Genomic DNA, 115,343 nt, shown 5'->3' on the forward strand with positions numbered 1-115,343 from the left:
CCATTGTTCAGGGCCGAAACCACTGCCCAAAAAACATTAGAAGTATATAAAGCATTGGTATAACGCATGATGAGAATTCCCGAACGTACGCTTATTTACGACCGAGACATCAGCGGGCACCATTTGGACTATTTACAGTTTTTGGTAGAATACCTCAAAAAAATGCCCGAAACGGTTCGTAGCCAATTTGTTTTTGTGCTCCACGAAGGAGCAAAAGCGCGATTTGGTAAAGACGAGAAGTACGTCCAGTTTCGTTATATTCCAGGGAAACAATTAGAGGCATTCATGGCGCTAACGAGCGTTCTGCGTCGTGCTTCTGCCGAAATGGATTACCTGACAAGTTTGGTTAACGAGTACAATGCCAATCGCATTATCTTTATGCACATCGACGCCTTTCAGTATGAGGTTGGGCGTGGGGCAATTCGGCGATTAGGGGTTAAGTTGTCAGGCTTGTTGTTTTTACCTTTTCGCAAGTACTACGAGGATGGCTCTACCTTCAAAGCAAAAGTGCGTCGTGACTTGCGTGGACTACGGAAAGGATTGCAGCTTACTTGGATGTTGCGAAACCCAAACTTGGAAAAAATTTTTTTCCTCAACGACAAACAAGGGGTAAAAGAATACAACCAACGTTTTGGACAACGTTTCGATTTTTTGCCTGACCCCATCGAAGTGGGTCAGATGGCGGAGCAATCGGTCGAAATCCTTAAAGACGAGTACGGAGTGGAGGCTACCCGTCGCGTGTTTTTAATCTATGGGCATTTATCGGCCCGAAAAAACGTCTCCAACATTCTTGAAGGACTAAAGCAAATTTCTGCCGAAGAGCGTCAAAAAATGTGTTTTTTGATATGCGGTGAGCCCGAAAAAGGGTATGAGAATACCTTGTTTTCGGCCATCCAAGAAGCCGAAAAAAATTACCCCGAAATTCAATTTGTAAAGCATTTTCGGTTTTTTGACCCGCATAGTACCAACGAAGTGTTTAAAATCGTTGATGTGGTCCTGGTACCTTACATCAATTTTTATAGTTCGAGTAATATTTTAGGATTAGCAGCTAAGTACAGTAAGCCTTTGATTGCCTCCAATTTGGGGGTGATGGAAGGTTTGGTGACACACTATAAATTGGGGGTAACAGTCCCTCCGAACCGCCCCGAAGCCATAGGGGAAGCGATGCAGCGTTATTTACACCTAAATCAGATTGACATAGACGGTAAGCCTTATCTGCAAGACCATTCTGCGGAGGTTTTCTGTCAGAAGTTATTATTCTAATGAAAACAAAAAGGAATGTTTTCCTTCTGGCAACGGCCTCGCTGGTGTTGCTGTGGGTTGTGTTGGAGTTGATGGGCCGCGTCGCCCTCACCGTGGTGATGAAGTATCCTTTCTGGAAACCAGCTGATAAGTTCTATCCCGAACTGGTCAAGATTCAGAAAGAAAACATTTCGCAACAAGACGACACATTCGACTTGTTGATTTTGGGTGGTTCGGCGGTGAGTTTGGAGTTTGGACTACCGATTAATAAAACGCTGGATTCGTTGTTGAAACAGACTGCAAACGGTCGGAAAGTTCGCATTTTCAATGCCGCGACACCAGCACATACCTCGTTGGATAACCTTAATAAGTACCGAATGTTGGGGAAACAACGGTTCGATTTGGTGATTTACTACGAGGCCATCAATGAGACGCGTGCCAACAATATTCCGAGCGAACTTTTTTCGGACGATTATCGGCACGTAATGTGGTATTATGACTTGGCAATCATCAAACAACACCCCGAGGTCAACTGGACGGTGTTGCCGTTTATTACCCATAAAGGGTTTAACTTGTTGATGGATAAGTTAAAAGGGAAGAAATTTTTAGAACTGAATACGGTTAATCCCGATTTTGTTCAATACGGGAAAGAGGTAAAAACAGGAAAGCCTTATCAAGCCAATATTGAACAAATTATATTGGAGGCCCGCAAAAGAAGCGAAAAACTGGTGTTGATGACCTATGCTTTGTACGTGCCACCAAGCGTGATTGGGAACGGTGGATACACCGATTACCGCGATTTTGCCAAGTGCCCTTACCCATCGCCTTTGTGGCTTTGGGGCGACCCTGTCAATGTTGATACGGGAGTCAAAGCGCACAATGCCATTTTGCGAAAGTTGGCAGCCCAGTATGGTACCTATTTTGTGGATATGGATCAGCTTTTACCCCGTCAAAAGGACTATTACTGTGATTTGTGCCATTTGACTGAAAAAGGAGGAAGTGAGTTTGCGATGTTGGTCGTTCAGTATTTGTTCAAAGAGCAGTTGATTCCAATGACGGAGAATCAATGATATTAAAAAGAAAATTTCACTTTGAAATACAAAGTGAATGATTTTACTTTGTAACACAAAGTGAAAAAGAACGATATTGAAAGTATGCATCAACGACTAGAAACACTGGATACATTTAGGGGAGTGGCAGCACTGGCAGTGGTGCTTTTTCACCTTACTTTGCACCAGTACGATGCTCCTTTTCATTTGAATTGGGGGGCAACAGGCGTTGATTTGTTCTTTATTATCAGTGGTTTTGTCATTTTTTTGACCCTAAATAAAACCCAAAGTGTACTTGACTTTGTTGTGGCTCGGTTTTCACGATTGTACCCTGTGTATTGGGCGGCAGTAACCCTCACGGCCTTGTTTATGGCCATTGGGAGTTGGCTAGGATACAGCCAAATCAGCTTGGGGGAGTACATTGCCAACATGACTATGTTTCAGTATTACTTCGGAATCAGGGACTTAGACGGGTCGTATTGGACATTGATTGTCGAAATGCTTTTTTATGGCGTCATGCTTTTAGGGCTTTGGCTCAATCAGCTAGGACGATTGGAGTGGTATGGATTGGGGCTGGTGATGGTTCAAATTATCCTCCACGGATGGGTGCGGGTGGCAGCTCCCAGTGTTTATGAAGTTATACTGAAAGGGTTTCCATTGATGAATCATTTTCAGCTTTTCTGGGCGGGTATCTTGTTTTACAAAATGTTCACCCAAGGATATGACAAATGGAGATTAGTTGGAATAGCAATTGCCTATGGAGTTACCTTATATTTGTACGATAAAACGGGACGTAGTAACCTGTTTTTGAGTTTTGGAGAGTACGGCATTACCACAACGGTTTATTTTGTGCTCTTTTTCTTGTTTGTGAGTCATAAGTTAGAGTGGATTAATAACCGCGTTACGCTTTACTTAGGAACAATTTCATACAGTCTATACGTGATTCATCATTATTTTACGGTAGGGGTAATCACGGTACTAAAGGATAAATTTGGGTGGTCGTTTGTGCAAGCGAGCACCGTCGCTTTGGCCGCAGCGTTCGTGTTGGCTACGGCCATTACTTATTTTATTGAAAAGCCTTCGTTGCAGTACTTACGTGTGTGGTACAAAAACAAAAAGGCATCGTATCAAACACTTTAATAGTAGTTACTTGTGAATCAAAAGCTTAGTGTCGTCATTCCAGCCTACAACGAAGAAAAAACGATTCAAACGGTATTGAAAGCCGTGGCGTCGGTGCAGTTGATTGGTGGTTTTGAAAAAGAAATAATTGTGGTCAATGACTGTTCAAGAGACGGTACAGAAGCCCAAATTTTGGCGTTTAAGGCCAATAATCCGCAGGTTGAATTGGCCTACTTCAAACACGAAGTAAACCAAGGAAAAGGAGCTGCGCTACACACGGGAATTCGCCGTGCCACAGGAACGTATTTAGTCATTCAAGATGCAGACTTAGAATACGACCCCCAAGAGTTTAATATTTTGCTTCAACCCATCGTGGACGGCCACGCTGATGTGGTGTTTGGATCACGTTTTATGGGGGGAAAAGCGCACCGAATTTTGTTTTTCTGGCATTCAATCGGCAACAAAATTCTGACGTTTGGAAGCAATATGTTTAGTAACCTCAACCTGACCGATATGGAAACCTGCTACAAGCTGTTTCGTGCCGATATGATTCAGGGGCTTGAATTGAAGGAAAAACGTTTTGGTTTTGAACCAGAAGTCACGGCCAAAATCTCACGTATTCCCAATATCCGTATTTATGAAGTGGGAGTTTCGTATTACGGAAGAACGTATGCCGAAGGCAAAAAAATTAACTGGAAAGACGGCTTTAGGGCGATTTACTGTATTTTGAGATACGGCTTGTTTAAATAACAACAGCTATGTTAGACGATTTTAAATACTACCGTCAGGCACTAGGAGTAAACATGCTCTGGAATTCTTATCCCATCGTATTCATCCTTCGTGATGGGTTTGGGGTAGGGCCAAGTGGGAGTACCTTTACCATTTTATATTGGGGGTTGGGCTTATTGCTACTGATGCCTATCAATATCTTTCGTACTATTTACCTCCCAAACCGAATGTTATTTGCATGTTGGTTTGGGTTTATTGTATTGGGGTGGTTGTATTGGAAATACTATCCAAGTATCAATGGCGAGCCCGAACGACTTCGCGAAACATTGACGTACATTATCCCGCTGCTTTTTTTGTTTGCCTCGATGTACTATCCCAATAATAAAGTCCATATCATTCTGATTGTCATGGTCTTTTATTCGTTGCTGGCAAGTACGGGGCTTTTGTACAGCCTCACGCGTGACCCGCACTGGACTTTTGGAGAACGGGCCGCGATTAAGTTTGCCGCAAATACCCAAAATAGTAACCCGCACGCTTATGCCAACAACGCCCTTTGCGGGATTCTGGCATCGTTTATTGTGGCTGCTCGTATGAAGAGTGTCTTGGTTAAAATATTCTATTATTTGGTCGCTATTTTTTCGGTGGGTGTATTGATTTTGGCTCGTACGAATACCAGTTTGATTGCCCTTGGTGTGATGGCCGTTATTTATTTGACCTTTCACGGGAAAAGCGTGGTAAAATCGATATTTCAGGTGCGAACGCTGGGTTTAGTCGCGGCCGTTTACGGGATTGTGGCGTTTTTGCTATCTCAGTTTGCCTTTGCTTCCTATGCCCTAGAGGTATATTTACAGGCGTTTATTACGCGTTTTGGGAAAGTGATTTATACCGTTACGGGGGTTGAAGTAGATCAGAAATCGGCAGAGATTGACTACTCGTCCGTCAATCGTGTGTATAGTTTTAGATATGTATTTGAAGAGTTTTTGGGCGAAGGCTCTCTTGGTCTTATTTTATTTGGCGAAGGTTATAAATCTCAATTCTTTGATGTACCAGCGCTCGAAGCCCTCGTAAATCAAGGTGTTTTAGGATTTATTCTTTTCAATAGCTTTTTCTTTGTAATGGGAATTATTGCGGTGCAGCAATTCTTTAAGCCCGCCAATGATCTTTCGTTGTTCATGGCCTATTTTTCCATCATCGTGCTCATTGCGTTGTTCTCGGGTGCGCGCCCCATCGACTTGAGTATGTGGTTGGTCTATGTATTTTACATTCGATTCTTCGGAATTTATTCAAGCGATTCTTCCACCAAACCCCTTCAACCCCAACCTGCCTAAGGTAGCGTTTTGTTTTACATGGTTCTTTTCAACAAAATATTGGCCAGTCGATGGTTGCTTGGGGTACTGCTGATTGCATTTACGATAAGTAGTTTTGGAGTAGCATTGGTATTGGGAGAAGACCCAGGGTTTGGCTTATCGGTATGGAACGACATGGCCAATGGCGGGCCATTGAACCAATTGGCGATTCCTTCGCCTACTGACATTGTACAGAATAAAGAGTTATTCCTAACTTGGTGGAGTCCAGGGCAATACGCTGTTCCAGGTGTAGTGAGTCACTTGTTGGGTATTTCTACGGGCACAGCCAGTATTTGGGTGACGCTCTTGTTTTCAGTGGTAGGATTGGGGGGCTGGTATTTTGTCTATCGGGAGTTGGGCTTCGACGAACTTGTGATTGGACTCTGCTTGTTTTTGATGGCAACTTCTCGCTTGTTTACCATCAATTTTCTGAATTATACTGGCGGCGAATTGCTGCTGTTTGGGAGTCAGTCCTGGACCATTTGGTATTATCTTAAATACCGCTCTGCTCCGCTGAAACTTTTTGCGGGGCTTTTGTTGCTTTCGTTGGTTAGCTTTTTCTTAAAGTCAGCCTATACCATTGGCTTTGCCGCACTGGGCGGGTGCGCAGGGCTAGCTTTTTTGTCAGACCTTGCAAAAACCCGAAAATTACTTAGCCCGAGTTTGGTGACTGTGCTAGTCATAGGGCTGTGCATCGCTTGCTATTTAGGAATTACGCAGTTTGGTTTTGTCGCTTTAGGCACTAGCCCGATTACAAGTACAAGCCAGCCGTTTAAAATGGTTTGGGCTTCTTTTGAAACGCTTACCTATCCGCTGACGCACTGGTTTAGCATTGCCGAAATCTATCCTCAATTACTTCAGCGAACGAGTTTTTCGATTTGGGGGCATGGACTATATTATGTGCTGCTATTGGTAGGTTTTGTGGCAATGATTCGAATTGCCTTGGAGACGCGCTATGTGGCTGCTAGAGCGGTATTTGTGGGGTTTTATGTCGTGTATTGTGGTGTTTTTTTATTGTTGTACAACAAAGGTGCCGATATATCTATCGAATACCGCCATACCAAAGTCGTAGCTTATCTATTTTTGCCTTTGCTCGTGGCAGCACTCCAACAACCAATTGCTACTGCATACCGAACTGGCATTTTATGGTTATTATTGATTCTGAATACGGGCTACGGCCTCAGTACGTTTGTATTGAAGAAAATAGAAATTACGCATGAATCGGCGACGGGAACGTCAGGGTTTGCTTTACGCCACGCCTCCGACGAAGACCTTGCCTTTATTCATTCGGTCGATAAACCAGCGAATATTCTGTATTTTACTTCGGGCTCGATGAATGTCGATGCGATTCATGCCCGCAAACTGGTGGGAAGTATTGATTACAAATTTGCGCGGGGATGTGGTTTTATTTTTGACAAATACGAAGGCAAAGCGGGCAATATTTACGCGTTTGTCCACGAAGCATACGAACAGCTTCCCACCAACCCGTCGCTGAAAGCCCAGTTTCCTGGTTATACATTCCGTTTGGTGAAACAAACGAAGCGATTTAAGATTTACGAAGGGCTATAAGAGGCTCACTTAAATACACAACAATGAAGAAGAATTGGCGCAAGTATGGATTGATTTTGGGAGCTTTGTTAGGGCTGTCTGAGTTGATTTTGCGCTTTGGCTTTGGCTTTTGTAATGCGCCACTTTACATCGAAGATCCTGATTTTGAGTATGTTTTTGCCCCAAATCAGTACCGATTTCGTTTCCGAAACGTGGTAAAAACAAACGAACTTTCGATGCGAAGTGAGCCAATCAATCCTACCGATACAACGGTCGTGTTGCTGATTGGCGACTCAGTTATCAATGGTGGGAATCCCACCAGTCACGATGAGTTGGCTTCGACTTTGTTAGAAAAACAATTTACGGAACATTACCACCAGCCCGTTCGCGTACTGAACGTTTCGGCGGGGTCGTGGGGGCCTGACAATGCTTTTGCGTTTTTGAAAAAGAACGGATTCTTTGGCGCAGATGTCATCGGTTTGGTGACAAGTAGCCACGATGCCTACGACAACATGAGCCACCATAAGTTGGTGGGCGAAAACCCGAATTATCCCAATAAGCAATACAAAGTAGCCTTGTATGAGTTTTGGCACCGCTATATTTACACGTTGTTTATTTATCATTACATCGAAGCACCGTTGAAAGAATGGTTGGCGCCTGCTACCCAACACGCGCCCAACGACGTAATTCATAAATTTGGAACGACCTTTAATACGGGTTATCAACAATTGGCCGATACGACCAAAGCCATGGGGATTCCGTTTTTTATGTACCTGCATCCTGAATTACCCGAAATTACTCAAAATCGTTACGATAGCCAAGGGGAAGAGATTTTGGCGTTTGCCCGAAAAAATCACATTCCTGTGATTGATGAGCTTAAACTGCATCCGCCCAAAGAACTTTTCCGTAATCCTGATTTTGATAGTATTCACTATAATGCCAAGGGACAAGCGTTTATGGCCAAACATTTGTATCCTGTTTTGAAACAATACCTCGACGCTTATTTTGCCCGTCATGCGCGTTCTCATCGTCCATAATCAACTTTGGGCACACTACAAGTCCAAGTTATTCAGTGAATTACACCGTTTTGCTCCCCAATACGGGCTTGAAATTAAGGTGGTGCAAATTGCACTTTCTGAAAAAAGTCGGGCCAATATGGGTGAGGCAGAGGCTTTTCGGTACGATTACGACTACGAAGTACTTTTTAAAACATCCCTCGACCAAGTGAGCCTTTGGGCGCGAACCAAAGCCCTACTGGCTAAAATTCATGCCTATCGTCCTGATGTGCTGAATCTCACGGGCTGGTACGATCCTGCGCAGTGGGTATTGCTTTTTTATGCCAAACTGCGGGGTATTAAAGTAGTGATTTCTAATGAATCGAACGTGCGCGACCACGTTCGGATGGGACTCAAAGAGCGATTTAAGCAGTTTTTGTTGAGCCAAGCCGATGTCTTTTTCTGTTTTGGGAAATCTTCGGCTGCGTACTTGGAAAAACTGGGCGTAAAATCTGCTCAGATAGTGACGCAAAGAGCCGCTATTGTGGATAATGACGTCATTTTAGAACATTACCACCGTGCGTTTGCCCAACGAGAAAGCCGTAAAAACGCTAGAAATTGGGCATCTTATAACTTCATTTTTGTAGGCCGATTGATTCCTCCCAAAAACCTGCCACTGCTGCTTCAAGCTTTTGCCGAAGTACAGAAAAGTGCGCCCGATTGGGGGCTAGTACTTTTGGGAGAAGGTGAACAAAAAGCGGAACTACAAACGATGGCCGCGTCTATTCCCAACGTTCGATTTGAGGCGGGCGTACCTTGGTACGAAGTAGCCGAATTCCTAGCTTTAGCCGATGTGTTGGTCTTGCCAAGTGAGTCGGAGCCTTGGGGGCTGGTGGTCAATGAAGCCATGATATGCGGGCTGCCTGTATTGGTATCGGAACCTTCGGGTTGTGTGGACGATTTGGTACAAGTGGGCAAAAATGGTTGGGTATTTGACCCACATCTGTTGCCTGATTTTGTGCGTAAGTTGTGCCTTTTTGTGGATAACGCTGAAAATTTGACCCAAATGGGAGAAAAATCAAGGCAAATCGTTGCGGATTTTGAACCCCAAAAAGTTGCCCATGAAATGCTTCGAGGTATAAAAAGTTTAGTACACTAGCCCCTCCAAGTTTGGTTAGCGGTGAAGTAAAAACTTGGAGGGGCTAGTCTATTTTGAAATGCGCTGATTCCAATATACCAAGACGTTGAGCGTAGAACGACCCGACGCAATGAGGTCTAAATCGCCGTCATTGTCGAGGTCGGCGGCTTGTAGGTCTTCGCAGGCCATCATGACACTTTCGTCCAACGTAAACTCTTCCCAATCTTCGCCATTGGCATCTTTGGGAACAAACAACCGCACGCCCAATTTTTTATCGGCGTTCGGATTGCGCCACCCTACCGCGATTTGTGAAGAACCCGTTCCCAAAAAATCTTCACAAACCAGAGCGTGGCCTTGATTGAGGCGGGTGGTCAGTACCTTTTTGGTGTTGGTGTGAGTATCTAGAACAACGAGCTGATTGCCATGCCAAGGACTAACGGCAGCCACAAAAGGCTTTTTGTTGGGCAAATATCCGCGACGCACTTCACCCACACCCGTTCCTGCACCTACCCATTGCTGCGTGGGCATCCACTGTGCTTTTTGATAACTTACAACCTTGCCACCTTCTTTGCTACCAATCAGAAGGCGGGTCAGGTCTTTGTCTTCCCAAATTTCAAAATTGTGTGTGATGTGCAGCGTTGAATCAATCAGGTGATAAGGCCAAGCTTGTTTGGGGTTTTTAGGAACATCGTACCCCAATAGTTTTACGCCTACTCCCTCGCCATTGGAATTTCCTAGTCCGTGAAGCGGCGCAACGATGAGTTGGTATTTATTTTTATCAACTTTTGCCCAACGCATTCGGTGGGTTGTGATTTCGTGGTGAAGGCGTACGGGTTCCCAAAGTTGAGTAGGGTCTTTGGGGCGAATCAAATAAAAAACTGCTCCCGATTGTGTGATGTCTTTGGTTTCGGCGGGGTTCCACATTGCCCCTACGGCTACCTCTACGCGACCGTCGCCGTCGATGTCGCGGGCGGCGATACAGACGTTGTCTTTAGTAGTAAGATTTGCTGCCATGACAAAGCGTTTCCAATCGCCATTTCTATACCAAACAATCTCTTTTTGGTCGGCGAGTAAAATATCTTTTCGTTGGTCGCCATCTACGTCGCCAATGGCTAGTCCATACCCAATACTAATTTGATTATCAATGACTTGAATTTTAAAGTTGGGGGTAGGGGATTGGGCAAAAAGTGAGGCCGTGGATAGTTGGATAAGGATAAAAAGTAGCTTTTTCATTGGCATAGAAATTAGAAAGTGTGACGATGAGAAACGCGCGGGCGTCTAATGATTTAAAAAGCAATTAAAAAGCACAATCTTTTCTTAAATTGTGAAAAATTGCAATACATTTGACCAAACCAATAAAACCACTATTTAAACTCAATCTTACACAAAATGAAAAAGTTACTCGCCCTGTTAATTACCCTTTTGTGCTTTGGCGTAACGCTAGATAGCGTGGCACAAACCGAAACAAAACCGAAAAAGGAAAAGAAAGAAAAAGCGAAAGATAAAGCTGAGGATAAGAAAGACAAAAAGGAGGACAAAAAGGATAAGAAAGAAGATAAAAAAGACAAGAAGGAAGACAAGAAAGATAAAAAAGAGGACAAGAAAGATGCCAAAACTGACAAGGGCAAAAAAGACAAGTTAGAAGACAAGGCTGATAAGAAAGAAGATAAGAAGGATAAGAAAGAAGACAAAAAAGACAAGAAGGAGGACAAGGCTGATAAGAAAGAAGACAAAGCCGACAAGGCCGATAAAAAGAGCCAAGCTAAAGTAAAGCCCGCGGCTAAAACCGATGATGGCAAAGAAGCTGACGGAAACACGCGCAAAAAAGTAGCAGGTGCTGATAAAACAGTAGGAAAAGACGACAAAGGCCGCACGATTTACCAAGGTCCTCGCGGTGGTCAATACTACATCAATTCAAACGGTAATAAAACGTATTTGAAGGCCGACGATAAATTGTAATCGTTGGAACGAAGAAGACTAAAAAAGGCGACCTGTTCACGGGTCGCCTTTTTTATGAGCTAAAATTAGTTGGGAGCTTACTTCGACGCTGCTGCGTAAAGCTCAGCTACTTTGTCCCAGTTAACAACGTTCCAAAACGCATCGAGGTAGTCAGGGCGTTTGTTTTGATATTTCAAGTAGTAAGCGTGTTCCCACACGTCAATCCCTAGAATAGGTGCGCCTTGTACGTCGGCTACGGGCATGAGTGGATTGTCTTGGTTTGGCGTAGAAGTGATGACAAGTTTTTTGTCTTTTACAATCAACCAAGCCCAACCAGAGCCAAAACGACCCGCGCCAGCAGCTTTGAATTTGTTTTTAAATTCGTCGAATGAACCAAATTCTTTGGTAATCGCTGCGGCTAATTCTCCCGAAGGCATGCCTCCTTTGCCAGGTGCCATGATGTTCCAGAAGAACGTATGGTTCCAGTGACCGCCGCCATTGTTACGAATGGCAGGAGTTGTTTCTTTCGTAATTCCTTTTACCAAAGCATCAATGCTCAATTTTTCTTCGGGCTTTCCTGCCACTGCCGTATTGAGGTTGGTGATGTATGCTTTGTGGTGACGGCCATAGTGAATTTCCATCGTTGCTTTGTCGATGCTAGGCTCAAGCGCTTCTGGAGCATACGGAAGTGGAGCTTGCGTGAATTGGGCGATTGCCTGCAACGACCCTGCTGTAAGAACCACTACAAGTGCGTTTCTAAGAAAATTAGTTGTCATTGTGGTATAAAAGAATGGTTGAAACGTGAATGAGGTGCAATATTACGCAGAATAGAACGCAAGAAAAGCGAACAAAGTTGTTTTTAATCAAAAATAAAAGACCTTCTGCCCGAAGTCAGAAGGTCTCTTATAAGTATAAATGTCTGGAAGGGTTTAGGAATAACTCCTACAAAGGTACAGGATTATTTTAATAAATGAACTATTTCAAGAAAAAATTTGAAAATAGTATCTTTTTGCCTCACTTTACCCCTAGATTTGTTCAAAATAGCGTTTACGTTCCCAATCAGTCACCGATGAATTAAAAGCAGCTTGCTCGGTGCGATAAAAATGGGTGTAATGTTCTACAACGCTCTCCCCAAATGTTTCTTTTGCAAAAGGGCTATGGCTAAAAATGTCGATTGCTTCGGCCAATGTGTAAGGAACGCGTGGCAAATGTGCTGCCGCATAAATGTCGCCATCAAAAAGAGCTGGTGGTTCAATCTTGTTTTTGACTCCTTCCATTCCTGACGCCAAAAGAGCCGCAAATGCTAAGTAAGGGTTACAGTCAGCCCCTGGAATGCGACATTCGATGCGCAAGCTTTTTCCTTGGCCTACTACCCGATAGCCCGCCGTGCGGTTGTCATAACTCCAGGCTAAGCGCGTGGGTGCCCAAGAACCGTCCACGTAGCGTTTGTAGGAGTTGATGGTAGGAGCATAAAATACCATTACATCAGGCGTGTATTTGATACAGCCTCCCAAAAACCAGCGAAATACATCGGATCCTTTTACGGGGCCAAGTTGGGTATCGCCGTCAAACGCATTTTGGTCTTCTTGCCATAAACTAATATGAATGTGACAGCTTGAGCCTGCGCGGTCGGCGGCAAATTTAGCCATGAAAGTCACGCTCCAGCCCATGGCTTCGGCAATTTCTTTGAGGCATTGTTTATAGACAACGTGGCGGTCGCCCATGTCCAAAATATCCGAATAACGGACGTTGAGTTCGTGCTGACCCAATCCCCATTCTCCTTTAGAGGTTTCAACGGGTACACCCGACTGTTTCAAATAACGTCGTGCGGCGGCATTGAAAGCTTCGGTGCGCGTGCCTTGTAAAATATGATAATCTTCGATGTACCAGCCTACGGGTTTGAGGTTGTGGTAAGCTTGGTTATGGGCGTCGCGGAAGGTGTTCTCGAACAAATAGTATTCTAATTCGGACGCAGCAAAAACGGTATAATCACTGGCTTTTTCGAGTTGGGCTCTAAGGATAGAACGAGGTGCAATATCGACGTATTCGTGCGTTTTCTCATTTTTGACGTCACAAATAACCATTGCCGTGCGGTCGAGCCAAGCAGCAATCCGAAGCGTTGATAAATCGGGTACTAAATGGAAATCGCCGTAACCCAATTCCCAGTTGGCAAAAGAATACCCTGGAACGGGCTCCATGGCCATATCGGTCGTGAGGAGATAGTTGCACCCGTGGGTTCCGCTTTCAAAAACGTCGTTGACGAAATATTCGGCATCAAACCGCTTCCCGACGAGGCGTCCGTAGTGGTCGGTAAAGGCAACAATGATGGTTTCAATGGTTTGTTGTTGGACAGCATCTCGTAGCTGTTCGATGGATAAAAGGCCCTGAGGTTTAGACATGGTGTTATTTTTTGCCCCAAGTTAGGCAAAAACCTCAAAAGGTTATTTCCCTTTTTTCTTCATTTTCATTTGAAGAGGCAAACAATTTTGTTTGTCGCAACTACAATCATTGTGCGTAGTTTGGATGGTGACGTCGTAGAAAAGCCCGCAACGATTAAAAATTCTAACGGTATAGTATTGGTTAACATTGGATAGCCCGCCTATAATTCCGTCAGTAGGAAGCGGTTGCGCTGTTTCGTATGTCGCTCCTCCTCGGTAGGATGTTCCTAGCGAATAATCGAACCGCTCGCCGTCTTTTAGGTTTTCAATTATAATCTGCCCATCGCTCAGAACCGTATCGCCAATGCAAGTAGCGGGGCGTGTAGTCAAGGTAAAAGTAGGCTGCCCGATTTTCACCCCCACGGCTTTGGTACGAGCGCTACTCACGCAACCTGCTACCACGAGCGAGCGCCCTTCGGCATAAAATTCGCCAAAGAAGTTAGGCTGGTAGGTAAGCGAATTGGCTTTAAGTAAGTTGCCATCTTTGTCGTACCAATCGACGGTTATGTCTGTCCCGACGGCGCCCACTAAAATGGGGAAAGGTTCGCCTTCGCAAATCGTAAAGCTGGATGGCACTACCGAAACGGTTGCAGGATTACAGTTACAATCTACGCTTGTGATAGTGACGGTCGTATCGGTGAAGCAATTAGGTTCTCCAAAAATACGGATGGTGTAGCTCTGGGACGAAACTGGATTAGGAATATCACGAACCAAAATACTATCCCTTGGAATATCAAGAGCGGTGTCAAAGGTTCTACTACCTGTGTAAGAGGTTCCTACGGAGAAATCATATTTGGTCGCATTTTTGAGACGAGCCAAAGAAATCTTACCATTGTTCTGAGCCGCCGAATTGTTACAAGTCGAGCGGCTGGTTGCCACCTGAAACGATGGCAGTTCGTTGATAAAGGCATACGACGGTGCGCGGGAAGTTGACTTACAGTTGGTGAGCGTATCGCGGGCTTCGGCGTAGTAAATGCCAGCTTGGGTAGGTTTGAACAGAATCGAACCTCTCAATAGGAGATTTCCACCCGTTGGGGCATCATACCAATCGACAGTCACGCCCGAATCGACAAACCCTGTGACGGTTCTGAGGGTATCACCTTCGCAGACGGCTTGGCTTTCAGGGACAACGAAAACGGGTTTAGGACATTCACAAATGCGTGGTTCAAAAGCGACAGTGGAGTCGGTATAGCAACCCGTACTATCAAAGAGTCTTACGGTATAAAACTCAGTAGAAGCTGGATTTGGCAAATTGCTGAGGAACACACCGTTGGCAGGGATGTCGGTGGCGTTGTCGTAGGTTTTGTTACCTGTATATGTTTTGGCTTTAGAAAAATCGTAACGTTTCGCACGTTTTACATCGACGATGGTGATTTTGGCGTCGGGTCTTACGGTAGTTCCGTCGCAGCTACCTCGGGTGACGACGAGGTCGAACGATGGCAATTCATTGATAAAGGCATACGACGGTGCGCGCGAGGTTGACTTACAGTTGGTGAGCGTATCGCGGGCTTCGGCGTAGTAAATACCAGCTTGGGTAGGTTTGAACAGAATCGAACCTCTCAATAGGAGATTTCCACCCGTTGGGGCATCATACCAATCGACAGTCACGCCCGAATCGACAAACCCTGTGACGGTTCTGAGGGTATCACCTTCGCAGACGGCTTGGCTTTCAGGGACAACGAAAACGGGTTTAGGACATTCACAAATGCGTGGTTCAAAAGCGACAGTGGAGTCGGTATAGCAACCCGTACTATCAAAGAGTCTTACGGTATAAAACTCGGTGGTGGCAGGGTTGGCTAAATTGCTGAGGAACACACCGTCGGCAGGGATGTCGGTAGCGTTGTCGTAGGTTTTGTTACCTGTGTATGTTTTAGCTTTAGAAAAATCGTAACGTTTCGCACGTTTTACATCGACGATGGTGATTTTGGCGTCGGGTCTTACGGTAGTTCCGTCACAGCTACCTCTGGTGACGACGAGGTCGAACGACGGCAATTCATTGATAAAGGCATACGATGGTGCGCGCGAGGTTGACTTACAGTTGGTGAGCGTATCGCGAGCTTCGGCGTAGTAAATACCAGCTTGGGTAGGTTTGAACAGAATCGAACCTCTCAATAGGAGATTTCCACCCGTTGGCGCATCGTACCAATCGACAGTCACGCCCGAATCGACAAACCCTGTGACGGTTCTGAGGGTGTCACCTTCGCAGACGGCTTGGCTTTCAGGGACCACGAACACGGGTTTAGGACATTCACAAATGCGTGGTTCAAAAGCGACGGTCGAGTCGGTGTAGCAACCCGTGCTATCAAAGAGTCTTACGGTATAAAACTCGGTGGTGGCAGGGTTGGCTAAATTGCTGAGGAACACGCCGTCGGCAGGGATGTCGGTAGCGTTGTCGTAGGTTTTGTTACCTGTGTATGTTTTGGCTTTAGAAAAATCGTAACGTTTCGCGCGTTTCACATCGACGATGGTGATTTTGGCGTCGGGTCTTACGGTAGTTCCGTCGCAGCTACCTCGGGTAACGACGAGGTCGAACGACGGTGGATTACAACCACAATCGGTGCGAGAAATGGTTACAGTTTTGTCTGTAAAGCAATTCGGTTCACCAAAAATACGAATTGTAAAGGTTTGGGAAGTGGCAGGATTGGCAATATTCTGAACAAGAACACTGTCGGTGGGGATGTCGAAGGCATCATCGTACGTACGTTTTCCAACGTAAACAGATCCTACTGAAAAATCGAAACGACTGCCATTTTTGAGATTTTTGAGTACAATTTTGGCATCATTTTGGGCAACAAAGTCTTTACAAGACGCTTTCTGAGCATCAAGGTCAAAAGATGGTAATTCATTCACAAAAGCATACGACGGGGAGCGCACCAAACCTTTGCAGTTGGTGAGTGTATCGCGGGCTTCCGCATAATAAATACCCGACTGCGTAGGCTTGAAGAAAATCGAACCACGCAAGAGAAGGTTTCCGCCCGTTGGCGCATCGTACCAATCGACGGTCACGCCCGAATCTACAAAGCCTTGTACCGTCCGTAGCGTGTCACCTTCACAAACAGCTTGACTTTCGGGAACGACAAATGGTGGTTTGGGGCACTCACAAATGCGCGGCTCAAAAGCCACAGTAAAGTCGGTGTAGCAGCCTGTGCTATCGAAAACGCGGAAGCTGTAAAATTCGGTAGTGGGCGGATTAGCTAGGTTTTTTAACGCAATTCCGTCGGCAGGAATGTCCGTGGCGTTATCGTAAGTTTTATTTCCAGCATAAACTGTCCCTTTGGTATAATCGTAGCGTTTGCCATTTTTTACGTCAACGATGGTGATTTTGGCATCAGGGCGTACATCGGTACCATCGCAGGTACCTCTGGTAACGACAATGTCAAACGACGGCATTGGATTGATAAAAGCATACGAAGCAACTCGCCCCAAACTTTTGCAACCCGACAAAGTATCACGTGCTTCGGCGTAATAGATTCCTGCTTTGGTAGGTTTAAAGAAAATAGACCCTTTTTTTAGCAAATTACCTTGCTCGTCGTACCAATCAACCGTAATTCCTGGCTCTACAAAACCACGAATGGTGCGTAATGTGTCATTTTCACAAACGCTTTGGCTTTCAGGAACAACAAACGGAGGCGTAGGGCAGATACAATCACGGCGAGCTAACGTAGCTACTCGGTCAGTGTAACATCCCGTCGCGTCAAAAACCCGAACTGTGTAAGTGCGCGGCGTCATTGGGTTAGACAATGTATCTGCCAAAACCCCATCCGTAGGTATTGTCCGAGCAGTAGCAAAAGTTTGAGTTCCAGTGTAGGTACTTCCGACCGAAAAATCATAACGGAGTCCGTTGGTAATCTCCTTGATGACCAATTGTCCGTCTTTTCGAGCATCTAAGCCGTCGCATGAAGTTGAAATTGTCTGGGCCGTAAAAGAAGGTGTTGGGTGAATAATCACTTCGGCCGAGGCCCTTGAGTTGCTTAAACAGCCAGATAGTTCGGCGCGAGCTTCGGCATAGACTTTCCCCGCCATAGAAGGCTTAAAGGTAAGCGTTCCAGAAGCAATTAAATTTCCTCCAGTAGGTGCATCGTACCAGTCGGCTGTGACGCCCGCACTCACAAGTGCGTGAATGGTTTGAAGCGTATCTCCACCACAAATCGTTTGGCTAATAGGTGTCACGGCAATGGCGACGGTGGGACAAGGGCAAACGGGTGACGAAACGGTAAACGTGGTATCGCAGCCATTTTTACTAAAAACGAGCGAAGTGTTAGTGCCTACGGAAAGCTCGCTGACGGTAAAACGCCCGTCGCTTACTTGTAATAACGTTCCTGAAGGAGTGGCAACAGTTCCGTTTGTTTTTCCGTAAATGGTATAAACTTTCAATGATGGTGCACAAACAACCGAATCGACCGTAAAAGCAGGTTTAGGTTTAATCGTTACGGCTACGGTATCACTGGCTACGCAGCCATCCAACGTAACCGTTACTGTATATTTTCCACTTTGTTGGGGCTGCATTCCGTTGATGGTCACTTGCGGTGACGTTCCAATCGCTGCACCATTAGGGTCTTGCCAAGAATAAGAGGCATTGTTGACGGCGGTTGTGGTCAACTGCAATTGTTGACCTTCACAGACGGGGCTATTTGAGAGAGCATTGACCGATGGGCGGGCTTTAACGGTGACTCGAATCGAGTCTGTAACGCTACAACTGCCGAGGGTTGTTGTCATCAAATACACCCCGCTCATGTCGAGACTAGCATTGGCACGAACCACTGCCGAGTCAATCGCTAAAAATTGTTTTGATCCCGACCAAGCAAAGGTTGTTCCTTGCGGTGCGCCTTGAACAAACAGTCGAAGGCTATCGCCTTCGCAAATGGGAGAGTTGAAACTGAGGGTGAAAACGGGACGTTTTTTTACCAAAACATCTACTGTATCGTAGTTGACACAGCCGTTGAGACTCACTTTGAGTAGGTACTTTCCAGCGTCAGCGAGTTGGGCAAGGGGTTGGGAAAAAGTGGCTTGGGTACTGATGACATTTCCGCCCAATTTCCGCCATTCGTAAGTAGCGCCGATTCCTGCATTTTGAGCCGTAAGACGAAGGGTATCGTTTTCGCAAATAGGGCTGTTGCTGATGGCATTGGCCACTGGTAGCGGGAAAACAGTGTAGGTCAAGGTGTCGGTTTTAACGCAACCGTTAACTTTCACCGTGACTTGGTACAAACCACTCAAATTAGGGCGGGCAGGAGTGATGATGGGGTTTTGTTGAAAACTTACATACTCGTTGGGGCCAGACCACTCAAAGGTTGCGCCGATTGGTGGGGCGTTGGTAAACAACTTGATGGTATCGCCGTGGCAAATGGGGCTATTGCTGCTGATGGCAAAGGTTGGCAATGGTTTGACAAGCACATCAATGGTGTCTTTGTTTTCACAACCATTCTGACTCACCGTAAGTACGTATTTGCCCGAATCGTTTGTTTGGGCATTGGGGATGTTGAATAAACGTTGGTTGCCAACAACGGTGCCAGTGGCTAATTTTTGCCATGCGTAGGTAGCACCCGAACCTGCATTTGCGGCGGATAAAAATAGCGTATCTCCTGCACAAATGGGAGCGTTAGAAAGAGCTTGGGTTAATGGCAAAGGCGTGACCGTAACCTGGGCAGTATCTTGCTGAACGCAGCCGTCCAAAGTTACTTTTACTCGATACGTTCCCGTTTGGCTTAGAGATGCGTGTGTTACGGAGTACAAAGAATCAATTGAAACCACTTGGTTGGTAGGGCTAAGCCATTCGTATGTGGCGCCAAGAACCGCAGGGGTTTTCAATAGAAATGGGCTACTTTCACAGACAACGATGCCTGTGGTATTGACTATTGGCAAAGGCTTAACAAGGACGGTGGTGCTATCCTGAACCGTACAACCATTGGCCGTAACTGTCACGATGTAGTTGCCTGACATGCTAGGTTGGGCATTGGTACGCAATGGGCTGCGGGTAGAAGCACTGAAACCGTTTGCCCCACTCCAGAGGTAAGTAGCATTAGCGTTTGCAGCCGTTGTTAGTTGTAAATCAGTGCCCTCACAAACGGCGCTGTTGGAACTAGCCGCTACTACAGGCAAGGCTTTGATGGTTAGTTTGATGGCCGTGCGGGTGTTGCTAACACAAGTACGAACGGTAATGTCAGTACGGCGGGTTTCGGCATAAAAAGTATGCGTACCCACGGCTACTTGGGTAGGTGTGTACTGAAGTGTGCCCGTGGCTACTTTGTTTCCGCCCGTTGGTGCATCGTACCAATCGACGGTTTCGTTGGCATTGACGGTGGCTTCGAGCGAAGGGTTCGTTTGTTCAAAACATACTTCTTTGTCTCCAACATTGACAGGAGCAGCCAAGTCGGGGCAAAGGCAATCAGGTTTTTTGAGAATTACCTGTGTTTTGCAACCATCTACATTGGTTACAGTAATGGTAATGTTTGGCGTTCCGAACGGACTAGCGCCAATGATTTCGTAACGACCGTTGGTAAAATTAACGGTGGTGCCTTCGGATGAGGAGACAGTTACGCCCGAAAGTTCAGTGGTTAACCATACCACGAAGTTAGATAAATCTGTACTGCAAACTGTGGAGTCAATCACCAGTTTTGGCAGTGCTACAATCGTGAGTGATACGGGCGTACGGGTACTGCTCACGCAATCATGAATGAGGTTGCGGGTTTGGGCGTAATAAATACCTGCACTTGTTGGGGTAAAGGTTTCACTTCCCTGAACGATGGGCGTTCCACCCGTAGATGTTTCGTACCAATCGACGGTTTCATTGGCACCAACGTTGGCCGAAAGTGTCGGTATGGTTTCGTTTTGGCAAATTTTCTTATTTCCTCCGCTGCTTGGAGCATTGACGACGGGGCAAGAACAATCGGGCGCTGTGATATTTTGAGACACCGAACAACCTTTGTCAGAAGTCACACTTACCAAAAGTGGGTTGACCGACGGAAGTACGTTTGAAATGGTATAGGCGTTTGTACCCGTAGGTGTAATGATTCCTGCCGACGAAGCTAAAATTCCACCTTCAACTGTGACATCGACTCGGTATGACTTCAAATTAGGAGCACAAGAGGTGCCGACAATCGTGAGTTTTGGTTTAGGGTAAATAACAACCACCGCAGTGTCCTCGTTGGTACACGCACCTAACGTTACTTTGAGGCGATACACCCCTGCATCGGCGACTCCAACGTTGGTTAAAGCAAACGAAGAACTGCTACTTACCACCGTGCCTGCGGCATCTGTCCATTCGTACTGAGCTAGGCTTCCTGCATTGGCAGCAGTAAGCGTGATTGTTCCACCTTCACAAACAGGCAACGACGCCGACGCCACCGCAATCGGAGTTGGGTTGACGGTCACGCTGATACGGGAAGTATCACGGCAACCATTCAAACTAGCAATGACTTCATAGATGCCCGTTGCACTTGTGGTGACGTTTTCGATTTTGGGATGTTGGTCGGGAGAAGTAAAGCTATTTGGCCCCGCCCACTCATACTTGGTGGCGGCTGGACTTGTCACCGACGTAAACTGTAGCGTTTGTCCCGAACAAAGCGGTGTATTGGCTTGTACAGTTACGTTGGGCAATGGCTTTACGATTACTTCTACCGTATCGTCACTTACACAATTATTTTTTGTGACGGTTAAAAAATACTTCCCAGCATCGGTAAGGGCTGCTTTGGCAATGCTAAATGAGGCAGAAGTACTCAGAACCGTTCCTGCTGAATTTTTCCACTGGTATTGAGCGCCCGTTCCTGCATTTTGGGCGGTAAAGTTAAGCGGGCTGTCTTCGCAAACAGGGCTGTTAGTGATGGCATTGGCAACGGGGTTTTCGTAAATTGTCACGTCCACCGTGGTGGTGCTACTACAACCGTTACGGGTGACGGTCAAAAGGTACGTGCCGCTGTGTTGAGGTTGAGCAAGGGTAATGATTGGGTTTTGCTCGTTGGGACGACTAAAGCCATTCGGCCCCGACCAAGCATAAGTAGTTCCTGCTCCCGCATCTGCCGCAGAAAGCATAAGGGTTTGACCAGCGCATTTTGGACTATTAGAAGTGGCTTGGGCAATGGGGCGGTCTTTGATGACTGCTTCAGTAGTAGTGGTCTGGACACAACCATTTACATCAGTGACTTTGACCGTATAAATACCCGATTGCGCAAGCGTTGCGGGGTCGAAAGAAAAACTCGCCGCCGTTGAAACAACGCTATTGGCCGCATTTGTCCATTGATACGCCGTACCGCCCGAAGCATTAAACGTAATTTTTTCACCAATACACACAGGCCCGCTGTTGGCGGCTGTTGGTTGGGGTTTGGGATAAACCGTAATAAGTTGGTTTTTGACCGTTTGACAACCTTTATCGCTCGTGACTGTTACGGAATAACTGGTCGAGGTAGCAGGAGAAACGGTGATAGATGAAGTAGAAGCGCCCGTATTCCAGAGGTACGTTCCACCTCCTGAGGCGGTTAGGGTTGTCGAAGCTCCTTCGCAAAGAATAGCGTCATTGTTGGCAATGCCTGAATTGTCAGTGGTAGTGATGGCAACAACAGGGTTAGGGTTGACTGCCAATACCGTGGTATTGTTGGAGGTAATGGGAAGGTAACAAGCTCCACTTACGGCACGTTGAACGCTGTCGATGCGTAGCGTAGATCCGCTCTGTCCCAATGTCAAAGCTGCTGTTTGAAATGAAGCATTGCCTTGGGCATCGGTGGTGACGGAAGCGGTTAGGTTATTGGTGGTACCAATCGAATATTTTAAATTAAAGGTAGTATTAGGACGTAATCCAGAGAAGGCAACGGTGCTTTTTTGCCCTTCACAAACTTCGTTGGCCGACATACAGCCAAAGACCAACGGCGTTTGATCATTGCCTACCAAAATCTCTACTTTGTTGCTTTCTGCTGAAGTTGGTTGGGTGCCTGTGAGCACAACAGTTCCTGAAAGTTTGAAACCCATCCCAAAGTCCACGTTTCTGATGGTCCAACTGCTAAGACCTGCGCCACTAAAGTTGCCAACGGCATTCCCGTTTAGCACTACGTTGGTAAAAGCTACACTTCCCGTAGGTTCATTTTGACTACCTACCACCAGCTGCATGACGTTCATGGCACAGCTATTTTGTCCCGAACGATACGTATTTATCGCCGCTGCTACGTTGGGATACGTAAGCGTAAATGTACCTGCACTGTTGACAATGCTTGCTTTGAGTACATCGGTGGCGGGGTCATACTCAAAGGTAACGTCGTTGTTGCCCGAACGCCAGCTGGCATCCGTTTGGGCTCGGCGGGGAGGCGAAACGCCCAAGTCTGGGATTCCTACGTATAACTCTTTTTCGGAGGGCAAACCAAATGAACGGTAACGTACGCCTACCAAAGAAGTAAAGTTGGCAGGCGCTCCTGCCGACACGGTGGCCGTTGGTAGCGCCGCATTGATGCCTAAACTATAGGTAACAACGGGCGATTGGCAACCGTTGGCGTCGGTGACTCGGTAAGAAATCGTGGCTACACCAGTGCCAGTTGGGCTAATGTTGGCCGTACCGTTGTTATTATTGGTTAGGGTTAATAAACTAGCCCCCGACGTAACCTGCCACGTGTGTGTATAAGGAGTGGTGCCCCCGTTTGGATTACCATTGAGGGTAATTGAGTTGTTGATACACAGGTTACTCGGCCCAGTAATACTAGCTATCGGCGACGGATTTACCGTTAAGGAAACAGATGCCGTATCAGAACAACCTTCGGTGGTGGTAGCAATAACGGTGTAAGTTCCTGTATTTGAGGTGGTGGCGCTGGAAATAGTTGGATTTTGGTTCGTACTGGTAAAACCATTTGCCCCCGTCCATGCGTAGGTAGCGTTGGCGATGGTTGGTGTGGTTGTGAAACTAACGGATTGGCCTGCACAAACGGGATTGGGTGCTACCGAAGCCGAAATCTCAGGTTTGGTTTTGATGGAAATAGCCACATTGCCATTCATCGTGGCAGTACAAACGGGAGAGGTTGTTGAACTCGTCTCCACGGTATAGGTTCCTGTAAGTGTTTGTAGGCCAAAATTGAGAGCAGCACCCGTACCCGCAACCGCTGAACCTACATTTTGCCCGTTACGTTTTAGTTGGTATAAAAAGCCTGTTTCTGAACCATTCAGACCTACAGATAAGCCTGAGCTTCCCGCACAGTAAGCTCCTCCACCAGTGACATTATAAAGTTGAGGTTGAGGGAAAACCGTAACCGTCGTGTTTTTTTGTTCAATACAGCCTTCGTGGCTATCGGTTACTTTGATGGTGTACGTCGTTGTAGTTGCAGGGTTTACCGTGCGCGTGGTTGCGGTACTGCCGTTTTCCCACTCGTAGGTAAGTGTACTTGCGCCACCCGTGGCACTGGCCGTAAGTGTGACAGGTTGGCCTGCACAAATAGGCGTTGGAGTGGCTGATAGATTGACCGTAATAGGAGGAGCAATGCGTAAATCGGCGGCGCGTTTGAGGGTACATCCTCGGCTGTCGGTGATGACTACCTCTACCAATAAATAATCGTTGGTGGTAAAAGAACGAGGATTACCCGTTTGGCCGTCTTGCCACGTATATGTATAACCTGTGCCGCTACCTCCTGATGCTACAACATTGTATAACATGTTTTCTCCAACGCAGACGGTATCATCGAGCGCTTGTAGTTCGCCAGAAATGGGTGGCAATTCGTTGACCGTAATACTGCCATTCATCATCACCGAACAAGCTGGGTTGGTGGTTGTGCTTGCTCTTACTTGGTACGTTCCTCCAAAATAATTGCCCATTGACAAGGCTGAACCCGTTCCCATTTTCCCTTGGCCTATGTTGACGGTATTGCGAACAAGCTCGTACAACACACCCGTTTGTGAGCCGCTTAGGGTCAATGGGATTCCGTTCACTCCCGCACAAATGGTCAAATCACTGGGAGCGGTTAAGGTAAAAAGTTGAGGTTTAGGAATGACTGTTATTGTGACGGTATCGCGGTCTGTGCAGCCGTTGGCATCGTTCAAGCTGACAATGTAGCTTGTGGTAGTCGTAGGGCTAACCGTTTTCGAGGCTCCAGTTCCCAAACCATTGTCCCAACTATACGTATAAGGTGTTGTTCCGCCTAAAGTGGTGGCATTCAAGGTGACAGCTGTTCCTTCGCAAATAGTTTGGTCAGCACCAGCATTTACATCAGGTGTGGGATTCACTTTGACCAAAGTAGTGGTGGTATTTTGGCAATTATTGGCATTATATACCCGAAGTGTGTAAGTGCCTGCCTGTGCCAATTGAACGTTTGACAGGGTAAACTGCTGGGTATTAGCCACAATAGCTCCACTGGCGTTTTTCCACTCGTAGTTTACGCCTGCTCCTGCGTTTGCCGCCGACAAAATAACGCTACCGCCTACACAAGCAGGGGAGGTATTGGAAGCTGATGCGGTAAGCTGTGCTGCTTGCCCTACCACAACGTCGGGGGTAGTGGTCGTACAGCCGTTGGTATCAGTGACCCGTACGCGGTAAGTACCTGCGGTGAGGCCAGAGAACTGATTACTGGTTTGGGTCGCGCCAAAAGACGTACAGTTGCTGCCGCTACAGAGTGCATAAATCAAACCGGCCGTTCCGTCACTGGCGGTTACGCTAATTTTTCCATCATTTCCCCCAAAACAGGTTGTAATGGTAGGTGTAGCCGTGGCCGAAATGGCAGTAGGTTGGGTAATGGTATAACTTGCTGAAACCTTACAGTTGTCGTTATCAGTTACTGTCACGGTATAGGTTCCTGCGGTAAGATTAGTAACGTCTTCCGTGGTCGCAATGATTGTTCCTCCACTGTTTTTCCATTCATAACTTTTAATGGAGGTAACACTCGTGGCGGTTATATCCACTTTCCCATTAGCGCCTGCGTTGCACGAGACGTGGGTGAGGTTGGCAGTAATGCTTATCTGGATGGGCTGGGTAATGGTAGCGGTGGCGGTGGTCGTACAGCCTTTACCATCGGTGACGGTGACGGTGTAATTTCCAGCGGGGCGCCCTACAATGCTACTGCCTCCCGTGCTGCCATCTGACCAAGTATAAGAATAAGGCGATGTTCCACCGTTGACATCGACGGTGATGGCACCGTCGGTTCCGTCAAAACAACTCACGTTTTTGACCGTCACGGATGCGGTCATGGGATTGGGTTGATTGACGTTGATATTTTTGGTGGTCGTACATCCGTTCCCGTCTTTTACCGTGACGTTATAGGTGCCAGCTGCAACGGCATTGAAAACGTTTTGGCTTTGAAAAGCACCATTGTTGAGTTGGTACTGTAATGGAGATGCTCCCGTGGCAGTGACGGTGATGGTTCCGTTGGCTTGACCAAAACAAATGGCATCCGTTTTGGTGAGACTGGTAATGTTCGGAAGGGCATTTACCGTTATTTTGATGTCGTCGGTGGCTGTACAGCCTTTGGTATCGGTGACTGTGACAGTATAGATAGCCGTTGAACTCGGCGAAACGGTTTGGCTGGCGCTATTACTAGCACCATTGCTCCAACTGTAACTGTAATTGGGCGTTCCTCCGCTGGCTGCGGCTGTGATTGTAGCCGAGCCGCCCGCGCAAACGGCTTGGTCAACCCCCAAATTGACAGAAGGTTTGGGGTTGATAACAACCGAAAATGTTTGTGCTTGACTTGTACAGCCATTTGCTGATCCCGTAACGGTAAACGTACCCGTAATGGGGGAATTAGAGGCATTGGTAGCTGTAAATACGGGAATTTGACCCGTACCACTGCCAGAGCTTAGCCCGATGGCGGTGTTGTTGAGTTGCCAGCTGAAGGTAGAGGCTGGGGTCGAAGTAAAATCTGTTAAATCAACAGAAGTGCCAGCACAGTATTGAAGTGGTGTTCCCGAAGCCGTAGGTAATGTTACTTTAGGGATAGCATACACCGTAAGCGCAACTGGGTTGGAGGCGATGCGGCAATACCCAATGCTAATGTTACCTTGTTCTGAGGCAAGTAGTCGATATTTTGTTCCAGCAGGAGCTGAAGAAACGGAGGTATTGAGCGAAGTAGCCCCCGTAATATTCGTCCAAGTGCTTCCATTGTCGCTGCTTTGTTGCCACTGAAATTGTGGGTTGTTGTAGCCTGGTGAAATAGAGCCACTTAGGCTTACATTACCGCCTTCGCAGATACTAGGCACATTGGCCGATACAGAAATAGTGGGGCCGCAAGGACGAAACGTAATGTCATCAAGAAGTAGGTCGTTTCCACATCCACCTGGGGCATTATTAATGATTTTTAAAACAACCTGTGTTTGACTGGCAGGGGTCGTAAAAACAAACCCGTATTGTTTCCAGCTGAGTGAAGACGATTCTGGGATATTTCCGGTGCTGTAAGAGCCTAGAAGTGTACCTGAAAGTGATTCGATGCGGAAGGTAAGGTTGGGGTCTATTCCGCCACCACTACAGGCGGTTGGTCTAAGTAAGTTGGCAATCCAGCCCGCAAATTCGTAAGTAGTGTTTCCGCAAAGTCCGCTGATGGTTTGGCGATAAAACTCACCGATAGTGTAAGAAGCATTGTAAATAGCCATTCGACCGTTTACGTCACCAGGGGTGTGGTCTTCGGCCGCATCAAACCAAGAATTGCTGAAACAAGAAAAAGTACTATTTGTGACGGTGTAGTTGCCGTCATTAGGGCATGAATTTGTTTGCTGGGTATAAGTAGTACTAGCTCCTGTGGCAGAAGTTGGCAAGGTGGTGTAGCCCGTTCCTGTGCCAAAGGTGATGTTTACCACTGGGTCACCAAGACTTCCTGTGCAAGTTTGGGCACAACTGTAGCGTATCGAGCCCAATAACAAGGCCGAAAGAACAGAAAATACCGTTACTAACGTTTTGATTCTATGAAACATTCACACGAGTTGACTAAGCCTATCTCTGACTTAGCCAAAATCGTGCCATTTAGTAGAGTACTCCGTTACGATTCCCAAATTATACTTTCTTTGGTTTCGTACCAAGGTTCCATCATTGGGGCATAATTTTTTTCAATAACGTTTCTTTTTGTCTTCATTGTGGGGGTAAGCATGTTATTATCGACCGTCCAGGTGCCCTTTATGATGACTATTTTTTGCACTCTTTCGTATGTTTTTAGGCGAGGGTTAAGGTCAGAAAGGGTTGAATTTAGGCTTTGATTAATGGTATCTTTGTCAAATTTTTGGGCCATTTCTGATAAAACAACGAGGGCGATGGGCTGCGGTAAATTTTGCCCTACAACACAAATCTGCTCAATCATTTTGTTGTCCGCAAAGCCAAATTCTATCTGTGATGGTGCCACATATTCTCCCTTCGACGTTTTGTACATTTCTTTGACTCGACCCGTAATTTTGAGGTACCCATCTTCATCGACTTCGCCTACATCGCCTGTGTGAATCCATCCATCTGAGTCGATGGTGTCGGCAGTGAGGGATGGTTCACGGTAATAACCCAGCATATTCCAAGGCGAACGAGTTAGAATTTCGCCTGTACCTTCCGCAATGACGACCTCCATGCCTGGGTAAATTTTACCCACACTGCCATCTTTGGGGTTGTCGTGAGGCATCATGCACACCGCCCCTAGGTTTTCGGTCATTCCGTAGGCCTCCTGAATGGTAACTCCCAAACGCCTAAACCAACGAATCAAGGAAATCGGCATTGGTGCCGCGCCTGTAAGTACCAATTGGGCTTCATTGAGCCCAAGCCCTTGCCTGATTTTTTTCTTGACAATACCACTCAATATTGGGATTTTGAGCAGCATATCTAGTTTCTTTTGCGGCATTTTGGCCAAAATACCCAACTGAAATTTGGTCCAAATACGAGGTACAGCCAAAAAATGGGTCGGGCTCGCCGCTGCTAAGTTTTTGGCAAAAGTATCAAGCGATTCGGCAAAATAAACCGTTCCGCCTGTACCCAAACTTGTCGCTTCAATAATGTTTCGCTCTGCAATGTGACACAAAGGTAAATAGGAAAAAAAACGAGGATTAGGTACATCATACCGAAGAATGTCCTTAGTTCGGCCAACGGCCTCTGATACCGCTCGGTGCGTCACCATCACTCCTTTGGGGTTGCCTGTAGTCCCCGAAGTATAAATGATTGAAAACAATTCATTAGGTTGAGGCGTGGGATTGTCGGAAATAGGGGCGTGGTTGGCCAAAATGTTATTCCACTGAATGTGTTCAGAATCAGGGTTATAAGTGGGAAACGATATACATTTAATCGCTGAAGAAACTCCTTTTTTCATTCCTGACCAATCGTCGAGCTTACCTACAAACAAAACCGAGCAACCACTGTGGGTGAGCACTTGCTGAAGCTGGTCGGCGGTGAGGGTAGCATAAAAAGGTACCGAAACGTGGCCTGTCATCATGATGGCCAAATCGGCAATAATCCATTCGGCACAGTTTTTGGAAACCAGCCCGATGTTGCTTTGTGGCGGTAGGTTGAGCGAGCGCAGGTAGGCCGAAACCCGCCGCACTTGGTCACCGACTTCTTTCCATGTATAATCTCTGAAACTATCCCCAAAGGGCTGACGAAGATAGACTTGATGAGGACGTTCTTTTTCCCAATGGTATAAATTGTCAACAAAGGTAGTGATTGGCGTTGGTGAGTTGGTGGCTTTCATCGTTGGTTAGTCGATTTAGGTATAGTAACAAAAATAGAATTTTTTTGATAAAAAATTGATTTTTGTTACTATAAAATTCTTTGCCAACGAAATGAAGATTCAACACATTCTTTTAAGGCTTGATCAACACTTTCCCCCAACGCCCGTGCGCCTCGGCGTGCGTAACGGCTTTGGCTATTTCGTTTAAGGTGTAGGTTGCTTCAATCGGCATCTGTACTTTCCCCGTGGCAAGCAACTCAATCACTTCCCCAGCAACGCGGTGGCGAGTGGCTGCTTCGGTGCGCTTCATCCAGTCGGTTAGCCAAAAACCTTTGACCACAAGCTCACGGAAAATCATCAGCCCAAAATTGATATTCGGGTCTTGCAAACTCATCAACCCATACACCAGCATAACACCCCCTCGGCCCATACATTTGAGGGCTTCGCTGGCAGTATGCCCACCGACACACTCCAATACGGCGCGTACACCTTCGTGGTTGGTAATTTGTTGGACTTTTTTCGGAACGTTTTCTTCTTCAGTATTGATAATTTCGTCGATTCCAAGAGCTCTTAATTCTTCGTTGAGGTCATTGCGGCGTACCGTTCCGATGGTTTTGATGCCTCTCATTTTACAAATTTGAATCACCATTTTACCCAATGCAGAAGCACAGGCCGTAATCATGAGCCATTCGCCCGCTTTTACGCCCGATTCTTCCACCATCGCAACGGCCGTGAATGGGTTAACAAAAAGTTGGGCGGCCACCTCGTCCGACATGGCTTCGGGCACTGGAATAAGGGTGCGGTGGTTAGTTAAAACGTATTCGCTCCACGCGCCAATCGCCGTAAAACTTACGCGCGTACCAGTGCTAAGTTTCACATTGGCTCCTGCTTGTTCAATCATCCCAACACCCTCAAATCCTGCGCCTGAGGGTAACTGAGGCCGAATGCCGTATAGGTTTTGGACAAACATAATATCGGAAGGGTTGATGGGGCTTGCCAATACCCGAATCAGTACCTCGTCGGGTCCAGGAGTGAGTGGGTTTACTTCTTCTACGTGAAGAATGTCGGCAGGTTTTCCAAAATGTTGGAATACGACTCGTTTCATAAGAGTTTTAGGTTAATGGGTACGGAATAAAATCTAATTTTACGGTTCAATATTCGTCAATTTATTTTTATGAAGCTACTCTACACAGTTTGGTGTGCTTTTTGGCTCATTTTGATTTTTTTGTTGCTGTTTCCTTTCATGTTTATTTGTCTCCAACGGGAAGCGTGGAAACCGTACGCCCATTGGTTAAACCGATTGTGGGGCAAACTGTTTTTTCCCTTGGCGGGGATTAAAATTGAAGTAGAGTATCAATTTCGTCCCGACCCTGCACAAGCTTATGTGTTCTGTGCCAATCACTTTTCATACCTTGACATTGCGGTTATGGGGGTGATTCTTGAGAACTACTTTGCTTTTGTGGGCAAACATGGGGTTAAAAATATTCCGTTGTTTGGCTATATGTTTCAAAAACTTCACATTCAGGTCAATCGCGAAAACAGCCAAAGCCGCGTAGGGTCGTTAAGTCGGGCTCTAAAAACACTGGCCAAGGGGAGAAGCATTGTGATTTATCCTGAAGGGGGCATAAAAACAAAAAAGCCACCTCAGATGCACTCGTTTGTGGACGGGGCATTTAAGATGGCCATTCAGCAGCAAGTGCCAGTAGTACCTGTCACCTTGCTGACCAACTACAAAATCTTGCCTGATGAGACACCCATTCGGCTATCTCGTTATCCAATGAAAGCCATTGTACACGAGCCACTCGTGACAGTTGGGTTGGGGCAAGAAGACGTTATGACGCTCAAAAACAATTGCTTTGAGGTCATTGATAGAGCCTTACGTGGCGTTCACAAACTATAAAAAAAGCAATCAACCGAAGCTTTAGGCGACCGATTGATTGCTCTTATAATTTTGTGAATACGCCAAAATGTTGGAAACAACGCTGTTTGAGGGCGTTCGCTCAATTTTGTTCATCAGACTTTTCATCTCAAGGGCATCGAGATAAAATTCTAATAACTCTTGATCCCCGATAAGGGCATCTTCTATGAGCACATTTTCGTCTTCGGTGGTTTCTTCGTAAACATACCGAATTACATCATCTGGGGTAAACAGTTGTATCATATATAGGAACGCGGTTGCTGAGTTGCTTTCGCAAATTAATCAGCGCGTAACGCATTCTCCCCAAAGCCGTGTTGATACTCACTCCTGTGGCATCGGCGATTTCCTGAAAACTCATGTCTTCGTAATGGCGCATAATAAGCACCTGACGCTGAGGATCGGGCAATCGTTGAATGAGTTCGCGAAGGTGCTCGTGTGTTTCTTGACGAATTTGGAGCGACTCGATTGAGTCTTCCGAAAAGTCTAAGGTATTGAACACACTGCTTCCATCTTCAAACACTACTTCCGGGTAACGTTTATCACGCCGAAAATGGTCAATAGCCAAATTGTGAGCAATTCTCAATATCCACGGCAAAAACTTGCCCTCATCGTTATACTTACCAGACTTGATGGTATCCACAGCTTTAACGAAGCTATCTTGCATCAAATCCTCAGCTACGTACTGATCTTTAACAATCAAATAAATAGTGGTGTAAATCTTTGACTTGTGACGCTGAACAAGTTTTTCGAAGGCTTTCTCGCTGCCTTGGATGTACAATGAAACAAGCTCACTGTCGCTAACTTGGTACTTTTCCATTTTTTTATGTACAATTAGTTAACGTAAAGCGTTGTTTCGATAGTATGTCCCCCTTTTAATTTTAATGAAGAAATTTATTTTGCGTCTTATTCTTGTGCCAAAGATAAATGATAAAAAAAATATTGTGCAAGCGTTTGCCAAATTTTTTTTAAAGTGTAATCGTAACACCAAATTTAATTTCGACTATTCAGAAGAAGTCAGAATAAATGTCGGTATTACACTAATCAAAGAAAAAATAGGATAGGTGTTTAAATTTTAATTTTTTTAATCTCTAAACACCGTATTTCTTCTAAGTAAAAGCAACTGGTTTTTGGACTAAGCTACCCAGCGCGTTAATTCGGACAAGGTAACTCTGCCTTCATAAATCGCTTTCCCGACAATCACGCCAAAAAGATTCATTTCAGCCAAACGCTCAATGTCGCCGATGTTGCTTACCCCCCCGCTGGCTATAATATGTAGGTCGGGACAGTGCTCTTGAAGGTTTTTGTACAAATCAAAGGAAGGGCCTTGAAGTAATCCATCTTTGGCGACGTCGGTACTGATGGTGTATTTGGCTCCTTTTTCTACCCATTGTTGCACAAAATCATATACCCACAAACCCGTGCCTTCTTCCCAGCCGCTCACGGCTACGCGTTCGTTGCGGGCATCGGCGCCCAAAATCATTTTGTCGCCGCCGTGTTGGTTAAGCCACGTTTCAAATAAGTCGGGATTTTTTACGGCAATACTTCCACCCGTTACTTGTTTTGCTCCCGATTCAAAAACGATACGTAGGTCGTCGTCAGATTGTACTCCACCGCCGAAGTCGATGTGAAGCTGGGTTTGGGTGGCAATTCGCTCCAATACTTTCCAGTTGACGACTTTTTTTGCTTTGGCCCCGTCCAAGTCCACCAAGTGGAGGCGAGTCAAGCCCGCATCTTCAAACTCTTTGGCAACTTCGAGCGGGTTTTCGTTGTAAATGGTTTTTTGACCGTAATCGCCTTGCGTGAGGCGGACACACTTGCCTTCAATGAGGTCTATGGCAGGGATGATATGGAACATAAGGACTTAGTCAATCAACAGACCTTCGGAAGTAGAAGGACGAAAGTTGGGGGTGAGTTTTTGCGGTAAAATTAAGGAGTGTAAGTGGGTTTAACAATACTGACTACCTTTGTAGGAACTTTTCACCAGATTTTGAGCATTGAAAAGAGGTAATCGGTGCTGAACAGCATGACAAAATAGAAATGTTATACCCGCAAGATTTAGAACAAAAATTAGGTTTTGACCGTATCCGCGAGCACTTGAGAGAGCTTTGCTTGAGTCCGCTTGGACAAGCATTTGTGCAGAAGATTCGCTTTTCGGACAATTTTGCCGTCATTGATAAACTTACCCGCCAAACCGCCGAAATGAAGGCGATTATGGAGGAAACCTCGGGCGAGTTTCCTGCCCAAAATTACTTGGATGTGACGACTGCCCTCGAAAAAATTCGCATCGAAGGCATGTTGCTCTCGTTGGAGGAGTTTTATGACCTGAAACTATCGCTTCGTACGATTCGTCAGGTACTGAAATTTTTGGCCGACCAAGAGGATGACCGCTTTCCGTTTTTACGGGAGTTGGCAGGGAATGTGAAGGTAGAGAAATCGGTCAGTGATTCTATCGACCGCATTATTGATGACCGTGGTTTGGTACGCGACAACGCTTCGCCTGAGTTGGCGGACATTCGGCGACGGCTGATTTCTGAGGCGGCGACGGTGCGTAAAAAATTGGAATCTATCCTAAAACACGCCAAAAATAGTGGCTGGGTCAACGATGACGTGTCTTTTACGGTGCGTAATGGCCGCATGGTGATTCCGATTTCGGCCGAGCACAAGCGTAAATTAAAAGGGTTTGTCCACGACGAATCAGCGACGGGACAAACGCTCTTTATGGAGCCCGCCGAAGTACTGGATGCCAATAACGAAATTCGTGAATTGGAATACGCCGAACGCCGCGAAGTGAATCGTATTTTGATTCAGTTGGCCAACCAAATTCGTCCGCACTTGATCGATTTGCAGCGGGCGTATCAGTTTTTGGGGATGGTTGATTTCATTCGTGCCAAGGCAAAACTAGCGTCATTGTTGGATGCTTCGCAGCCTACGTTTGTGAATCAGCCCATGATTGACTGGCGGCAAGCGCGGCATCCGTTGTTGTATTTGTCTTTCCAACAGCAAGGCCGAAAGGTGGTGCCGTTGACCATTCAATTGTCGCAACAGCAACGGATTTTGGTCGTTTCGGGTCCCAACGCAGGTGGAAAATCGGTCTCACTCAAGACCATTGGCTTAGTACAATATATGTTTCAATGTGGGCTGTTGGTGCCCATGCGAGAAGATTCTAAAATAGGACTTTTTCAGAATTTGTTTATTGATATTGGCGATGAGCAAAGTCTTGATAATGACTTGAGTACGTACAGTAGCCACCTCACAAACATGAAGTACTTCTTGAACTTTAGTCAGAAGAAAACCTTGTTTTTGATTGATGAATTTGGAACGGGAACCGAGCCAAGTTTAGGGGGAGCGATTGCCGAAGCGATTTTGGAAGATTTGACCAAATCGGGAGCGTATGGAGTTATCAATACGCATTACACTAACCTCAAAACCTACGCCGATAAAACGCAGGGGCTGGTCAATGGTGCGATGCGTTACGATGGGGAACATTTGGAGCCACTATATGAACTTGAAATTGGAAAACCAGGGAGTTCGTTTGCCTTTGAAATTGCCTCAAAAATTGGATTACCTAAGGCTGTCGTGCAGCGGGCAAAAGGGAAGTTAGGTTCTCAACAGGTCAACTTTGAGAAGTTGATAAAAGAATTGGAAATTGAGAAAAAGGTCTTCTCGGAGAAAAATATTGAGGTGGGTATTAAGGAGCGAAAATTGGCTCAGCAATTGGTCGAGACGACGGCATTGCAATTGCGCTTAGACAATGACCAAAAGAAAATTCTGAACGACGCCAAGCAAAAAGCGAAGCAATTGTTGGCCGATACTAACCAACGAATTGAGAATACCATTCGCGAAATCAAAGAAAATAAAGCCGAGCGCGAACCTACCAAGCAAGTCCGCCAAGAATTAGAAAAATTTGAGGAGAAGGAACTGGTTCTTCAGCCCGTCAATGAGCCCGAAAAAGAGGAGTTTTTGCCCGAAAAAGGAGAAATTACAGTTGGAAGTTTTGTGAGAATCAAAGGCCAAACGACGGTAGGAGAGGTGTTGGCGATGAAAGGGAAAGATGCCGAAATTCGGATTGGCGACTTAAAATCGAACGTGAAATTGAACCGTTTGGAAAAGGTGTCAAAGAAGGCATTTAAGGAAGCTACGGGCGAAAAAAGCGCGGGAATCCGCCTCGGAGGAATTGACATGAACGAGAAAATGCTCAATTTTAGTTTTAACCTTGACATTCGAGGAAAACGCGGAGAAGAGGCGATGATTGAGCTTGATGAACTTATCAACAATGCCATCATGCTGGGCTACGACGAATTGCGAATTGTGCACGGAAAAGGTGATGGTATTTTGCGGCAATTGGTTCGGAATCACCTCAAAACGTTCAAGCAAGTAGGAAAAATGACCGACGAACACCCCGACCGTGGCGGAGCGGGAGTGACGATTGTTCAGATGAAGTAATATGAAAATACAAGGGCCGATTGGCGTATTTGATTCTGGGTACGGAGGGTTGACTATTTTAAAAGAACTGGTCAAGCAGTTGCCGCAGTACGATTATTTGTACTTGGGAGATAACGCGCGTGCTCCTTATGGCACGCGCTCGTTTGATACGGTTTATCATTATACTTTGGAGTGCGTAGAAGCATTGTTTGCCAAGGGATGCCACTTGGTGGTTTTGGCCTGTAATACGGCTTCAGCCAAAGCCTTACGGAACATTCAACAACTGGATTTACCACATATTGCGCCCGACAAACGCGTATTGGGCGTCATTCGCCCGACGACGGAAGTAATAGGTACGTTTACGGAGAGTCAGCACATCGGTATCTTTGCCACGGCAGGAACGGTTGCGTCGGAGTCGTATTTGGTTGAAATAGAGAAGTTTTTCCCAAAAGCAAACGTGCACCAAGAAGCGTGTCCTATGTGGGTGCCGTTGATAGAAAATGGAGAATTTGACAGTGACGGTGCCGATTATTTTGTCAAAAAACACATCGAACACTTGCTCGGCCAAGCGCCAAACATAGACGCAGTTTTGCTAGGGTGTACGCATTATCCTTTGTTAATCAAGAAAATACGTCAGTTTTTGCCTGCTCACATTCGCATTGTGAATCAGGCCGAAATTGTGGCGACAAGTTTAGGCGATTACCTTCGTCGCCATCCTGAAATGGACGTAAAATGTGCTAAAAACTCCCAACGTATTTTTTATACCACTGATTCAACGGAGGCATTTGACCGTCAATCGGCAGTGTTTTTTGGGCAGGAAGTGAAGAGCCTTCATCTTGATTTGGGGAAATAGGAAAAATTAGGAATTAGTACGTTGTTAGATGAGTTTCATGGAAATTTTCTCGCAGATGCGCACAGATTAAATCCCCGCAGATGGACGCAGATTAATAACTACATACGTCCGTTGTTCAGCGGAAATCTGCGTTTGTAATTCAGCGGCTTTCTGCGGGTAAAAAATGAAATTATTTACTTGACTCTTCATTCGGTAGGGCAAAAATAACCTATTCTTCTGCTAGCGTCCGTGACAGATTAATGCGATAAATGCCGATGGAAGGAATGGCTGCGGCCAAAATTCCAATCAAAATAGCACCACCAAACAACCAAATTTCTTCGCTCAGAAGGCTAAAGTCAGAGAACGAGTAGTGATAGTCTGACTCGGCAGCGCGGCTAAATAACCACAACCCTACGCGACTCAACAGCACTCCCGCTACGTATCCTGCTACGCCAAGCATGATTCCTTCGAGCAAAAGCATCACAAAGAGTTTGGTACGGGTTGCGCCCATGGAAAGCATCAAGGCCATTTCGTATTTACGTTCTTTCAACGAGTTGTAAAGCGAAATAAACACACTCACGCCCGCAATCAAGATGATAATCAGGGCAATAGCGCGCAGGGTGTCGATACCAACACCGAGCATTGAAAACAAGCGATTGATTTCAAACGCTACCGAAGCGGCCTGCATTTTGGTGTTTTCGTTGATAAAACGAGGCAAAGCAACCATGCCCATTGGGTTACGAAATTTAATCAACATGCTCGTAATTTCCTGGCTTGGATCGTCGGTTTGGGTAGAGTCGTCGTCCATGAGCAAGTCGGTTACGTTGGCACCTTGGCCTGGTGTTTCGGCATGTTCGTGAATGGCCCAAACGCTGGAGAGGTCTGTCAAAATCAGTTGGTCAATCACCGAATTATTGGTTTCAAAAATCCCCACAACCTTGTATTTTTTGTCGCCATGTACGTCGTCCATGTTGTCGAAACCGTGGCCTCCTGCAAATACATCTCCTACTTTAAGCCCCGTAATGCGCGCTACTTTCGCACCGATGGTTGCTTCCATCGCTTTTTCAAAAAGTCGCCCTTCTGATACATTAGCTTCAAAATGTTTAGGGTATTTGGGATTGGTTCCTACGATGCGAAACGAGAGATAATTGTCGCCCATCGACAACGGAATCGCGGTTTTAACCAGCGGATTTCGCATTATTTTTTGTGCTTCGTCGAGCGAAATATTCCCCGTTGGAGAATCGATTTGGTAAATACTCGACAAAATAAGCTGCAAAGGACTGCCTTTAGCCCCTACAACCATGTCGATGCCTTTGATATTGCGGCGAAATTGCTCGTCAAGTTGTTTGTTGAGAAGTAACAACAACGAAATGATACCAATTCCGAGCGTCATGAGTAAGGCACTCAGAAAACTATTGAGTTTTTTATCTTTGAGATTGGCCCAGCTAATCTTGAAAAGGTTCATCGGTGTATAATCGGATAAAGAAAATGAGTTACCAAAGTTACGGATAGATGAGGTGATAGACGGTATTCGTTGATGATATTTTATTGGGACTCGGTGTTAGTTGATGTAAGTCAGTTAGTTAGCGTGATATTCATCATACTTAAAACAAGCCGACAAAACTACCTTGAGCTATCAGTTCAAACCAATAAACACTTATCACAATGAAAAAGATACTAGTTCCAACCGATTTTTCTGGTTTTGCCAATAACGCCCTCGAAGTGGCTGCCGATATAGCTTTGAAAACAAATGCCTCAATTATGCTGCTTCATGCCAATGAAAAAATGGTCACAGCTACGCCGTTGGCGGAGTACTATTTGTACGACAAAGCCATTGAGGATGAGTATCTTGACATGGTTAATGAAAGTTTGAAAAAGACCCTCGCTGAGATAGCAGACAACGATAAATTTGCGCGGGTTAAAATTGAAACGGCCGTAATTGGTGGCCCGATGGTCAGCGTGATTGAAGAAGTGGTAAAAGACCACGCCATTGACCTGATTGTGATGGGAACACGCGGTGCTTCGGGTATGGAAGAGTTTTTTATTGGTTCTAATACCGAAAAAGTAATTCGTCGTGCTCCATGCCCTGTATTGGCCGTGCCCAAAGCGGTTACATCGTTTAACAAAATTGTGTTCCCGACAACTTTGAAAGATGATCAAAAAGGAGCATTTAGTGCCTTGGCCGAGTTACAAGATATTTTCCACGGAGAAATAACGTTGCTCTACCTCAATAATCCAAGCAATTTGAAAGACAACGCCGCGATTGAAGCGCGTAAAAATGAATTGTTGAAAGCAGCGGGCTTGGGTAAAGCAACCCTCTTTGTGTCGGATGCTGACGTCTTTAATGAAGAAGAAGCGATTTTGGATTTTGCGCACCAACAAAAAGCCGATTTGATTGTGATGGCTACGCACCAACGCCGCGGATTGGCGCACATGTTTATGGGAAGTATCACGGAAGATACCGTCAATCACTCTGATATTCCTGTGCTTAGCATTAGTATTCGATAGCAGAAGTGTCAGTGGTTACTTATAACCACTGGCGAGGTTTCTCAAAACCGAGTGCCACAAGGTTTTGAGAAACCTTTTTCGGGATGTGAGCATCCCTCAGCACGATTCTCAGCACCGTAATTTTTTAAAAAGCCATTCTTTTTCTACTTCTTTCACTTCTGAGGGTTGAAGTGACCCCAGTTTTACGTCTTCAATCGACCAACGAACCAATCGCAACGTAGGGAAACCTACTGCGGCGGTCATGCGGCGTACTTGGCGGTTTTTCCCTTCGTGAAGCGTAAGGGCTATCCAACTTGTCGGGATATTTTGGCGAAATCGTACGGGAGGATTACGTTCGGGCAATAGTGGTTCATTGACCAATTGCTGTACTTTGGCGGGCAAGGTCGCGTGTGGTTTTCCATCAATCGAAATCGTTACGCCTGTTTGAAGTTGGCGGCAAGCTTCCTCCGAAATTTGCCCATCCACCTGTACAAAATAAGTACGCTGATGTTTAAACTTAGGATTGAGCAGGCGGTTGTTCAGAAAGGTGTCGTTGGTTAAAAGTAGTAACCCTTCGCTATCAGCATCGAGGCGACCAACGGGGTAAATATCTTTCGGGAAGTCAAACGGTAAATCAGCCAACGTGGGCTTGTCGCCTTCCTTTGAGAACTGTGACATCATTCCGTAGGGCTTATAAATCAGGAAGTAACGGTATTTCATTTAAAAAATCGGCTATCGAACGAAAAGGGAATACTTTCCACCACCTTTACTTCTTTCATCCTTGGGTGGTTCGGATTGATGAGGTAATTGAATGACATAGGAACAATCACCGAAGGAATCGCCATTACCGGCGAAGATTGTTGCTTAAACCAGTGGTTAGTAAATTGTTGAGTTGTAGGCGAAGTATAAATGCTATCCCAACCGTGAAAACTTGGCTTTTTGAAGGCGAAAAACGTGTATCATCTAAATGTAAACGCCGTACTCGATGCGTCCTAGGGCAGTTTCTACTACGTTTAAGCCCGTGATTGTGGCCAATAACTGAATCGGGGCTTCCCCATTCATGGTTCGCAAGGGGCGTCATAGCCAGCGCTGAAACTTTTCTCGGCTCTCAAAAACGGCTTCTCCGTATTGAAGAATTTTCTTTAGTTGCAATAGCCGATCAGAGGCGCTGGCATCAAGACGGGCGTCTTCTTTGTAGAGATGATAAGTACGTTCTGACAGGTTTAAAATTCGGGCCATTTCGCGGTCATTGAGGTCATAGACATTGGCCAACGCATCGGCGTCGTTTTTAGTAAGACCTTCTCGCGTTTTTTCGATGAGTAAAAAAGGGTCATCGAAGGTCAACAACAGAAAAGACGATTGTTGAGGTTGTGTAATCATGCCTTGGTTATTTGACACAAATATAGCTGCAATTTGGCACACTTTTGTTCCTGAGAACCGCAAAGCGCTTTAAACCTTCTCAATAATCATAGCCGAAGCGCCACCTCCACCGTTACAAATAGCGGCGAGGCCGTATTTTCCTCCTTTTTGCGTGAGTACATTTTGAAGTGTAACGACGATACGTGCACCCGAGCAGCCAAGTGGGTGGCCCAGCGACACTGCTCCACCAAACACGTTGGTTTGTTCGTGCGATATGCCCATTTCTTTCATAAAGGCCATCGTCACCACCGAAAAGGCTTCGTTTACTTCAAAATAATCAATATCGCTTATACTCAGTCCTGCTTTTTTGAGGGCTTTGGGCGCAGCAACGGTAGGGGCAGTGGTAAACCATTCGGGCTCATGCTCGGCATCGGCAAACGACACAATGCGTGCTAATGGCGTGATGCCAAGTTCTTTGACTTTGGCTTCGCTCATCAAAATCGTCGCCGCTGCTCCGTCGTTGATAGTGGAAGCATTGGCCGCAGTCACGGTGCCCTCTTTCGTAAAAGCAGCCCGAAGTGACGGAATTTTGTCAAATTTTACATTTTTATATTCTTCGTCTTGAGCAAACGTAGTAGGGTCGCCTTTTTTCTGCGGAATTTGAACGGGCACGACTTCCTGCTGAAAATTCCCCTCGCTCCAAGCGGCGGCACTTCGTTGGTAAGAAGCAATGGCAAACGCATCTTGCTCTTCGCGACTGAAACCGTATTTGCTGGCGGTCGCATCGGCGCATACGCCCATGGCCATGCCGCCATAAACATCGGTAAGGCCGTCTTTGGCAAGGCCGTCGATGAAGGTTCCGTTGCCGTAGCCGTAGCCACCAAAACGGGCTTTGTCGAGGTAAAACGGAATTTGGGACATGTTTTCCATTCCTCCCGCCACTACCACATCGGCGTCGCCGAGTAGGATGTCTTGGGCGGCCATCATCATGGCTTTCATGCCCGAAGCACACACTTTATTGACGGTTGTACAAGTGGCGTTTTTGCTAAGTCCTGCAAAGATGGCTGCTTGGCGCGCAGGCGCTTGGCCGAGATTCGCCGAAACGACATTGCCCATATATACCGCTTGGACCAGATTGGGGTCTATGTTAGCTTTGGTAAGTGCCCCACGAATGGCGGCTGCTCCTAGTTGCGTAGCCGAAACCGTTGACAAAGAACCCCCAAAACTTCCGATGGGAGTGCGGGCCGTGGATACTATATAAACCGATTGCATGTCGATAATGAAAATAAATTGGTTTAAGATATAAAGAACCAAAGGTAAAGGTTTTTCGGTTTGTTCAATATGACTCGACCGTATTACTGGCTTGGTGCCATTTTTGTGTTTTTTGCTGCTTTTTGTTTTGCCATGAAAGGCATTTTTATCAAGTTAGCTTTCCGTCATGAGATTGATGCGATTTCTCTTCTAACCCTGCGCATGGGGTTATCTGCACCGTTTTACGGACTCATCGCATGGCGGCTTTCGTCCCAAAAAGACAACGTTCGTTTTACTCCCAAACAATGGCTTTGGGTGGCTTCGATGGGAGTCACGGGCTACTATTTTGCGAGCTATTTCAACTTTTTGGCTTTCCATTACATTACAGCGAGCTTGGAGCGCATTTTATTGTTTATTTATCCAACGTTTGTGTTGTTAATCAATGCTTTTTTTCGGAAAAAGGCGATTACCAAACTTCAAATAGGAGCAGTCGCGCTGACTTATACGGGTATCGTGCTGGCTTTTGCCCAAAACGTAGATTCATCCCAGCAAAAGGACTTGTTTTGGGGTTCTTTTTGGGTGATTATCAGTGGTTTGGTTTATGCGGTTTATTTGGTGGGAAGTGATAAGATTATCTCCCAAATCGGTGCTCAAAAATTCACGGCCTACGCCATGATAGCCGCTACTGTACCAACGGTCGTCCATTGTTTTGTGGAAAATGGGTTGCACATAGGCCATTTTCCGCCGGAAGTTTATTGGATTGGGCTGGTAATGGCACTGTTTATTACAGTACTTCCTTCGTTTGCTTTGACCGAGGGAATTAAACGAATAGGCTCAGGAAACGCCTCCATCATTGCTAGTATTGGCCCTGTTTTTACCATTTTTGTGGCAACAGTCGTATTGGATGAACAAATTTCAGCCTTACAAATTTTCGGAACGCTGCTGGTGTTGCTAGGAGTGTTTTTGATTGGTTGGAAAGGCAATAAATAGGAATGCCGAGGGTCGAGTGCAGAATGTCGAATGGTGAACATTTTTTATTCGACATTTTGCACTCGACATTCTATTCGACGATTACAGTCGGGTTGTGAGCAACCCTCAACACAGATAAAATACCGCATTCGACATTTAAAAAAAGGTAATTTTGGCGGAACGTAATTTTTTGCCAAAATGCTTTTCCGTCGATTGTATAAATTCCATGAGCAGGTCAAATCAAGCTGGATATGGCTGATGCTTACTTCTTACATCATTACCGCTCTTCTGAGCATTGTGTTACATGGTTGGCAACCAGGCCAAAAAGGGGTGTTGTTAGACGGCTACCTGACGGCGTTGGCAGGAATTTTGACAACCATCGTGGTAACTACCTTCTCGTTTGTGTTTGTGGCTTTGCAGTTGGCTTCCGTACAGTTTTCGCCCCGCATTATCCGCTCCTTTTTTGAATACGACCACTTTAGCCGTTTCTTTTTGTGGTCGTTTTTGGCTTGTGTAGGGTACTTGATGGGGCTTCAGTATTTCGGCTGGTCAGAGGCATCGTTGATTTATCCAAAATTTGGTATCGTCGGTAGTTTTTACCTGATTTTGATGGTATTCCCTTTGTTTATTCACCACATTGTTGGCAATATCAATGCCTCCAGCATTACCCAAAATATTGCCCGTCGCACCATTGAAGAAATTGACGAATTGTACGAGTCGATAACTCCTTCCGAAGCCAAAACAGGAAAAGTACGAATCCTAGCCCCCGTAAGTGGTTATTTGGATTCCATTCGTTACGAGGCATTGGAGGCCTTGTTTCCGTTGGAAAAAGAGGTAAAAATGACCGTTCGACCGCACATCGGGAGTTTTGTGATTAAAGGAGGCGTACTCGCCGATATTGATTGTCCGCCCGCGATGCGCGATTTTTATGCACAGCTGATAAAGCCGATTCAGGGTTGTTTTGTCATTGATAAGTTCCGAAGTTATAAACAAGACATTCCGTTTGGGATTCGCCAATTGGTGGACATTGCCATCAAAGCCATTTCGCCCGCGGTCAATGACCCAACGACGGCCCTCAATTGTATCGACTACCTTGGTTCGATTATCCAACGGGCTGCGCAAAGCGAAGCAAATTCGCGGGAAGCTAAGCTGTTGGCCCAAAAGAACATTCACATACGAGAGTTTAGCTTTGAGCAATTGGTGGATTTGGCGTTTGACCAGATTTATTTTTGGGGAAAAGAAGATTATATCGTAGTACGGCATTTACTGAAAACCATCACGAATTTACTACCTTTTATGCCTTCAGAAGAGAAGCTAAAAGTGCTGCTTCGGCAGGTAGAAGATCTTGAATTACAGTACCTTCACGATGAAGAACAAAAAGGGAAATTAACCGCAACTTTTCCCCGAAAAGAACACCGCAATAGCCTCCGCGACCATTTGGCCGAATTTTATGAAGGTGCCCTGGAAGCAATCGGTGAAAAAACACCCACTTCAGTGGCACTTGCTGGGAAACAAGCACAATTTCGTAGTTCATTAAAAGCAGTAGCCAAATGCTATGAATGAGAATGTCGAATTTTGAGTGCAGAACGTCGAATGGGATTTTATTCGACACTCTGCACTCGACATTCGGGTTGTGAGCAACCCTCAGCACATTTATTGGCTCCAACTCGTAGGCGTGCGATCCCAGCGGTGGCCTTTGAGGGCGTCAATCAGGTCGGCGGATAGTTTTTGGCCATCCGAAGTAGCAATGTTAGCCTCGACGTTTCTGATTTTTCGCATCCCAGGAATGGTCGTCGCCACGTCTGAGTTGTTTAGAATGAACCGTAAAGCCATTTCGGGCATATTCATACCCCCAGGAATCAACGGGCGCAGGGCGTCGGCGTGTTCTACGCTCGAAATCAAGTTTTCGGGTACAAAATACGTACTACGCCAATCGTTTTCAGGGAAAGTCGTTTCTTTGGTAAATGTCCCCGTGAGTGTTCCTTCGTCGAAAGGCACCCGCGCAATCACGGCCACGTCCAGCTCACGGCAAAGGGGGAAAAGATTATCTTCGGGCGCTTGGTCGAAAATATTGTAAATGACCTGAACGGCTGAAATCAAGCCTGTGCGAAGGGTGTTCAATACATTATCAGGTTCCCAGCGATTGACACTAATCCCCCAGTGTTGTACTTTGCCTTCACGCGTGAGTTGTTCAATCGCCTTTTGCCATTCTTCGTGTTGTGCCCATTGGTCTTCCCATACGTGAAACTGTTGTAAATCAATGGTTTCAATACCAAGGTTTTTGAGGCTTTTTTCGGTGTATTCCACAATGTGCGAGGCAGGAAAGCACTCTTCCAAGCTGTATTCAGGCTTCGATGGCCATTTGAAATTCTTGGGAGGGATTTTGGTGGCGACGTACAACCGCTTGTCGGTATGGCGCTTCACGAGTTGGCCGAGTACTTGTTCGCTTTGCCCTGCGCCGTAGCCCCAAGCCGTGTCAAAAAAGTTACAGCCCAATTCCACCGAGCGGTCGAGGGCAGTGGTGTATTCGTTTTCTTCGGAGCCAGTCCAGCCTGCCAAGCCCCACATTCCGTAGCCGATTTCGCTTACTTGCCAATCGGTTCTTCCAAATCTTCGGTATTGCATTTGTGTTGGTACGATTTTTTCAGCTAAAAGTAGTGTATATTGTCGTGTTACTTTCCAACAGTCATGCCGTTTCCGAAATTTCTTAAAATAGGGCTTTACATTTTGGGTGGTTTTGCGGTACTCGCAGGCGGGGCGTTGACGTGGGCATACCAATACCGCGACGATGTATTTCAGTACTTACTCAAAGAGGCCAATGCCCGCATCCGTGGGACAGTGACGGCCCGTAAGCTTGATTTTACTCCTTTTGCTGGCGGTTTTGGCTTGTCGTTTACACTTTTTGACATTCATCTGCGCGACAGTGCCTACGCAATTCACCACAAAGAACTACTGGCGCTGGAACGGCTGACGGTTCACATCGACTTGCGGCATTTACTTCGTAAACAGTTGCAAATCAATTCAGTAACGGTTGATAAAGGAAAACTATCGGTTTTTGTGGATAAAAACGGGTACAGCAATTTGCAGGCAGTTGCTCCTAAAGATTCTTCATCGACCCAAGATACAACTACCAGCGCGGAGGGTTCTTTGGGGAAAGAGTTACTCAAAAGCCTTCGCCAAGTAAAAGTGAAGGAAATGGAGGTGCATTTGCAAGATTCGTTGAAAGGAAAAGATATTCACTTTTGTTTGGAAAAAATAACCAATGACCTCGAACGCACCGATACCTGTTTGTGGGTACACCTGCGGGGAAAAACGCAGTTTCGTCAGTTGACTTTTAATCTGAATCGGGGTGGGTTTCTGGAAAATAAGGCAACAGAGCTTGATTTACACTTGTCGTACGACCTTCACCGACGCGTGGGTATTGGCCCTTCTGAAGTGTTGGTCGAGCAAGATAAGTTTCGATTACGGGGCAGTTTTGATTTTAAAGACGAAGGCCGAGTTCAGTTGTTTGTCAGTACTGACACCATCGCTGCGCCAAGAGCGTTGTCAATTTTACCACGACGATTGGCCAAACGTATCGCCAAACATAAAGTACTGCCCGTTGTCAGAGCCGAAGTGAGTGTCGATGGGCCACTGAGAACTGGAGCCGACCCTCACATTGAAGTGGATGTGCAAACCCAAACGTTTTTGTACAAAAGTGCGATTGGGCCACTCTCGCAGACACTGGGGCGAGCTCATTTTACGAACCGCGCCGATACGTCGTTGCCCGTTAGCAACCAGAACTCCCGTTTGGTTGCCCCCCATGTGAGTGGGCTATTGTACGGCGTTATTCCCATGAATTTGTCGTTTACCATTACTGATTTTGACGACCCATTTTTACACATGGAGGGCAATGCCAAAGCCAAAGTGGCTCGGTGTAAGGCGCTTTTTGACCCCAATCAGGTTCAGCCTAAAGCGGGGAATGTTGTGGTGAATTTTTGTTATAAAGGTAAAATTTCTCCCATTTTTGATCCGAAAACCAACCGACTAAACGGCAAACTTGACGGAAATGCCAAGCTAGAAAAGGTGGCGTTTTTATACACCCCCCAACAAATAGATATTCAACGTGTGGATGGCTTTGTTCGCTTTGCGGAAGACAAAGCAGATTTAACGTATTTGCACGTGTATCACCAAAAAAATCAAGTACGGGTAAGTGGTAATGTGACGGGGCTAACGCCTTATGCCTTTGGGACAACGTCCTCGGTGAAGGCAAAGGTCTCGATTTTTGCGCCTGACTTGGGCTTAGACTGGGTACGAAATTACCGTCCAACTCCTCAAAAAACAACCAAGAAACAGTTGACAGACATTACCTCAAAGTTTATTCAAAACTTGGATTTAAAAGTTAATTTGGCGGCTCGACGGGTGCATTATCGGAAGTTTGAGGCGCAGGGAGTGAGCGGACGGGTGTATATGACTCGCCAAGCTATCCGTTGTGAAGACGTAAAAATGCACGCTTTTGGGGGCGATTTTCGGGTGACGGGCGGCATTGAGCAGTTCGATTTACCAATCCATCGGTTGTATGCCAAAGGAAACGTGGCCAATGCCGACGTACAAAAGGTGTTTTATGCGTTTGAAAATTTTGGACAACAGACTGTTTCAGACCAAAACTTGAGCGGAACGCTGAGTACAGACTTTACGTATAGTACCCAATTAGACAAGGAGTTCCAGTTGTTGCCTAAAACCATGAAAGGGCAATTGAGTTTTAAATTGATCAATGGCCAACTCAACTATTTTAAGCCACTCTTACGCATTCAAAAAGTACTTTTTAAGCGCCGTAATTTTCAAAAAATTCAGTTTGAAGGTCTTAAAAATGATTTTGTCCTTCAAGGCCAAGAGTTGTCGATGAACCAAATGAAGGTGGCGTCTAGTGTATTGACCTTTTTTGTGGGAGGAACGTACAGTTTTGGCGATAAAACTGATTTGTTGGTACATATTCCTCTGAATAACCTCAAGCGCAATCCTGACGAAGAGGAACTTGAAACATTGGATGGAAACAATTTGCTGATTCGGGCGGTGGATGAGCGGGGTGAAATCCGACTCAAGTATGACATGGATTGGCGCAAAAAAGTAAGGCGACCTCAACGATGACATAACAATTACTTAACAATAGGTGAGTGTTTATCAATGGCAGTTTTTCTCTGTTTTCGGTCAATACGCACTATTTTTAAGCGTTGTTTTCTCTTCAAAAAAACGTTTATCTTCTTCTTTTTTTTAAGTAAATTTTTGATTATCAGGTGCTTGGGTAAATAATATCTCCCTTTTTGAACTAATGTTTTATACAAGAAGATGGCTCCCAATCATTATAAAACGTAATGTAAATTGCTGCAAAACATAATATAAAATTAATGATTTGGTAACAAACTTAATAATGTAGCAACATTTGGGAAACAGTAATTTTGCACCGACAATTAACCCAAGACACCAATACAACTCTGACATCTGGAAATGAAAAAGTACTTAGGAAGCGCTGCTTTCTTGGTGGGGCTATGCCTTGGCCAATCGTCTTATTCTCAGGTAGAAAAGCCCAAAGAAAGTACAGGACTGAAACTAGATTTAGCAAAAAAATGGTTTGAACGGATTAGTCTTCGCGGTTATGCGCAGGTTCGTTACAATCGCCTTTTTGAAACTAATTCTAAGTTGAAATGTGAACAGTGCGACAGATCATGGGGCGAAAATGGCGGCTTTTTTGTGCGCCGTGGACGGCTCATCCTTTCGGGTGATGTTTCCGACCGTTTGTACATCTACGTGCAGCCTGATTTTGCTTCTAACGTAAGCAATTCATTTCAACACAGCTTTCAGATTCGGGATGCGTATTTTGATTTAGCAGTTGATTCAAAAAAGGAATTTCGCTTTCGGGTTGGGCAAAGCAAAGTCCCTTACGGATTTGAAAACATGCAATCTTCGCAAAATCGCCTTTCGCTTGATCGGGTTGATGCCCTCAATAGTTCAGTGGCCAACGAGCGCGATTTGGGTGTAATGTTTTATTGGGCTAATGCCAACATCCGAGAACGTTTTGCCTTCTTGGTAAAATCAGGCTTAAAAGGCAGCGGCGACTATGGCATTTTTGGGTTGGGTGTTTACAATGGCCAAACCGCTAACAGGGCAGAAGTCAACAATAACTCCCACGTTGTGGCCCGCCTCACTTATCCCTTTAAATTCAAGAATGGCCAGTACGTGGAAGCTAGTATTCAGGGATATAGTGGGAAATATACCATTGAGAAAGATGCAGCCAATAAAGGTACCCAAACGTTGTTTGATGACCGCCGTGCGGCAGCCTCATTGGTTGTTTATCCTCAACCTTTTGGCTTTCAAGCAGAGTATAATGTAGGCAAAGGGCCAGAGTTTGACCCCGCTACCATGACTACCCAACTAAAAAAACTTTGGGGAGGTTATGCCCAAGTGATGTATCGTTATAATTGTCCGAATCATCAGTTGATGCCCTTTGCTAAGTATCAATATTATCATGGCGGAAAAAAACAAGAAATAGATGCTCGCCGCTATATCGTAAATGACATAGAGCTGGGAGTAGAGTGGCAATGGAAAGATTATTTTGAGCTAACGGCGCTCTATACTATATCAGACCGTGTGTTTGAAGATAGTAAATTACCCCAAAATCATCAGAAGGGGAGCTTGTTGCGGCTCCAGGCGCAGTTTAACTTTTAGTCAATACGTAACAATTTATTAACATTGGAGTAGGCGTCGCGTTTTAGTCTCTTCACTTTTTTAGGTTAAGCTTTCGTCTTTACTTTTTTATCAGTGGCACAAAAAGGGAGATAATCTCCTTCCTTTTTGTGCTTTTTTGTTTGTTAAAATATTGATAATCAATAATTTTGTGGATGGTTCGGGTTTATTGTGCCATTTTTTTTAGAAAAAAGTTCGGGAGAAGTGTCTCAAAGTAAATACAACTCGCTGAAAACCTGACCTTTGAAAAATTAACACAAAATTAACAATTTGGTAACAAATGAAATTTTACAGCATCCCTGCACTGACACCATTTTTGAATCGAAAATTGACCAAAGACAGCAATAAAATTCTGACATCGCTTTCAAAAAGAGACTGCTAAGTAAGAAACTTCGAGCTTGTTGTGCTTGAATTTAACAATTTGGTAATACTCGACACATACTTACTACACACTCTCATTCTTAATTTTGCACATCATTCAATGACATCAATTCGTTGTTTGCTGTTCTGTACGTCAGAACACATTTTTTTACCGAACAGAACTTTCATTCTAAATTTTATCGGGGCGCTTTTCCTTATTATGGTTTCTACCTCTTTGCCATCCGTTTCACAAAGCCCACGACGCTATTATCACATTGCGAATGGTTGGACAGATGTGAACATCTCGGGGAAAATTGCGGGTAAATTTTCTTGGCAGTTAGAAAACCAGCACCGTCGTCAGGATATGCAAGGAGCATACAAATCAGAAACGACCACGGGCAACCCCTACAATAACCTCAATCAGCACATTTTTCGCCCGTTTATTCATTACCAAGTCAATCCCAACGTTCGAGTATCGTTGATGCCTTTCGGATGGATTGGTTCCAATCGTTTTGCTGAGGGAAAGCCGTTTGCATTTTTCTCGGAATTGCGCGTGTCGCCGCAAGTTATTCTGACCCAAAACCTAGGACGTCTTCGGGTTGACCACCGTTTTCGCTATGAGTTTCGTTGGCTGGGTAAAAACCAAGAACTGAACGATAAATCGTTTGTGTATGGTGGCGACTTTTCGGAAACGAGCTACCGCGAGCGTTTTCGCTACCAAGCTAAGCTGACCTGGCCGCTTAACCACGCCCAAATGGCAGACAAAACTCTGTATGCACAAGCATACAACGAGCTTTTTGTAAATATGGGAAAGAATATCAGTAACCTACATTTATTTGACCAAAATCGGGTATTGGTTGGGTTGGGTTATCGCCTCAATCACCACTATAGCGTGGAAGCATCGTATATGCAGCAAACCATTTTTAGATTTAACAATACCGACAAGAACAACGTCGATTTGAATAATATTTTGCAACTGAACTTTGTACTGTCCAATGTGGAATCGCTTTTTAAAAAGAAGGCGTCTCATTAATTCACTTTTATTTAAAAAATCATGTTTGGCTTAGAGACTGACATCTTCATCCTCCTGTTTATCTGTATCTTGTGCGCTTGTGCATTTGAGTTTGTGAATGGTTTTCACGACACTGCCAACGCCGTAGCTACGGTTATTTATACCAACTCACTCAAGCCAACAACGGCGGTAGTGTGGTCAGGATTTTGTAATTTTTTAGGGGTACTCTTGGGAGGAATTGCCGTGGCGATGGGTATCGTCAACTTGCTGCCCGTGGAGCTACTGATAGATCAAAATATCTACCATAGCATTGCCATGGTGTTAGCGCTGCTGTTGAGTGCTATCATCTGGAACTTTGGTACGTGGTATTTTGGCTTGCCAGCATCCAGTTCGCACACCTTGATTGGGTCAATCTTGGGGGTTGGTTTGGCGTTTTCGATGATGCCCGAGGCGGCCGACGGCGCAGGGGTTAACTGGAGCAAAGCAACCGAAATCTTTGCTTCATTGTTGCTTTCTCCGTTGGTAGGTTTCAGCTTGGCGGTGGTGTTGATGTTTACATTGCGTCGTGCTCTTAACAAGGAAGCACGCGAACAAGTATTTAGCGAACCTAAGAAAACCCAAGAACCTCCGACTTGGATTCGTGCGATTTTAATTTTGACTTGCACGGGCGTGAGCTTTTTTCATGGCAACAACGACGGACAAAAAGGCGTCGGTTTGGTAATGTTGATTTTGATTGGGGTCGTACCTGCTTACTTTTCGTTAAACGACCAGATTGATCCACGTATGGTAAAAGATAACTTGGTGGCGATTGAACAAACGATGAGCAAAATTGACACAACACTGCTGGGAATTGAAGACAAAAAGCGTTTGGCAAAAGTCAACGGTAGCACCAAAGATTTGATGAAAGTGATTAGCGCAGCCGACTCAGCGGGACATATAGAACCCAACGCACGCCTAGAAGCTCGTCGTGATATTTTGGTGATTAACAGCAGTTTGAAAAAATTGATGGACAGCGAGTCGGTGAGTATGAGCGACCAAGACAAGAAAATCATCAAAGAAAACACGGACGACAAAAAAGGACTTCGCCGTTTGACAGATTACGCACCTTTTTGGGTGGTATTGATGATTTCGTTGTCGTTGGGCTTAGGGACGATGGTCGGTTGGAAGCGTATTGTCGTGACAGTAGGCGAAAAAATCGGTAAGTCGCACTTGACGTATGCCCAGGGTGCTTCGGCCGAATTGGTGGCAAGTATGGGTATCGGGATTGCTTCGGGTTTTGGATTACCAGTAAGTACGACCCACATGCTTTCGTCGGGGATTGCGGGTACGATGGTGGCCAGTAAAGGGATTAAAAACCTCCAAGCCAAAACCGTGCGTAATATCTTGATGGCTTGGGTGCTTACTTTGCCTGTCTCGATTTTCTTGTCATTTACCTTGTATGTCTTTTTCCGTTGGATTTTCTAAGCTAAATAGCTTACAATAAAGAACGCTGACAGTATTTTTAAGCTGTCAGCGTTTTTTTATGATATAGAACCAATGCAACATTTCAGCAACTTTTAGCGTTAAAGTTTAGCAGAAAAAAACGATTTCGTTAAATTAGCCGCTTACGTTTTGTCCCGATCGCTTATGCAAAAGCATTTCTTTATACCCAGTTTGGCCTTTGTGGGTTGCTTAACCCTCTTCACGGCTTGTAACTCCACCCAGTCAATGTTTAAGGAGGGTATTTCTAAGTTTGACAAAGGGGAGTATGAGTTGGCTATCAAAGACCTCCGCACCGTTGCAAATGCTAACTACGAACCCTCGCGTACCAATTACTTATTGGCCGAATCGTACCGTTTATCTAACCGTTTCGAGTTAGCCGCTCCTTACTACAAAAAGGCGTTAGAAGCGGGCAATCCTGACCCCGAAATACCTTTCCATTATGCGTACATGCTCAAAGCCTCGGGCGAGTACGTGGAGGCCGCCAAGCAATTGGAAAAATATTTGGCCAGCAATCCTACTAACAAAGTAAACGTGGAAAAGGCCAATCGGGAGCTATATACGCTGCGTTCGATTGACGTTTTGCGAGATAAAAAGACGTTTTATCGGGTGCAAAACCTCGAAAAGTTGAATACCGCAGGCGGGGAATATGGCCCTTTCGTAAAAGATGGAAATCTGATTTTTGCCTCTACTCGAAAAAATACCGCTTACAAAACAAATGGTATGCCGATGTTGGGGATTTATAAAGTAAAACTCGCCGACGAGTACGCCGAAACCTCAGGTGAAGCCGAGCCATTTAGCCCTGCGTCTTTCTTGGAAGGTGTCAACGAAGCCGACGTGACTTTTACCAAAGATGGCAAAACTGTGGTGTTTTCGCGTGCCAATACGGGGGGCAAAAAAGGAACGGCCGACTGCGATTTGTACCTGAGCCGTTTGGTCAGTGGAAAGTGGTCAGAACCGCGCATGATTCCCGTGAGTGACTCCGCTTCGTGGGACGCTAACCCTGCTTTCTCGCGCGATGGACGGACGTTGTATTTCTGTTCTAATCGCCCAGGCGGAGTGGGAGGAATTGACATTTATCGGGCCAACATGGATGCCTCGGGGCGTTTTAGTAAGCCCGTTAATATGGGCAAAGACATAAATACCCCAGGCGACGAAATGTTTCCTTACGTAGGCCCCGACTCAAAACTTTATTTCTCTTCGGATGGCCATCCAGGACTAGGGAAATTGGATGTGTTCGTCGCTACCCGTTCGCAAGGAGTGATTACGGTCGAGAACCTTGGGCCACCAATCAACACCCGTTTTGATGATTTTGGAATGGTATATGTCGATGATGAAATGCGTTTTGGCTTTTTTGCTTCTAACCGTACGGGTGGAAAAGGCGACGATGATATTTATCTTTTTGAGGATGAAAGTGTGGGACTGGATTCGACGCAGTTGGCCGAATTGGAAAAGTTGCCGATTGATGACCCACGCCGCCGTACCGTTGGTAAACCTGAGCCTCCTAAAATCGTTAATTATTTCTTAGCAGGAACGGTAAGTTCAAACGATACGCCTGCTGCAACGCTTGATTCGGCCATTGTGAAAATGTACGAAGTAAGCTCGGATAGCTTGGTAGGACAAGGAATCAGCCGCGATGGAGGTATTTTTGGGACGTTCCCCTTGGAAGAAGGGAAAGATTATACGCTTTTGATTGAACGTAAGGGCTACATCACAAAACGCGATGCTTTCTCGATGGCAGGAAAGGCCATTCCGCAGATTTTTCGTAAAAAACTGACGATGGACACGACCTTTTACGTAGCGTTCAAACTTGACCGTTTGGCGCTAAACAAGACGTTTGTGCTTGAAAACATTTATTACGATTTGGATAAGTTCAACATCCGCGCTGATGCTGCCGTAGAGCTTGACAAGCTGGTTCAGATTTTGAAAGATAATCCAACGGTAAAAATTGAATTGAGTTCACATACCGACGACCGTTCGTCAGATGCGTACAATAATAAACTTTCACAAAATCGTGCGCAGTCGGCTGTTGATTACATTGTCTCAAAAGGTGTTGAAAAAGACCGATTGGAGGCCAAAGGATACGGCGAAACGCGCTTGATTATCAAGAAAGCACAAACTGAAGAAGAACACCAAAAGAACCGTCGTACAGAGTTTACGATTTTGAGTTACTAAGTAGCGCGGTTATCTGTTATTGGTGAACCAACAAAAAGCCCAACTCCTCGGAGTTGGGCTTTTTGTTGTGGAGAGGGTTGCTCACAACCCGACCACTCACTACACTATCTCTTACGCTTCTTTTTAGAAGAAGACTTTTTACGATAGCTTTTTTTCTTGGTGTATTTGCGTGCTTCTGCTTTGCGAATCGCAGCTTCTTGGGCGTCAAGAGCTTCTTGTCCTGACAATTCTTCTTTCACAATTGACGCGGGAGCCCCTAGCTCTGAAGTTGCTTGTGATTGAACAGCTATTTCTGGTAATACCGATTGGGTAATCACATTCAACGATGTACCCGCATCAAATGGCCGCAAACGGAATGAGTAAGCGTATTCTTTATCGGTCAAAAGGTACTCTTCGTGCGTGCGTGGTGTCCAGCTATCGTCACCACCTAGCCCCATTAATTTATAATCAAAATTCAACACACTCACCTGTCCGTGGGGAAGTTGCTGCGTAGTTTTTGCGGCGAGTAGGTCGGCGTCTGTATAGTCGTGAGCGCTAAAATTAAACGCTGGACTGCCCATTACAGCCAATCCAAAACCAACCGAATCCGTCACGGCAGCCCAGCGAACATCGCTTTTGTTGCCGTTTTCTTGCGCCATAATGTAAGGGAAATGCTGGCTGGCAATGGTACCGCTGTATTCACCAACCTGCGCGGCCGAAAGGCGGTCGGGGTAGCTTTCAAACGGCCCGCGTCCATACCACGTAAGGTTACGGAACGAAGCAGGAAGTTGCATTTGCATTCCCACTTTGGGAAGTGGAGGTACGTTGTTGCCATTGACCGTAATGGTGTTTCTGACGTCAATATCTCCTGAACCAAAGACAGTATAAGTCGTTTTTACGACAAAATTGACCCCTGCACGACCTACCCACGTGCTTTGAGTGTGAATTTTTGCGACAGAAGGGCTTACTTGCTCAATACGAATATCACCCCCTAAACGGCGAAGGCTGTCTAACCCTGCAGCTCTCCAACGTGCTGCAAAGGAGTCTTTTCCGCCCCCTTCGTCATTGTCGGTAGGCACTCGCCAAAAGTTAGGCTGGAGCGGTTTGGCGATGAGTTCACGGTTTTTGTAAATAAAAGAACTGATACCCGCTACTTTGCGGTCGAAGATGATTTTGAACTGGGGATTGGTCAACTGAATCCCTCCGCCACGAACCAGCCCTACCTTGACAGTCGCATTGGCTGGCCACGTCACCACCGTTTTGGCCGTTGGGTAGCTATTTTTGATGTATAGTTGTTCAAAAGCCACTTCGTGCCCTGCTTGCGCCCATGCGGTGTTTTCTTTGAGTTTGACACTAAGATTTAGAAAATACTCCCCGCCCGAAGTCGGCATAGAAAAGGGAATAGAAAGCGATTGGTTTGCGCCAGGGGCAGCATTGAGGTCATTGATGTCGCCTTGCTGTACAACTTTGCCGTTTTCGAGAAGCTGCCACGTCAACTTGAAAGGCTTTAAGCTCAAGAAATTGTAGGTGTTTTGGAGTGTAATGGCTTGATTTTGGGCCGAAAGCGTATCTTTTGGCGAAAACTTGATGTATTGATATACGTGTTTTACTTCGTTGATTTCGGGCTGAGGCGTGCGGTCAGGATTAACCAAACCGTCGCCTGCGTTGGCGCCATCAATGCGATTAACGTGATCGATGTACCAATTTCCCGCTTTGTCTTTGAGGGTTAAACCTTGGTCCACCCAATCCCACAAAAACCCACCTTGCATTCGGGGGTTTTTGTCAATAAGCTCCCAGTAGTCGCTCAAATTTCCGACGCTATTTCCCATCGAGTGCGCGTATTCACAAATAATCAACGGGCGATTAGGGTCTTTTTTGGCCATGGCTTCCATCACTTTGACCGAAGGATACATCGTGCCGTTGATGTCGTACTTCGTCACGGGCTGATCCACGTCTTCAAAGGTTTTGGGGTAGTTGGAGCGACCTTCGTAGTGCAGCGGACGGGTAGGGTCGATGAGGCGGATGATTTCGGCCATGCTGTCAAAATTTCCACCCATTCCTGATTCATTTCCCAACGACCAAATGACGATAGAAGGGTGGTTTTTATCACGTTCCACCATGGCTTTCCCACGGGCTACAAAGGCGTCTTTCCAGTCGGCGTTGGCCGCTAAAACAATTCCTTTTTGTTGCCAAAGCTCGTGGCTTTCGATATTGGCTTCGTCGATGACATACAGACCGTATTCATCGCACAGGTCATACCAAAGTGGGTCGTTGGGGTAATGTGAGCTACGAACGGCGTTGATGTTATGCTGTTTCATCAACACAATGTCTTTAATCATGGATTCGCGACTGATGACACGACCTGTGTTTGGGTCAAACTCGTGGCGATTGACTCCCTTAAATTTCACCGCTTTGCCATTGACCAATAGCTGACCATTGCGAAGATTCACTTCACGGAAACCAACGCGGGTACTTAATATTTCAGCGGTACGCCCTTCGCCGTCTATCACTTGAATGAGTAATTTGTAAAGATTGGGTGCCTCGGCGCTCCACAAAGCGGGGGAAGTAATGGGTACGTTTAAATTTAGGTATGACTCGTCTTTCGGATCCATCATTGGTACGTTTCTTACCAAATCGTCCTGTACAAGGCGGCCTGAAGGATCGTAGAGTTTGAACTTAACTTGGTATTTATCTTGCACTTGCGACGAAAAGTTTTTAACAAAAGCCGCCACTTTTAGCGTTGCATTTTGGTAGTTATCGTCCAAATCAGTCACTACGTAGTAATCGCGAATGTGAATCGTGGGGGTGGCATAAAGATAAACATCGCGGAAAATCCCCGATATGCGCCAAAAATCTTGGTCTTCGAGGTAGCTACCGTCCGACCAGTTGATGACCTGAACCGTCAGCTGATTGTCGCCGCCGCGTAGGTATTTGGTGACATTAAACTCAGCGGGCGTCATTCCGTCTTCGTGATACCCCACCTGAAGGCCATTTACCCAAACATAGCAAGCCGACTGAACTCCTGCAAAATGCAAGAAAACGTCGCGGCCTTGCCAGTTGGCAGGAAGGCTAAATTGGGTGCGGTACAACCCCACGGAGTTGGTATCGCTGGTGATGCGCGGCGGAGAGGCAGGAAACGGGTGCTTGATGTTGGAAAAAATAGGGCGGTCGTAAGGGCGGCCTTCGCGAGCGCCTACCACTTGCCAATTGGACGGCACGGGCAAATCGTCCCAAGTAGAAGTATTGACATTTTGTTGGAAAAAATCACCTGGAACTTTTGAAGGATGCGATACCCACTTGAATTTCCACGTACCGTTGAGTGATTTGACGTAAGGAGAAGCCGCTCGGTCAAATTTCAGCGCTGAGGCTTCGTCGCTGAAAGGAACAATCGTTGTATGAGGGCGTTCGGTATTTCTACTAATGACAGCAGGATTTTCCCAATCGGGTAAATCTTGGGCAAATCCAATACAAGGAACGAACAAGGATAAAAAAACGCTTAATTTGCGCATAAATCAAAAGCGGTTAGATTCAAGAAACGCTAGTAAAGAATAAAATAAAAAACCTTGTTTTAGGTAAAAACAGCTGATTATCAGTATTTTGTTTTGTCTAAAAAAAGGAGTAGCGTCATCATTGGTTAATTAATAATTTACAAAATAAAGGCTCTTTGGGCAGAACCAATAAGAATAAAACGAAAAAAGAAGCGTAAATATTGGGTACTCGTTTTACCCTACCTGCTTTCTTGAATGGAATCCGCTCGCAAATTTCAATCATTCTAACCTCAATTGTATCATGCTTTTAGCCGTTGATGTAGGCAATACTGACACCGTTTTTGGCGTATGGCAAAACGATGAATGGACGCATATTTTTCGGGTACGTTCGCTCACCGATGAAGCAGCGCCTCACTACGAAACCAAACTTCGCCTTCATTTTTTAGAGGCAAATTTGTTGATTTCGGACGTACAAACGACGGTACTGAGCAGTGTCGTACCACCGCTGACGCCCGTTTTGCGGAGTATGTTGTCGGGGCTTTTTGGGATGCCGCCCGTGGTCGTTGGGCCAGAGGTGTATCCTGGACTAAAAGTAGAAATCGATCATCCGCACGAGATAGGAAGCGACTTGGTGGCCAACGCCGTGGCGGCTTATACCAAGTATGGACGCAATGCGGTAGTGGTGGATTTTGGGACGGCGCTTACGTTTACGACCGTCTCGGGTGACGGACGGATTTTGGGCGTAGCCATTGCTCCTGGGCTAAAAACTGCCGTCAAAGCCTTGTTTTCAAACACGGCTCAGCTCCCCGAAGTGCCCCTCAAATTGCCCGAATCGGCCATTGGTAAAAACACCACGCACGCGATTCAGGCGGGGATATTGCTCGGCTACGAGAGCTTGGTGCGTGGCATGATTACGCGGATTCGACGGGAACTCGACGGCGACTGTATCGCCTTAGCAACGGGTGGGCTTTCGTCGATTATTGATACCCTTCACGGCGAGTTTGTGGAAGTAAACCGCAGTCTTACCCTCGATGGCCTACGCATCATTGGAGAACGCGTATCGGGGCTTTCAAGATAAAGACTTTGCCTCGTGCCCATTATTCACAGGTTTCTAGTCTGTTTACTAAAGATGAAATAGGGCTTGTACCTGTAGCGAAATCTTATACGACTGATAGTTGGTCGGTATGAAATTATTGGGTCGAGGTATTACTTCTTTTTGGTACTGCGGCTGAATAATCCAACTTACCCGTGAATTAGGCTTATAAAGTAACCCTGTACCAAGGATAATGTCTAACGATGTGGAGGGATTGGGGCGATAAGTAGAAGGAGTGGCTATGATTGTACCGACAGAAAAATAGGGAGCAAAAGTATGATGAATTGCTTTGTAATTTAGTAAAATTGGGACATTCCAGTAACCCCGTTTTTCTATTTTTTCATTGGGCTTTAAATGAATTTGATGGTAGTTTACCCCCGTCGAAACAGACCATTTTGAAGTGAAGGAATAATATCCCAAGATGCCCACCAATGGGCCATATCCTCGGTCATGAGAAGCTGGATTTAAAAAAGAATTGCGTGAGGTTATATTGACTTGAATAAAACCTACGACAGGAGCTATGGCAAACCGACTTTGTGCCTCTGTTCTGTTTATGACAAAGAATAAACAGAACAAGACTGATTTTTTGAAAACTTTCATAACGAGAGAATCGCTAATGTTTATCAAAAATGGGGAAATCTCTTCGCAGAGAAACAACTTCTTAGCTACATAACGCTAAATGGAGACTTTTAGCCTAAACGTACAAAGAAATAGCCTCATAGAGAGGTGATAATAGCACAATGAACGGTTAGCAGTGGTTAAAAGTTGACAAAACTCAAAGCTTCAACTTATACGAAACACCAATTAAAAAACGATTCTCTTGACTACCTTGAAGTCGGTAATCCGTAAAGCCTGAAACATCAATTTTGTTGCGTTTGTTGATGGCAAACTCAATCCCGCCTTTGTTTCGCATTTGATCAAAACCAACGCCGCCTAACTGGTAAAAAAAGTCCGTCGAAACGTAGGGGGTGAAGCGCGATTGGTTGGGGTAAGACACTTCAAATTTGTTACGCACATAGCTTTTGTCGTTTTCGAGGCCGCTATCGTCGTCCATAAACTGGTTTTGGTATCGCAAACGGTAATCAAATTTTAGCTTCCAAATTTTACGGTCGTAGGCAATGTCGGCATAAAAACGGTGGTAAGGACGGTATTCGTAGCCTGTTTTATCGTCATTTCTCTTTCGACGACCTATAAAACGATAATATCCGCTTACTTCCCAGCGCTTGTTAAGTTTGTACGATACGCCAGCTTCGCCCAGGTATGCCCGTAAGATGGAAACGTTATCGGTAAAACGGAACTGTGTATTTACACTCACTGAAAGCGATTTGGTGATTTTTTTCTCCACACCTACTCCCGACCACAAACCAATGTCCGTTGCTTGGGCTTTTCCCAAAAACGGTAAACATACGAAGGCTGCGATTGCTATTTTTTTCATTTTTTTGACGGTTTCCTGTTTTTAGTTTTGGGTTTACTTCTTGCCTCCTTCGAGCGGGTTATGAGCAACCCTTAGCACGGCACACGGCTTGCCCCTCGCTATTTGCCCCTTGCACTATTCGGTCGGGTTGTGAGCCACCCTTAGCACTTGATTTTTTACCGTTCCTTGGTAATAAAAAATCATGATAAGTGCCGAGTCCTTCAAAAAATCCATCGTTTGAACTTCTACGCGGTGTACGGCCAAGCCTGTTCGGACGCGTAAGTCTTCCAATAATTCTTCCTGACGCTCGGGCGTGATGAGCTCGATGCGGTCATACTGGATGTTTTTGGTCAACTCTCTTTTGATAAGCAAATTTCCTTCCAAAAGCCACACCACCAATAAAATCATTCCGTTAACTAATCCTAATTCGTCCCAACTACCTTTGATAATGGCCGAAATCAATCCCACCGAAATCACGATAAACAAGTACGTCATGTCTTTGGCTGACAGCCCCTCGGTGCGGTAGCGCAACATTGAGAAAACCGCAAATAACCCAAAAGCAGCTCCCATCGACATTTGTACTTTATTGAGAAGGTACGTGATGAGAAAAATCACGATATTGAAGCCAAAAAATGTCAAAAATAAGTCGGTGCGGCGGTAAATACGGTAATAAATGAGGCGCACAAGAATCGTTGTGGTGAGTACATCAACGAGCAAACGTACAAAAAACTTTTCGGGTAGTTTATTAAACCACTCAAAGGTATCAGGCGTGGTGAGTTCTTGCAGAAAAAGCATGCGCTAGTTTGTGTAAATGATTGAGTTTTGATTTAAACCGATTGTACTTGACGTGGTTGTAAAGGCTGATAATGCCCAGGCAATATTTACTAATTGACCCTTCTCTGAGTTTATACTTTTTCATCAGATCCAGAAAAAACGAGTGTTTGAGCGACTCTTGCTTTACTTCGGCGACGACAACTGGAGCATAATTTTTAACTGTCTTTTCGTTTCGAAACGTCAGGTTTAAATCCAGCGTAAGCCGTTCGGCAGTAGTTCTACTTACAAGGGTCATGCGGGTATAGTCCACCCACAAAACGGGCTGTAAGTCGGTGGCAGCAAACGGCGTCAGCCGTTGTAGGAAACCACAAACATTATCTTCCATCTTTTCGCCAGGAAGTTGTTGTTGGCGTACTCGTGTTTTGATGGTACGCCCTTTATTATTCTTAAATTTAACTTCCGTAAAAATGAGGTTTGATTGCACGTAGTTACGCTGACGAATCTTGTAGCGATTAAGCCTTCCCGACTGATGTTCGTGATAAAGTTGCAAGGATTCGGTATCAAAATACAACGTTTCATAGTCGGCCAGTCGCAAGCCATTTACTTCCAAAATGCGGTAATGAGGAAGCAAATCGGAGAGAATCACTGAGAACATTCCGAGCGGAATCACAAACTTGGCGTCGGTACGGTTCATCAGCTTTACACTGTCCATTTCGGCCAACGAAATCGCTTCAAACGCCTTGGCTTGCTGCTTGATTGCCTCAAACAACTCCTCAGTCGTCGTAACGGTATTTTTTAGTTTGAATGAGTTTGCCTTTGCCGTCATAAGTTTTCTTTTCCAATTTGAGGCCACGTCGGTCGGCAACAAAAACCGCACGACTAACCAGTTGATTTTTTGAATTGAATTCTGACTCTTCGATTTTTTCGCCTAGTTCGTTGTATTTATAGACTTCTCGTTTGAGTTGGTGATTGGTAGCATCGAAGGTAATTTCCTGCGTTTTGTTATCGAATTTGTCAAAGATGCGTACAATACGTTCTTCTATTTTGCCATAGTTATCGTACTTCACTTCTTCGATGACGTTGCCGTCTTTGTCAAACTTTTTGTACGAATTATTTCTGGTAACTTCCTTTCCATCAACGACTTCGACGATGGTTTCGGTGGTAGAAACAATGTCGTACTTTTTTACTTCCTTTTTGCTTTGTGCCCAACCAACGGATATGCTCAATAAGGCCACAAAGATGCTACTGTTCGACATATACTTTTTATTTAAGGAAAGTATTAACTGCTTGGTTTCGAGTGACAACATGCTGTTTGAGTTCGGCCAAAGATGCCGTAAATGCGGTAGTACTTGTGAGGTTGGTGTAAGGAGAAACCTCTTTTTCGGTGCCTGTCACGTACGGCGTGACGAGCGTTGTATATTTTTCAAACAACTCGTTCATTTTGGCAGTGGTGAAAACATTATCCGCAAACGAACGCACGTACTGTTTGTATTTGGCGTAATAAACGGGATCAGCGGCGACGTTGCGAATGAGCGGCCAACCCGTGCCTACTTCGGTCATGGCCAACGACACGGCCGAACGGCTCATTCCTCCGCCCGTTGCCGAGCTAGTCATCGACATGTTGTGATCCCACGGAATCCACGTCAATTTGTTCGTTGGCGAGTTGTACAAGTAATAATTGTGCGCCATCGCTCCGTACGAGTCCCAATTGACAATGGTGTTGTTGATGGCCAAATACTTTAAATAATTATCAACGTTGAAAGTTTTTTCGAGATTAGCGCGCCACTGTGCGGCGTTGGTGGTGCGGTCGGTACTATTGAGGGCCGTGACAAACGCCTGAACATCGCTGTAATCAGCCGCAGTTTCGTTATTTTTCTTTTCAAACTGTGATTGAACAAACGACTGAAATGTCGATTCTGGTTTGTAAATATTTCCTTTTGTTTCGCCAAATTGGTCTTTTACCATCGTATCGTCAATAATCTCTACCATGGTATATATGCCACAGTACTTGGCTCCTTCGCCAAAGTTGATATATACTTTATAGAAGGCCGTACGAGCGGCAGCTACTCCTCCCATGCGAAAAATATCGGCCACTACTTTTTCCCGAATTAGCGAGTTATCTGCGTACGCAGGCGACATCGACAATTCTTTGAAACCGTATAAGCGCTGGTTGTTAATTTCTGGATATTTGTCTTCAAATTCATCAAACTTTAGTCGAAAGGGGAGTTTATAAATACCAGCGCCCCAAGTCGAAGAAAGACTTGAATTGCCTTTAAGGCGGAATCCTACCTTGTTCCATGCTTTTCCGTTGAATTTGAGGGTAGTAGCTACGTAGATGGGGGTGCCACCGATGAGGTCGAGGCCACCACCGCCAGGGGCGCCACCGCCGTTTCCTCCGTTGGGTGGGTTGCCGCCTGGTACTCCGCCGCCACCTTGTGAACCGCTGCTACGCGTGCCAAAAGCCGTTCCTGTGAGGGTTTGCATATCGGTTTTGATGGCTGTCCAATCGGCGGCCGTCATCGTGATTTCGAGGGTATTAACTTGGCTTTGTGGAAAGACAATGTCATAGTTGGGGGTGCCATCGCCACTGTGCGACTCGGTTGTCCAGTCGGGGTTGGCGGTTTCGGCAGTGCCATCGCCAGGGGTTACTTCCTGCACTTTATCTTTGCAAGAAGTGACAACAAAGGCCATGAGTGCCACAAAAATCGTGGAACGAACAATTTTCATAGAGGTGTCAGAATATGAGTTTAGAGGCATCGGTATCAATGAGGTTTACGTTAAAAGAAATAGTTACGTTGCAAGAGGGCTAGGGCTTTTGTAAAAACGCTTCTACTTTTTGGCGTTGGGAGGCTACATATTGATTCAATTGTTCAAGCGAACGGCCGAAGTTTGTCACATCGCGCAGTTGAGAATAGGGTCGTACTTCTTGACCCTCTACATAAGGGGCGATGAGTCGATGTTGACGTTCCAATAACTTTTTCATGTTGGTAGTTGTAAATAGATGTTGGGTAAACTCTTTGACGTAATTTTTGTACTGCACAAAATAGACAGGGTCATCGGCTAGGTAGCGAATCAATGGCCATTGCTTACTAACGGACGAGAGGTCGAGGGAAACATTCCCGCCAAATCCGCCTTTTTTACCTCCCATCGGCGGCGGCGGAAAGAACCCTTCAGAAGGGGCACTACTTTCATTGCGCGCCATTGCAGAAGGAAACATTCCACCACCGCCACGGTTCGAAAGGGCTTCGTTGTTGTCCCACGGAATCCATGTAAGCTTTTTGGTAGGAGAATTGTACAGGTAAAAGTTGTGAGCCATGGCTCCGTAGGTATCCCAATTGCCAATGACGTTGTTGATGGCCAAATATTTTAAAAAATGATCGACATTGAACGTTGCTTCCAGTTGTGAACGCCATTGGGCGGGGGAAGTAAGTCGGATTGAGTCGTTTAAGGCTGCGACAAACGCCCGAACGTCGCTGTAATCTGCCTGTTTTTTATTATTTTTCTTCTCAAACTGCGCCTGATTAAACTGTTGAAAAGTAGATTCGGGTTTGTAAATATTTCCTTTGGTATCTCCAAATTGAGTACCAACCATCGTGTCGTCAATAACTTCTACCATGGTATAAACGCCACAGTATTTCAAGCCTTCTCCAAAATTGATAAATACGCGATAAAAAGCCGTTTGGGCGGCGGGAACGCCGCCTTGGCGAAACAAATCAGCGGCTACTTTTTCGTGTAAAAGTGAGGGGTCGTTGGCGGCAGGTGACATCGCTAACTCATGAAAGCCGTAAAATGAGGGCTTTGTTGCCCCTTTAGGTGAAAATTTATCAAACGATAATCGAAAAGGTAATTTGTAAATGCCTTGCCCCCACGACATCATTAGGGTAGAATTGCCTTTCAATCGAAAACCAACCGAATTCCAATTTTTGCCGTTGAATTTTAAAGAAGCGCTGACGTACTCAGGTTCACTTTGGCCAAAATGAGCAGGGCCTCCACCCATGGGGACGCCACCCATAGGAGGGGGAAAAGCACCGTTTTTAGGCATTGGCCCTGGAAATCGACTTCCTTTTCCAAACTCGTTTCCAAATTTCTTTTTCATATCAGTTTGTACACTATCCCATGTGGCTTTCGTCAACGTAATTTCGAGGGTATTGACCCGATTTTGAGGAAATACAACCTCGTAATTGGGCAGGATTGGCTTCTTTTTGGAGGTAGAAGTGTTGTTTTGGCTTGTGCTTTGGAAGGAAATCCAACAAAGTAAGCCGAGCAAAAAAAGATAAGGTGTGCGTTTCATCGGTTATGGCGGTTTTAAAGGTGATTACCGCCAATGAACGCAAGATGTGGCAGCTCTTGCCGTATGTGCCTACAAATACTGGATATGTGTAGAAGAATGTTAAGAAATTGTTAAGTTTGGCAAAGGCTCTACACAAACCACTGATAAATAGACACATTGCAACGAAGGTGGGTAGAAAAATGTATAGCTATGAAAAGGGTTTTATGAAGTATTTAGAACGATATAACGGGTGGCTGCACCTAATAGGTTGGGTAGTTTACATTGCCTCTCCGTTGCTGTTTTTTTCCTTTTCAAACACGTGGTTTCCGCCTAATTTTGGCAGTTTTTTGCTGAGTAAGCTGGCAGGTGATGCCTTGTTGATTGCCTTTTTTTACCTCAATCTCCAACGCTTAATCCCGAATCTGCTGTCTAAAAAGGATGTGATTGCGTACGTGGGAGCAGTGGCAGGGGCATTGTTGATTTATTTGATTGCCAACGATTTGCTGATGCAGTGGTGGCGAATGAATCGCCCTCCGATGCTTGGGCAAGTACCTCCGCCGATGCCACCACCCTCGGGAAGAATGCCCGTTCGGCCTCCTTTTGGGGCGATAGGGCCTCCACAAATCACTGCTTTTTTGTCGTTTTGTTTGATTACGTTGGCCAGCTCGATGATTGCCTTGGTGCGTGACCGTTTGCGTGAACGGGAAGAAAAACAACAGATTCAATTGGAAAAAATAGCGGCCGAATTGGCCGTGCTGAAACTCCAAATCAGCCCACATTTTTTGTTTAACACCCTCAATAACATTCGTTGGTTGACGCGCCAAAAGTCGGATAATGCCGAAGAAGCAGTGGTGAAATTGTCGCAGTTGCTGCGGTACGTGATTTATCAGGCCAACCACGAACGTGTGCCACTGACGCAAGAAATTGAACACTTGCAGCATTTTATAGACCTCCAAAAAATGCGACTGACCGAGCAAAACTCCGTCTCGTTTGTGTGCGAAGGGGCGATTGAAAGGCATCAAATTGAACCTTTATTGTTTCTGCCATTTGTCGAAAATGCGTTTAAATACGGTCTGCACAGTCAACAAAAAAGCGATATTTTGATTGGCTTTCGGGTGGACGAAAACCACCTGTTGTTTTTTGCCGAAAACCCCATTTTTGAAAATAACCTACCTAAAGAAGGGGCGTCGGGACTAGGAATTAAAAATGTGGAACGCCGCCTAGCCCTGCATTATCCACAGCGGCACGAATTGCATATTTACACCAACGCCACTACATTTCGAGTGGAACTATCCCTTGAATTAGCCCCATGACGCAAATACGCTGCATAGCCATTGACGATGAACCATTTGCTTTGGCGATTTTGGCCGATGACCTTCGTCGGTTTCCATATTTAGATTTACAAGCTACTTTTTCCAATGCCTTCGATGCTGATTTGTGGCTTAAAACCCATTCGGTGGACCTCATTTTTCTGGATATTCAGATGCCTACGTTGACAGGGACGCAATTTTTACGCGGACTTTCACAACCGCCAATGGTGATTTTTACGACGGCCTATGAGCAGTATGCTTTGGAGGGTTTTGAACTAAATGTCGTGGATTATTTGCTCAAACCGATTCCGTTTCAACGTTTTGAAAAAGCAGTATTTCGGGCCAAAGAATTGTTTGAATTGCGTCAGAAAGAGGAGACGCCAGCGGTCGCGGAACGTGGTTTTTTCTTTGTTTTTTCGGAATACAAAGAAATCAAGATTTATTTCGATGAAGTAAATTACGTGGAAGGGCTCAAAGACTACGTCAAAATTTACACCACGCAGCAGCCGAAACCGATTCTGACGCGCCTGAACCTAAAAGCCATGGAGGCCAAACTGCCCGAAATGCAATTTGGCCGCGTTCATAATTCGTTTATTGTCGCTTTTGAACGGATAACGGCAGTTCAGAGAGCCAAAGTCCACTTAGGTAATGTCGAAATTCCGATTGGGAATCGCTACATAGCTGAGTTTGAGCAACGGTACCGAAAACTATCGAGCGAGTAAGAGTGTCCCGATTTTAACAAAATTTTTACCAAGTAAATCACTCACTTCAATCCGATACACGTAAGACCCTTCGGGTGCGGGTTGTCCGTTGAGCATTCCGTCCCACCCTTTTTTTATCGCATCATCGGATTCAAAAAGCACTTCACCCCATCGGTTATAGACAATCAGTCTTGAGGTATTGACAAATTGTCCTTTCATCGCAAAAAAGTCGTTGACCGTGTCTTGGTTAGGAGAAAACGCATCGGGAATGAAGACAAGGGCATTGCGGACAAAAACGTAAGGGTTAGAATAACTTATTAACCCCGAAGACCCTTGTGGGTAAGCAAGTATTCGGTATCTAAACTGTTGTTGGTCAGGATTATAAGTGTCAGGGTTGAAACTAGAGTTTCCTCCCAAACGAACTTGGTCAACAAGAACCCCTTCCTCGTTCAATATTTCTAAAGCGTAATAGCCAATCGGAAACAAGAAAGGTGAGTCAACAGTCCAGTCAACGGTTGAGCTTGTTTTGGAATATAAGTGAATTGAACAAACGGGGTCGCTTGGCTCGGAGCGATTTCCGCAACTGTTTTCGTATTGAACTTTATAGCAGTACGACTGAGCATTGGGGTTGGCGGTGGGGTCAATAAATGTCAATTGGTTATTGGCAATCCCCACCTCTTGATAGTTATTGCTGCCATTCTCGGCGCGTAAAAAAATGGTTTTGAACCGAGAAGGACTAGCTCCCGAAGCTGGTGGATTGGTAATACGTACTTCTACTTTTTGTTCTTCTTCTAGGACTGAAGCCACGACGTTGGTAATTTTTGATGGAACATCGCTAGAAATGGCTTGAACACAGCGAAGTTGCGAAACCGATTCAACGCCTCCCGCCAATGTCACCGTAACTTGATAACAATACTGATTTCCGCAGGTCACGTTGCGGTCAGTTTGGGTTGTTGTGGTACGATTCGTGACTACTGGGCTAGGGGTTCCGTTGAGATTAACGCGGTAATTTTGAAATGAGGCCGCGTGCGGATATTCTTTCCAAGTGAGTACGTTTTGTTGGTTTTGAGCTACAACATCTAAGCTCGTGGCACATACCACGCTGGAAGTAGTGGTGGTATTGTCGCAAACATCGCTAGTACTTAGGCGAAAACAATACGGATTTTGGGCAGCGTTGATGTTCCGAATTGTCACCGTAGTGGTATCGTTGGTGGTCGCACTTTGGCCTGTGTTTCTAAACGTTCCCGTGGCACCTTCGTCGATTTGAATGTCGGCTTTGATGCCCGCGCTACCTCTGACAAGCACATCCACCGTGCCGTCGGGGCGGGTAGTTACTTTGCGGATTGATACGCCCGTTGCGGTAGAAGTATTCAAAACCACATTGGTGTCTTTTTTACAAGTAAGTGGAATGTTGCCAGGTGCAGTACCCGTTACCGAAATGGTCGCGGCATTGGCAGTAGCAGGGTAAGCATAAGAAATAACGTAAGGGCTGTTGGCTTTGGAAACGGGAATAAAAACACCTCCTCCAAAATTAACCAAAAAAGATTCGTAGCCTTTGGTGGTAGAATCGTCGGCGATTGTGACTACCACTTTGCGTCCACTACAGACTTGTACCTTATAATTGGGCGCTGTGACAGCTTCGACTACGCGGCAGGCGATGGCTCCAGTCCCCCCCGTGCTTACAAGCTGGAGAATGGTATATTTGCCAAGTTTTGTATAGCGATGTGACGTGGTGGCAGTAGCCGTGTAAGGCGCTTTGGTAGGGTCGCCACCTTTGTAATCATAAATGTATTGGGCATTTTCTCCCACCGTTTTTTCTACATTAACATCAAATAAAAGGCACCCAACGGACGAGCCTTTTACGATGAATCCGCCCGTACCAATTGCAGCGTTTCGTTGAGCAGGGTCACAATAATCTTGCCCCAAGACGGCTAGGCTTACCAAAAAGAAAAAAAGTACAAGAGTTGATTTCATAGATTTATGATTTCCGATTTCCTTCTCCCCAAAGAACGTATCTTTGCAAAAGGTTGTTTTACTAACAAACTTACCACGAAAAGAATTACACGCACTACACAGAATCGTAAACATAAAACGTTGTTTTTCGCAAACTATTTTTATTTGATACATGGATAGCAATAATAATACCAATTCCATCAAGCTCGATACCATTGAATCGGCGATTGAAGACATTCGAGCAGGGAAAATCATCATTGTGGTCGATGATGAAGACCGTGAAAATGAAGGAGACTTCATTTGTGCGGCCGAAATGACCACGCCTGAAATGGTGAACTTCATGGTAAAAGAAGGCCGAGGGCTCATGTGTGCCCCCCTTACCGTGGAGCGCTGCGAGGAATTGGGCCTCAAAATGATGGTGGGAGATAATACTTCTACGCACGAGACACCGTTTACCGTATCGGTCGATTTGCTGGGGCACGGCTGTACGACAGGGATTTCTGCTTCCGACCGTTCTAAAACCATTCAGGCACTGGTGGATCCCAACATTCGTCCCGAAGAATTAGGTCGTCCCGGACATATTTTTCCGCTTCGTGCCATGCCTGGCGGCGTACTTCGTCGCACGGGTCATACCGAAGCTGCCATTGATTTTGCCCGTTTGGCGGGTTTAAAACCTGCGGGAGTATTGATTGAGATTTTGAACGAAGACGGTACGATGGCGCGTTTGCCACAGCTGCGCGAATTGGCCGATAAGTTTGATATGAAGCTGGTGTCTATCAAAGATTTGATAGAATATCGCCTTCAAAAAGAAACCCTTATCAAGCGCGAAATCGCCGTTGACATGCCGACCGAATGGGGGCATTTTGACATGATTGCCTTCCGCCAAATCCATACCGATGAGTTACATTTAGCCCTTATTAAAGGTACGTGGGAAAAAGATGAACCCGTATTGGTGCGCGTTCACTCATCGTGCGTGACGGGCGATATTTTCGGGTCATGCCGTTGCGACTGCGGGCCGCAATTGCACGCGTCGATGGAAATGGTTGAGCGCGCGGGCAAAGGCGTGGTGGTGTATATGAACCAAGAAGGGCGCGGTATTGGACTTATCAACAAACTGAAAGCCTATAAGTTACAAGAAAATGGCTTGGATACTGTTGATGCCAATATTGCCCTTGGATTTAAAATGGACGAGCGCGATTACGGCGTAGGCGCACAGATTTTGCGCGATTTGGGATTGAGCAAAATCAAACTCATTTCCAACAACCCTAAAAAACGGGTGGGTTTGATGGGTTATGGCTTAGAAATCGTCGATTGTGTACCCATCGAAATGCCTGCGAATGAGTACAATGAAAGGTATTTGAAAACAAAACGTGATAAAATGGGGCATCGCCTCACGCAGTTTGCAGCTGTGAAAGAATAAATGTCGAGGGTAGAGTGTCGAATGTACTTTTTATTCGACACTCTACCCTCGACATTCAAAAACACTAAAACAATACGGCTCGAATTACCAATGGACTCGAAGTCGGATAAATATTCTCCGCAGGATACGAAGGGTTCACTAAGTTGTTGTAACTTAGGTTATACAACAACATCAGGTTAAACGCCTTTATAAAACGCCCGCCAATCGGAGTGGAGTACGAAGCTCCCACCATGGCCGAATTTATCCATGTACGGCGACGTACGCCGCTCGCATTGTAGTCGCGGTATTGGACGTTAAGCGACTCGAATTCAGCGTTTAAGTTGATACTTTCGTAAACATTAAACATCCCAAACACCCGCCCGCCGTAATTATCGTAGCTACTTTTAAGGGTAGGAGAATAGCGGAGTTGGGTGTACTGATACGTAACCCCTCCCCCTAACGAAAGGCGATTAGTAACCTGATACCCTGCCACGGGCGAAACCCCAATACTGGTCACAGTTCCAAACGACAGTGGGCCAATACTTCCACCCAAACGGAGGCGGTCTAAGGGCGAAGGAGGACGTGCTGGCTCTTGGGTGCGAGGTGGGGCATCTAATACTTTAATGGGGCCGTCATTATTGGGTCGTACTGGTGGTGGAGGTGCGTCGGGGTTGGCGGTCTGAGCGGCGGCTCCAAATGCCCATAAGGAGGCCACTACCAATCCCAAAAATAATTTTCTCATAGTCTCAAATATAAAAAACGTTCTAAAGAGATTACGTTCAAAGGAACAATTCTGTTTCAAAAACGAAAAAAAAGAAGGGCTATTGCGTGGTAAGCTCTCGGAAGACTTCTTCTAGCGGTTTGCCTTCGTTACGTAAATCGGCAAGGGTGCGATTGGCTACGACTTGCCCCCGATTGATAATGACGGCACGGTCGCAAATGGCTTCTACTTCTTGCATAATGTGCGACGAAAAAAGAACCGTTTTTTCTTTTCCAACGCTTTTAATGAGTGTCCGAATCTCAAGAATTTGGTTGGGGTCGAGCCCCGTGGTGGCTTCGTCCAAAATCAAAACGGGTGGGTTATGAATTAGGGCTTGGGCCAAACCAACGCGTTGCCGATAGCCTTTGGATAATTGTCCAATTTTTTTGTTTTGTTCAAGCCCTAGCCCACATATTTCTATCATTTCACTCACCAGTTGGCGCAATTTTTCACCTTTGAGGCCATACAAAGCTCCCACAAAACGCAAAAATTCCTTGATATACATATCGGTGTAAAGCGGATTGTGTTCAGGTAGATAGCCAATCGAGCGGCGTACTTCCATCGACTGCTTCGCTACGTCAAATCCACAGACTTCTACGCTTCCGCTGGTGGCGCTGAGGTAGCCCGTCGTGATTTTCATGGTCGTCGATTTTCCCGCGCCGTTAGGCCCTAAAAATCCCATGATTTCTCCAGGCTTTACGTCGAAGCTAATGTCGTTGACGGCTTTTTGAGCGCCGTATAGTTTAGTGAGGTGTTGTATCCGAATGGACATGATTTTTCAGAATTGGGGCGAAAATACAAATTTCTCGTTTAGGGTCTTGTATATTTGCTTGATAGAAAACTACAAAGAGAAGGGATTGTTGTATTGCAATGGCATAATTTTGGCGTATAACAATGTAACGGACTTGCGTTTTATGAGATTGTTTAAACGGACTGGGGTTTTATTGTTTTTAGGCGTAATCGCTTGGATGAACACGTGGGCACAAACCCCGACGATTACCACAACGGACGTCAGCGGGGCAGCAGCCTGTGCTGGGGCAACTTTGTCGGTGGCGTTTACACCAACCAATGTCCCCACACCAGCCAAACGTACTTACACGGTACAATTATCAGGAACGGGAGGGACGTTTACGAGTCCCACGGCGTTGGCATCGGGAGCAACTAGCCCGATTGTAGTTACCTTACCCGCAACAGCTCTTGGTGGGGAGTACCGCTTGCGCGTTGTTTCGGATACGACGGGCATCACGTCGGTGCCAACTTCTATTTTTACCATGCTCAGACGCCCCACTGCCACGCTTTCGGGCGATACCACGATTACGTTGGGTGGCACGGCGACTTTGACGGTCGCTTTTACAGGAAATGGCCCTTGGACTTATACATTTACCAATACCAACACAGGCACCACGCTCACAAATCCGCTCAAAGGCATTGTGCAACCTACTGTGAGTACTACCTATGCCCTTCAGTCGGTTAGCAATGTGTGTGGTGCGGGTACCGTTGCGGGCAGTGCGCGAGTACGTGTTTTACCCACTATCACTTCTACGTTTGCAGCTACTTCCGTTTGCGCAGGTGCAACGGCCACGGTGTCGTTTGTCACCACGGGCACGTTTGAATCAACGTCTGCTGTAACCTACACGGCACAGGTATCAGACTCGACGGGAAGTTTTACCGATCCCGTTGCGATTGGAACGGGCACCGCCAGCCCATTGCAAGTTACTTTTCCAGCTTCGTTGTTAGCAGGCAAAAACTACAAAGTACGCGTTATTGCTAGTGCCTCTGCCTCTTCGGTGAGTAGTGGCGTGTTTGCGGTACAAGCCTTACCGACGGCTACCTTGAGTGGCAGTACAACGATTGGGGTAGGAGAAAGCGCAAAACTCACGTTGGACTTTACTGGAGAAGGCCCTTGGACGTACGTTCTATCTAATGACCAGACGGCTACAGTGAATACGACTCCTGCCCAAGTGACGGTCAGCCCTACGACAACGACAACCTATTCTGTTAAATTAGTTCGTAATGCGTGCGGAACGGCCCCCACGTCCACAAGTACTGTTCAGGTCAAAGTCAATCCTCGGGTGAGTGCAGCCGACGTGGCCTTGGGTTCGGTTTGCGTCGGAAGTGTCATAAGTTTGCCTTTTGTGGTAACGGGAACTTTTGAAGGCGCAGTTACTTATACCGTTCAGCTCTCAGATGCAACTGGTTCGTTTACAGCACCTCGTGCGCTTGCAACGGGAACGAGTAGCCCAATTTCAACGACGATTCCTGCCAACGTTGCGGCGGGGGCGGCGTATCGTTTACGGGTAGTTGCCAGTGTGACCTCAACATCGGTCAATAGCGCTTCTTTCATAATAAAAGTTAGACCAACGGCGGTATTGTCGGGCGCTGCTTCGGTCAATTTTGGTGAATCAGCTACCTTGCCTGTGACATTAACGGGCGATGGCCCTTGGTCGCTTGCATTGTCAGACGGAACCACTGCAACTTCGGACGTAACTCCTGCGCAAGTAACTGTAAAACCCACTCAAACGACGGTTTATCAACTAACTTCGGTGCGAAATTCGTGCGGTGAAGGTACTGTTTCGGGGATTGCGTCGGTGACGGTCATTCCGCGCGTAATCACTGAAAACATTACCTCGGGTATTTGTAGTGGAAAAGAGTTTGAGGTTAAATTTTCTCTTGGCGGCGGAACTCTCCCTGCCAATACCGTATTTCAGGCGCAGTTGTCGGACAGTTTAGGAAGTTTTACCAATGCGGTTAATATCGGGACGGGAAGTCGTAGTCCTATTTTAGCCAATATCCCCGTGATTCCGAACGCCAACGGTTACCGTATTCGGGTCGTAGTGGTAGGAAGCACAACGATTACGGCGCAACCGACATCGCCCTTTTTGCTAGGACGCCGCCCTACGGCCGCACTGAGTGGAGGTGTAGCGACACCGCTCAAGCCTGGGGATGAATTATTGCTGGTAATTCAGTTTACTGGCGATGCCCCTTGGACCTACACAATGTCGGATAATACGACAGGGACAACCAACGAAACTCCCGTTTTGGTCACTGTCAAACCCACTTTACCAACGACTTATACCCTCAGTTCGGTGAGTAACTCGTGCGGAACGGGCACGGTATCGGGCAGTGTGACAGCCAATGTGGTGATTACGGGGATGGAGGAAGAACGAGAAAAAATCATTGTAGGGCCTAATCCATTGACCGACCGACTACGGCTAACCATTGGCATTCCTACGGCGACCGAATGGCAGATAATAGATGTACAAGGGCGCGTGTACCAAAGCCGTCAGTGGGCTGCAGGCGAATACCGAGACGAAATCAATACCCAAGCTTTGCCAAATGGATTGTATTTTCTTCGAATAAAAGTAAGTGATAAATGGCTTGAACGTAAGCTGTTGAAGCAATAGAAAAAAATTAACCCCCTCTGATGCGGAAAACCGTTCAGAAGGGGCTAAAAAGGCGTTTTTTTAACAAACTTTACGCTTGGTGCTCTTTACGAAGCAAATCGTTGACGGTTTTGACGGGGTTGAAGGTAATCAACGGAACTTCCACAAACACCGTATTCCAGTCAGACATTGAGCCGTTCCAAAGTCCTGGAAGTTCTTGGGCTTTAAGGTCTTTGCCGTCTTTTGATTTTTGGGTAATAAAGCCCGTATTGGAGTCGCGATAACTCATCAATTCAAATTTCTTGCCTTTATAACCACGGAGAGAGCACACCAAATCAACGGGGTTGAAGTGCGTTGCGGTATCGAAAAGCGCTTTTTGTGCAGCATCGTCCATGTCAATTTGCGCCGACTCTACCACTTGGAGCGAGGTCGTGCCGTCGGGATTCGCCGCCCAGAAAGGCCCGCCACCAGGCTCGCCGACGTTTTTCACCATTCCGCACAAACGCACAGGGCGGTCGAGCTTCATGGCAAAATAGGCGAGTTTTTCGGTGTTTGAAAGCGTCCAGAAATCCTTGGTAGGCTGCGTAAACATCGTCGTTTCGTAAAACTCTGACAGTTCGCTGATTAGGCTATCGCTGTTTTCGCCTGCTTCGATGCGGGCTAAGAAATCAAAAATTTGCTGGCGATATTTCAACAACAACGCCCCGAGGACTTTTTTGTACGTAAAAGTGGTGTCTTTGAGGCTATCGGGTACGACATTGTCGATGTTTTTGATGAATACCACATCACCGTCTTGGTCATCGAGGTTGGCCAAAAGCGCCCCGTGTCCCGCAGGACGGAACAACAAGCTACCGTCGGCGTTGCGGAAAGGTGTGTTGTCCATGTTCACCGAAATGGTATCGGTAGAGGGTTTTTGTTCTGAAAAACTCACTTCGTAAGTAACGTTGTATTTCTCTTCAAAAGCAGGTTTTACGGCCTCAATCAGGGCTTCAAAGCGGCTGCGGTGTTCAGGCGAAACGGTGAAATGCAGGCGTACTTGTCCGTTGGCGTTGGCGTAGTTGGCGCCTTCTACTAAATGCTCTTCTACGGGCGTACGTGCCCCTTCTTCGTAGTTGTGGAATTTTAACAAACCTTTAGGAAGGTTGCCGTAATCTAGCCCTTTGCCACTCAAGATATAATCGGCAATTTGTTGGTAGTCGCCGTCGCCAATGGCCGTTTCAATGTCAACACCGTCGTTGGCCATGGCGGCTTTTAGGTCTTCAAAGAAAGCAAAATCGCGAATTCGCTCGCTAAATTCTGGAATGGACTTGTCACTTTTTCCGTCGTCTTTGAAAGCAAAAAGCGACTTGAACATCCGCGTGGCAGCGCCCGAAGCTGGGACAAACTTCAACAACGAAACGTTTTTGGCTTGTGCATCAAATTCATCGACAAGTGCGGCACTTTCTTCTTCGCTCACGCGCACAATGCCATCACCTACGGTAGCGGCCTTGAGAACTTTTAAAAAAGGGAAGCCCGTTTCAAAATGAGAAATCTGCTGTTGGATGGTTTCAAGCGAAATGCCCTGCTTTTCGATTTGGGCGAGGTCTTTTTCAGTAAACATGGGTTTGAATAAGATTATACTGTTTGAGGTTCGGAGTTACAAAATCGTATTATGACTACAAAAACTTGGACTTTGTGCTAAAAATAAGGAAGATTCATGGATGCAAACTATAAAATATTTGTTAATCCTTCGACCGTTCGATAAAAAAAGCGGTTAGAAATGATTTTCCGTACTAACTTTGTATAAAAAAGCGGCTTTGTATGGCAATCCCACCCGAAAGTTCAAAAAAAATTGTGGTAGTACCCTGCGCTATCTTTGAAAAAGATGGGTGTGTCTTTTCGGCCCAGCGCAAGGAAGGGATGTCACTGGCTTTAAAATGGGAGTTCCCTGGCGGAAAAGTGGATGAAGGCGAAACTGAAATAGAGGCACTTCACCGCGAAATTATGGAGGAGCTGAGTGTAGAAATTGAAATAGGAGTACGCCTTGAACCTGCTTACAAAGAAGACCCTAATCGCATTATCTGCCTTGTACCTTACGTGTGTCGGATGCTTACCTCGCCCATCGTTTTGACCGAACACCAACAATACAAATGGGTTCGGCTGGAAGAGGTTCACAAACTAGATTGGGCCGAAGCCGACCTAGAAGTCATCGAAACTTTTCTTCACTATTTAGACGTTAGTAAACTACGTCGCCATAAGACAAAGTTAAAGTGTTGATTATTAGGTGTTCCTAATTCCTACTTTACAGTTTCACAACTTTACGAACAATCGTTTGCCCCTCTACCACAAAGTGAAGTAAATAGGTACCCACAGGTACGTTTTCTAACGAAATTTCCATTCCTTGCAACACTCCTTTTCGGAAGTATCCTTTGTTGAGGGTTTTTCCTTGCGCATCCAATAATTCCCAATCGCCTGATTTTTGACCAAAAATTTTAGCTTCTACTTTGACTTTGCTGTGGGTCGGGTTGGGTAATACCCGCAAGTCTTCGTCAGAAACAGGCGCAATGGCCGTGAGAAGAACATTCACGCGCGCACTGCCACCAACGCTTCCGTTTCCACATACGTTTGTCACTGATTTGAGTGTATAGGTGGTTTCTAAGGCTGGTTTTACGCTGATACTGCTAACATTATTGGAGACACTGGCCGTGTTATTGTCCGAAAGAACGTACGTCACAGGAAACGTGCCTTGAACACTTAATTTTAGCTTAGCTTCCCCTCCAAACGCAATTGTCGTGTCGCCACTAAGGGTTGCTTTGGCGCGTTGTTTGAGCGAAAAAACGTCGCTTGGTGTGAGGCTCGCTCTGGCATTTTGGGTGGGCTTTATACGTAAACGATAACTGCCGCCGATTTCTACACTAGCAGGAATCGTAACTTTAAGGGGGCTTTGGCTGCCACTTCCGACAGTGCGAGGAGTGGTAAAGTTGCCTTCTTTGTCTGATAATTGAGCCTCAAAGCCAATGCCTGTATCAAACCCTCCTGTGACGGTGAAAGGCAAATCGAACACCGATTCGTCGCAAAGTATAACTCCCGTAGGCATTTGGGTAGCGATTTTGGGCGTTACTTCCACGCGTGCATTTCCGTTGGTGGTGCCTGTTCCGCAGGCATTGCTTACGGAGGTGACGGTATAAGTGGTGGTTGTAAGCGGCGAAATGGAGATGGTCAATGGGTTGGTGGAAGTGGTCGCAGCGGGGCCGCCCGAAAGCTGGTACGTCCATGGCCCCGAACCCGAAAATTGGAGTGTAAGTGGGGTACTTTGCCCTGCCTCGATGGTTGCTGCGCCGCTCAAAGTAGCCGTCGGTTTTTGCTGAATGCGAAAACCTGTAGATACAACTGGAGGAATCCCTGCTACGTTGGCTACAATGCGCAAACGATAGTTGTCGCCCGAAGGGAGTGAGGTGGGTAAGGTGGCAGAAAATGCTTCGTTACTTGCGGTGGAAAGGGTGACGGGTTGTGAAAAATTGCCTTGATTATCAGATAATTGTAAAGTGTATTTCCAGCGGTTGCGGTCAGTGTTGGTTACAGAAAAGGGAATAGAAAGAGCCTCACCAGCGCAGACAGTGGCCAGAGGTTTATCGAACGAAAGAGTAGGCTTTTCGCTTACCGAAACTACGAAACGATCCAACAAACAACCCGCTTCGTCGCGGACAGTGAGGGTAGTGTCACCTGTAAGAGTAAAAGACAACGTAGGCTCACTACTACCATTGGACCATTTTGCTGCGCCTTTCCACGACGGCTTTAGCGTCACGACTTCTCCGTGGCGAGCTTTGAGTTGTGTCGTTTTATTGACGTTTTTGAAAATCGTAAATTGATCACGAACCACGCCGTCGTTACAAAGCCATTCAAAATTGAGGCGGTTGTCTTCTACTTCGATAACGACAGAACCACCGTTTTGGAAGTTTTTGAAAGGCATCGCGGGGTGGGCGGGGCCATCGAGTCCGTTGTTACGCCCCGAAGAACCTGCAACTACGTAAATAACGCCTTCATCACCTCCATTTTTGACGTATGCACACGAATTGGGGCTGTTGTCGTATTTGCCAGAAGAAGTGCTGGTCAAATGAGCGGCTTCGTTGAAAGTCGGGGCAAGCCCCGTATGACCCCGCGTAGGGCGCGAACGTTCGTACAAGTGGCTATGACCGCTCAGTACCAAATCAACTTTGTATCGCTCTAAAATAGGGTTCAAGTTTTCACGGATACGAACCAATTCCGTTTCCGTATCCGAGTCATGCGAGTTTTTGGTGTAAGGTGGGTGGTGAAACATCACAATTGTCCACGGAAGGCGATTGGCGGCTAAGTCTTTTTTGAGCCATTCTACCTGTGGGCTGAGCGTATCGTACAATCGGTATTTGTCTTGCTCAATGCCGTAAGAGTCCAAGGCTACTACGTGTACATTCCCGTAATCAAACGAATAATTCATTTCCGACCCCGACGGAACACCGCCCGACTCGCCGTTTTGGGGTTGGGAGAAAATCTGAAAATAGGCAACCTCACGGCGGGTAGGTGTTCCTGAATAGTATTCATGATTCCCAGGAATGGCCCAAATGACGTTGTTTTTGAAGAAATAGTCTTGGTAAATATTGAAGAAATTGTTCTGGTATTCTTCGTCCGTACCGATGGCGTAGGCGTTGTCGCCAAGAAATAAAACAGCGTCGGTTTGGCGGTTGTCGTTTTGAATACGTTTTAAGTAGGCGTCTCGAACTTCCCGCTGGTTGGGAGAACCATCGCCTGCATCCCCCATGGCCCAAATACGTACTTTCTGTTTACTACCCGTGGGTGGAGCTGTTTTGAAATAATATGAATCTCCTTCATAGGTTGTACCATTGACCTGGATTCCGTAATAATAGACTGAGTTGGGGGTAAGACCAGTGATGCTTACTTCGTGTTCGGTCGTGGGAACGTCGCGGCTAACGCTTTGCGTTTTTTGGGAAGAAGAACTACCATAAGTGAGCTTACTAACCACCGCCACGTCTGTCCGCCAACGCACTACGATGCCCGTTGAAGAACCCATTTGGAGGTAAGGGCCTCGTACAATTTTTTGGGCAAAAAGGGCATTGGAAGCACAAACGGTTATTAGAAGTGCAAACCCAACAAGGACTAAAAAACGGCGTTTAAGTAGAACTGGAGCCATGCGAATTGTGATTAATTAAATCGAACCACAAAGTTGCGCAAAAGAACCTATTTTACCTCAATCGTTACGCTTACTTCTTTCTGAGGTTTGCAGTACCATTCGCCTTGGCAACGTAAAAAGTACGTGGTGGTTTCTTGCGGCGAAAAACTGCGTTGATTGCGCGGTGAGTAGCTATACCGTTGCATAAGCGTTTTGGTTCCATTGGCAGTTTGGTAAAACCACTCCAACGGCCCCTGACCATATTCGTTGACGGGGCAGCCTGACAATGATAAGGTGATTTCTTCCCCCTTCGTAATGGTGTATTTTTCGGCAGTTAGCGTGGGAATAGGGACGTTGCAAGTGGCACACTCTTTTTCCCGAACCACTACGTACTGTACATTTTGAGCAAAGTCACTGGCTTTGAAGAAATAGCGCTGCGACCAACTGCCCGTGGTGGAGTTTTCAAGAATTACCCGATTGCTATCAAATGTTTTGGTCGAAGAAAGGCTCACTTCGGCGCATTTGACTTCGTCGAGCAGGTTGGAATAACCTTTCCGAAGGGCCACTTTGTACTCGCGGCTTGTGAAAATATTGGTGTATGTGGTGTCTTGAGAAATTAAAATTTCGTAAGGATAAGGCCGAAGGGTGTCCACGGGCGGCAAGTTGACGTCAATGTCGTCCCGATAAGCTTTGTCGGTAAATCGAATCAAGGCTCGGGCGGCTTTTCGGTCGGTAGTAGTGCCTTTAGGGCCATCCCACACGACTTTAAATTTACGAGAGAGAACCGTTTTAAACGAAATAGGCCGACGTACCAACTCACAAGGATTAGTTAGGCCGCCTCGGTAAAAAATGCCAAAAACGGCCGTGGCGTAGTACAGACTATCTTGTGGATTAAAAAAGCCACGGTCTTGGTCGGTGACTTCCGAAGTACTGATAGGAGCGCCTGCTTCACACTTACCTGATGTTCCCGATGTCCTTCCGTTAAAAAATGGATTTTCGCACCCGATTAGTCCCACAACACCAATCCATACAACTATTGTCAGCCACTTATTCATTTCGCAAATCGTTTTCGATAGTTTCTCAGACAAATATACGGGGAAATTGGCAAAAACGATTCTGCTAGTTTGAGCAAAGTTTATAAAACTGGTATGCTTATTGCTCTGACGCTGAGTATAACTAAGCTTACGTACATGAAAAAATTATACCTAGTTGCGTTGTTGGGCATGTTAGTGGGAGTGCAGTCGTATGCTCAACGTTTTGTAAAAATAGACGAAGACAGCCGCCGTTTTTGGATGAATGTGGGTGTCGGGCCTGGTTTGATGAAAGCAGGTGGTTCTTACGACTTTAGCCCTTTTTTTCTCCCGAAAACAGCTCCTACGTGGCAGGTGTTTTTGTCGCCGTATTACATGGCATCCAATCGTTTTAACGTTGGCCTGAAATTGGGCGGCTTTTTCCGACCTTCGTTTGAAGACGTTGAGTCAAAGAGTTTGATTCAGCAAAAATTTACGTCGTTTGGGTTGTTGTACGCCGACTATTATTTGTCATCGCCGTATCGGATTTTGGAACGACCTTGGAAACCTCGTTTTTACTTGGGATTAGGTGCTGGTGTTTCGTACATTGGTAAACTAGAAGCCAAAGATTTGTTGACCGAAAGTAGATATACTTTCCGTCGCAAAAACCAAGATGCGTTCATCACGGTAGCGCCAAAAATTGGGGTTTCTTTCCGTTATATTAAACTCGAAATTGAGCACACGTTGACGACGCCTTTCAATCCAGATATTACGTCGATTACCATCATCAGCGCCCTTCCGTTGGGAAATCCAAGGTACTATTAGAGGAGTGATGAGTTATGAGAGATAAGTGATGAGGAGTTGACAGACTATTCTTTACAACCAAAAATCCCCGAGTCCTTGACAAAGACGCGGGGATTTTTGGTTGGTTGAGGTTGTGAATTTCTGCTTTGGGCGGGTTTTGAGAAACCCTTTGCACATTTGCCTTTTGCACATTTGCCTCTTGCTTTCTTCGGGCGGGTTGTGAGCAACCCTTTGCACGTTTGCCTTTTTGCCTCTTGCCCTTTGCTTTCTTCGAGCAACCCTTTGCACGGCTATGGTTTCAGCGCTAAACGACAATAATGACCTGCTAACCCAGCAAAGCCTGCTACCAATCCTCCCACGAGGGTGACGGCGGCAAAAAGACTGGCGGCGTTTGGCAATTTGAAAATTTCAGCCACTTTTAAAGGAAATTCACCTCCGCTAGAAAAGCTTTGGAACAATGAATACCCTAACCATAAAGTAGAAACTGCGGCAAACGCAATTCCGTACGCTTCTTTGGCATTTTTAGCTTTCCAAAAACAAAGCCCAAAACAAACGACGGGCATCAGCCACCAAGGGCCTAAAAATTGAGCAATACCGCTTATGACAAGAATAAGAATATATAGCATGAGTCGGAAAGTTTAGCGTTGTAATTTGACGGTTGATTTGATGCGAGGGTGTTGTTCGTCTTTCGACTTCAAAAACACAAGCTCGTTGAGTTCGCCTTTAGCCCATTTATCCACCATGTTGTCGTAGTGTGGGCTACCTGGGTTGCCCGACTGCCCGCCTGGGTACAAACCGTAGGCTTTAGGCCACGTTTTGTCGAGCTGCACCACCATTCGCCACGATGGGCCGTGGCCTGCTTCGGTCGTTGCATTGACAATGCCTGCGCCACCGCCATTGATGACATCCATGCGCGAAAACGACTTGAACAACGGTACAAGGTGCTTGATGTCAGTTCCTTTGGCAGTCCCCCAAACCCACGTTTGTGGATTGTACGGCCCGTATTTTACCGTAAGCGAGTCAATGGTAGCTTTGAAGGTAGTCGTAATAATGTCAGCGGCGGTTTCTATTTTATCAGTCGTTTTTACGTTGTCAAACCACTTCGCATTGGGTTGTTTTTGAAGCATGGCCCACGTACGGTCACGGGTAGGCTGAGACATGGGCGCTTTTTCGTCTTGGGTTGGAAACTCATCTTCCCAAATCGCTAAGCGAAGTTCTCTTACGAAACGCTCAAAAATGGTTGGGGCGATTTCGTTGGGGTCGTTGCGTAAGTTCCATTTGGCCAACACGCCGTAGGCTGGCAAAGCTTTGGCGTTGGGGTCTTTTTCCAAATACTTGAGTAATTCGGGCAGAATGCGGCGTGCTTCTACGTTGAAGTTATCATTTTGGAGGAGACGTAAACTGTCGGGGGTTGCTTTGGTCATGTTGCCTAAACGCTCATTGATACGAATCCCCCGTTCGGCGGGTGCAAATTTCCACCCCAAATAATACGGGTAAGAAGGGTCAGTAGGGAACTGATTGGCCGAACTTACAAAACCACGGGCAGGGTTTTTGACGTAAGGCGTTTGCTCCACGGGAATCCACGCTTTCCATTCGTGTTCAGGGTTAGCGCCATCGAGCGAATATTTGCCCTGCTCTTTCCATTTCAACGGAAAATACCCTGCTGAGGTAATGGCAACGTCGTTTTGATTGCTGGCAAACACAACGTTGAAACCAGGTGCTGCCAAATAGGGTAAAATTTGACGGTAATCGTCGTAATTTTTACCGTGGTTGATGAGGTACAGCGCTTTCACCGAATTTCCCGCAGCTACGGGGCCTACCCACGTAAGTGCATGACCAACGGGTAAATCGGAAAAGAATGGCTTTTGTCCTTGGCTATAAAGAATTGGGCCGTGGTGGGTATAAAGGACGGTATCACGGATGATTTCGGGCGAGCCTTTTACCTTAAATTCGTTGACCCTCGACGTCACAGGACGCCAGTCGTTGCCGTATTTATATTCTTTGAAAGTGTTGTCTTTGAACTGAATTTGGAACAAGTCAAACACGTCCGAACCGACGTTGGTCATGCCCCAAGCAATGTCTTTGTTGAACCCAATACCAATACCTGGCCAACCCGGTACACACACGCCATAGACGTTGACCGTGGGTGAAACCAACTGCATTTGGTACCAAATAGAAGGAAGACTTAATCCTAAGTGGGGGTCGTTGGCGAGCAAAGGCAACCCAGAGGCTGTACGCGAACCGTGAACCGCCCAGTTGTTGGAGCCAATACCTGGGTTTTCGGCTTCGAGGTCAAGATTGGCGGCGATGCTCGCTTTCATGAGTTCGGGTACTTTGGGAACGGCAAGCGGCGTAAAATCCCATTTTGTGCCCGAGGGTACAATCGGTGACTCTTCTACGGGATAGTCAGGAAAGAGGTCGTTCATGGTCTCTTTCCCAAACTTCGCCAGAGCGTTGGCCATGCGGTAGTCGTCCGAGCGCGCATTCATGTCTTTGCGCATCACCATTTCGACCAAGGCTGTTTTGAGCGGCGACCAAGCTTCGGGGGTATAGCCAAGAATTTTATACTCGATGGCCAAGTCCTTGTATGAAACCTGTTGAATGTAAGCATTTACCCCTGCGGAATAAGCATCCACAATGAGTTTAGAGGTAGGGTCTTGGGTAAATGACTGTGCCAATTTTTCGGCGCCTTCGGGTAGTTGGAGACGGCGATTATAGCGGTCAAAATCAAGTGCCAAAGGCCCCATTACTTCGCTCAAACGCCCTGCTGCCACGCGGCTGTAAAAGTCCATTTGCCAAAGACGGTCGCGGGCAATGATGAAACCTTGGGCGAAATACAAGTCTTCGTCGTTGTCGGCAAAGATGTGCGGGACTCCGTTGTCGTCGTATTTGACCGTAACTTCGCCTTTGAGCCCTTGAAGTTTAATGTCGGCTGGGGGTTGTTTATCGGGCGACTCGGCGTTTTGCCAAAAACCTGTAAACGGACTAAAAAAAGGCCCCAAAGCAGGAGCAGGCCCAAGCGGGCGGCTAAAAATGTACGTCAATCCACCAGCTACCAGCAGACTCAACAACGCACGGATGTATTTCATTGAGGAATGTTAAAAGGGTTTGGTTTTGGTATTTTGTTGATAAAAAAATGAATTAATTGGGGTGCAAGTTACTGTTTTTTATCAAATGTAGGCCAGTCGAGTGGCGCGCGGTCTTCGGCTTCTCCCAATAAATAACCAAAAGGTTTGAGGGCTTCGACCGAATCAAAAACTACTTTCACAATGGCCGTAACAGGCAGGGCTAAAATCAAGCCCGAAACACCCCAAAGTTGTCCCCCAAAAATTAAGACAATCATGGAAGCCAGCGGGTTGACGCTCACTTTAGAACCGACGATGTAAGGCGTAATAAAATTTCCTTCCAGTACTTGAATAACCCCAAAAACGGCCAATACACCTAGTGAATACATAGGCGAATCGAGCGCAACCAAGGCCATTAAGGCGGGCAAAATAGAGCCAATCAGCAGACCGATGTAAGGGATAAGCAATAAACAAGACGCAAAAAATCCAAAGAAAATGGCGTGTGGAACACCAAGCAGCAGCAAGCCTGCGGAATTGAGTACTCCCACAATCAGAATAACCGATACCAACCCCACGAGGTAGCCTTGCACGACTTCATAAATCCGTCGAATGGCTTGATCGACGCGGCGTTTGTGGCGACTATCAAACAATTTGTAAAAAAACTGACGGAAAAAGTCGCGGTAAAGCAGAAAGAAAAATACAAACAAAGGAACAAGCGTGGCTGAGGCCAGCGTACCCGTGGTGGTAGCGACGGCACCCGTCAAGACCGACGCACTGTTTTTGAGGGCTTCGGTGAGGTACTTACGGCCTTCGCTAATTTGTTTGCGCCGGCTCATGCCAAAGTTATCACTTAAAAAATCTTGTCCTTGGTCAATCCAATAATTAGCTTTTTTCTCCAAACGAGGAAGTTCTTCTCCAAAGCTGATGATTTGAATGGAAGCCAGATAAATTAATCCTACCAAAACGGCAAAAAAGATGATTTGGGCAATAGTAATGGCCAATAATCGTGGAAAACGCCAACGTTCTAAAAAAGCACAGATTGGGTACAGAAGCACGGAAAATAAAACCGAAAAGGTAAGGGGGACGATGGTCTCGCGGAGAACGTACAAAATATAAACAATAATCACCGACGAGAGAAGCCACCCCGCGAGTCGAAGGGAAAAAGGAAATGATTTTTGCATGGTCAGACTGAACCTTTTAGGGTAATTTTAAGATTTTTGGAGAGGATTTAAGTCGAAACGGTAAATTCACCCAAATCTACGTATTTTCAGGGGGAAAAGGCAAACTCCCGTGCCAAGGGTTGCTCACAACCCGCCCGAAGAAGGCAAGAGGCAAAAAGCAAATGGCAAACGTGCGCTCGTGCTAAGGGTTGCTCACAACCCGCTCGAAGAATGCAAGAGGCAAAAAGCAAATGGCAAACGTGCGCTCGTGCTAAGGGTTGCTCACAACCCGCTCGAAGAATGCAAGAGGCAAAAAGCAAATGGCAAACGTGCGCTCGTGCTAAGGGTTGCTCACAACCCGCTCGAAGAAGGCAAGAGGCAAAAAGCAAATGGCAAACGTGCGCTCGTGCTAAGGGTTGCTCACAACCCGCTCGAAGAAGAACAAAGACCCGAAACTGGATATAGATACCTCCTACGTCGGTAGGACAAAAAAGGAAAGAGAAAATGTTTCAAAAACTATTTTGGCTGGCATTTACGTTGCGCGTGGCGATGTGCGACTGTCACCACGAAAGACGAAAAGAAGGCTTCAAACGGGAAAATTCCCGTTATAAAGTAACGCAAGTAGGGCAATTGCCGCCACAAATTCACGAAACTTCGGGGCTGGTGTTGGGGGAAAAAGAAGGAACATTTTGGACGCACAACGACGGTGGAAACCCCGCCGAAATCTATGAGATTGACCCAAAAGGAGCGTTGCTCCGTACGCTTCCGCTGTCGCCTTTGGTCAATAAAGACTGGGAAGACATCGCCAAAGACGACCGAGGCAACCTCTACCTCGCCGACGTGGGCAATAACGCCAACAATCGCCGCGATTTGGTCATTTATAAATTTCATCCGCTCATGCCCGAGCGCGTAGAAAATATTCGGGTTAGGTATGCCGACCAACGCGCGTTTCCACCCGCCGCCGACTCGCTCAATTTTGATTGTGAAGCAGTAGTTTGGCACCAAAACAAACTCTATTTGTTTTCTAAAAACCGCAGCAAAACCGACCGAATGGTGAAAATGTATGCCGTGCCCGACGCAGCGGGCAACTACAAGGCCAGCCCCCAAGACAGCGTGTATAGCCACGCGATGGTAACGGGAGCCGATGTGAGTCCCGACGGAAAAACGCTGGCATTGCTCACTTATGGAAAAGTGTTGCTTTTTGACATTACCCAAGGCATGAACTTAGAACGCCCTACGCATTGCCTAAAAATAGCCCGCGCTCAGACCGAAGCCATTGTTTTTTTCAACAATACCGACTTTGTGATTTCCAACGAACGAAAGGGGCAACTGTGGAAAGTAACGAAAAAATAGTCCCTTTTGTCATTCCGTAGGAATCTAAAACGTGGTAGAAGATTCCTACGGAATGACAAAAAGCGTACGTATTACGATTTAGAATCAGTTGGGAGTTTGATGGTTGGGGTTTCACCCGCCTCTTTGCCTTTCAAATAATCAGGAAGGTTCAAACCTGCCATGTTGAAAAGGTCATTGAGGGGAGGAACTGATTTCATCATCCCAGAGATAAAATTGGCGGTAGATGGATTCTCACCGTTGCTTCCGCCATTGTCCCAAACCGTCACTTTGTCGATTTTGATATTTTTCACGGCTTCTACTTGAATTTGTATCAACTCAGGAAGTTTTTCAATCAACAACAACTGGAAGGCTTTCGACGGGTCGCCACCTGCGGCTTGCACTACTTCTTTGTACCCTTCGGCCTGTTTGGTCAGGATTTCGTACAAACCTTTTGCTTCGGCCTCCATTTTGGCATAAATCGCGTCGGCTTCACCTTTGGCTCGTTCGCGGATGCGCTCTGCTTCGGCCTGGGCTTCGATAATAGCGCGTTGTTTGGCTATTTCGGCGGGAACAATCGTGTTGGCCAACTGTGAAGAACGTTCACGTTCGGCGCGGGCGGTTTCCGCTTTTTGTTCGGCCACATACGATTCCTCCAAAGCCATTGCTTGTTGTACTTTTTCGGCAGCGTTGGCACGGCGGTTGGCTTCTGCTTCGCGCTCACGGCGGAGGGCTTCCGAGTTGGCAATGGTGATTCGGGCTTCGTTTTCACCCCGAACGGCGATGGAGTTGGCTTCCGAAATTTTAATACGTGTGTCTTTTTCGGCTTCGGCTTTTCCGATGGCTTCGTCGCGGAGGGTGGCCGCAATGACCACTTCTTTGTCTTTTTTGGTCTGGGCAATTTGAATATCGCGTTCGCGCTGGGTTTCGGCAATGCGGGTGTCGCGGTCGCGGTCGGCGAGGGCTTTCCCGATTTCCCCCACTTTCTCTTGCTCGGCCACGCTGATTTTGGCTTCGTTGATGGCCTTCGCAGCGGCTTCTTTACCAAGAGCTTCGATGTACCCCGACTCATCGCGCAAGTCGGTAACGTTGACGTTAATCAATTTTAAGCCTATTTTTTTCAACTCGGCCTCTACGTTTTGGGTAATATTGGTCAAAAACTTGTCGCGGTCTGAGTTGATTTCCTCGATGGTCATGGTGGCAATCACCAAGCGAAGTTGTCCAAACAAAATATCCTTGGCCAATTCCTGAATGTCCTGCATCGAAAGCCCCAAAAGGCGTTCGGCGGCGTTGTTCATGCTGTCGGTTTCGGTAGAGATGGCTACTGTAAAACGGCAAGGAACGTCGATGCGAATGTTCTGACGGCTGAGGGCGTTGGTCAAATTGGCTTCAATGGAAATGGGTTTTAAGTCCAAAAAAGCGTAATCCTGAATCACAGGCCACACAAAAGCACCCCCGCCGTGGATACAGCGCGCCGACGACGTGCCGCCGTCTTTGTTGGTGCCCGTCCGTCCGTAGATGACGAGGATTTTGTCAGAAGGACAGCGCTTGTAACGCGCCAGAAGGGCGGTAATGGTAGCGAAAATAACGACCGCAATCACCGCGATGGTAATCAATGGAGTCATGGTTGTAAAGAGATTTAGTTAAGAAATGAATGAAAATAGTTTAGCAAAAGAAAGCATTAGCACAGCTCCACCACCAAGGTGTCATTGGGCAAAGTAGCAGTCACTTTAACAACCGCCCCCGTGGGAATAGGTGTTGCTTGTTGGGTGACGGCATTGAGCTCGCGAAGCGTATTTTGAACGCTCACGTGCACTTTGCCATGTCCGCCTTGCTGGGCAGGAATGGTCAGATAGACTTCGGCGGTTTTACCGACGGCATTTTCGAGCCGCATCACGTTGTTTTGGTTGAGCTTTTGCAACTGTTTGATAATGAAGAAAAACACCCCAACCAACGCCAATCCCGCCAATGTAGCAACAATGATGAGGACAAACCGATTGGAAATGAGTTCGTAAAAGCCAAGCCCCGTCCAGCCAAACCCTAATAAAAAATGAATCAGGTTTCGGAACGAAAACAATTGAAACGGCCCATCGGTATGCGACACATCCCCGTCGAAGTCGGCATCGAGGCCATCGGAGGCATCGCTTCCCGCAAACGTCATAACGGTTTGAATCAGGAAAATGAGCGACGCAGGCAGCGTAATGTACCACAACCCTTTTACAAAAGGGTCGGCATTCTGAAGGAATTCCATAGCAGGTAGCGTTAAGAGGTTAAGAATCACTTAAAAATAACGGTACAAAGGTAGATTACCGCACCCTGTTGAAAGAAATGATTTTAAGGTCGCGCCTTGGAATCGCGTGACGGCGCCTTGTAAGTGCGTGATGAGTGGTAGGGGGCACAGTAAATATTCCCCTCACCCTCCTTATGGTTTTGATTTAGTAAACCAGCCTTCTCATGGAAATTTTGCAAACCCTTTACAAAGAAATTTTAGGCTTTTTAGGCGTAAACGGCATTATCAACATCATTAGCAGTGGAGATTACAGTGCGTTTAGCACCTTAGATGGCATCCTTACGGCCTTGAGGCCAATCATTCCGCTGTTATTGGTGTTTGAGTTTGGGTTAGGCATTGCCCAGAAAAACCCGCAGACCAAGGTCTATCGTACCAACTTCATTATTTATGTTTTCAATCGTTTTATTTCTCGCTATATCTCCTTGGGCGTAACGGGCTGGATGATTGCTACCCTACAGCCGTATGCCCCTTTCAACGCCACACTCACTTGGTATTGGTTCCTCTACGGCTACGTAGTGTGGGAATTTGCGCATTTCATCTACCACTTTTTTGGGCATAAAGTACGGTTGTTTTGGTGCTTGCACGCTACGCATCACACGCCCGAAGACATGAACTTATCGGTTGCCCACGCGCACTTTTTTCTGGAAGCCCCCTATGCCGATGCCATTCGGACTTCTATTTGTATTTTGGCAGGCTTAGATCCTAAGTTGCTGTTTTTCATTATGTTTATCGACGGTACGTATGGTACGTTTATTCACGTAGGAGAAAACCTATTCAAAGACGGCACGTTGGGGCTGCAAAAAGTACGTTTCTTTGGCAAATACATCCTTACCCCTTCCGACCATCGGGTGCACCACGCTCGCAATCCGCTGTACATGGATACTAACTTTTGCAATTTCATTAACATTTGGGACAGGGTATTTGGTACGTACCAAGTAGAGCGAAAAGACATTCCCATTGAGTACGGTATCACGCGTAAAATAGACTCAGGCAATTTTATGGAAACCTATTTTGGCGAAGTGTGGGAACTCCTAAAAGACATGGCAAGTGCGCCCAGCCTCAAAGCCTTTTTACTCTATCCAATCATGCCTCCAGGCTGGAGCCCCGACGGCAATCACCGCACTGCTACGGTCGTTCGGCAAGAGTATTTAGAAGGGAAGGAAGCGTTGGTAGGTACAAGGGGGTAGTGGTTTTGTGGGAGGAAAACTCCTGCTCGGAGAAGGAGGTTTTCTAACCTCTTCTTTATCAGTACTTTGTTCGATTTAATAGGCAAATCTAAGCGTTTTTTGCTTGATTTTATAGGTAACTTTGGTTGTTTTTTGTTCGATTTAATAGGTAAAATGCTTTTTTGCTCGTAGTTGGTGGGGGGAGTGTGAGTTGGGTTGGTGGTAGGGCAAAGGGGGTAACCTAACTTACTTTTAGCTTTTTGGGATTACTTTTAATCCTGATTTTTAGAAATGGTTTGGGTAAAATAGAAGCACTTACCTTCATTTAAGCATACCACTGCCAACTTCAGAAAACTACTTTTCTTTTATATTGCATTAATCTCAATTGGTATTTCAATCATATTCTTAACGGTTGTATATAGCTCAACATCCTGTGCGGGCGTTTCAAGCGAGATAATCAACGAATACCGAGTTTTATTTTCCACTTTTCCCAAATTCTTACGTTCACGCCACCAACCAATAACAAGATAAACAGCAATATGATTACATTCTGCAAGTTCAGCAGCTATCATTTCCATAAAGTCTGAATGTATTGAACCAGTTGTTCGATTATGGTTTTTGCTCCCGATTACCCACCGTTCGCTGCCTTCATTTTCGCCTACTTCTTCATCTTCCTCACGTGCCGCACTATTTACACGTTTCCTTAATACTTCTTCGTTTGCTCCCCCGGTTTGGAGCCTCTGTAAGAAATTGGATGGCTTTGCATTTTATCACACTCTCAGTCCTTTTTTTTAGAAAATCAACAAAAAACAGAAAATTTAAATTGCTTCATTATCTTTATGTCAATATAAAGAACTATTGAGGATGCAAAGAAAAAAATTAATTGATTTGATTTTACGGGAACGGTCATTCAGATTCACTGAATCTGCTTTAGGAGACTATAGGGAATATGATGTAGAATATTTATGGAGAAAAGGTGGAGAACATGTATATGGTGTGGTAACCTCTGATTTTAATCTTCAAATAATTATAAATGGATTAAAGTTGAAATTTGAAGTTTCAAAAATTGAATCTTGGGAAGTAGCTATTAATTTTTTGGATTTAATTATAAGTTTTTTTGATAAAAATGTAGGCGAAGGTATTGAAAATCAAGAGTTTATAAAATATAATCTTGGCGGTTTAATTTTTAACGAAGTTCCATTTTTAGCTAATTATGATTTTTTATTGACGAATTTAGAAGATACAAGTATTAAGTCTCCTCATTTTGTAGGATTTTTAAATGTGGTTTTTAAACAAAATTTTCCAGAAGACATTATTTATAAACAATTTAAAAGATTAGATGAACAAAAGTACCAATTTTACTTTCGTACAATTGTTGATACTGTAAAATACAATACTGAGAAAGCAAAGAAATTGTCTGAGCTTTATTTCAAAGATAATAATATTGTATATTTTGAAAATTTTCGGGCTATTTTGTGTGGTATAGTAGAAGTAGAAGGGCAAGCTTCTTTTAACCTTCTTAGAAAATATGGAGAAAGAATAGAATTTCAACCTTCTATCACAAATGCTTTGGCTACATTAAAAACAAGCGATTCGAAAATTATTTTTGAAGCATATAATATTATCGTTGATTTTGTTAATAATGATTCTGTAATTTTACAATTAATTTGGTTTTTTATAAAAATATTTGAAAATGAAGGAGAAAATCCTGAATTTTTAGATGTTTGCCGACTGAAATTATTAGAATTAACCTCGAGTGAAAGCCATAATGTGCAACATGCTTTATTAGATAACTTAAATTATATCCCTTTAAATCAAAACGAAAAAGCAAATATTCTGATAGAATTGACTAAAAATCAATTTTTTTATAAAGGTTTTTTGACTCCAAATGGAAATAATATCCGTCAATTAGACTGGACTATTAGACAATGTATTACACTTCCAAATTTATATATTGACTTTTTGCGACAATTTTCTAAATATCATATATTTAAATGTGAATATTTTGAGTGTACACTTAAAGAAATGATTGACAATAGTCTTGATGACTTTTTGCGTTTTAGTGTTGAATGTTTGACTGATTATGAAGGACATTTAAGATATTTAGGCTATGAGCTAATAAGTTATGTAGTAGAATCTTTTAAAGATATTTCGATAACACCTTATATTCAAAACCTTTCAGAAGAAAAGCAATGTATTGTTTTTTTATCTATTTATATTTCATCAATTGATAATTTTGAGCAGCTTTACCCTCTTATACTACCTTTAATTAATTCAAAATATTCCTCTATTAGCCAATTGCTGATAGCTGGGTTAAATAAAAAATTTACTGTTTATCCTAACCTTCTGAAAGCAATCGAAGAAGTTTTAGAAGAAAACGAAATAAAGAAAGAGTTGGTGCATCATTTTAGAATAGAAGAAGAAATATATCAAACTATAAAGATAAAAAAAGTAAAACTGAAAGAGTTTGACCCATTTTATGCTCAACATAGAATTTTTCAACAATATCAAAAAGAATTTAATGAAAAATGGAGAAAAAATATTTCAGAAGCCCAAGAACGTTCAATAATAGGTAAATTGGGAATAAAAAAAACTGTACTATTGAAAGGCGGAGGCTATAAAAGAGAAGGGCAAGAGTCAGTTAATAAATTAAGCCGTTTTCAAACCACTGTCAATGTCCCAGAAGGTGCGTTAATTAATTCAGATAGTGACCTATTTAGAAGAAACCTTTATTTTTCTGACACGTGGAGTAGTATAAATGATTGGCAAAAATGGTTGATAAGACTTTAATACGTGAATATTTATCGTCTTTAAAAGAAGATGGTGAATTAGATTATATATTTGTTTTATTACTTGAAGCAATGAACTTTAGGATTATTACTACTCCCAAAGAATCAAAAGGCCAATCACAGTATGGTAAAGATATTGTCGCTGTTGGATGTGACTCAGAAGGGACTCTTCACAAATGGTATTTTGAATTAAAGGGATTTACAGATAAAGATTTAAGCGCAACCAACTTTAATAAAGATGATGGTGTCAGAATGTCATTATTGGAAGCAAAAGATACTATTTATAAGAATTTTGGAATTTCACGTTTCGATAAATTACCTACAAAAATTTGTTTAGTTCATAATGGGGTTATTATTCCAAACTTTAAGCCACAGTTTGATGGATTTGTTTTACAAAATTTCCGAGATGGTGAATTTGAACATTGGGATATTCATAGATTAACTGATAATTTTAGTGAGCATCTTTTCAATGAGTACTTGTTTTCAGATGCGAAACATTCCTACTTATTTAAACGTGTTTTGATATTCATTGAAGTTCTTGATTATGAATTTCAAGATTTAATTCTATTGATTGAATTGATTTTTCAGGAATATAGGCAAAAAAATTTAAATATTCAAAATGAAAATCAGCGCACATTCAAAAAATTATTTTCTACTCTTAGACTTATAATGATGATGTTATGGCAACAGGCTCAAAAAAATGACAATCTGCTTCCTGCAAAAAAAGCTATTAATCTTATCATATTAAATACGTGGGCATTCATGTTATCCCGAAATTATGAGAAAAAACAAAAGTATAAAAAAGTATTTTTTCAACTTTTAAACATTCAGTCAAATTTTTATGCCTATTACTTTAACAAAACACTGGATATAGCTTTATATCCAAATGGATTATTCTCAAGTGCTGGATTTTTATTTGAGTCAATAGGGTATCCATTAAGAGCGTTTGAGTATTTAGATGATTTAATGTACTTCTTTTCACTTAAAAACGCTTTTTTGTATGATGAAGATAGCTTAATACAGCAACAAAGAGTGCAAAAACTAACTCTAATGAATCTTATTAATAATAATTCTGCCTGTAATAAGCCCGTTCTGGATTCGCATTTGATTCCTATACACCATTTGGTTAGTTTTTTTGTAAATAGTATTCATATAGAAAAAGACGAAATGCAATTCGTTATAAAGTACTTACATGATTGTTTTGAACAAATAATTATACGAAGAAGAGCTACAAAAGTATTTCCATACACTTCAGATGATTTGTCAGATTTAATTCATCATTCTGTTACAGGCATTAAAAAAGAAAGTTTTTCAGATAATGGTTCATTACTAATACCTGTACTTTTAGAATATTTAGCAATTTTTAACGGGAAAAATTTATATGAAGAAATAATTGAGTTTTTTAAGATTCAGGAATGTGATTTGCAAATAGCATATCCACTATTTGAAGAATTTCCTGATTTTGAAGAGTTGATGTTTAAAAAAACGCTTCAAAATGAATATGCAGTCGAAATGTTCTATATTATTCCTTCATTTTCTGCTTTTTCTGATAAATTAAGGTCAAAACAAATAGAGAGATATAATTTGAGGACTCAACAAGAAGGATATAACTTTTTGATTACATTGGCCCAATCTTACTATAATAATGAACCATTCCCAAGTGATTGGAGACAGTGGTTTGGAATAATAAATTAATATTCTCCCCTCCAAAAACTGCTTCAAATAATTATTCTATCAAGAGGTTGTAAAGATAAAAAAGTAATGTTTTTTTTATCTTTACTCAATTTCTTAAAAATTAAAGACTCATCTAATATAATCGGTAAATTTAGAGCTTTTTCTCTATTTTTCAGGCAAAACGCTCCTGCTAATATTCCAACGAATAATAGCAGGAGCGTTTATGATAAATAGGTTTTGGTGCGGTTTTACAAAATAGTTTTCGCTTTTGCCAAAGCCGCATCCAAGCCGCTGGCGTCGGAACCACCTGCGGTGGCAAAGAAAGGCTGGCCACCGCCACCACCTTTTACTTCCTTGGCAAGCTCTTTTACGATGTTGCCTGCGTGTTTGCCCTGCGCCACTAAGTCGTCAGAAAGCATCACGGCCAACTGAGGTTTGCCACCCAACACCGTTCCTAAAACGATATAGAAAGGCGCTTGTGATTGCTCTTTCAATTGATATACCAACGATTTCAAGGCGTCGGCGTTTGGAACTTCTACGCGGGCGATGAGGCTGGAAACGCCGTTGGTGTGCGTTACTTGGGTCAACAAGGCGTCTTTTACTTGGGCTAACTTCTCGTTTTCGAGGGCTTCGATGCGTTTTTGCAAAGCAGCTTTTTCGGCCAAAAGACCTTCAACGGCTTTGATAACGTCTTTTTGCCCCTTGAACATATCGCGAAGGGTATTCGTAATGCGCAATTCGTCGTTCAACAACTCAAAGGCTTTTTCGCCCGTTACGGCCTCTACCCGCCGTACCCCTGCCGAAACAGACCCTTCGGAGGTAAACTTAAAGAGCGAGATTTCGCCCGTAGCAGGTACGTGCGTTCCCCCGCAAAGCTCGACCGAAAAGTTGGGGTCAAACTCTACCACGCGCACAAAGTCGCCGTATTTTTCGCCAAAAGTGGCCGTTGCGCCCATTTTGATGGCGTCGTCGATGGGGATGTTGATGTGGGTTTTGAGTGCAATGTTTTCGCGGATTTTACCGTTGACAATGGCTTCAATCTGCGCCAGTTCTTCGTCGGTTACTTTGGCAAAGTGCGAAAAGTCAAAGCGGGTCACTTCGTCGTTTTGGTATGAGCCTTTCTGAACAATGTGCGTTCCCAATACCCGACGCATAGCCGCCAACATCAAGTGCGTCGCCGTGTGGTTCCGCATGATATTCTGACGACGGTGAGCGTCCACTTTAGCAATAAGTGATGAGTGAGGAGCGGTGAGTAGTTCATCTAAATTCTTATCCCTCGAAACATGAATGAATAAATCATTCTCCTTTTTGGTATCAACGATATTAATCACTTTACTCTCATCACTCATCACTTCTATCGTACCCGTATCTCCCACTTGTCCCCCCATTTCGGCATAGAAAGGTGTGCGGTCGAGTACGATGTGGTATTCTTCGCCCGCTTTGGTTTTTACCTTGCGGTATTTGATGAGTTGAGCGGTTGCTTCGAGGGTATCGTAGCCCAAAAACTCAAAATCGCTTCCTTCGCTTACTTCTACCCAGTCGGTAGCTTCTTTGGCGGCGTCTTGGCGGCTGCGGTTCTTTTGTTCGGCCAATGCCTTTTCATAGCCTGCTTCGTCGATTTTGTAGCCTTTTTCTTTGGCCAAAAGCGCCGTTAAATCCACAGGGAAACCGTAGGTATCGGAGAGTTCAAAAACGATGTTTCCATCAATGACGCCTCCCGTCGGGCTAAGCGACTCGAATCGCTTGATTCCCAATTCCAACGTACGCAAGAAGCTCTTTTCTTCTTCCAACACCACGCGCGTCACAAACTCCTCCTGCGATTTAAGCTCTGGGAATACATTTTTGAATTGTTCGGCCAACACAGGCACCAACTGACTCATAAAAGGCTCAGTAAAGCCCAAATACGAGTAGCCGTAGCGAATGGCGCGGCGCAAAATGCGACGAATTACGTAACCCGCTTTGGCGTTGGACGGAAGCTGTCCGTCGGCAATGGCGAAACTCACCGCCCGAAGGTGGTCAGCGATAACGCGCATGGCGATGTCGGTATAATCGCTGGTGTTGAGTGTTCCGCTTACGCCGTATTTTTTACCGCACATTTTCTCAATGACCTGAATGGTATTTTGGAAAATATCGGTGTCGTAGTTCGATTGTTTGCCTTGAATGGCCATACAAAGGCGCTCAAAACCCATCCCTGTATCCACGTGTTTGGCAGGAAGCGTAATCAACGACCCGTCGGCCTTGCGCTCAAACTGCATAAATACGTTATTCCAGATTTCAACCACTTGCGGGTGGTCGGCGTTGACGAGTTCTTTGCCAGGCTTCGCATCCACTTCGGCTTGGTCGCGGAGGTCGATGTGGATTTCTGAACACGGGCCACAGGGACCTACGTCGCCCATTTCCCAGAAATTATCTTTTTTATTTCCTAAAATGATTCGCTCTTCGCCCCCTAAAATGGCTTTCCAAATATCCCACGCTTCTTGGTCAAACGGTACGCCGTCTTTTTCGTCTCCTTTGAATACCGATACGTAGATGCGGTCTTTGGGAAGTTTATAAATGCCAGTGAGCAATTCCCACGACCACTCCAAGGCTTCTTTTTTGAAGTAATCCCCAAACGACCAGTTGCCGAGCATTTCAAACATCGTGTGGTGGTAGGTGTCAAAACCTACGTCTTCCAAGTCGTTGTGTTTTCCACTCACGCGCAAGCACTTTTGGGTATCGGCGATGCGCTTGCTCGGAGGAGTTCCGTTGCCCAAGAAAAAGTCTTTGAATTGCGCCATGCCCGAGTTGTTAAACATGAGCGTGGGGTCATTTTTGGCAACAAGCGGTGCCGACGGCACGATAAGGTGTCCTTTACTCTTAAAAAAGTCTAAAAAAGCTTGGCGGATTTCGTGAGAAGTCATCTTCGATTTACGTTTAATAGTCGATAGTCCACAGTCGATGGTCGATAGTTTACGGTCGATAGTCCTTAGCTGTGAATTGGGCTGCAAAATTACGGAAAAATGCCGTAGCTTTCAGATTGTGCTTTGATTTTGATTAACTTGCGTAAAAGATACCCAACTGTTTCTGTTCAACGTAGTACTTCTTGCCATGAAAAAACTGCTATTTATTCCCCTCATGTTTGGTGTGCATGTGCTTTGGGCACAGCAACTGCAATTGAAAGTCCCTTCTAAGCAATTACCGCCGATTAAGCAGGCCACTCCCGTGCCTATGTTTCGCTATTCCAGCGATTCCACGGTAGCCTATTCGCGGGTGGACAATATGCCTGTGCTCATTGCGCAGTCTGGTGATGCCATGCCCAATGCGATGCCTATTACTCCCCAAGGAGAAGAGAGTAAATACCGCTACCGAATGCCCAATCCGTTGAAGAAAAATGTGTTGCCTCAAAAACCAAAATAAGGGTTACTAATCGGTTATTTGTGCGATGAAAACAAAGTCAAATCGAATTGGTGGAAGCATTTTTGCAATCATTGGGCTGCTGATGATGATTGGGGCTTGGATGTTGTTTCAAAACGACCAAAAATTTGCAAAAGAGGCTGCTTCAGCCACAGGGACAGTGGTGGAGTCGGTGTATGTAAAATCGCGAAAAGGGAAAGGTTCTTACTATCCCGTTGTCGAATTTCAGACGGCGGAAGGAAAGCGCATGACCTTTCGGTCGGATACGGGTAGGGGCCGCCCTGATTACGAAAACGGCGAACAAGTGAGCATTTTATACGAAAAGCAAAACCCTGCGAATGCTAAAATCGCAGGGTTTTGGGAATTATGGGGACTGTCGGCTGTTTTGGCCGTATTTGGACTTATTTTTATGGGAGTAGGTTTGAAAATTAGCAGGAGTTAATCCTATCAATGATGTCTTTTCGCTCGCAACCCATCAGTACCAATAAAAGCCCGATAAGAGTTTTTCTAGTTTTCATTTATACATTGAGGAGTATTGAAATTTCATTTTTAACGTTAGCTAAGTTTGATTAACATTTTACCCGCTGATTGGCGCAGATTGAGGGCCGCAGATTTTCGCTAAAAAAGGACTTGATGAAGACGTTTTTCAGCGGAAATCTGCGTTTGTATTAGTCAGCGGCCTTCTGCGGGCGAAATAAAAACAATGTCCTAACTACTCATATACAAACTCTCCAAACTCGCTCTGAACCGTTACTTTTTTGCCTTCGCTGGCTTCTACGTAGCCGATGATTTGGGCTTCGATGCCAAACGATTGCGCAATTTCGATGACGCGTTGGGCGTGTTCAGACGAAAGATACACTTCGAGGCGATGCCCCATGTTAAATACTTTGTACATTTCCTGCCAGCTCGTTCCACTTTCGGTTTGTATCAACTTGAAAAGTGGAGGAATGGGGAATAAGTTATTTTTAACAACGTGCAAATTCTCAATAAAATGCAATACCTTGGTTTGGGCGCCACCGCTGCAATGCACCATGCCATGAATGTGCGGACGGAGTTCGTCCAACAACGTTTTGGCAAAAGGGGCGTAGGTACGCGTAGGCGAAAGAATCAATTGACCCACGTTGACAGGTGTATTTTCGACGGCATCTGTAAGGCGTTTGGAGCCGCTATACACCAACGAACTGTGGACTTCGGGGTCAAAACTTTCGGGGTATTTTGGGGCAAGGTAAGAGTCTAACACGTCGTGACGGGCGGAAGTAAGTCCGTTGCTGCCCATACCTCCGTTGTAAGTGGTTTCGTAGGAAGCCTGTCCAAACGATGCCAATCCGACAATCACATCACCTGCTTGGATGGTATCGTTAGAAATCACGTCCGAACGTTTCATGCGTGCAATTACCGTGCTGTTGACCGTAATGGTGCGTACCAAATCGCCTACATCGGCTGTTTCGCCGCCCGTGCTGTAAATCTCAACGCCGTGACTACGAAGCATTTCCAGTACTTCTTCGGTGCCGTTGATGATTTCGGCGATGACCTCGCCAGGGATTTTGTTTTTGTTACGGTCGATGCTCGACGAGATAAGCATCGGACCCGTTGCTCCTACGCAAATCAGGTCGTCGGTATTCATCACAATCGAGTCTTGCGCTATGCCACGCCACACCGACAAGTCACCTGTTTCTTTCCAATACAAATACGCCAGCGAGGTTTTGGTACCTGCTCCGTCGGCGTGCATGATGGTGCAGTAGTCGGGGTCACCTGCCAAAATATCAGGGACGATTTTGCAGAAAGCTTTGGGGAAGAGTCCTTTGTCGAGCTTAGCAATGGCGCGGTGTACGTCTTCTTTGGAGGCCGACACCCCACGTTGTAGGTAACGTTCTGTCATGGAGTTGAAAAACAAAATGAGGCGCAAAGTTACCAACTTTACGCCTCATTTTCTAACCCTATCGGGGTTTTACGCTTTCGGTAGTTGCCAACCGTTATTGTAATGGGCTTTGATGAGGGCGTTGGCTTCCGCGTCGTTTTTGAATGCGCCTGTAGTGGCATCCCAATACACTTTCCGCCCTGTTTTGTAGGCAATGTTACCCATGTGGGCGTTGATAGCTGCCACGCTGCCTGTTTCGATACCGCATTTGAGCAGCTTGGGGTTGTTGTCTTTGATGGCCTGTACAAAGTTTTTGGTATGTTCGTTGAGGTAGTCACCATTGCGCGCTTGATCAGGAATGTCCTCAATTTTATAGACTTTAATGCCGTTTTTGGTTTGGGTTTCGGGGTGCAGCGACCAGCCACCGCGATGCAGTACCAAGGTGCCGTTGTTTCCAATAAACGCAATCCCTTCGGTAAGGCCATAATTCCCGCCGTCGATGCCCGTTGCGTGTTCCCAAAGCATGTTAAAGCCTTCGTATTCATACACCGTTTGGAGCGTATCGGGGGTTTCAGAAGCATCGTCGGGGTAGGCAAGTTTTCCACCCGAAGCCATGACAGATTTGGGTGCTTTGGCATTCATGGCATACAGAGCGATGTCGATTTCGTGGACGCCCCAATCGGTCATTAGGCCACCCGCGTAGTCCCAAAACCAGCGGAAGTTAAAGTGGAATCGGTTGGGGTTGAAGGGGCGTTTTTTGGCGGGACCGAGCCACATGTCATAATCAACGCCCGCAGGAGGTGCGCTGTCGGGCTTGACGGGGACGGGCTCCATCCAGCCTTGGTAGGCCCATACTTTCACCAAACGAATGTTGCCTAATTTCCCCGACCGCACGTACTCAATGGCTTTTTCGTAGTGAGAGCCGCTCCGTTGCCACTGTCCAATTTGGATAATTTTACCCGCGCGTTTAGCCGCAGCGAGCATGATGTTACATTCTTCGATGGAATTGGCCAACGGTTTTTCGCAGTAAACGTGTTTGCCCGCTGCCAATGAATCTGTCAACGCCAAGCAGTGCCAATGGTCGGGCGTACCTACAATCACCGCGTCGATGTCCTTGTTTTCGAGCATTTTGCGGTAATCCTTGTAGAGTTGAGGGCGATTGCCACGGGCGGTTTGCACATCGGCTGCGCGCTGGTCGAGGACACTTTGGTCCACGTCGGCCAGGGCCACGCACTCGACCTCGCTCATTTGGAGGTGGGAGCGTAAATCAGACCACCCCATGCCTTTGCAACCAATCACTCCCAATTGTAATTTATCATTGGCAGAGACTCGTTTACGTTGGCTTGCCAGCAATTCGAGGGGGGTAAATGAGAATAAACTTGCTCCAGTAGCCACCGAAGCCGAACGAATAAAATCTCTGCGGGAAGATTGCATAGGGGTTGTGCGTTTTTTACTATGCAAAAGGAGGGGAAAGGGGGAAATCTAATGTTAACTTGTTCATACAGGTATTATTTCCTCACCTCCCCAATATGATACTCCTGAATCAACGGGGAATTTTCAGGCGTAAGCGTAAACGACACCCAGAGTGTTGCTTTTTCTCCTTCGATAAGGTAGCGGCCGCGCAATTGATTTTCGGGAACAATTTCTTTTACACTCACAATCTTTCCTGCTTTTTCAAACAAAGCGGACGCTTCTTTTTTGAGGGCTTCCAAAGAGTAATCCGCGAAGAAGTTTTCGGCAAATAGCCCGCTGCTTTCGGCATTTTGCCAGTTAGGAAGGAGTTGGGTGAGTTGTTGTTGGCGTTGTTTTAGAATGTCGGAGGCGGGTAGCTGACGAGGTTTTAGCTGGGCACTTACAATGAGCGTATCCAAGATTTGGAGGTTAATCGGGACGGTGGGGGCGTAAGTAACGTTGGCAAACGCAACCACTCCAATGCCGTATTGAGGCAAAATGCGCCAGTTGCTGCCAAAACCAGGCAACCCACCGCTGTGACCTACGTATTCGCGGCCTTCGCAGTCGCGCAGCCAATTGAGACCATAACAATAAGCCGACACCGTAGCGCACGGGCGACCCGACGCGTACTTGAACTGCGGGGAGAAGCCACTGATGTTCCAAGGTTGGTGCATTTCCCGAATCGAACTCCGTTTCAGTGGGCCGTTATCGGCATCGTTTTTGGGAGGCCAAGCCGCCAAATGTAGTGCCATGTATTTGCTAAAATCATCGATAGACGTAATCAAACCACCCATTGCGCCCCATGCGCCGTCGTGGAGAAGGGCTTCTTCTGTCCATTGGCCGTCGCGCCAGCGGTAGCCGTGGGCGAGTTTGTCAGCGGGCACTTCGGCATACTCCCATTTGGTGTGGGTCATGCCGAGGGGTTGGAAGATGTTGTCGTTGATGAACTTTTGGTAGGTTTTTCCCGATACTTTTTGGATGATGTAGCCCAAAAGCGTGATGCCCAAGTTGCTATATTCGTACGCCACCCCAGGTGTATTTGAGAAAGCAATTGGGCTTTTTATTAGTTTCAATAATTCTTCGTTGGTATCGGCCAATTGGCGGTCACCCCACGGGTTGTCTTCGGGAAAACCTGCCGCGTGCGTGAGCAAATGACGAATCGTAATGGCGGGGGCGTCGGCCGTGAGCAATTTCGTATTCTTCATTTCAGGAATGTACTTGTCGGCGCGGTCGTCCAAGTCGAGTTTGCCCGCATCGCGCAATTGCAAAATCGCCATGGTCGTGAAGCTTTTACTCATCGACGCAATACGGAAAAGCGACTGCGTCGTGGCGGGCGTTTTTTTGCTAAGGTCGGTATAGCCCGCCGTCCCCGTGTGAATCATTTTGCCATCGACTACCACTCCGTACGTAAACCCAGGGAAATGATTTTTTTCGGCGTATTCTTTGTAAATTTTGTCAATGGTAGGCAATACCGACTCGATTTTCTTCATTCGGTCGGGATCGGTGAAAACGGGCGGTTTGTAGGATTGGGCTAGGACTGATAGTTCACCAAAACAATAACTCAATAAAAAGAAGCCAAGGAAAGATAGTTTTTTCACAGATTTTCGTGGTTAGCGTTGGACAGGCATCGAAAATAGTGATAACCGCTGAAACTATGCTATGCTTCTACCAATTTTTGTCGTTCAATGGCTAAATCATAATCCATTTGCATTCGGAGCCAGAATGCCGCATCAATGCCAAGGGCTTTTTCTAATTTAAGAGCAATGGCCGCAGAAATGCCTCTTCTACCCTTCAAAATGTCAGAAAAATGCGAAGGATACATTCGTAAATCCATGGCAAAACTTGACTTTTTTAGCTCTCTCGCCTCTAACTCCATTTCTAATACCTCACCTGGATGAGTTGGAAAGGCAGGACGGAGTTCTCGCCCGTCATTGCCAATTACTTTGTATGTACTCATGATATTGTAAATTCAAAAGTTTCAATTCTTATTCTGCTTACAGTATGTTTATGATATAAAGTTCTATTGATAATGATGGGTCATATCATCAATCGTGACTATTTCGGTCAAAGTAATCATGTCATTTTGTAATCGAAACTCCAAGCGATAACTCAAGTCTATTCGAATAGAGTAAACTCCTTTTTTATCTCCTTTTAATTCCTCGAAATTTAACCCCCTGAATTGGTATAGAGCTATAGAGTTTTCTACGTTCTTCAAAATAGTTACTTTCTGGACAAACTTTTTGATAACTTGTTCGCTGTAACGAGGCTTGCCTTTGACGGTTTTTCCTTCGTACAATTTTTCCAAGTAGTCATTATTGAACTTTACTAGCATGTTCTTAGTAGAAGTGAAAATACAAAATTAAATTACATAATTTTGTTTACCAAAAAAATGTAAAAAATGAGTCCCTACCTACTACAATCCTTCCTTTGGTTAGTTTATGGGTTGCTACACAGTATATTAGCAAGCCACCAAGTCAAGCTTTTTTTTGAACAAAAATTAGGTAGTGCTTTTCGATTCTATCGCTTGATGTACAATGTGCTGGCATTTGTGCTGTTGATAGGGCTGTTGTGGTACCAACGTTTATTCCCTAAAGAACGCCTCTGGGCTTTTGCATGGTGGGCTGACATCCTAGCAGAAGCGGCCAAAGGCCTGGGTATAATCATTGCTTTATGGGCATTGCGAGGGTACGATTTGCGCGAATTTTTAGGACTCTCGACACCTACTTCATTGGCTACTCCCAACGAATTCCGCACGGGAGGGCTGCTGCGTTACGTACGGCATCCGTTATATACGGGGACTATTTTGTGGGCATGGGGCGTATTTGTGGGAGAAGCTAGCCCCCAAGCCTTGATTATGGCCATTTGCATTACGGTCTATATTCGTATTGGCATTGTGTATGAAGAACGAAAACTTGTGCGCGAATTTGGGGACGCCTACGTGGAGTATCGCCGTCGAGTGCCGATGTTGTTTCCGAAATTATTTTAGCCCTACCAACCCTTCACCCCTGGCCAAGAGGCACTTTGAACATACGGTTGGGGCGTTCCTGCGGTGCTGCGTCCGTCTTGAATGTATTTGCGGAGCAAGGCTTTGAGTTGCGTTACTTTGTCGGGATATTGGGCATAAAGGTTGGTTTTTTCGGCAGGGTCGTTTTTCAAATTGTAGAGCTGCACCGTGGGTAAACCCTCGTAATCCTTGCCAGGTTTGGGGTAACTCCATCCGCCCGAACCTGCATCCAAAATCAGCTTCCACTCGCCTTGTCGAATGGAAAACAATCCTTCTACCGAGTGGTGAACGGTGGCTTCCCGCAAAGGTTTTGTTGGGTTTTTGCCAAACAAAACAGGCACTAAGTCGTAGCTGTCTTCGCCCGCATTTTGGGGGAGTTTTTTGCCCTGAATCCCCGCACAAGTAGCCATAAAATCGGTTAAACAAATCGTTTGGTCGGAGGCCGTACTGGGTTTAATACGCCCCGCCCACTTGGCAATAAACGGTACCCGATGCCCCCCTTCGTAGCTATCGGCTTTGTAGCCACGAAACCCATTGCTGGCAAAATGCCCCGCTTTTTCCATGAGTTCAGTACCCGCGTAAGGCGCGCAGCCGTTGTCGGACGTAAAAATGATGAGTGTATTTTTGTCCATCCCTTGCTGGCGGAGTACTTGTTGGATTTGCCCAACGACGTCGTCCACCATCAGCACAAAATCGCCGTATTCGTTCAGCCCCGATTTGCCTAACCATTGCCCGTTAGGCAAAATGGGCGTGTGAGGCGCGGCCAGTGGTAAATACAGAAAAAAAGGTTGCGCAGCCGTACGACTACGAATGTATTCCACCGATTTTTGAACAAACCGTCCCAAGACCTCCTCGTGCTTAAAATCGGCACCAGTAGGCCCTTTTCGCCACCATCCGTACTGCGTTTTAGATTCCGTTTCGCGGTCGGGTTGGGCCGTGACGCGACCATTTTCAACATAGACGTAAGGCGGAATGTCGAGGGAGGCGGGAATGATGTAAGAATAGTCAAAGCCGTATTCGTTCGGCGATTTTTGGACGGGTTGAGAAAAATCAACGGGTACAACGGGGTCGTTTTTGGGTGCCCAATTGAGCCCCAAATGCCATTTGCCAACGCAGGCAGTTTGGTAGCCGTTTTGTTTCAAAAAGGAAGCCACAGTCAGTCGTTTGTCTTCAATAAGTGCCGAATCGTAGCTCCACGTAACCCCCTTTTTGAGCTTGCTACGCCACGAATACCGCCCCGTCAGAATCCCGTAGCGCGTGGGCGTACACACCGCCGAGCCTGAGTGGGCATCCGTAAAACGCATTCCTTCCGCCGCCAATTGGTCGAGGTGTGGGGTTTTAAACTTAGCGTTTGGGTTAAATGCCGATACGTCGCCTTGCCCCATGTCGTCGGCCAAAATATAGATAATGTTGGGTTGGGTGGCAGGCGCTTGCCTGAACCATTGGGGTAAAATACCCAGGCCAATGACTAAAAATAGGGCTATTCGGGATTTCATTTGGAGGCGATGGTGTTGTTGAGAAACGAACAAACAATTAACATACACGAAAAAGAAAGAACCATGAAAGAAATACTAAGAACGGCCCTGATTACGGGAGGAACGAAGGGAATTGGTCTGGGAGTGGCCGAAATGCTTATCAAAGAAGGGTACAAAGTAGCGATAACGGGTCGCAACGCAGAAACGGTGGAAGCGGCAGCGGCACAGTTGAATCAATTGCAAGAAGGCGCGGCGTTAGGAGTCGTAGCCGACGTGAGAAACTTTGATTCTCAGCAAGCGGCGGTGAATCAGGTGTTGGAAAAATGGGGACGTCTTGATGTGCTCGTTGCCAACGCTGGGGTAGGGCATTTTGCTCCCATCGAAAAGTTGACCCTCGAACAGTGGCAAGAAACGATTGACATTAACCTAACGGGCGTTTTTTACAGCACCAAAGCGTCGTTGGCTGCCCTTACGGCGTCGCAAGGTTATTTGATTACGATTGCGAGTTTGGCAGGAACCAACTTTTTTGCCAACGGATCGGCCTACAATGCCAGTAAATTTGGCTTGGTAGGTTTTACGCAGGCGGTGATGATGGACGTACGTAGCGCTGGTATCAAAGCAACAACGATTATGCCAGGTTCGGTAGCGACGCACTTTAATAATCACGAACCTTCCGAAAAAGATGCGTGGAAGATTCAACCCGAAGATATTGGGCAAATTGTGGTGGATTTATTAAAAATGAATCCCCGCACGCTGCCAAGTAAAATCGAAGTTCGTCCGACGATGCCGAAATAAATGATAATGAGGCAATTTGAAAATTAGGTAATTTGAAAATGTAAATGTGGCTCAGGTTACTAATAACCTGAGAAAGGGGTTTCTCAAAACCCCGTTAATCGAAAACTTCCCCACAAACCAGCCCAAAAATGAGGAAAATTTTCCCCGTTTTTGGGCTGGTTTTTTTCTTAGAACAAGTGGAACGAGGTTTTTGAAGGAAAAGTACAACCACAAAAACTCACTCACAACCATGAAAAGAAGTGCCTATTTCCTCCTAATGATTGCTTTGATTTTGACAGGCAGACAAGCAATTGCCCAAGAAAATGTCTCTTTTGGCCCAATTGTAGGGGTAAATTTTTCGCGATTGACCAATCACCCAATTTATAACGACTGGAAAGTCGGCAACTCGGCGGGTATTTTTATCAACTACAGCGGAGAAAGCCGTTTAGGAGTCAATGGACAACTGTTGTATTCACGAATTGGGGGTGAATCGGGGAACGGAGCCTCAAAAGGTCACCTCGATTATATCCAAATACCCATCATGGGAACGTATTACCTCAATGGCCGTGGCAACGCACTTCGTCCCAAATTGATGGCAGGACCTTACGTTGGATTTTTGGTCAAAGCCGTCAATGAAAGTAACGTAAATATCAATCCCGAAGGGGCGGCACGGGCTTATAAAGGCGTAGATGCGGGGGCAGCTTTGGGCGCAGGGCTCAATTATTCCCTCAAAAATAAAGTATGGCTCAACGCTGATTTGCGCTACAACATTGGCCTTACCAACGTGATGACCAACGCCTCTGATGTACACAACCGCTCGTGGGGACTCAACGTCGGCGTAAGTTTTCCACTAGGTAATTACTCGCCAAAAACAGGAAAGTTTAGATAGGTTAGGTTATATATAGTGGCTGGAAATGACCCGTAGGCAGGCGATAAGCCCACCTACGGGCATTTTTTTATTCGTCTTTTTTGGCAACTGTTTTGGAGGTATCCAGCGACTGAGCCAATTTGACCAAGCGCACAAATTCGGCGCGATAGCCTTCTGGGTCTTTGGCAATAGCTCCTTGGGCAAGGTCAACGACCTGACGGTAAGAAGCTTCGCCCTTAAACTCCGAGCTGCGAAGCAATAGTCCCCATTCGGCTACCGCGGCCGCAAAACGGAAATTATTGGAAGTGCTGGCCAAAGGCGTCACTGTATTACGCACAGGTACTTCAAAAAGGCGGCTCGTTTCGCTGTCGGGTTGTTTGTAGCGGAGTTTGATGGTTACCAGCTCGTCCGAAGAAGTGGCGACTTCTGCACTTTTCTGGTATTTTAAATCATCCACTTTACTCAAATAAGCACTTTCCAATCCTGCGGGAATGATTTCGTACAAGGCCGTTACGGTATGGCCGCTCCCCATTTCGCCCGCATCTTTTTTGTCATTGTGGAAGTCTTCGTTGTTCAACATTCGGTTTTCGTAGCCGATGAGGCGATAGCCTTTGACAAACCGTGGATTAAATTCCAATTGTAGTTTTACATCTTTGGCAACGGTAAAAAGCGTCCCGCCGAATTCGTGTACAAATACTTTTTGCGCTTCTTGCAAATTGTCAATGTAGGCATAATTTCCGTTTCCTTTGTCGGCCAAGGTTTCCATTTTGTTGTCTTTGTAATTACCCATTCCAAAGCCCAAAACACTCAAATACACACCGCTTTGGCGTTTTTCTTCGACCAATCGTTGCAATTCGCCCTCGCTCGAAACGCCCACGTTGAAGTCGCCATCACTGGCCAAAATGACGCGGTTATTGCCTCCTTTAATAAAATGGTCTTGGGCAATTTTATAGGCCAATCGGATGCCCTCGCCACCCGCCGTTGAACCTCCCGCCTGAAGATTGTCTAAGGCATCTTTGATGGTAGAAGTCTGATTACCAGGCGTAGAGGGGAGCACTGTTCCTGCCGCTCCTGCGTACACCACAATGGCCACGCGGTCGCTGGGACGAAGCTGATTGACCAATAATTTGAAGGCTTCTTTGACCAAAGGCAATTTGTTAGGCATTCCCATCGACCCCGATACGTCCACCAAAAACACCAAATTTGACGCAGGTAGGTTATCGCTAGGAATGGTTTTGGCTTGCAGCCCGATGTGGAGCAACTTTAATCCTTTATTCCAAGGCGAATCTGACAGTTCGGTTTGAATAACTACGGGGTGTTCGCCTTTGGGCTGCGGATAGTCGTAGTCAAAATAGTTAATCATTTCCTCAATCCGCACCATGTCTTTCTGCGGAAATTGCCCCAAATTCAGCAGTCGGCGCACGTTACTATAAGCCGCCCGATCTACGTCAATCGAAAACGTGGTGAGCGGGTTGTTTTTAGGATTGTGAAAACCGTTTTCATTGATGCCTTTGTATTCCTCGGCATTGAAGTCCATTTGCATGGGAGGAGGCGTACCCATCAAGGCAAAAGAAGAAGCAGGAGCCGTCGCGCTCTTTGCCTCACGCTTACTTAGTCCAGTCACTACGACCTCTTGCAAGGCTTCGTGAGCTACTTTGAGCTTGACGTTCACTACCGAATCTTTACCAATGGTTCGTTCGACGGTTTGATAGCCAACGAAATTAAAAACCAGTTTGTCGCCCCTGCGAGCAGCCAGCGAATACCGCCCGTGGACGTCGGTAGTAGTGCCTTTGTTTTTTCCTTTAACAGCAATTGTTACGCCTGAAATGGGGGTCAACAGCCCTTCTTCAAGCACAGTACCCGTGACTGTAACGGGCGTAGATTGAGCGCAAGCAAACAACGTAAACACGCTTAAAATCAGGCAAAAAAGATTTGTTTTCATGGTTGTGATTTGTTAGTTTCAACCACTAGATGCAGCTGCCAGCCCGATTCCATAAAAGTTTTTGAAATTTTTTGTGGAATTTTCTCTATTTGTTCATCTACTACCAGAAGCTATTTATATTAACCACAAAGAGCACTAAGAAGAGGACAAACGGACAAAGAACCAGTTGTCCCATCTCATTGAGTTCTTTGTGCAATATCTTTGGGTACTCTGTGGTAAAATAAAAAGAGGTACTTCCCTGCTATCTTGTTAATTTTCAATACTTAAAAAGCAGCAAAGACTTGTTCTTAAAACTATTTCGTCGAAAAGCAGATTTCTCCGATGCAGATTACCTCTCGGAGTACCGCCGAACGGGCAATTTGGCCGAGCTGGGCGAGTTGTACGAACGGCACATGGACATGGTCTTTGCGGTATGTTTCAAGTACTTGCGCGACGAAGACGATGCCAAAGATGCCGTTATGCAGGTGTTTGAGCAGTTGATAGAAGAGTTGAAAATCAGCGAAGTGCGTAACTTCAAAAGCTGGTTGCACAGCGTAACGCGCAATCATTGCCTGATGCAACTCCGCTCCAAACGCGTGTTGGTGGGCGACGAGGGGCTGTTTGAACATGAAGCCTACGAAACCTTCGTGGTACAGGCTCCTGAAGCCGACGTAGCACTTGAAACGCAATTGTCGGATTTGGGCGATTGCCTGCAAACGTTGGCCGTAGAACAGCGCAAAAGTGTAGAGCTATTTTATTTCCAACAACTTTGCTATCAACAAATTGCCGAGCAAACGGGATTTGCATTAACAAAAGTGAAAAGTTATCTCCAAAACGGAAAGCGTAACCTGAAACTGTGCATGGAGGGCAAACAACATGGCTAAATCAAAACAACCTACTCCGCCTTCGACGCATCAACTGCGCCAGTACGTGGCAGGAAAGCTAACTCCCCGAGACCAGCACGAGGTAGAAAAAGAGGCATTACAAAACCAACAAGTCGATGATACGTTGGAAGGACTCCAAGCTATGAAAAACGCGGGCATGGACGAGTCGGCGGCGCTTTTGGATGTCCGTAGGCGGCTACAACAACGGATAGCGCCAAAAAGACGGAGGCTAGTGCCGTATTACTATGCTTCGGCCGCTGCGGTGGTCATGGCCGTGGGGTTGGGTTGGTGGTTGGTACAGCGGCAAGATTTACCCGAATCAACGGCTAAAACATCGGCTGAGAGGGTATTGCCGTCGGCTCCTGTCCCTGAAAGTGCGCCTATTTCAGCGGAAAAACAACCCACGCTTGCTGCCAAACCTAGCACCAAAATTCCTACTCAGAGATTAGTCCAAGAACAAGTGGCCGCCGCGCCTCCTACCCAAGAAATGTTGGAAGCTGCCCCCGCCGAGAGTAGTGCAGTAAGCATAGTAGAAGAAAAAAAGGCGGACGAAGTCGCCGCAGTTCCTGCGCAGGAATTGGCCGCCAGACCCGCACAGGCAAAAAGTCGCGTAGCGTCGGCTCCTGCGGCGGCGTTACCAGTCGATACGTTTACGCTACGCGGCAAGATATTGGATGCCGAAACGCGAGAAGCACTGGCAGGAAGTATCATTGCGGTGATGGGACGCAATCGAGGTACTTCTTCGGCTAACGACGGAACGTTTTTCCTACGAGGGGTACGTCCAAATGATAACCTAAGTATTGGTGCCATTGGTTTTGTTCCCGTTCAAATCACGGTGAAAGATTCGCTTTTAGCGCCAGTTTTGTTACAAGCAGAGCAAAATGCACTGAGTGAGGTAGTCGTTACAGGTAATGGCAAACGTTCTCAAAAGCCCAGATCAATCCAAAACCAAAAAGCGTATTCGGATTACTTACGGCAATCAGTACAAGCATTTTTGGAAAAAAATCCCCAAGGCCCTCGAGGGCGAGTGGTAGTAGAGTTTACGGTAAACGAGTTGGGGGAATTAAGTGATTTTGAGAACAAAAACGGAGCAAATAATCAGCTGTTTGAGGAGGCCGTTCGCATCCTCAAACAGGGAGAAAAATGGACGCCAACCTATAAAAAAGGGAAGCCACAATCAGAAAGAAAAAGGCAAGTTTTTCAGTTTTAGCACAAATGGGACGATTACTTCAATCGTCCCATTCCGCCATCTACGTTGAGAACCTGTCCCGTAATCCAACTGCCTTCGTCAGAAAGCAACAGTTTTGCTACGGCGGCCAAATCCTGAGGCGTACCTACGCGCCCAATCGGGTGGCGTTTGTTGGAAGCCTCTCGTTTTTCATCGCTCGATAACAACGAGGCTGCCAACGGCGTATCGGTTAGCGATGGTGCGATGGCATTGCAACGAATTTTGGTGGCGGCCAACTCCGCCGCCAACGAACGAGTCAAGCCTTCTACCGCACCCTTGGCCGTGGCAATCGACGCGTGAAAACCCATGCCCGTTTGAACCGCGACCGTACTAAAAAGCACTATAGATGCTCCGCCTGCTTTACGAAGTCGGGCAAGGTTGGCCTGAATCGCGGCGACGGCTCCTAAGACATTGACGTTGAAATCTGCCTGAAAATCAGCCAACGAAAACCGCTGAAAAGGTTTGAGGTTGATGCTGCCTGGGGCATACACAAGGCCGTGAAGGGTATCGGGTAATGCGTCAAAAAGACCTTCAACGGGCTGAGTGACGTCCCATGTAATGTGGCTACTTTGAATCCCCTGCGGGGCGCGGCGCGAAGCCGTAAACAACGAGGCACCTTCGGCTTGAAGGATTTGGGCAATGGCAAGGCCAATTCCAGAGCTTGCCCCGATGATAAGAATGTTTTTTCCTTGAAACGACATTAGAAAAAGGAGTTTGCTTTATTTAACTCGTAGGGCCAGCGGATGGTTTTGAGATAACTTACTTTTGAAATGAACTATTTAACTTTTGAAAACGGAGATAAAATGCCCGCCTTGGGGCTTGGGACTTGGAAATCGGCCAAGGGAGAAGTATATACGGCCGTAAAGACCGCTATTGAGATTGGCTATCGGCATTTTGATTGCGCTTTGGTGTATGGCAATGAGCAAGAAATCGGTCAGGCGTTTGCGGATGCGATGAAAGAAGGAATGGTAAAAAGAGAAGAGCTGTGGATTACGTCGAAACTCTGGAACAACAGCCACGAAAAACAGTATATTTTGCCTTCCATCAAGACCACCTTAAAAGATTTACAACTCGATTACCTCGACTTGTACCTCATCCATTGGCCCGTAGCGCTCAAACGAGAAGTAGCTTATCCCCAAACGGGCGAGGACATGCTTAGTCTGAGGGAGATTCCTCTTTCAGAAACTTGGGCAGAGATGATTGTTTTAAAAGAAATGGGTCTGACCCGCCACATTGGGGTTTCCAATTTTAGCATCAAAAAACTGGAAGAAGTAACTGCTGCCACGGGCGTTCGTCCCGAAGTAAATCAGTTGGAACTACATCCGTTTTTGCAACAATGGCCCATGGTGGACTATTGCCGCGAGCACGGTATCGTTTTGACGGGGTATTGCCCCTTAGGCTCGTCAGACCGACCTGCTAATCGGATTGTCGATGGCGAACCCAAATTGTTTGAAAATGAAGTAATTCGCTCTTTGGCACAGGCACGCGGGTGTTCGGCCGCTCAGTTGATGCTGGCGTGGGCGGTCAATCGAGGAACGTCCGTAATTCCAAAGTCGGTCAACGCAGGGCGATTGCAAGAAAACCTAGCCGCCGCCGACATTGAGCTCACCGAGCAAGAAATGAAAGCCATGCGGGAATTAGACTTGCAGTACCGTTACATCAAAGGTAATTTTTGGTGTTTAGAAGGGTCTGATTATACATTGGAAAGCCTTTGGGATGAATAAAAACTAAGCGACCGTGCAAACAACGCCACCACAATGCTCGAAAGTACAAAGTAACTCGCCAGTACTACGGTGCCCCAAGGCATGGTTTCTGACATTCCGAACCAGCCGTTTTGGTAAATTAAAAACAAGCCAATGGCGTTTTTGAGCGCTTCCCACGCCCAAGCGTAGGGGTTTTTATCCATGAGTTCGGTATAGGCAAAAACGTACAAAAACAAGAAACCGCCATACACAAAAATGTTGGGCGTACCTATTTTGGCAATGTTGATAAAGAAGTAATTGATGAGTGCAAAAGTGAACAAAAACTGAATCCACGTCCAAGTTCGTAGTGCTACCGAAGCCTCAGGAGCGTATTTTTGGAAGTGGTACGGGTCGTCGATTTTGTAAACGGGATAACGTTCGATGACGTCGGCAGGGCGCCATCCTGTTGGCATAAACCAAATCCTAGCTTTATCCTTCCAGCTCTTGGTGCGATAGGCGTCTTTTATCAATAACCACAAGTGTTGGAAATTGATTTTGATGGGATTCCACGTTTGAACGGGGCGGGTGATGCCATAAACAGGCGGTACGTCGGGGAGTTCTTCTTGAAACGTACCAAAGAGTTTATCCCAAATGATAAAAATCTGCCCATGGTTTTTGTCCAAATAAATGGGGTTCATGGCGTGGTGTACGCGGTGGTGCGAGGGCGTCACGATGATATGTTCTAAGATACCCATTTTGCCAATGTAAATGGTATGGTACCAAAACTGGGCAAACAAATGAAGTGGTGCGACAATCGCAATGACTTTCGGCTCAACGCCTAGCAACGCCGCAGGAAGCAAAAATATCGTGAATAAATTGACAAACGACGAAATGCTTTGGCGCAAGGCACAGGCCAAGTCAAACTCTTCGCTGCTGTGGTGAATGGCGTGTTTGTTCCAAAAAAAGTTGATTTGGTGGCTCAAACGGTGTACCCAATAACCCGAAAAATCGAGGGCGATGAAAGCGATGATATATACCCAAATCGTAGATTGTACTTTGTACAGCGCCCAGTGTTCCACCATGTAGCCATAGGTCAAAATCGAAACACTAATGCCGAGTACGTCTTTGATGATGTTGGTATAGCCAGAACTGAGGCTAGAAATTACGTCCATGGTGCGGAACGGGTGCTTTTTTACCGCCCATCCGTACAGTTTTTCGAGTAAGACTAGGCCCAAAAAAATGGGCATGGCTATGAGAAGAATGCGTCCGTAGGTTTCCATTGGGTGATTTTTCTAACAAATTATGCAAGCATACTGTTTTTAATCACAAATGTAAGAAATTGTTGACTTTTTTCAAGAGTCAACAATTTTTGGACAATTTAAGCCACTTCGCCACCACAACTACTGCCCGCGCCTGCGGTGCAGCCGTAGCAGTGCTGGTTGATGACGATGTTTCGTTCGGTAAGTTGTTGAAAGTCAAAGTCCTTTAAGTGCTTCACTCCGCCTGCTACTTTTAAATCCAGCATTTGGTTAAAATCGCAGTCGAACAAGTAGCCGTCCCAGCCAATCGACAGGGTGTTGCGGCACATGACGTTACTCGCCGCTACGGGATTAAAGGCATTGACGAGCTTTTCCATGTAAGAGCCGTAGTTGCCACTCACCAATAAATAGTCCAAAAAGCGACTAATAGGGATGTTGGTGATGCAAAAAAGGCTGTTGAAGTCAATGTTAAACTTGGTTTTTA

At 45.7% G+C, this 115,343-nt stretch carries 88 protein-coding genes (2 of these 88 cut by a window edge); 40 read left to right on the forward strand and 48 right to left on the reverse strand.

What is annotated here, in order from left to right; translation table 11 throughout:
* The 9 genes from DTQ70_RS24380 to DTQ70_RS24420 all read left to right on the forward strand — a co-directional run.
* Positions 1 to 63: the end of a glycosyltransferase family 1 protein gene (locus DTQ70_RS24380; protein ID WP_122933210.1), read on the forward strand. 1,047 nt of this gene lie to the left of the window's left edge; 63 of the gene's 1,110 nt are visible here — the last part of the coding sequence; its start codon lies beyond the left edge, outside the window; its stop codon occupies positions 61 to 63.
* 3 nt (positions 64 to 66) lie between these two features.
* Complete coding sequence (locus tag DTQ70_RS24385) at positions 67 to 1,263, forward strand: glycosyltransferase (protein WP_122933211.1); 1,197 nt, start codon at positions 67 to 69, stop codon at positions 1,261 to 1,263.
* A complete protein-coding gene (locus DTQ70_RS24390) occupies positions 1,263 to 2,312 on the forward strand; it encodes an SGNH/GDSL hydrolase family protein (protein WP_122933212.1) in 1,050 nt (349 codons plus the stop codon). The genes DTQ70_RS24385 and DTQ70_RS24390 overlap by 1 nt, the downstream gene beginning before the upstream one ends.
* A gap of 84 nt (positions 2,313 to 2,396) precedes the next feature.
* Positions 2,397 to 3,431 carry an acyltransferase gene (locus DTQ70_RS24395; protein ID WP_122933213.1) on the forward strand — a complete coding sequence of 345 codons (1,035 nt, stop codon included), beginning with the start codon at positions 2,397 to 2,399 and terminating at the stop codon, positions 3,429 to 3,431.
* Between the two features lie 12 nt (positions 3,432 to 3,443).
* On the forward strand, positions 3,444 to 4,160 hold the full coding sequence (locus DTQ70_RS24400) for a glycosyltransferase family 2 protein (RefSeq protein WP_122933214.1): 717 nt from the start codon (positions 3,444 to 3,446) through the stop codon (positions 4,158 to 4,160).
* An 8-nt stretch (positions 4,161 to 4,168) separates the two neighbouring features.
* Positions 4,169 to 5,467 carry a hypothetical protein gene (locus DTQ70_RS24405; RefSeq protein ID WP_122933215.1) on the forward strand — a complete coding sequence of 433 codons (1,299 nt, stop codon included), beginning with the start codon at positions 4,169 to 4,171 and terminating at the stop codon, positions 5,465 to 5,467.
* Positions 5,468 to 5,485: 18 nt separating this feature from the next.
* The gene (locus tag DTQ70_RS24410; protein ID WP_122933216.1) at positions 5,486 to 7,054 is read left to right on the forward strand and encodes a hypothetical protein; all 1,569 of its coding nucleotides are present in this window, start codon (positions 5,486 to 5,488) and stop codon (positions 7,052 to 7,054) included.
* 23 nt (positions 7,055 to 7,077) lie between these two features.
* Entirely contained in the window at positions 7,078 to 8,070 is a 993-nt protein-coding gene (locus DTQ70_RS24415) for a hypothetical protein (RefSeq protein ID WP_122933217.1), read from the forward strand.
* Positions 8,048 to 9,187: a glycosyltransferase family 4 protein gene (locus tag DTQ70_RS24420; RefSeq protein WP_122933218.1), complete on the forward strand. Its 1,140-nt coding sequence runs from the start codon at positions 8,048 to 8,050 to the stop codon at positions 9,185 to 9,187. Before DTQ70_RS24415 ends, DTQ70_RS24420 begins: the two co-directional genes overlap by 23 nt.
* Before the next feature lie 48 nt (positions 9,188 to 9,235).
* Here the strand turns inward: DTQ70_RS24420 and DTQ70_RS24425 are convergent, their stop codons facing one another.
* Positions 9,236 to 10,399 carry a VCBS repeat-containing protein gene (locus DTQ70_RS24425; protein ID WP_122933219.1) on the reverse strand — a complete coding sequence of 388 codons (1,164 nt, stop codon included), beginning with the start codon at positions 10,397 to 10,399 and terminating at the stop codon, positions 9,236 to 9,238.
* 156 nt (positions 10,400 to 10,555) lie between these two features.
* On the opposite strand from DTQ70_RS24425, the gene DTQ70_RS24430 reads away from it, so the two are divergent.
* On the forward strand, positions 10,556 to 11,125 hold the full coding sequence (locus tag DTQ70_RS24430) for a hypothetical protein (protein ID WP_122933220.1): 570 nt from the start codon (positions 10,556 to 10,558) through the stop codon (positions 11,123 to 11,125).
* A gap of 77 nt (positions 11,126 to 11,202) precedes the next feature.
* Here the strand turns inward: DTQ70_RS24430 and DTQ70_RS24435 are convergent, their stop codons facing one another.
* The 5 genes from DTQ70_RS24435 to DTQ70_RS24455 form a co-directional block, all read right to left on the reverse strand.
* Positions 11,203 to 11,880: a superoxide dismutase gene (locus DTQ70_RS24435; protein WP_122933221.1), complete on the reverse strand. Its 678-nt coding sequence runs from the start codon at positions 11,878 to 11,880 to the stop codon at positions 11,203 to 11,205.
* 249 nt (positions 11,881 to 12,129) lie between these two features.
* A complete protein-coding gene (locus DTQ70_RS24440) occupies positions 12,130 to 13,503 on the reverse strand; it encodes a glutamine synthetase family protein (RefSeq protein ID WP_122933222.1) in 1,374 nt (457 codons plus the stop codon).
* A gap of 42 nt (positions 13,504 to 13,545) precedes the next feature.
* A complete protein-coding gene (locus DTQ70_RS24445) occupies positions 13,546 to 27,402 on the reverse strand; it encodes a hypothetical protein (protein WP_122933223.1) in 13,857 nt (4,618 codons plus the stop codon).
* A gap of 65 nt (positions 27,403 to 27,467) precedes the next feature.
* Positions 27,468 to 29,144, reverse strand: coding sequence for an AMP-binding protein (locus DTQ70_RS24450; protein WP_122933224.1), 1,677 nt, complete (start codon positions 29,142 to 29,144; stop codon positions 27,468 to 27,470).
* A 112-nt stretch (positions 29,145 to 29,256) separates the two neighbouring features.
* A complete protein-coding gene (locus DTQ70_RS24455; RefSeq protein WP_122933225.1) occupies positions 29,257 to 30,228 on the reverse strand; it encodes a zinc-dependent alcohol dehydrogenase family protein in 972 nt (323 codons plus the stop codon).
* Positions 30,229 to 30,297: 69 nt separating this feature from the next.
* Between DTQ70_RS24455 and DTQ70_RS24460 the strand changes: the two genes are divergently transcribed.
* Complete coding sequence (locus tag DTQ70_RS24460) at positions 30,298 to 31,023, forward strand: 1-acyl-sn-glycerol-3-phosphate acyltransferase (RefSeq protein WP_122933226.1); 726 nt, start codon at positions 30,298 to 30,300, stop codon at positions 31,021 to 31,023.
* Between the two features lie 21 nt (positions 31,024 to 31,044).
* Here the strand turns inward: DTQ70_RS24460 and DTQ70_RS24465 are convergent, their stop codons facing one another.
* The 3 genes from DTQ70_RS24465 to hisA form a co-directional block, all read right to left on the reverse strand.
* Entirely contained in the window at positions 31,045 to 31,284 is a 240-nt protein-coding gene (locus tag DTQ70_RS24465; RefSeq protein ID WP_028525763.1) for a hypothetical protein, read from the reverse strand.
* Positions 31,259 to 31,858, reverse strand: coding sequence for an RNA polymerase sigma factor (locus DTQ70_RS24470; RefSeq protein ID WP_028525764.1), 600 nt, complete (start codon positions 31,856 to 31,858; stop codon positions 31,259 to 31,261). The genes DTQ70_RS24465 and DTQ70_RS24470 overlap by 26 nt, the downstream gene beginning before the upstream one ends.
* A 315-nt stretch (positions 31,859 to 32,173) precedes the next feature.
* Positions 32,174 to 32,896 carry a 1-(5-phosphoribosyl)-5-[(5-phosphoribosylamino)methylideneamino]imidazole-4-carboxamide isomerase gene (hisA, locus tag DTQ70_RS24480; RefSeq protein WP_122933228.1) on the reverse strand — a complete coding sequence of 241 codons (723 nt, stop codon included), beginning with the start codon at positions 32,894 to 32,896 and terminating at the stop codon, positions 32,174 to 32,176.
* A 182-nt stretch (positions 32,897 to 33,078) separates the two neighbouring features.
* Here hisA and DTQ70_RS24485 point away from each other — a divergent pair, with 182 nt between their 5' ends.
* Both DTQ70_RS24485 and murI read left to right on the forward strand, forming a co-directional pair.
* On the forward strand, positions 33,079 to 35,484 hold the full coding sequence (locus DTQ70_RS24485) for an endonuclease MutS2 (protein ID WP_122933229.1): 2,406 nt from the start codon (positions 33,079 to 33,081) through the stop codon (positions 35,482 to 35,484).
* A 1-nt stretch (position 35,485) separates the two neighbouring features.
* The gene (murI, locus tag DTQ70_RS24490) at positions 35,486 to 36,316 is read left to right on the forward strand and encodes a glutamate racemase (RefSeq protein WP_122933230.1); all 831 of its coding nucleotides are present in this window, start codon (positions 35,486 to 35,488) and stop codon (positions 36,314 to 36,316) included.
* Between the two features lie 66 nt (positions 36,317 to 36,382).
* Here murI and DTQ70_RS31210 read toward each other — a convergent pair whose 3' ends face one another.
* Positions 36,383 to 36,505: a hypothetical protein gene (locus tag DTQ70_RS31210; RefSeq protein WP_255417938.1), complete on the reverse strand. Its 123-nt coding sequence runs from the start codon at positions 36,503 to 36,505 to the stop codon at positions 36,383 to 36,385.
* A gap of 19 nt (positions 36,506 to 36,524) precedes the next feature.
* A complete protein-coding gene (locus tag DTQ70_RS24495) occupies positions 36,525 to 37,760 on the reverse strand; it encodes an ABC transporter permease (protein ID WP_122933231.1) in 1,236 nt (411 codons plus the stop codon).
* Positions 37,761 to 37,960: 200 nt separating this feature from the next.
* On the opposite strand from DTQ70_RS24495, the gene DTQ70_RS24500 reads away from it, so the two are divergent.
* The gene (locus DTQ70_RS24500) at positions 37,961 to 38,803 is read left to right on the forward strand and encodes a universal stress protein (RefSeq protein WP_122933232.1); all 843 of its coding nucleotides are present in this window, start codon (positions 37,961 to 37,963) and stop codon (positions 38,801 to 38,803) included.
* A 108-nt stretch (positions 38,804 to 38,911) separates the two neighbouring features.
* Here DTQ70_RS24500 and DTQ70_RS24505 read toward each other — a convergent pair whose 3' ends face one another.
* From DTQ70_RS24505 to DTQ70_RS24515, 5 genes are all read right to left on the reverse strand, one after another.
* Positions 38,912 to 39,502 (reverse strand): pseudouridine synthase, encoded by a 591-nt coding sequence (locus DTQ70_RS24505; protein ID WP_122933233.1) that lies wholly within the window; start codon positions 39,500 to 39,502, stop codon positions 38,912 to 38,914.
* The gene (locus tag DTQ70_RS31355; protein ID WP_164490294.1) at positions 39,499 to 39,693 is read right to left on the reverse strand and encodes an RES family NAD+ phosphorylase; all 195 of its coding nucleotides are present in this window, start codon (positions 39,691 to 39,693) and stop codon (positions 39,499 to 39,501) included. The genes DTQ70_RS24505 and DTQ70_RS31355 overlap by 4 nt, the downstream gene beginning before the upstream one ends.
* 52 nt (positions 39,694 to 39,745) lie before the next feature.
* The gene (locus DTQ70_RS31135) at positions 39,746 to 39,844 is read right to left on the reverse strand and encodes an MbcA/ParS/Xre antitoxin family protein (RefSeq protein WP_229600005.1); all 99 of its coding nucleotides are present in this window, start codon (positions 39,842 to 39,844) and stop codon (positions 39,746 to 39,748) included.
* 15 nt (positions 39,845 to 39,859) lie between these two features.
* The gene (locus tag DTQ70_RS24510; RefSeq protein WP_229600006.1) at positions 39,860 to 40,162 is read right to left on the reverse strand and encodes an antitoxin Xre-like helix-turn-helix domain-containing protein; all 303 of its coding nucleotides are present in this window, start codon (positions 40,160 to 40,162) and stop codon (positions 39,860 to 39,862) included.
* 69 nt (positions 40,163 to 40,231) lie between these two features.
* Complete coding sequence (locus tag DTQ70_RS24515; protein WP_122933234.1) at positions 40,232 to 41,413, reverse strand: thiolase family protein; 1,182 nt, start codon at positions 41,411 to 41,413, stop codon at positions 40,232 to 40,234.
* A gap of 69 nt (positions 41,414 to 41,482) precedes the next feature.
* Here DTQ70_RS24515 and DTQ70_RS24520 point away from each other — a divergent pair, with 69 nt between their 5' ends.
* On the forward strand, positions 41,483 to 42,382 hold the full coding sequence (locus DTQ70_RS24520) for a DMT family transporter (protein ID WP_122933235.1): 900 nt from the start codon (positions 41,483 to 41,485) through the stop codon (positions 42,380 to 42,382).
* Positions 42,383 to 42,559: 177 nt separating this feature from the next.
* The gene (locus tag DTQ70_RS24525; RefSeq protein WP_122933236.1) at positions 42,560 to 43,924 is read left to right on the forward strand and encodes a DUF2254 domain-containing protein; all 1,365 of its coding nucleotides are present in this window, start codon (positions 42,560 to 42,562) and stop codon (positions 43,922 to 43,924) included.
* Between the two features lie 90 nt (positions 43,925 to 44,014).
* On the opposite strand, the gene DTQ70_RS24530 is transcribed toward DTQ70_RS24525, so the two are convergent.
* Positions 44,015 to 44,986: an aldo/keto reductase gene (locus tag DTQ70_RS24530; RefSeq protein ID WP_122933237.1), complete on the reverse strand. Its 972-nt coding sequence runs from the start codon at positions 44,984 to 44,986 to the stop codon at positions 44,015 to 44,017.
* 63 nt (positions 44,987 to 45,049) lie between these two features.
* Between DTQ70_RS24530 and DTQ70_RS24535 the strand changes: the two genes are divergently transcribed.
* From DTQ70_RS24535 to DTQ70_RS24560, 5 genes are all read left to right on the forward strand, one after another.
* Positions 45,050 to 47,488 carry an AsmA-like C-terminal region-containing protein gene (locus DTQ70_RS24535; protein ID WP_122933238.1) on the forward strand — a complete coding sequence of 813 codons (2,439 nt, stop codon included), beginning with the start codon at positions 45,050 to 45,052 and terminating at the stop codon, positions 47,486 to 47,488.
* 357 nt (positions 47,489 to 47,845) lie between these two features.
* Positions 47,846 to 49,063, forward strand: a complete 1,218-nt coding sequence (locus DTQ70_RS24545; RefSeq protein WP_122933240.1) for a porin — start codon at positions 47,846 to 47,848, stop codon at positions 49,061 to 49,063.
* A gap of 598 nt (positions 49,064 to 49,661) precedes the next feature.
* On the forward strand, positions 49,662 to 50,474 hold the full coding sequence (locus tag DTQ70_RS24550) for a DUF2490 domain-containing protein (RefSeq protein WP_164490193.1): 813 nt from the start codon (positions 49,662 to 49,664) through the stop codon (positions 50,472 to 50,474).
* Positions 50,475 to 50,495: 21 nt separating this feature from the next.
* Positions 50,496 to 51,917 (forward strand): inorganic phosphate transporter, encoded by a 1,422-nt coding sequence (locus tag DTQ70_RS24555; RefSeq protein WP_122933242.1) that lies wholly within the window; start codon positions 50,496 to 50,498, stop codon positions 51,915 to 51,917.
* A gap of 162 nt (positions 51,918 to 52,079) precedes the next feature.
* Positions 52,080 to 54,107 carry an OmpA family protein gene (locus DTQ70_RS24560; RefSeq protein WP_122933243.1) on the forward strand — a complete coding sequence of 676 codons (2,028 nt, stop codon included), beginning with the start codon at positions 52,080 to 52,082 and terminating at the stop codon, positions 54,105 to 54,107.
* A gap of 104 nt (positions 54,108 to 54,211) precedes the next feature.
* On the opposite strand, the gene DTQ70_RS24565 is transcribed toward DTQ70_RS24560, so the two are convergent.
* Positions 54,212 to 57,595: a glycoside hydrolase family 2 TIM barrel-domain containing protein gene (locus tag DTQ70_RS24565; protein WP_122933244.1), complete on the reverse strand. Its 3,384-nt coding sequence runs from the start codon at positions 57,593 to 57,595 to the stop codon at positions 54,212 to 54,214.
* A gap of 280 nt (positions 57,596 to 57,875) precedes the next feature.
* Between DTQ70_RS24565 and DTQ70_RS24570 the strand changes: the two genes are divergently transcribed.
* On the forward strand, positions 57,876 to 58,652 hold the full coding sequence (locus tag DTQ70_RS24570) for a type III pantothenate kinase (RefSeq protein ID WP_122933245.1): 777 nt from the start codon (positions 57,876 to 57,878) through the stop codon (positions 58,650 to 58,652).
* A gap of 45 nt (positions 58,653 to 58,697) precedes the next feature.
* Here the strand turns inward: DTQ70_RS24570 and DTQ70_RS24575 are convergent, their stop codons facing one another.
* The 7 genes from DTQ70_RS24575 to DTQ70_RS24605 all read right to left on the reverse strand — a co-directional run bounded on the left by DTQ70_RS24575 (position 58,698) and on the right by DTQ70_RS24605 (position 65,146).
* Positions 58,698 to 59,267, reverse strand: a complete 570-nt coding sequence (locus tag DTQ70_RS24575; RefSeq protein ID WP_122933246.1) for a hypothetical protein — start codon at positions 59,265 to 59,267, stop codon at positions 58,698 to 58,700.
* A gap of 175 nt (positions 59,268 to 59,442) precedes the next feature.
* Positions 59,443 to 60,102: a DUF2490 domain-containing protein gene (locus DTQ70_RS24580; protein WP_122933247.1), complete on the reverse strand. Its 660-nt coding sequence runs from the start codon at positions 60,100 to 60,102 to the stop codon at positions 59,443 to 59,445.
* A 114-nt stretch (positions 60,103 to 60,216) separates the two neighbouring features.
* On the reverse strand, positions 60,217 to 60,876 hold the full coding sequence (locus DTQ70_RS24585; RefSeq protein WP_122933248.1) for a DUF4956 domain-containing protein: 660 nt from the start codon (positions 60,874 to 60,876) through the stop codon (positions 60,217 to 60,219).
* A complete protein-coding gene (locus tag DTQ70_RS24590; protein WP_122933249.1) occupies positions 60,845 to 61,681 on the reverse strand; it encodes a polyphosphate polymerase domain-containing protein in 837 nt (278 codons plus the stop codon). The genes DTQ70_RS24585 and DTQ70_RS24590 overlap by 32 nt, the downstream gene beginning before the upstream one ends.
* Entirely contained in the window at positions 61,629 to 62,111 is a 483-nt protein-coding gene (locus DTQ70_RS24595; protein ID WP_122933250.1) for a hypothetical protein, read from the reverse strand. The genes DTQ70_RS24590 and DTQ70_RS24595 overlap by 53 nt, the downstream gene beginning before the upstream one ends.
* 7 nt (positions 62,112 to 62,118) lie before the next feature.
* On the reverse strand, positions 62,119 to 63,612 hold the full coding sequence (locus tag DTQ70_RS24600) for a CotH kinase family protein (protein WP_229600007.1): 1,494 nt from the start codon (positions 63,610 to 63,612) through the stop codon (positions 62,119 to 62,121).
* A 49-nt stretch (positions 63,613 to 63,661) separates the two neighbouring features.
* Positions 63,662 to 65,146 (reverse strand): CotH kinase family protein, encoded by a 1,485-nt coding sequence (locus DTQ70_RS24605; protein ID WP_122933252.1) that lies wholly within the window; start codon positions 65,144 to 65,146, stop codon positions 63,662 to 63,664.
* 203 nt (positions 65,147 to 65,349) lie between these two features.
* Between DTQ70_RS24605 and DTQ70_RS24610 the strand changes: the two genes are divergently transcribed.
* Both DTQ70_RS24610 and DTQ70_RS24615 read left to right on the forward strand, forming a co-directional pair.
* Positions 65,350 to 66,438, forward strand: a complete 1,089-nt coding sequence (locus DTQ70_RS24610; RefSeq protein ID WP_164490194.1) for a sensor histidine kinase — start codon at positions 65,350 to 65,352, stop codon at positions 66,436 to 66,438.
* Complete coding sequence (locus DTQ70_RS24615) at positions 66,435 to 67,157, forward strand: LytTR family DNA-binding domain-containing protein (RefSeq protein ID WP_122933254.1); 723 nt, start codon at positions 66,435 to 66,437, stop codon at positions 67,155 to 67,157. Before DTQ70_RS24610 ends, DTQ70_RS24615 begins: the two co-directional genes overlap by 4 nt.
* Here DTQ70_RS24615 and DTQ70_RS24620 read toward each other — a convergent pair.
* The gene (locus DTQ70_RS24620) at positions 67,143 to 69,110 is read right to left on the reverse strand and encodes a gliding motility-associated C-terminal domain-containing protein (RefSeq protein ID WP_164490195.1); all 1,968 of its coding nucleotides are present in this window, start codon (positions 69,108 to 69,110) and stop codon (positions 67,143 to 67,145) included. The two genes, DTQ70_RS24615 and DTQ70_RS24620, sit on opposite strands and share 15 nt — an antisense overlap.
* Positions 69,111 to 69,261: 151 nt before the next feature.
* Here DTQ70_RS24620 and DTQ70_RS24625 point away from each other — a divergent pair, with 151 nt between their 5' ends.
* The gene (locus tag DTQ70_RS24625; RefSeq protein ID WP_122934546.1) at positions 69,262 to 70,509 is read left to right on the forward strand and encodes a bifunctional 3,4-dihydroxy-2-butanone-4-phosphate synthase/GTP cyclohydrolase II; all 1,248 of its coding nucleotides are present in this window, start codon (positions 69,262 to 69,264) and stop codon (positions 70,507 to 70,509) included.
* Between the two features lie 64 nt (positions 70,510 to 70,573).
* Here DTQ70_RS24625 and DTQ70_RS24630 read toward each other — a convergent pair whose 3' ends face one another.
* Positions 70,574 to 71,230, reverse strand: a complete 657-nt coding sequence (locus tag DTQ70_RS24630; RefSeq protein WP_122933256.1) for a hypothetical protein — start codon at positions 71,228 to 71,230, stop codon at positions 70,574 to 70,576.
* 79 nt (positions 71,231 to 71,309) lie between these two features.
* Entirely contained in the window at positions 71,310 to 72,020 is a 711-nt protein-coding gene (locus DTQ70_RS24635; RefSeq protein ID WP_122933257.1) for an ATP-binding cassette domain-containing protein, read from the reverse strand.
* A 142-nt stretch (positions 72,021 to 72,162) separates the two neighbouring features.
* Here DTQ70_RS24635 and DTQ70_RS24640 point away from each other — a divergent pair, with 142 nt between their 5' ends.
* On the forward strand, positions 72,163 to 74,652 hold the full coding sequence (locus DTQ70_RS24640) for a T9SS type A sorting domain-containing protein (RefSeq protein ID WP_164490196.1): 2,490 nt from the start codon (positions 72,163 to 72,165) through the stop codon (positions 74,650 to 74,652).
* 70 nt (positions 74,653 to 74,722) lie between these two features.
* On the opposite strand, the gene DTQ70_RS24645 is transcribed toward DTQ70_RS24640, so the two are convergent.
* Complete coding sequence (locus tag DTQ70_RS24645) at positions 74,723 to 76,231, reverse strand: DUF4301 family protein (protein ID WP_122933259.1); 1,509 nt, start codon at positions 76,229 to 76,231, stop codon at positions 74,723 to 74,725.
* Between the two features lie 200 nt (positions 76,232 to 76,431).
* On the opposite strand from DTQ70_RS24645, the gene DTQ70_RS24650 reads away from it, so the two are divergent.
* The gene (locus tag DTQ70_RS24650) at positions 76,432 to 76,887 is read left to right on the forward strand and encodes a (deoxy)nucleoside triphosphate pyrophosphohydrolase (RefSeq protein WP_122933260.1); all 456 of its coding nucleotides are present in this window, start codon (positions 76,432 to 76,434) and stop codon (positions 76,885 to 76,887) included.
* Positions 76,888 to 76,912: 25 nt separating this feature from the next.
* Here the strand turns inward: DTQ70_RS24650 and DTQ70_RS24655 are convergent, their stop codons facing one another.
* Positions 76,913 to 79,795, reverse strand: coding sequence for a metallophosphoesterase (locus DTQ70_RS24655; protein WP_122933261.1), 2,883 nt, complete (start codon positions 79,793 to 79,795; stop codon positions 76,913 to 76,915).
* A gap of 47 nt (positions 79,796 to 79,842) precedes the next feature.
* Positions 79,843 to 80,829: a hypothetical protein gene (locus DTQ70_RS24660; RefSeq protein WP_122933262.1), complete on the reverse strand. Its 987-nt coding sequence runs from the start codon at positions 80,827 to 80,829 to the stop codon at positions 79,843 to 79,845.
* A 135-nt stretch (positions 80,830 to 80,964) separates the two neighbouring features.
* On the opposite strand from DTQ70_RS24660, the gene DTQ70_RS24665 reads away from it, so the two are divergent.
* Positions 80,965 to 81,609 (forward strand): hypothetical protein, encoded by a 645-nt coding sequence (locus DTQ70_RS24665; RefSeq protein WP_122933263.1) that lies wholly within the window; start codon positions 80,965 to 80,967, stop codon positions 81,607 to 81,609.
* A 269-nt stretch (positions 81,610 to 81,878) separates the two neighbouring features.
* Here the strand turns inward: DTQ70_RS24665 and DTQ70_RS24675 are convergent, their stop codons facing one another.
* From DTQ70_RS24675 to DTQ70_RS24685, 3 genes are all read right to left on the reverse strand, one after another.
* The gene (locus tag DTQ70_RS24675) at positions 81,879 to 82,214 is read right to left on the reverse strand and encodes a hypothetical protein (RefSeq protein WP_164490197.1); all 336 of its coding nucleotides are present in this window, start codon (positions 82,212 to 82,214) and stop codon (positions 81,879 to 81,881) included.
* A gap of 12 nt (positions 82,215 to 82,226) precedes the next feature.
* Positions 82,227 to 84,677, reverse strand: coding sequence for a penicillin acylase family protein (locus DTQ70_RS24680; RefSeq protein ID WP_122933266.1), 2,451 nt, complete (start codon positions 84,675 to 84,677; stop codon positions 82,227 to 82,229).
* A gap of 68 nt (positions 84,678 to 84,745) precedes the next feature.
* Positions 84,746 to 85,834 (reverse strand): AI-2E family transporter, encoded by a 1,089-nt coding sequence (locus DTQ70_RS24685; protein WP_122933267.1) that lies wholly within the window; start codon positions 85,832 to 85,834, stop codon positions 84,746 to 84,748.
* Between the two features lie 483 nt (positions 85,835 to 86,317).
* Between DTQ70_RS24685 and DTQ70_RS24695 the strand changes: the two genes are divergently transcribed.
* Positions 86,318 to 87,166, forward strand: coding sequence for an SdiA-regulated domain-containing protein (locus DTQ70_RS24695; RefSeq protein WP_122933269.1), 849 nt, complete (start codon positions 86,318 to 86,320; stop codon positions 87,164 to 87,166).
* A 71-nt stretch (positions 87,167 to 87,237) separates the two neighbouring features.
* Here the strand turns inward: DTQ70_RS24695 and DTQ70_RS24700 are convergent, their stop codons facing one another.
* Both DTQ70_RS24700 and DTQ70_RS24705 read right to left on the reverse strand, forming a co-directional pair.
* Positions 87,238 to 88,767 carry a flotillin family protein gene (locus tag DTQ70_RS24700; RefSeq protein ID WP_122933270.1) on the reverse strand — a complete coding sequence of 510 codons (1,530 nt, stop codon included), beginning with the start codon at positions 88,765 to 88,767 and terminating at the stop codon, positions 87,238 to 87,240.
* A 56-nt stretch (positions 88,768 to 88,823) separates the two neighbouring features.
* On the reverse strand, positions 88,824 to 89,393 hold the full coding sequence (locus DTQ70_RS24705; RefSeq protein WP_122933271.1) for a serine protease: 570 nt from the start codon (positions 89,391 to 89,393) through the stop codon (positions 88,824 to 88,826).
* Between the two features lie 203 nt (positions 89,394 to 89,596).
* Here DTQ70_RS24705 and DTQ70_RS24710 point away from each other — a divergent pair, with 203 nt between their 5' ends.
* Positions 89,597 to 90,619, forward strand: a complete 1,023-nt coding sequence (locus DTQ70_RS24710) for a sterol desaturase family protein (RefSeq protein ID WP_122933272.1) — start codon at positions 89,597 to 89,599, stop codon at positions 90,617 to 90,619.
* A gap of 344 nt (positions 90,620 to 90,963) precedes the next feature.
* Here the strand turns inward: DTQ70_RS24710 and DTQ70_RS24715 are convergent, their stop codons facing one another.
* Positions 90,964 to 91,176, reverse strand: coding sequence for a hypothetical protein (locus tag DTQ70_RS24715; RefSeq protein ID WP_164490198.1), 213 nt, complete (start codon positions 91,174 to 91,176; stop codon positions 90,964 to 90,966).
* Positions 91,177 to 91,462: 286 nt separating this feature from the next.
* Here DTQ70_RS24715 and DTQ70_RS24720 point away from each other — a divergent pair, with 286 nt between their 5' ends.
* Entirely contained in the window at positions 91,463 to 93,388 is a 1,926-nt protein-coding gene (locus DTQ70_RS24720; RefSeq protein WP_122933274.1) for a hypothetical protein, read from the forward strand.
* Positions 93,370 to 95,082, forward strand: a complete 1,713-nt coding sequence (locus DTQ70_RS24725; RefSeq protein WP_122933275.1) for a hypothetical protein — start codon at positions 93,370 to 93,372, stop codon at positions 95,080 to 95,082. The genes DTQ70_RS24720 and DTQ70_RS24725 overlap by 19 nt, the downstream gene beginning before the upstream one ends.
* Before the next feature lie 227 nt (positions 95,083 to 95,309).
* On the opposite strand, the gene alaS is transcribed toward DTQ70_RS24725, so the two are convergent.
* The gene (alaS, locus tag DTQ70_RS24730; protein ID WP_122933276.1) at positions 95,310 to 97,961 is read right to left on the reverse strand and encodes an alanine--tRNA ligase; all 2,652 of its coding nucleotides are present in this window, start codon (positions 97,959 to 97,961) and stop codon (positions 95,310 to 95,312) included.
* Positions 97,962 to 98,148: 187 nt separating this feature from the next.
* On the opposite strand from alaS, the gene DTQ70_RS24735 reads away from it, so the two are divergent.
* Positions 98,149 to 98,457: a hypothetical protein gene (locus DTQ70_RS24735; RefSeq protein WP_122933277.1), complete on the forward strand. Its 309-nt coding sequence runs from the start codon at positions 98,149 to 98,151 to the stop codon at positions 98,455 to 98,457.
* 25 nt (positions 98,458 to 98,482) lie between these two features.
* Positions 98,483 to 98,896 (forward strand): DUF3592 domain-containing protein, encoded by a 414-nt coding sequence (locus DTQ70_RS24740; protein ID WP_122933278.1) that lies wholly within the window; start codon positions 98,483 to 98,485, stop codon positions 98,894 to 98,896.
* A 270-nt stretch (positions 98,897 to 99,166) separates the two neighbouring features.
* On the opposite strand, the gene DTQ70_RS24745 is transcribed toward DTQ70_RS24740, so the two are convergent.
* The 5 genes from DTQ70_RS24745 to DTQ70_RS24765 all read right to left on the reverse strand — a co-directional run bounded on the left by DTQ70_RS24745 (position 99,167) and on the right by DTQ70_RS24765 (position 104,096).
* A complete protein-coding gene (locus DTQ70_RS24745) occupies positions 99,167 to 100,333 on the reverse strand; it encodes an AIR synthase-related protein (protein ID WP_122933279.1) in 1,167 nt (388 codons plus the stop codon).
* A gap of 69 nt (positions 100,334 to 100,402) precedes the next feature.
* Positions 100,403 to 101,746: a Gfo/Idh/MocA family protein gene (locus DTQ70_RS24750; protein ID WP_122933280.1), complete on the reverse strand. Its 1,344-nt coding sequence runs from the start codon at positions 101,744 to 101,746 to the stop codon at positions 100,403 to 100,405.
* Between the two features lie 74 nt (positions 101,747 to 101,820).
* Positions 101,821 to 103,362, reverse strand: a complete 1,542-nt coding sequence (locus DTQ70_RS24755; protein WP_122933281.1) for a serine hydrolase — start codon at positions 103,360 to 103,362, stop codon at positions 101,821 to 101,823.
* 59 nt (positions 103,363 to 103,421) lie between these two features.
* Positions 103,422 to 103,721 (reverse strand): HigA family addiction module antitoxin, encoded by a 300-nt coding sequence (locus tag DTQ70_RS24760; protein WP_122933282.1) that lies wholly within the window; start codon positions 103,719 to 103,721, stop codon positions 103,422 to 103,424.
* A 63-nt stretch (positions 103,722 to 103,784) separates the two neighbouring features.
* Positions 103,785 to 104,096: a type II toxin-antitoxin system RelE/ParE family toxin gene (locus DTQ70_RS24765; protein WP_122933283.1), complete on the reverse strand. Its 312-nt coding sequence runs from the start codon at positions 104,094 to 104,096 to the stop codon at positions 103,785 to 103,787.
* 66 nt (positions 104,097 to 104,162) lie between these two features.
* Between DTQ70_RS24765 and DTQ70_RS24770 the strand changes: the two genes are divergently transcribed.
* Positions 104,163 to 104,750, forward strand: a complete 588-nt coding sequence (locus DTQ70_RS24770; protein WP_122933284.1) for an isoprenylcysteine carboxylmethyltransferase family protein — start codon at positions 104,163 to 104,165, stop codon at positions 104,748 to 104,750.
* Positions 104,751 to 104,752: 2 nt separating this feature from the next.
* Here DTQ70_RS24770 and DTQ70_RS24775 read toward each other — a convergent pair whose 3' ends face one another.
* A complete protein-coding gene (locus DTQ70_RS24775; protein ID WP_122933285.1) occupies positions 104,753 to 106,264 on the reverse strand; it encodes an arylsulfatase in 1,512 nt (503 codons plus the stop codon).
* Positions 106,265 to 106,327: 63 nt separating this feature from the next.
* Between DTQ70_RS24775 and DTQ70_RS24780 the strand changes: the two genes are divergently transcribed.
* Both DTQ70_RS24780 and DTQ70_RS24785 read left to right on the forward strand, forming a co-directional pair.
* Positions 106,328 to 107,038: an SDR family oxidoreductase gene (locus DTQ70_RS24780; RefSeq protein ID WP_122934547.1), complete on the forward strand. Its 711-nt coding sequence runs from the start codon at positions 106,328 to 106,330 to the stop codon at positions 107,036 to 107,038.
* A gap of 229 nt (positions 107,039 to 107,267) precedes the next feature.
* Positions 107,268 to 107,906 (forward strand): porin family protein, encoded by a 639-nt coding sequence (locus DTQ70_RS24785; RefSeq protein ID WP_164490199.1) that lies wholly within the window; start codon positions 107,268 to 107,270, stop codon positions 107,904 to 107,906.
* A 67-nt stretch (positions 107,907 to 107,973) separates the two neighbouring features.
* Here DTQ70_RS24785 and DTQ70_RS24790 read toward each other — a convergent pair whose 3' ends face one another.
* Entirely contained in the window at positions 107,974 to 109,827 is a 1,854-nt protein-coding gene (locus DTQ70_RS24790) for a VWA domain-containing protein (protein WP_122933287.1), read from the reverse strand.
* A gap of 281 nt (positions 109,828 to 110,108) precedes the next feature.
* Between DTQ70_RS24790 and DTQ70_RS24795 the strand changes: the two genes are divergently transcribed.
* Positions 110,109 to 110,690: an RNA polymerase sigma factor gene (locus DTQ70_RS24795; RefSeq protein ID WP_122933288.1), complete on the forward strand. Its 582-nt coding sequence runs from the start codon at positions 110,109 to 110,111 to the stop codon at positions 110,688 to 110,690.
* Entirely contained in the window at positions 110,683 to 111,900 is a 1,218-nt protein-coding gene (locus DTQ70_RS24800; protein WP_122933289.1) for a carboxypeptidase-like regulatory domain-containing protein, read from the forward strand. The genes DTQ70_RS24795 and DTQ70_RS24800 overlap by 8 nt, the downstream gene beginning before the upstream one ends.
* A gap of 14 nt (positions 111,901 to 111,914) precedes the next feature.
* On the opposite strand, the gene DTQ70_RS24805 is transcribed toward DTQ70_RS24800, so the two are convergent.
* Positions 111,915 to 112,619: an SDR family NAD(P)-dependent oxidoreductase gene (locus DTQ70_RS24805; RefSeq protein WP_122933290.1), complete on the reverse strand. Its 705-nt coding sequence runs from the start codon at positions 112,617 to 112,619 to the stop codon at positions 111,915 to 111,917.
* Between the two features lie 69 nt (positions 112,620 to 112,688).
* Between DTQ70_RS24805 and DTQ70_RS24810 the strand changes: the two genes are divergently transcribed.
* Entirely contained in the window at positions 112,689 to 113,642 is a 954-nt protein-coding gene (locus DTQ70_RS24810) for an aldo/keto reductase (protein WP_122933291.1), read from the forward strand.
* Here DTQ70_RS24810 and DTQ70_RS24815 read toward each other — a convergent pair.
* Together DTQ70_RS24815 and arsS are read right to left on the reverse strand one after the other, a co-directional pair.
* A complete protein-coding gene (locus DTQ70_RS24815) occupies positions 113,612 to 114,880 on the reverse strand; it encodes a sterol desaturase family protein (RefSeq protein WP_122933292.1) in 1,269 nt (422 codons plus the stop codon). The two genes, DTQ70_RS24810 and DTQ70_RS24815, sit on opposite strands and share 31 nt — an antisense overlap.
* 98 nt (positions 114,881 to 114,978) lie before the next feature.
* Positions 114,979 to 115,343, reverse strand: partial view of an arsenosugar biosynthesis radical SAM (seleno)protein ArsS gene (gene arsS / locus DTQ70_RS24820; RefSeq protein WP_122933293.1) — the final stretch only. Its footprint extends 697 nt past the window's final position; the window shows 365 of its 1,062 coding nt (coding positions 698–1,062); its start codon lies beyond the right edge, outside the window; its stop codon occupies positions 114,979 to 114,981.

It is taken from the genome of Runella sp. SP2, from assembly GCF_003711225.1.
Classification (GTDB): Bacteria; Bacteroidota; Bacteroidia; order Cytophagales; family Spirosomataceae; genus Runella.

What these genes read in the sequence shown, in the direction of transcription:
- DTQ70_RS24385 (WP_122933211.1), top strand. Translation starts at nt 67, where the DNA reads ATGATGAGAATTCCCGAACGTACGCTTATTTACGACCGAGACATCAGC.
- DTQ70_RS24390 (WP_122933212.1), top strand. Translation starts at nt 1,263, where the DNA reads ATGAAAACAAAAAGGAATGTTTTCCTTCTGGCAACGGCCTCGCTGGTG.
- DTQ70_RS24395 (WP_122933213.1), top strand. Translation starts at nt 2,397, where the DNA reads ATGCATCAACGACTAGAAACACTGGATACATTTAGGGGAGTGGCAGCA.
- DTQ70_RS24405 (WP_122933215.1), top strand. Translation starts at nt 4,169, where the DNA reads ATGTTAGACGATTTTAAATACTACCGTCAGGCACTAGGAGTAAACATG.
- DTQ70_RS24410 (WP_122933216.1), top strand. Translation starts at nt 5,486, where the DNA reads ATGGTTCTTTTCAACAAAATATTGGCCAGTCGATGGTTGCTTGGGGTA.
- DTQ70_RS24415 (WP_122933217.1), top strand. Translation starts at nt 7,078, where the DNA reads ATGAAGAAGAATTGGCGCAAGTATGGATTGATTTTGGGAGCTTTGTTA.
- DTQ70_RS24420 (WP_122933218.1), top strand. Translation starts at nt 8,048, where the DNA reads ATGCGCGTTCTCATCGTCCATAATCAACTTTGGGCACACTACAAGTCC.
- DTQ70_RS24425 (WP_122933219.1), bottom strand. Translation starts at nt 10,399, where the DNA reads ATGAAAAAGCTACTTTTTATCCTTATCCAACTATCCACGGCCTCACTT.
- DTQ70_RS24430 (WP_122933220.1), top strand. Translation starts at nt 10,556, where the DNA reads ATGAAAAAGTTACTCGCCCTGTTAATTACCCTTTTGTGCTTTGGCGTA.
- DTQ70_RS24435 (WP_122933221.1), bottom strand. Translation starts at nt 11,880, where the DNA reads ATGACAACTAATTTTCTTAGAAACGCACTTGTAGTGGTTCTTACAGCA.
- DTQ70_RS24440 (WP_122933222.1), bottom strand. Translation starts at nt 13,503, where the DNA reads ATGTCTAAACCTCAGGGCCTTTTATCCATCGAACAGCTACGAGATGCT.
- DTQ70_RS24445 (WP_122933223.1), bottom strand. Translation starts at nt 27,402, where the DNA reads ATGTTTCATAGAATCAAAACGTTAGTAACGGTATTTTCTGTTCTTTCG.
- DTQ70_RS24450 (WP_122933224.1), bottom strand. Translation starts at nt 29,144, where the DNA reads ATGAAAGCCACCAACTCACCAACGCCAATCACTACCTTTGTTGACAAT.
- DTQ70_RS24455 (WP_122933225.1), bottom strand. Translation starts at nt 30,228, where the DNA reads ATGAAACGAGTCGTATTCCAACATTTTGGAAAACCTGCCGACATTCTT.
- DTQ70_RS24460 (WP_122933226.1), top strand. Translation starts at nt 30,298, where the DNA reads ATGAAGCTACTCTACACAGTTTGGTGTGCTTTTTGGCTCATTTTGATT.
- DTQ70_RS24465 (WP_028525763.1), bottom strand. Translation starts at nt 31,284, where the DNA reads ATGATACAACTGTTTACCCCAGATGATGTAATTCGGTATGTTTACGAA.
- DTQ70_RS24470 (WP_028525764.1), bottom strand. Translation starts at nt 31,858, where the DNA reads ATGGAAAAGTACCAAGTTAGCGACAGTGAGCTTGTTTCATTGTACATC.
- hisA (WP_122933228.1), bottom strand. Translation starts at nt 32,896, where the DNA reads ATGTTCCATATCATCCCTGCCATAGACCTCATTGAAGGCAAGTGTGTC.
- DTQ70_RS24485 (WP_122933229.1), top strand. Translation starts at nt 33,079, where the DNA reads ATGTTATACCCGCAAGATTTAGAACAAAAATTAGGTTTTGACCGTATC.
- murI (WP_122933230.1), top strand. Translation starts at nt 35,486, where the DNA reads ATGAAAATACAAGGGCCGATTGGCGTATTTGATTCTGGGTACGGAGGG.
- DTQ70_RS31210 (WP_255417938.1), bottom strand. Translation starts at nt 36,505, where the DNA reads ATGAAGAGTCAAGTAAATAATTTCATTTTTTACCCGCAGAAAGCCGCT.
- DTQ70_RS24495 (WP_122933231.1), bottom strand. Translation starts at nt 37,760, where the DNA reads ATGAACCTTTTCAAGATTAGCTGGGCCAATCTCAAAGATAAAAAACTC.
- DTQ70_RS24500 (WP_122933232.1), top strand. Translation starts at nt 37,961, where the DNA reads ATGAAAAAGATACTAGTTCCAACCGATTTTTCTGGTTTTGCCAATAAC.
- DTQ70_RS24505 (WP_122933233.1), bottom strand. Translation starts at nt 39,502, where the DNA reads ATGAAATACCGTTACTTCCTGATTTATAAGCCCTACGGAATGATGTCA.
- DTQ70_RS31135 (WP_229600005.1), bottom strand. Translation starts at nt 39,844, where the DNA reads ATGAATGGGGAAGCCCCGATTCAGTTATTGGCCACAATCACGGGCTTA.
- DTQ70_RS24510 (WP_229600006.1), bottom strand. Translation starts at nt 40,162, where the DNA reads ATGATTACACAACCTCAACAATCGTCTTTTCTGTTGTTGACCTTCGAT.
- DTQ70_RS24515 (WP_122933234.1), bottom strand. Translation starts at nt 41,413, where the DNA reads ATGCAATCGGTTTATATAGTATCCACGGCCCGCACTCCCATCGGAAGT.
- DTQ70_RS24520 (WP_122933235.1), top strand. Translation starts at nt 41,483, where the DNA reads ATGACTCGACCGTATTACTGGCTTGGTGCCATTTTTGTGTTTTTTGCT.
- DTQ70_RS24525 (WP_122933236.1), top strand. Translation starts at nt 42,560, where the DNA reads ATGCTTTTCCGTCGATTGTATAAATTCCATGAGCAGGTCAAATCAAGC.
- DTQ70_RS24530 (WP_122933237.1), bottom strand. Translation starts at nt 44,986, where the DNA reads ATGCAATACCGAAGATTTGGAAGAACCGATTGGCAAGTAAGCGAAATC.
- DTQ70_RS24535 (WP_122933238.1), top strand. Translation starts at nt 45,050, where the DNA reads ATGCCGTTTCCGAAATTTCTTAAAATAGGGCTTTACATTTTGGGTGGT.
- DTQ70_RS24545 (WP_122933240.1), top strand. Translation starts at nt 47,846, where the DNA reads ATGAAAAAGTACTTAGGAAGCGCTGCTTTCTTGGTGGGGCTATGCCTT.
- DTQ70_RS24550 (WP_164490193.1), top strand. Translation starts at nt 49,662, where the DNA reads ATGGTTTCTACCTCTTTGCCATCCGTTTCACAAAGCCCACGACGCTAT.
- DTQ70_RS24555 (WP_122933242.1), top strand. Translation starts at nt 50,496, where the DNA reads ATGTTTGGCTTAGAGACTGACATCTTCATCCTCCTGTTTATCTGTATC.
- DTQ70_RS24560 (WP_122933243.1), top strand. Translation starts at nt 52,080, where the DNA reads ATGCAAAAGCATTTCTTTATACCCAGTTTGGCCTTTGTGGGTTGCTTA.
- DTQ70_RS24565 (WP_122933244.1), bottom strand. Translation starts at nt 57,595, where the DNA reads ATGCGCAAATTAAGCGTTTTTTTATCCTTGTTCGTTCCTTGTATTGGA.
- DTQ70_RS24570 (WP_122933245.1), top strand. Translation starts at nt 57,876, where the DNA reads ATGCTTTTAGCCGTTGATGTAGGCAATACTGACACCGTTTTTGGCGTA.
- DTQ70_RS24575 (WP_122933246.1), bottom strand. Translation starts at nt 59,267, where the DNA reads ATGAAAGTTTTCAAAAAATCAGTCTTGTTCTGTTTATTCTTTGTCATA.
- DTQ70_RS24580 (WP_122933247.1), bottom strand. Translation starts at nt 60,102, where the DNA reads ATGAAAAAAATAGCAATCGCAGCCTTCGTATGTTTACCGTTTTTGGGA.
- DTQ70_RS24585 (WP_122933248.1), bottom strand. Translation starts at nt 60,876, where the DNA reads ATGCTTTTTCTGCAAGAACTCACCACGCCTGATACCTTTGAGTGGTTT.
- DTQ70_RS24590 (WP_122933249.1), bottom strand. Translation starts at nt 61,681, where the DNA reads ATGACGGCAAAGGCAAACTCATTCAAACTAAAAAATACCGTTACGACG.
- DTQ70_RS24595 (WP_122933250.1), bottom strand. Translation starts at nt 62,111, where the DNA reads ATGTCGAACAGTAGCATCTTTGTGGCCTTATTGAGCATATCCGTTGGT.
- DTQ70_RS24600 (WP_229600007.1), bottom strand. Translation starts at nt 63,612, where the DNA reads ATGCCTCTAAACTCATATTCTGACACCTCTATGAAAATTGTTCGTTCC.
- DTQ70_RS24605 (WP_122933252.1), bottom strand. Translation starts at nt 65,146, where the DNA reads ATGAAACGCACACCTTATCTTTTTTTGCTCGGCTTACTTTGTTGGATT.
- DTQ70_RS24610 (WP_164490194.1), top strand. Translation starts at nt 65,350, where the DNA reads ATGAAGTATTTAGAACGATATAACGGGTGGCTGCACCTAATAGGTTGG.
- DTQ70_RS24615 (WP_122933254.1), top strand. Translation starts at nt 66,435, where the DNA reads ATGACGCAAATACGCTGCATAGCCATTGACGATGAACCATTTGCTTTG.
- DTQ70_RS24620 (WP_164490195.1), bottom strand. Translation starts at nt 69,110, where the DNA reads ATGAAATCAACTCTTGTACTTTTTTTCTTTTTGGTAAGCCTAGCCGTC.
- DTQ70_RS24625 (WP_122934546.1), top strand. Translation starts at nt 69,262, where the DNA reads ATGGATAGCAATAATAATACCAATTCCATCAAGCTCGATACCATTGAA.
- DTQ70_RS24630 (WP_122933256.1), bottom strand. Translation starts at nt 71,230, where the DNA reads ATGAGAAAATTATTTTTGGGATTGGTAGTGGCCTCCTTATGGGCATTT.
- DTQ70_RS24635 (WP_122933257.1), bottom strand. Translation starts at nt 72,020, where the DNA reads ATGTCCATTCGGATACAACACCTCACTAAACTATACGGCGCTCAAAAA.
- DTQ70_RS24640 (WP_164490196.1), top strand. Translation starts at nt 72,163, where the DNA reads ATGAGATTGTTTAAACGGACTGGGGTTTTATTGTTTTTAGGCGTAATC.
- DTQ70_RS24645 (WP_122933259.1), bottom strand. Translation starts at nt 76,231, where the DNA reads ATGTTTACTGAAAAAGACCTCGCCCAAATCGAAAAGCAGGGCATTTCG.
- DTQ70_RS24650 (WP_122933260.1), top strand. Translation starts at nt 76,432, where the DNA reads ATGGCAATCCCACCCGAAAGTTCAAAAAAAATTGTGGTAGTACCCTGC.
- DTQ70_RS24655 (WP_122933261.1), bottom strand. Translation starts at nt 79,795, where the DNA reads ATGGCTCCAGTTCTACTTAAACGCCGTTTTTTAGTCCTTGTTGGGTTT.
- DTQ70_RS24660 (WP_122933262.1), bottom strand. Translation starts at nt 80,829, where the DNA reads ATGAATAAGTGGCTGACAATAGTTGTATGGATTGGTGTTGTGGGACTA.
- DTQ70_RS24665 (WP_122933263.1), top strand. Translation starts at nt 80,965, where the DNA reads ATGAAAAAATTATACCTAGTTGCGTTGTTGGGCATGTTAGTGGGAGTG.
- DTQ70_RS24675 (WP_164490197.1), bottom strand. Translation starts at nt 82,214, where the DNA reads ATGCTATATATTCTTATTCTTGTCATAAGCGGTATTGCTCAATTTTTA.
- DTQ70_RS24680 (WP_122933266.1), bottom strand. Translation starts at nt 84,677, where the DNA reads ATGAAATACATCCGTGCGTTGTTGAGTCTGCTGGTAGCTGGTGGATTG.
- DTQ70_RS24685 (WP_122933267.1), bottom strand. Translation starts at nt 85,834, where the DNA reads ATGCAAAAATCATTTCCTTTTTCCCTTCGACTCGCGGGGTGGCTTCTC.
- DTQ70_RS24695 (WP_122933269.1), top strand. Translation starts at nt 86,318, where the DNA reads ATGTTTCAAAAACTATTTTGGCTGGCATTTACGTTGCGCGTGGCGATG.
- DTQ70_RS24700 (WP_122933270.1), bottom strand. Translation starts at nt 88,767, where the DNA reads ATGACTCCATTGATTACCATCGCGGTGATTGCGGTCGTTATTTTCGCT.
- DTQ70_RS24705 (WP_122933271.1), bottom strand. Translation starts at nt 89,393, where the DNA reads ATGGAATTCCTTCAGAATGCCGACCCTTTTGTAAAAGGGTTGTGGTAC.
- DTQ70_RS24710 (WP_122933272.1), top strand. Translation starts at nt 89,597, where the DNA reads ATGGAAATTTTGCAAACCCTTTACAAAGAAATTTTAGGCTTTTTAGGC.
- DTQ70_RS24715 (WP_164490198.1), bottom strand. Translation starts at nt 91,176, where the DNA reads ATGGAAATGATAGCTGCTGAACTTGCAGAATGTAATCATATTGCTGTT.
- DTQ70_RS24720 (WP_122933274.1), top strand. Translation starts at nt 91,463, where the DNA reads ATGCAAAGAAAAAAATTAATTGATTTGATTTTACGGGAACGGTCATTC.
- DTQ70_RS24725 (WP_122933275.1), top strand. Translation starts at nt 93,370, where the DNA reads ATGGTTGATAAGACTTTAATACGTGAATATTTATCGTCTTTAAAAGAA.
- alaS (WP_122933276.1), bottom strand. Translation starts at nt 97,961, where the DNA reads ATGACTTCTCACGAAATCCGCCAAGCTTTTTTAGACTTTTTTAAGAGT.
- DTQ70_RS24735 (WP_122933277.1), top strand. Translation starts at nt 98,149, where the DNA reads ATGAAAAAACTGCTATTTATTCCCCTCATGTTTGGTGTGCATGTGCTT.
- DTQ70_RS24740 (WP_122933278.1), top strand. Translation starts at nt 98,483, where the DNA reads ATGAAAACAAAGTCAAATCGAATTGGTGGAAGCATTTTTGCAATCATT.
- DTQ70_RS24745 (WP_122933279.1), bottom strand. Translation starts at nt 100,333, where the DNA reads ATGACAGAACGTTACCTACAACGTGGGGTGTCGGCCTCCAAAGAAGAC.
- DTQ70_RS24750 (WP_122933280.1), bottom strand. Translation starts at nt 101,746, where the DNA reads ATGCAATCTTCCCGCAGAGATTTTATTCGTTCGGCTTCGGTGGCTACT.
- DTQ70_RS24760 (WP_122933282.1), bottom strand. Translation starts at nt 103,721, where the DNA reads ATGAGTACATACAAAGTAATTGGCAATGACGGGCGAGAACTCCGTCCT.
- DTQ70_RS24765 (WP_122933283.1), bottom strand. Translation starts at nt 104,096, where the DNA reads ATGCTAGTAAAGTTCAATAATGACTACTTGGAAAAATTGTACGAAGGA.
- DTQ70_RS24770 (WP_122933284.1), top strand. Translation starts at nt 104,163, where the DNA reads ATGAGTCCCTACCTACTACAATCCTTCCTTTGGTTAGTTTATGGGTTG.
- DTQ70_RS24775 (WP_122933285.1), bottom strand. Translation starts at nt 106,264, where the DNA reads ATGAAATCCCGAATAGCCCTATTTTTAGTCATTGGCCTGGGTATTTTA.
- DTQ70_RS24780 (WP_122934547.1), top strand. Translation starts at nt 106,328, where the DNA reads ATGAAAGAAATACTAAGAACGGCCCTGATTACGGGAGGAACGAAGGGA.
- DTQ70_RS24785 (WP_164490199.1), top strand. Translation starts at nt 107,268, where the DNA reads ATGAAAAGAAGTGCCTATTTCCTCCTAATGATTGCTTTGATTTTGACA.
- DTQ70_RS24790 (WP_122933287.1), bottom strand. Translation starts at nt 109,827, where the DNA reads ATGAAAACAAATCTTTTTTGCCTGATTTTAAGCGTGTTTACGTTGTTT.
- DTQ70_RS24800 (WP_122933289.1), top strand. Translation starts at nt 110,683, where the DNA reads ATGGCTAAATCAAAACAACCTACTCCGCCTTCGACGCATCAACTGCGC.
- DTQ70_RS24805 (WP_122933290.1), bottom strand. Translation starts at nt 112,619, where the DNA reads ATGTCGTTTCAAGGAAAAAACATTCTTATCATCGGGGCAAGCTCTGGA.
- DTQ70_RS24810 (WP_122933291.1), top strand. Translation starts at nt 112,689, where the DNA reads ATGAACTATTTAACTTTTGAAAACGGAGATAAAATGCCCGCCTTGGGG.
- DTQ70_RS24815 (WP_122933292.1), bottom strand. Translation starts at nt 114,880, where the DNA reads ATGGAAACCTACGGACGCATTCTTCTCATAGCCATGCCCATTTTTTTG.